Below are 115,343 nucleotides of genomic sequence, written 5' to 3' on the forward strand. Positions count from 1 at the left end.
ATCTGTGAGCACGTACTTGGTAACCCAGGGTGCAAATAGGATGCATAAAAACATGAATACTACACCCAAGGTCAACGTAAAGCTTAAGCTTACTTGCAGGATTCGCTGGGGGGAATAACGATTGGCACCGGTATCAGCTTCGGCTACGAGCTTGGCTACGGCGAGCGGAATACCACCCGTAATTAATGTCACCAGTACGATAAAAAAGGGATAGCTCAATTGGTAGATGCCAACACCTTCTGCACCGATGACTCGTGGCAGCGCAATGCGCGGGATGAAACCAAGTATTCGATTAATTATGCCTGCCGCGAGCAGGATCATGGCCCCCTGGATAAATGTCTGTTTCTTCAAGACTACCCCTCTTTCCCGGTTGAAAGTACAGGCTATCAACATAAACGGGACAAAGCCGTTGTTCTTCATCCTATGCTAGTCCTTTATCTTCTCATGACAACTTGGACACGATTAACAAAAAGAACCATATTCAGCAAGAAGGAATATGATCAGGCGAAGTCGAATCATGTAATATTGATGCCGCATAAAGGCTTGGATGTACGAAGGGAGGCTCCCCGTTGGAAGAAATGAATGATGTGGAGTTGGAACAGTCAATAGAGATGCTCTGCCGTAGCAAAGCGGAGGAATTAAGGCTTGTCGGTTACGAATATGTCACCAGCAAAGATGTCTGGAATTGCGTCAGTCATAAATATGAAAAACAGGGCATTCCACCGCTTCACCAGCTGGTGAACGACATTTTGTCACTGAAAGCAACAAGCTTTATGAACTTTATGACCGTGTCTGCATACCGGGGGTCCTCTTTCTAGACGAAAGGGATCTTTTTTGTTGAAAATTGACTGCTTTTTACGGCATCGCTATAATAGGAATATTGAGAACGAAAGGGGATCTAGGAACGGCATGAAAAGAATTATCAGTTTCATTCTGGTCGTGCTTGTCACCACAGGGGTAATGGTGGGAACAAGCCCGGAACTGCTCAAAAATATACGCTTGGGCCTTGATTTAAAGGGAGGCTACGAGATCTTATATGAAGCAGAGCCGCTCGAAGCAGGTCAACAAGTCACCAAAGCATCTTTGGTGCAAACGGCCAAAAGTCTTGAAAGCCGCGCCAATGCGCTCGGAACAAGCGAACCGGAGGTAACCACTGAAGGAAGCAACCGGATTCGATTGAAGTTGGCAGGGGTTACGGATGAGGCTGAAGTTAGAGCCAAAATGAAAGAACCGGCTGTTTTGACCTTCCGTAGTAAAGCTGAGAACGACAAGGAAGGCGAATACACCAAAATTGAGCTTCGCGGAAATGAATTTGTTGAAAATGCAGCCAAAGTTGTGTTCACTCAATTGAATGAGCCGATGATTGACATTCAAGTGAAAGACAAAGCCAAATTTTCCGAGATTACCAAACGTTTGATCGGACAACCTCTCGCTATTTATTTGGACGATGAGCTGTTATCTGCTCCAACCGTTAGACAACAGTTGACAGATGGTTCCGCTCAGATTTCGGGTGCTTACACACGTGACGAAGCAAACCAGCTTCGTGACACCATTAACCTGGGTGCATTGCCACTGAAACTTACAGAGAAGTATTCACAAAGTGTTGGTGCAACACTTGGTAAGCTTTCTCTGGACCAGACCATTAAAGCGGGATTGATTGGTTCCGTTATAATTCTAGTGTTCATGATTGGGCTTTATCGCATTCCTGGTATTATCGCGAGTTTTGCCTTGATCACACATACGTGGCTGGTGCTTGCAATCTTCTATTTAGGAGAATTTGTGCTTACCCTTCCAGGTATTGCGGCGTTTATCCTGGGTATAGGGATGGCGGTCGATGCCAATATCATCACGTACGAACGGATTAAAGAAGAGATGCGAAGTGGTAAGTCGATTTTGTCATCGGTTAAAGCGGGGAGCAAACATTCCTTCCGTACAATCATTGACTCCAATGTCACTACCATTATTGCGGCCGCTGTTATGTTCTTCCTGGGTACAGGTGCGGTTAAAGGTTTTGCACTCGTGCTGATCTTTGATATTGTCACCAGTATCATCACGAATATTTTCTTCTCCCGCTTCCTGTTGACCCTGCTCGTACGGGCTAACGTGTTGAAGAAGCCTAAGTACTTCGGAGTGAAGGAGAGTGAAATTCGTGCGCTTTAATTGGAATTTTGATTATGTTAAAGGTAGTAAGATTGCCTATATCTTCTCGATTATTCTTACGATTACGGGGATTATCAGCATTCTGGCTTTGGGTTTGAATTATGCGGTTGATTTCCGTGCTGGATCGAATGTGGATATTTCGGTATCCAAAGCAATCACAGCGGAGCAGATTAAACCTATCGTTAAGGACATCGGTGTTGATGAGGGTGATGTTACCATTACACCGGGGGCTGACCGTGTAAATGTTCGTTTCTCCAATGAACTGGATGAGACCCAAGAGAGCAAATTTAAACAGGAATTTAGCAAACTGGATGCATCGGCTTCCTATGAAGTAAATACCGTTGATCCAGAGATGGCCAAAGAATTGGAGCGCAACGCGATCTACGCGGTACTCATTGCAAGTATCGGGATCATGATCTATGTTGCGATCCGGTTTGAGTGGCGCTTTGGTTTGGCTGCGGTTATCGCACTCTTCCATGATGCATTTGTTGTAATAAGTGTGTTCTCCATCTTCCGTTTGGAAGTCGATCTGACCTTTATTACTGCAGTATTGACTATTGTCGGGTTCTCGATCAACGATACGATCGTTATCTTTGACCGGATTCGTGAGAATCTGCGTTTTGCCAAAAAGACAACCAAAGCCGACTTGCGTGAGGTAGTCAATCGCAGTTTGGCTCAAACGATGACACGTTCCCTGAATACAACATTCACCGTGTTTGCAGCTTCAATCTGTTTGTTCATATTTGGTGGAGAATCCATTCGCATGTTCTCGCTTGCGATGGTTATCGGAACACTGTTTGGTGCATATTCTTCAATCTATATCGCCGCTCCACTATGGCTGATGCTCAAAGGTAAACAAGTGGATAAGCCAAAAACAGTAGCTAAAGAATCTAACTAAACATCTTATTGTGAAGCCGCGTCTGCCAGGCGCGGTTTTGCAACTTTATGTACAGAATTAAGGGGGAATATTCATGACCAGAGAACATATCCCATCTGTTCAGGCTGCCACATGGAGCGGTATTGCCGGTAATATGGGACTTGCGGTGATCAAAGCGGGAGTCGGTTATATGGCAAACAGCAAATCATTGCTCGCTGACGGCTTGTATTCTGCTTCTGAAGCTGGTTCTGCCCTGGCTGGTCTCTTTCCCTCCAAGTCTGTACGCGATAAGAGCAAGGCTCGCAGGGGACGGTTTAAAGAACATTCACGTGTTGCTAGACCCGGAATCTCAGTATTGTTATCTGTGCTGATTCTCATGGGTGGATTACAGCTTGCCATCTCCGCATTGGGCAGTCTCTCCGGAAGTGAACCGGAAGCACCCGGCAAGTCGGTACTTTTGGTGGCTGTTGCGGCTCTGGCTGTGAAAGAAGCGATTTTTCAATTTCAGTACAGATATTTCCGTAAACGAAACCAGTCTCAGGCGCTGGCCTATGCACAGCAACATCGCCGTGCACTCTATTGCTCGCTCACCGTGTTAATCGGCATTATAGGATCGATGGCTGGTGAAGAGACGGGTTTGAGCATGCTACTCTACCTGGACCCCACGGCTGCGTTGATTGCATCCTGTTTTGTGCTTCACAAGGGTTACCGAATGATTGTGGACACGGTATATGGTTCACTCGTTCAGGAACTGGAGCAGGAAGAAGCGTCAGATTTCAAAGAGACCGTACAGCGGGTATATGGCATCATTACCATTGAGCATTTGGTTGCACGTGAACAGGAACACGACGTTACGATTGAGCTGGTCATTAGTGTGAACCCGAGAATCTCAATACTGGAAGCACAGGAGATTGCTAATCGGGCCAAGACTCTACTGCTCACCCGTTTCAGTCATGTGAAAGAAGTACAGATTCAAGCGATACCTTATGATCCAGGTTATCCCTATAAATCCAATCATGAACTGCCCGATCACGAAGCGACATTAATTCAGTAGTGAAGCGCGGGTCCAGTAGATCAGGAAAGGAGCGTTATCATTGCTTTATTCGCAATACCGGTGGAATACACCGAATATCGATTTGGAGGCGGCTGCGGGACTCTCGCAGGCGCTTTCCGTTTCACCCCTTGTTGGACGTTTGCTTGTGAGTCGAGGAGTGCACAATGAGAAGGAGGCCGAACGTTTTTTGCATCCTGACCTGAATCAGATGCATGATCCCTATCTGCTCCTCGGCATGAATGAGGCTGTGCCACGTATCAAGCTGGCATTGGAGCGGGAAGAACATATTTTGATCTACGGGGATTATGACGCTGATGGCGTATCCAGCACATCGCTCATGATCCATTTGATGCGTCATCTTGGGGCTTCGTACGATATATATATCCCTCATCGCTCGAATGAAGGGTATGGATTGCACAACCATGCATTGGATTGGGCCCATCAACAAGGCGTTTCATTGATTATTACCGTGGACACCGGAATCAGTGCTGTTGAACAGATTGCCTATGCGGCCACGCTGGGCATCGAAGTCATTGTGACAGATCACCACGAGCCGCCTGAAATTTTGCCCGCAGCCTTTACACTTATTAATCCGAAACTTCCAGGATGCCCGTATCCTTTTAAAGGTTTGGCAGGAGCGGGAGTAGCCTTGAAGCTCGCTCAGGCATTAATCGGGGAAGTGCCCGGTGAATGGATGGAGATTGCCGCCATCGGCACCGTTGCCGATCTGATGCCTTTGGAAGGGGAGAACCGGGTTATCGTTAGTTATGGAATAGAATCGATGCGTGGTTCACGTCTTCCCGGTGTAAGTGCATTGCTGGAAATCAGTGGGGTGGATCAGAGTCAGGTGACTTCAATTAATATTGCCTTTGCCATGGCCCCTCGTATTAATGCCAGTGGACGTTTGGATCATGCCGGGAGAGCGGTATCGCTTCTCACCACCGAGAATCTGGATGAAGCTCATACGCTTGCGGGCCAGCTTGATCTATTGAATCGGGAGCGGCAGCAAGTCGTAGAGGGCATATTACAAGAAGCAACTGCACAGTTGGAACAAAAGATACAGCTTCGTTCAGGATCCGTTCCAGATGTAATCGTATTGGCTGGTGAGGGCTGGAACGTTGGAGTGGTTGGTATTGTGGCTTCCAAATTGCTGGAGCGTTATTACCGACCTACACTTATCCTTGGGATCGATCCAGAGAGCGGTGTCTGCAAGGGCTCTGCGCGCTCCATTGAGGGCTTGGATATCTATCAGGCACTCACAGTCAATAAACACACTATGGACCATTACGGGGGACACCCTGCTGCAGCAGGGATGACCTTGCATCGGGAACAGTTGGAAGAACTTGAGGCTGGTTTGAATGAGTTTGCTGCATCTGTATTAACTGAAGAGGACTTTGTACCTCAACGTCTTGCGGATGATGAATGCAGAATCAGTGATGTTCCGCTGAAAGTGATCCAGGAGATCGACAGATTGCAGCCTTTTGGAATGAGCAATCCTTCGCCACGGTTTGTATTGAGAAGTGTGACTGTGAAGGAAACCAGAACGATGGGACGAGAGAAACGCCATCTGAAACTGGTTCTGGAACAGGATGGTCAGCAACTGGAAACTGTCGCTTTTGGCAAGGGAGCGTTAGCAGAGTTTCTTCTCCCAGGTTCCGTTATTGATGTGATGGGAGAACTGTCCATCAATGAATGGAATGGGATGAGAAAACCTCAATTGATGCTTCAGGACATTCATGTTCCTCAGGTCCAAGTGTTTGATTTGCGCGGTAATGCCGAGCCATTAAATGCGATGAAACATTTCTTGAGCTCACTTGAGGTGCATCTGCGATATAAATCTGGTTCTGTTGGTGCTATTGTTCGGAAAGAAACAGATGTTTCCGAGGGAAATTCATTGTATGAACCTTGCCTTTGGGTATATGATAGAAAGGTCGGGTTATTTCCGTGTAATGCTGCTGCACAGCATTATGGACAGGAACAAGTCCGGACGTTATTTGTGTTTGATACGCCGGAAACCCCGGAACAACTTAATGCCATGCTGGCTTTGTTCAGTGGAGCTGAGAATATCATCCTTCTGCACGGATCAGGCAACCGCCGAGATCGCCTTCAGATGCCTTCCAGAGAACTCTTTAAGCGTATTTATATGCAGGTGTTGAAATGGAAAGCTGAACCCGTGGAGGAACAAGAGATTACTCCTGTGCTCAGTCGTCAGTGTGGTTGTTCGCCGCGCATGATTACGATGATGTTGGATGTATTCGAAGAGTTATCCTTCATTACACGTGATAACGGCAAAATTGCGTTTGTGGATAACCCGCCTAAGCGTGAACTAACCGCTTCACGTCACTATCAGGCGCTCGAAAACATGGCCGAGATAGAACAGGTGATGCTGGATGCAGCCACACCGCAACTGACACAATGGATGATATCCCGGATGAAGGGCGTATCTTAGATGGAAGTTTGTGTATTTATTTTAGGAGGAGATTATTTTGGATTTTAAAGATTATATTCGTGTCATTCCTGACTTTCCACAACCGGGAATCAGCTTTAAGGACATTACAACATTGTTGAAGGATGGAGAAATGTACCGCAATGCGATCAATGAACTGAAAGTGATGGTTTCTGATCTCAAAATTGACGTTATTGCTGGACCTGAAGCACGTGGTTTCGTTGTGGGCGCCCCTCTGGCATACGCTCTTGGTGTCGGTTTTGCTCCGATTCGCAAAAGTGGAAAACTGCCTGGAGAGACGATTGAAGTTGGTTATGATCTCGAGTATGGCAAGGATACACTCGCGATGCACACAGATGCGATTGAAAAAGGTCAAAATGTCCTGATCGCAGATGATCTGCTCGCAACGGGTGGAACGATTGCAACTTCCATCAACTTGATTGAACAATTGGGTGGGAAAGTTGTCGGAGCTGCCTTCCTGATTGAGCTGTCTGATCTAAATGGTCGTGCCAAATTGCCAGAAATCGATGTATTCACATTGATGAATTATTAAGCTGAAATCTCCACATGTACCGCTGTGATGAAACATGAATTGTTTTTTCCGTTTCCCGGGAAATAATATACAGCATTAATGATTATCAAAAAGCCTGTTCTTCCAACCGTAAGGTTAGGGAGAACAGGCTTTTTGATGTGTATATGATGGAAGTTAATCGGGCGTTTTTTCAGTGATAGGCTGTTTACGTGAATCGTCATTCAACCAACCCAGCACTTCAAACAGTTTGAACAACAAGCTCATCAGGATTCCGACGATGGTTGCCAATGCCATCCCTTTCAGATGAACGCCATAGAAGGTAACTTCTGTACCACTCAGTCCAATGACCAATACAAGTGTAGTAAGCAGCAGATTGGTCGGTTTGGCAAAATCGACTTTCTGTTCAACCAAAATACGCAGACCAGATGCTGCAATAACCCCGAACAGAAGCAGGGATACGCCACCCATAACTGGCACAGGAATATTGGCTACAAGCGCCGAGAATGTTCCTGAGAAGGAGAGTACGATTGCAATGACTGCTGCGCCACCAATGACATATGTGGAGTATACGCGAGTCAGGGCCATTACACCGATGTTCTCACCATAGGTTGTATTGGGAGTAGATCCTACAAACCCGGACAGAATGGTGGAGACCCCATTACCAAGCAGGGAACGATGAAGCCCAGGGTCTTTCGAAAGATCTTTGCCTACAATGCTGCTCGTTACAAGCAAATGTCCAATATGTTCAACGATAACCACAAGCGCTACAGGTAAAATGGTGAAAATAACGGACCAGTCAAATGTAGGCGTTGTTACGGTTGGTAGTGAGATGAAATCAGCATTTCCAATAGCCTGTTTATCAACCAGACCCATAGAATAGCCGAGGATATAACCGACTACAATACCGATTAGAATATGAATGATTTTGGGGAATCCACGGAACGTTACGGCCCCAATGACAGTGATACCAAGCGTGGCCATGGATAAAATAATGGGTTTGGCCTGCGGCACCCAGTTCGGGTTGGCAACAGGATCAGAGTTAATCAGACCTGCCATACCGGCAGCCACGGGTACAAGCTCCAGACCGATCAGAGCAACGATGGCGCCCATAACCGCTGGTGGGAAGACTACGTTAATCCATCCGGTACCCGCAAATTTAATAATGAGGGCCACGAAACAGAAAACAAGTCCTGTTATGATAAAAGCTCCAAGTGCCATGGAGTAGCCATTCTCAGGATGTTGTTTTAATACCATTGTGACAGGTGCAATAAAGGCAAAGCTTGATCCGAGATATGCTGGAATCTTTCCTTTACACATCAGTATGTACAACAATGTTCCAATTCCGTTCATCAGCAGGATCATACTTGGATCAACACCGAACAGGTTTGGTACAAGTACTGTGCTACCAAACATGGCGAACAAATGCTGAAGGCTAAGCAGTGAACCTGAGCCAAGTGGCATCTTTTGATTAACCTGAATTTCGCGTTGCAATGAATTTCATCTCCTTTTCCGAAACACAAACTTTCAATAGATTACAGAGTTTCTCTTAATTAATCAATAACATTTTTGACGTAGCAAAGCGATGGAATTTATATTTTCATGAATTTTCCTTCTATTTCAGCAAATAACGGCAATAATACATAAGAAATAAGAAATACATCCAATCCCCTGTGAGTCATAGGGAAACGAGATAGAAGTAATTCAGATCACCAATATAAAAATTGGATAAGCGCTCTTATTTGTCAGCAGTTGACGGGAAACGGGCGAAGCGTCATAATTATAGGAAATTACTTTTACGGGGAACCTGTGTTGCAGCACTGTCACGGGTTCCATTTGGTATAGAAAGGACACGGAACAGATCAGAATGGGCATAGAGCAATTACTCGAGAAGGCCGGGGCATATATCAAAGAACCCGATCTGGTGCGCATACGAGAAGCTTACGAATTTGCTGATCAGGCCCACCATGGACAGACGCGAAAATCGGGAGAACCGTATATTCTGCATCCGCTTGCGGTTGCCGACATTGTTGTGAACATGCAGATGGACACCATCTCCATAATAGCAGCGCTTCTTCATGATGTAGTAGAGGATACTACGGTCTCACTTGAAGAGATCCGCAATCATTTCGGCAATACGTGTGCCATGCTTGTTGACGGCTTGACGAAGCTGGAACGTATTCAGTTTCGCTCCAAGGAAGAACAGCAGAACGAGAACTACCGCAAAATGTTCATCGCCATGGCGCAGGACATCCGTGTCATCGTGATTAAATTGGCTGACCGTCTGCATAATATGCGGACACTCAAGTTTCAGTCGGAAGAAAGCCAGCGCCGGATTTCATATGAGACGCTGGAAATTTTCTGTCCGATTGCAAACCGTTTGGGTATCTCTGCAATCAAATGGGAAATGGAGGACATCGCCCTCCGTTATTTGAATCCGCAGCAGTATTACCGAATTGCTAACCTAATGCACAAAAAACGTGCGGAACGGGAGCAATATATTGATACGGTTATGGATGGAATTACGAACAAGCTCGATGAGATGGGAATTCAGGCAGACCTTTCGGGCCGCCCGAAACATATCTACAGCGTGTTCAAGAAAATGACCACCAAAAACAAGCAGTTTAACGAAATTTATGATCTGCTTGCCATTCGTATTATTGTGGATAATATCAAGGATTGTTATGCTACCTTGGGAATTATACACACGCTATGGAAACCGATGCCTGGACGCTTCAAAGACTACATTGCGATGCCAAAGGCGAATATGTATCAATCGCTGCATACAACGGTAGTTGGCCCCAATGGCGAACCAACGGAAGTACAGATCCGGACATGGGATATGCACCGGACTGCTGAATTTGGTATTGCTGCCCACTGGGCCTACAAAGAAGGCGCTGCGAACGGAAATCATTTTGAAGACAAGATTACGTTCTTCCGTGAAATTCTTGAACTTCAAAACGAAGCACAGGATGCATCAGAATTCGTAGAGTCACTCAAAATGGATTTCTTCTCGGATCTGGTATTTGTATTTACGCCAAAAGGAGAAGTCATCGAATTGCCAATCGGCTCTGTTCCTTTGGATTTTGCTTACCGAATCCATACGGAGGTTGGTAATCGGACCATTGGTGCCAAAGTGAACGGTCGGATTGTTCCGCTCGATTATCATCTGAAGACAGGTGATATCATCGAAATTTTGACGTCCAAACATTCTTACGGGCCGAGCCAGGACTGGATGAAAATTGCGAAATCTTCTCATGCACGAGCGAAGATCAAGCAATGGTTCAAGAAGGAACGCCGTGAAGAAAACGTTGAAAAAGGTCGGGAGAGCTGTGAGCGTGAACTGAAACGCATGGGGCTTGATCCTTCTATGTGGATGACGGATGACAAGTTGATGGAAGCTGCCAAAAAATATGCATTTAACGATATTGATGACATGCTTGCGGCTGTTGGATTCGGTGGGATTACTGCTGCACAGATTGTAACCAAAGCAACCGAAAAACTGCGTAAAGAGCAGGAAGAGTCCAGTTTGCTGGAATTAAATTCCGAGATGCGCGAGCTGAAACCTGCGCCTGAGCGCAGAAATCGTCCAACCAACGGTATTCGTGTTAAAGGCATCGATAATCTGCTTGTTCGATTCGCACGATGCTGTAATCCTGTACCTGGGGATGACATTATCGGATATGTTACACGTGGACGCGGCGTTTCCGTACACCGTAGTGACTGTCCGAATATCCCGACAAGTGCAGACGGTGAAGAAGCAGCACGTGTTATTGAGGTCGAGTGGGAAGAGAATATCGAAGCAAGTTACAGTGTGGATATTGAGATTACAGGCCATGATCGGAATGGCTTGCTCAACGAGGTACTTCAGGCTGTATCTGAAAGTAAAACCAATATATCTGCCGTTACAGGACGGACAGATAAAAATAAATTAGCATTGGTGCACGTCACAATTCTGATTCGTAATACGGATCATCTGCAATCCGTTGTAGAACGGATCAAACGTGTGAAAGATGTCTATTCGGTGCATCGGATTATGCAGTAAGGAGCCTGTAAGATGAGGGTGCTTGTACAACGTTGTAAAGAGGCTCAGGTGACTGTGGGAGACGAGCTGACAGGTAAGATCGAATCCGGATTAATGCTACTCGTGGGCATTACCCATGAGGACACCGAGAAGGATGCCCAGTATCTGGCTGACAAAGTTAGTGGGTTGCGGATATTTGAGGATGATCAGGAGAAGATGAATCTCAGTCTGCTTGATGTAGGCGGTGCTGTATTGTCTGTTTCCCAGTTCACCCTGTACGGAGATTGTCGCAAAGGAAAGCGTCCGAGCTTTGCGGCTGCGGCCCGACCTGAAGCGGCAGAACTGTTATATGAAACGTTTAATCAACTGCTACGGGATAAAGGTATCCAGGTTGAAACCGGGCGTTTCGGAGCGATGATGGATGTAACATTTACCAACTGGGGACCCGTGACTTTGATGCTTGAAAGTCCGGTTCGTCAGGAACCACGTGCATAATTCCATGGGGTTCAGGCCATAATAAGGGATAATTCGTTGATGACCATTTCATGATCAAAGGAGTATCCATCCAATTATGCGCCAATCTGCGAAAGAAACACGTACCCGTTCAGAACCTTTGTTACTCCCTGGCAACCTGTATGAATCATTGCACCTTGCCCGTTCGGCTGCTGAGTATGTTGCAACGATCTGGGCACTTCAGGATTCGGACAAAGGGAAGCAGAGTCATCTTCCGCGATCTTGAATGTCTACACAGGGATATAAACATACGATATTTGGATTATACAGATTTTGAAAAAGTCCTGATTCCTTCCCGAATCAGGACTTTTTGTCGTGAGTTGATCTTTTTAACTATTCGTTTGAAGACTTCGTTACAAAATGAAATTACATTGAATTGTTATAAATTGCTCTGGTGAGGGTAATAACAAAACGAGGCACAACGAAGTGCCAATGTACTGCAAGACCCGATTTTATAAAGAAAGTTCGAACACGGAAAGGAGAACATACGTTATGAGTAAAGTTGCTTTTTTATTGGCGAATGACTTTGAAGATTCGGAGATGCAGGTCCCGTATGACGAAGTAAAAAAAGCTGGACATGAAGTGGAGATTATCGGATTAAAAGCCGGTGAGACCCTTAAAGGTAAAGGAGGAAAGGCCTCCTATACCACAGATAAGGCGATTGGTGATGCATCCGCTTCAGATTATGATGCAGTCGTGATTCCTGGTGGATCATCCCCTGAGAATTTGCGAAGTGATGCGCACATTTTGAAGTTTGTCACTGAGATCAACAGTGCGAAGAAACCAATTGCTGCGATCTGTCATGGTCCGCAAATTTTGGCTAGTGCCGGTCTGTTGAAAGGCCGTACCATTACATCCTATCCACCACTTAAGGATGATATGGTAAACGCAGGAGCAGAGTTCAAGGATCATGAGGCCGTTGTGGATGGAAACTATATTACATCCCGAACACCTGAAGATGAGCCAGCGTTTGTACGTGAACTGCTAAAAGTTATATAACTTCAGTTAGTGCAACTGACATATATTGATGTGTCTTAACTACGTTACATCGTGGGGTTACGAAACTTCACGTTGCATTTCATTCCGAAAAAGGAGGGTTTGACATGACAAAACATATTCAGGCGTATTTTCGAACCGAGGACGAGGCAGAGGGAGCAAGAACTTCACTTCAGACGTTCCGTACAGAGCATTTGGAAGTAGGTCAACTGGACAGTGCGGTAGGTAGAGACACGCGTGTTATGGTGCCACTGGTGCCTTATAATACAGCAGGTGGCGTAGGCACCAACGGAGCAATGGGTGTAGGTGCAGCCCCTGGTGTTCCAGCTAGCGAAAATGTGATCCCTGTAGTAGCCAATGTGGACCGTGATGCAGAACGGGATACTCGTGACAGAGTGAATGAGGATGGAGACCTGCTGAATGCTGCAGATGTGTCTTCGGCCGATTATGATGATCTGCATTATGTTCTGTCTGCCAAAGTAAGAGATGAAGATTATGACGAGATTGTTCATAAGCTTCGTTCCAACCATGCCTATGTGGAAGATTTGAATTAACGTGTAGATACTTCTTGGCCCTTGCACTGCTCGACCACACAGTCGAGTGATGTGCAAGGGCTTTTTAATCAGGAGGATATTAAAAAGCTAATTTATAAAGCGCTATCATTTTTGTAATATTACTGTAATATTAGATACATAAGCCTTTAACATAGTGGGCTTATAATAACACACATGACCCCCTTTTTTTATATATCCTTTGAGCCTGCACACCGTGTGCAGGCTATTTTTTTTGAGCTGAGAATATGTATGTTTTGGGCAGAGCTTACCCCTTTATTCAATTTTTGCTAGAATAGAGAGATGGGTTTATATATTCTACAGCGAATTGTTTTCATAGTTGGGCTACATTGGACGGTAAATCTAGCTCCAGCGATTGGGTTCAGACGAATCCAATCCTATGACAGAGAGTATGAGGAACTCATCGCCAGAGTGATCCGTCATATTCCAGATGAACATATACTCGCTGAAACGGCCCCACCTTTTTTATATAAGTACGGGGCAACCGTTTCTGCTTGATTGATGGAATTTGAAAGTTATATAGAATGCCTCGTTTGAGAATTGACACCTACAATGCTAAAGCAACAGAGTTCTCATGCGAATGGCTAGAGACAGATTTAAGGGGGAATTAGTTTTGAGTAAGGTTGGAAGAAATGATTTATGCCCATGCGGTAGTGGGAAAAAATATAAGAAATGTTGTCTGAACAAGGAGTCCTCTGCAGTAGAATCCATACTGGGGATAATATCAACGGAGCAACCGGTTCGGGAAGCCTCCATGCAGCCTGAGAGCAAACTGACCTTGACCAAGCTGAAAAAGATGGTGGCAAGCGATTTGAAATGGGAGCACCCGGCTCACGAACAGCTGGCCCTGCAGACTATTGAGAACATGAGGAGCCAATACGAGCCCGAGGTAATTTTGGAAGCTCTGGTGTTATGGAACGGCTACTCCCGTCAGACCCGCCCTACTGTGAAGAAGACAGGCTCGTTCTCTGCTGCAATTGAGTATTTGCTGTCCGAGGAATACGGCTTCCATGTCTCAAAGGCTGAGCTGGCTGATAAATATGAGGTAACAACAGGCACGATCTCCCGGAAGGTTAAGGAGATGAATAGTTACATCGAAGAATACGGCATGGGCGGTGAAACGGACGAGCTATTGATGCTGAACGGTCCAGGCACATCGAAAGACAAAGCACAGGCTCTGCTGTCTAAGGCGAGGGAAGCGAGCTCTTCCAAACGGAGAGTACATCTGGCGGAAACAGCGCTGGAGATGTATCCCGACAGCTCTGATGCATATCTTATTCTAGCTGAGGAATCGGACAATGAGAATGATGCACGATCTTACCTCAAGGAAGGAATCGCTGCTGGCAAACGTGAACTGGGCGAACTGTTCTTTGAGGAGAACAAAGGGGACTTCTGGGGGCTTCATGAGACTCGTCCCTATATCCGGATATGCAAAAGTTATGCCGAATCCTGCTGGTTTGGTGGAGATACGAAAGAAGCAGCACAGATCCTGGAGCATATGCTAGAGCTTAATACGGAAGACAATACCGGAGCACGTTACCTGCTCGCTGCTGTGTATTTGTACAGCAACCAATTGGATCAGGCAGAGCAATTGCTGGAGGAGTATGGAAGAGGTGACGCCGCAACGGCCTTTGCCTATGACAAGATCATTCTGGAGTATAAGAAAAACGGAATCACCTCCCAGCTCAAAATGCTGTACCGTGTAGCCCGGGGTGTGAACAAACATGTGCCTGATTACCTGTTGGGTTTAAAGCGGTTGCCGCATAACCTCCCTGATTTTGTCGGCATGGGCGACTCCGACGAAGCGATTGAATATGTCATTATGCATTCCCGTTTATGGGCGAGCGCGCCGGATCTGTTGAAGTGGATGCTGCAACAATAGAGGAATTAGAAGCGAATAGAAGTTGGAATTCATATGATGAATCCAGCTTCTATTATCCGTGATTTCTGTGACTTCCCCATCCGGTGTAGCCTGTGAGCAAAATTTTTTAGAGCTATCTTTTCGTGTTAACCCTTGACTTTAGCACTGCGGTTCATTACAATCAGAAAATAATACGTTGACTATAGTCAATACAAGTCGATTTTTGAACTATATTACTGATTTGATGACGGGACCAAGTACTCCGTGCCCACATGACCAGAGAGGAATCCCAAGGCTGTAAGGATTCTCTTGATGAGCGGACGAATGACTTCCCCGAGAACAGACGGCGAACACAGCAGAGATGATCTGGTGACCAGTAGCTGGCCTGCGCAGGACGTGCGTTACACGTAGAGCGGAATATCTGCTTGATCAGGGTGCTGTATGCAATCTTGAATCATCAGAGATCACCTGAACGGCTAAAGTGTCAGGTTTCCGGAATGTGGGTGGTACCACGGGTGAATGTATATTACACAATCTCTCGTCCCTTTGTTTGCTGTATATACAGCGACAGGGCGAGGGATTTTTTTGTTATATAAGTTGATTTAAAAGAAATACACGAAAACGGAGATTGTAGAACCAAGCTGTAGAAGCGAAGCGTTCGCCTAAAAGCTTTCTGAAAGAAAGCTGCATCGGAAGCATATGCTATCACCAGATTTCCACATTATAAAATTAATTCAAAAAATCTGGGGATAACAGCGATTGTAAGGTTGTTCTGCCCGCGCAGTGATCACGTGTAGAATTTTTTAACTTTTAGAGAAAAAAATCAATGCTGGAGGGATCAAGATGGCTTTTCAAAAACCGACTGGAACGCAGGACTTACTGCCTGGAGTTGTCGAGAAATGGCAGTACGTAGAAGAAAAAGCACGAGATCTGTGTCGACGGTTTAATTACCGTGAGATTCGTACACCGATCTTCGAACAGACTTCTTTATTTGTACGCGGTGTAGGAGAGACTACCGATATCGTTGAAAAAGAAATGTATACCTTTGATGACAAAGGAAATCGTAGCATGACTCTTCGTCCGGAGGGAACAGCGGGTGTTGTCCGTGCGTATGTAGAGAATAAAATCTACGGTGAACCGGATGTGAGCAAGCTCTATTACATCGGTCCGATGTTCCGGTATGAGCGTCCCCAGGCAGGTCGTCAGCGTCAATTTCACCAGTTTGGTGTAGAAGCCATCGGTGCGCTGGACCCTGCGATTGATGCCGAAGTAATCGCACTAGGTTACCAGTTGTGCGTCGAGCTCGGCTTGAAGGATGTCAAAGTGGAGATCAACTCCGTTGGTAACTCAACCAGCCGTGCAGAATACCGCGAGACGTTACTTGGGTTCCTCAGACCGATGAAAGACAGCCTGTGCAAGGACTGCCAGTCCCGCATGGAGCGTAATCCGCTGCGTGTACTCGACTGTAAAGTCGATCAGGACAAATTCGTTGGGGCACCGTCCATACTGGATAGCCTGGATGAAGAGTCTTTGAATCACTTTGCCAAGCTGCAGGCATACCTGGATGATTTCGGTGTGGATTATGCTGTGAACAATCGTCTGGTACGGGGCTTGGATTATTACACACTGACTGCTTTTGAATTAAAAGCCCAAGGTATTGGAGCAATTGATACCGTTGGCGGCGGTGGTCGATACAATGGTCTCGTTGGAGATATCGGTGGACCTGATCAGCCGGGTATCGGCTTCGGTATTGGTCTGGAGCGTATTCAACTGATTCTGGAGCACCAAAATATTGAGGTCACTACGCTGGCTCCACTGGATGTGTACTTTGTTGCTCTGGGAGAGGCAGCTGATCGTGAAGTGAACCGTCTGTTGTTCAAACTTCGTCAGTCTGGACTGTCTGGGGAACGTGATTATCTGGGTCGCAAGATGAAAGCACAGATGAAATCAGCTGACCGTTTCAAATCCCGCTACACTGCCATCCTTGGTGATGACGAGCTGGAGCGTGGTGAGATCGCCCTCAAATCAATGGATACGGGTGAGCAACAAACCGTGAAACTTGATGACCTGGTAGCGACAATTCGCGAAGGTAAATAAGCACGAAGTGTTACATTAAGATCAAAACTTTCGAGTAAAACAATTGATCCGGCAAAAGTACTGAGGTTCACCGACGATTCCAATTAAGCGGAAGTTGGCGAGCCAGAGGTAACATGCCTTTTCGAATACATGGTCTACACGTAACCGGACTGTTGAAGAGCAGGTACTAACTGCCCACACAGAACGGAAATTCACATAATGAGGAGTTTGGTTATGAAAAGAAGTCATCATTGCGGCGCATTAACACCCGCACACATCGGTGAAACAGTAACATTGAACGGTTGGGTTCAGACCCGCCGTGACTTGGGGGGCGTACTCTTCATCGACCTGCGTGATCGCAGCGGGATTGTACAAGTTGTCTTTAACCCGGCTTATTCCGGTGAAGCTCTGCAAATCGCAGATCGCGTACGTAGCGAGTATGTTATCGCTGTAACGGGTAAAGTCGTTAAACGTGATGCTGAAACAGTTAACAAAAACCTGCCTACTGGCGAAATTGAAGTTCAAATCACAGAAATCGAAGTGCTCAATGCAGCCAAAACACCTCCATTCTTCATTGAAGATGGTGTCGAAGTTGATGAATCCCTTCGTTTGAAATATCGTTACCTGGACCTGCGTCGTCCGGAAATGTTCGAAACATTGAAACTGCGTTCCAAAGCATCCAAAGTGTTCCGTGACTACCTGGATGGAGAAGAGTTCGTTGAAGTGGAAACACCAATCCTGACTAAGAGCTCCCCGGAAGGTGCACGTGATTATCTCGTACCGAGCCGTGTGCATGAAGGTGAATTCTTCGCCTTGCCACAATCCCCACAAATCTACAAACAGTTGCTGATGGTGGGTGGCGTTGAGCGTTATTATCAGATCGCTCGTTGTTTCCGGGATGAGGATCTGCGTGCAGACCGTCAACCAGAATTCACTCAAGTCGACATCGAGACTTCTTTCTTGCAACAGGATGACCTGCTGCCAATGATGGAAGAACTGATGGCCAAATTGCTGCGTGAAACCAAAGGAATTGAGCTGGAACTGCCTTTCCAACGGATTACGTATGCAGATGCAATGGGTAAATACGGTTCAGACAAACCAGATCTGCGCTTTGGTATGGAACTGGTTGAAATGAACGATATCGTAGCAAACAGTGGTGTGAAAGTATTTGCTTCTGTCATCGAAAAAGGTGGAGAAGTGAAAGTGCTGAACGCTAAAGGCTGTGGTACATGGAGTCGTAAAGAGATCGATGATCTCGGACCATTTGCTGCACGTTACGGTGCTAAAGGTCTGGCTTGGATTCAAGTGAAAGACGGCGAGTTCAAAGGACCAATCGTGAAGTTCTTCACGCCTGAAGAAATCGAAGCTGTCAAAGAGCGCACTGGTGCTGAAGATGGCGACTTGTTGCTCTTCTCCGCAGACACGAAAAAAGTGGTTGCTGACGTTCTGGGCGCTTTGCGTCTGAAAATCGGCCGTCAACTGGGTCTGATTGATGACAGCAAATTCAAATTTGCTTGGGTTGTGGACTTCCCACTCCTCGGATATGATGAAGATGCGAAACGTTATGTGGCAGAACACCATCCGTTCACTCGTCCAAAAGACGAAGATGTACATCTCTTTGACACTGATCCGGGTGCAATCCGCGCTCAAGCCTATGACCTTGTTCTCAATGGTTATGAAGTAGGTGGTGGTTCAATGCGTATCTACAAACGTGATGTTCAGGAGAAAATGTTTGCTGCCCTTGGACTCTCTACAGAAGTAGCGAATGAGAAATTCGGCTACCTGCTGGAAGCATTCGAATATGGAACTCCACCGCATGGTGGTATTGCCTTTGGTTTGGACCGCCTCGTGATGTTGCTGGCAGGCCGCACGAATCTGCGTGAAACGATTGCCTTCCCGAAAACGGCAAGTGCAACGGATCTGCTCATGAATGCACCTTCTGAAGTGGATGACTCTCAATTGGAACAACTTCACATCCGTGTAGCCCGTAAACCGGTAGCGGAAAAGAAATAAAGGAGGCATCGATTCTCAATGCTCCATCAATTTTCAAGAACAGAACTTGCGATCGGACCTGAAGGTCTGGACACGTTGAAGAATAGTACAGTCGCTGTGCTCGGTATTGGCGGCGTAGGTGGTATTGCTGTAGAAGCTCTTGCCCGTAGCGGCGTTGGGCGTATCATCCTGATTGATAAGGACGTCGTGGACATCACCAATATTAACCGCCAGATTCATGCTCTGACTACGACAGTGGGGCAGAAAAAAGCGGATCTGATGGTGGAACGTGTGAAACTGATCAATCCGGAATGTGATGCAATTGCCCTGAATATGTTTTACACGGAAGAAACATATGAGGAATTGTTCAAATATGATCTGGATTATGTGCTGGATGCATCCGACACGATTATCTACAAAATCCATCTCATTAAAGAGTGCCTGAAACGTAAAATTCCGATGATTTCGAGTATGGGTGCGGCGAATAAAATGGACCCGACGAAATTCCAGGTTGCAGATATTTCGAAAACGACCATGGACCCGATTGCCCGTGTTGTGCGTACGACACTTCGTAAAGACGGCATCAAAAAAGGTGTGAAAGTGGTCTTCTCAACTGAAAAGCCGATGAAACCGCGTGAGGATGTAACACAAAAAATCGTTCCCGAGAATGCTCCGGAAATTCGCAAGGCTAAACAGCCACCTGCGAGTAACTCATTTGTGCCTCCGGTAGCCGGACTGATTATGGTCAGTGTTGCGATTAAGGATTTGTTAGAAATTGCAGAGAACAAGCAGCTGTAACTTGTTTCCAACTGAAGAAGCGTGGATGCTGATAAGGCATCTGCGCTTTTTTGTGTGATCATACTTCGCAAGAGAGGAGCGGATGGGACGTCAATCGTCTATGATAGCCGAACTGTATTCCTAGATAAATGTCAGAGTTACGTCATGTACTTCAAAGTCAAAACCGTGTATGATATTCACTGCTGCGCGAAATGATGATACATACATAAAGAATTTGCGGCTACAGAGAGGGGAATAGAACGAAATGAAACACGGATGGATGACCAGACGTCTTGGCATGGAGCCAGGAGACCAGTGGAAGAAGGAAGTTGTGGCGGGAGCCATTTCCTATTTTGCCGTGGTCTATATCGTTATGGTCAATGCTACAATTCTTTCCGATGCCGGGATGCCTTTGCAGGCAGCTATGGTTGGAACACTGCTGACGTCCATTGCAGGATGTTTGCTCATGGCATTTGGCGGAAAATCACCGATTATCGTGGTACCCGGAATGGGGATTAATGCATTTTTCACGTATACACTTGTACATTCCATGAAATTAAGCTGGCAAGAAGCGCTGGCTGTTGTAACCGTTACAGGTATACTGTTTGCCATTGTTGCGTTTACGTCACTATACAAAATGATCAGCGAAGCAATCCCGAAAAATCTGCAGCATGGCATTACGGTCGGGATTGGTTTGTTTCTGACATTTATCGGTTTGCAAAAAAGTGGAATCGTTATCGCACATCAGACCACGTTTGTTGCGATTGGGCATTTCAATGATCCCAATGTCATTACAGCCTGCGTTACGCTGGTGCTTGCCTTGATTTTATTTATACGTAACGTACAGGGTGGACTTCTGATCAGTATTCTGGTCGGGACAGGCCTTGCCTATGTACTTGGTGCAGTGAACCCGGGTGAGTCCGTATCAGCTATGGATGCGCTGCGTCAATACGGCGGCTTGTTTGGCGAATTATCTTTGATGAAACTGGCTGATGTCGCATTCTGGATCGCGGTATTTTTGCTACTGCTAATTGTGGTGTTCGAAAATATCGGATTAATTACCGCTCAGACACAGATGATTGGTCGTCCAGAGCGGTTCAAAGGAAGTCTACGCGCACTATCCATTAGTACCGTATTGGCAGGCGTATTCGGAAGCAGCCCTCCAGTTGCTGCAGCCGAGACTACAGCCGGAATTGCAGCAGGCGGTCGCACAGGTTTGACTCCGCTCGTTACAGCCGTGTTATTCGGGGCTACTTTTTTCTTCATCCCACTGCTCGGTTACATTCCGGACAGTGCAATTGCACCCATTTTGATCATTATTGGTGGCCTGATGGTACAAGGTGTGAAAGATATGGATTTTGGTGACTTCACAGAGGCATTCCCGGCATTTCTGATCATGGTCATGATTCCATTTACATATAGCATCGTGGACGGTATGGCGTTTGGATTTATTGCCTATCCATTAGCGAAGCTGGCAGCAGGTCAAGGTAAACAGGTGCCTGTGGTCATGTATGGCATTTCCATCCTCTTTTTAGCCAACTTTGTGTTGCATGGAGTTTTGTAATAACAAAAGGCAACGTCATGTAAGTTCATACGTATGATCTCTGGTGAGCAGATGGAGAACGGGAGGAACGGGAATGGAAGAGCAGCAACAAACAGGGCAGAATGAACCGAAGGTAGGAAAAAAGGGATTTAAGGATTTCGTCAAGCTTATCGCTTCCACGAACCCGCCAAAACTGATCTTGATTCTGGCCCTCATCTTAACCCTGATTCAAACTACAGCCGGACTGATCGTGCCATTGATGACCAAAGGTCTGATTGATGGATTAACCACTTCGGCATTGAACAAATCTGTTATTTTGTTATTGCTTGGGGCATTTGTGATTCAGGCGATTTCCTCGGGTATTAGCATTTATATGTTAAATTACGCCGGACAACGCGTCGTCGCAACACTTCGCACCAAGCTGTGGAACAAGGTATTGTCGCTACGAATGCCGTATTTCGACCGCAATCGTACAGGCGATACGATGAGCCGGATTACGAATGATACAAGCCAGATCATGACGTTGATCGCGGATTATCTGGTTTCCTTTGTATCCAACATCGTTGCTGTTGTGGGTGGCGTGGCATTACTATTTTACTTGGATTGGGTGATGTCGCTCATTATTCTGAGTCTGGTGCCGCTTACGCTGTTGATTCTGTTGCCGGTCGGGAAGAAAATGTACAAGATCTCCAAGAAGCAGCAGGATGAGATGGCTGGTCTTACGTCCGTGCTCAGTCAGGTTATTGGCGAGATCCGCTTGGTGAAAGCTTACGGAACGGAGAAACAGGAAGTGGAAGCAGGAGATTCCCGGATTCGTAAAATGTTTGCTTTTGGCTTGCAGGAAGCGCGCATTCTTGCTCTGATCGGTCCTTTGTTTACATTTGTCATGACTGCCGTTCTAGTCGTTATTCTGGGTGTGGGGGGAATGCGCGTAGCGTCTGGACTGTTGTCGCCTGGTGAACTGGTTGCGTTCATTTTACTGTTGTTCCAGGTCATTATGCCAATGGGACAATTCACGACGTTATACTCTCGTTTGCAAAAAGTCGTAGGTGCAACGGAGCGCATACAAGCGATCCTTGCCGATGAGGAAGAGCCACATGACAGCACTAAGGTAGCGCCAAAAGGAAATGAGACGATTGCATTCCATGATGTACATTTTTCCTATGTTACAGGTGAGGAAGTGTTGCACGGAATCAATTTGACGGTACCTACACAAAAAGTGACAGCCATTGTCGGTCCAAGCGGTAGCGGCAAATCAACACTGTTCTCTTTGATGGAGCAGTTTTATATGCCCGATTCAGGCCATATTTCATATGGGGGACAAGCCATAACAGATTATTCTTTGGCCTCCTGGCGCAGCAAGATTGGGTATGTATCTCAGGAAAGTCCACTTATGGCGGGTACGATCAAAGACAACATCACGTACGGATTAGGTCGTGAGGCCACGATGGATGAGATCCGGCGAGCTGCTGAGATGGCCTATTCTGCCGACTTTATCGACAAGCTGCCACAGGGCTATGACACGGAAGTGGGCGAGAGGGGAATCAAGTTATCCGGGGGCCAACGTCAGCGGATTGCTATTGCTCGTGCCTTACTGCGCAGTCCGGATATTCTTATGTTGGATGAAGCGACATCCAGTCTGGACAGCACCTCGGAGTATGAAGTACAGCAAGCATTGTCCAATCTGATGGAAGGAAGAACTACGATCGTGATCGCGCACCGATTGTCCACAGTGGTGGATTCCGATCAGATTGTTGTATTGGAGCATGGGCATGTTACCGGAACAGGAACTCATACGGAATTAATTAGCAATCATCCGGTATACCGTGAATTAGCGCAGAAACAGTTTGTGGCACAGGAAGGCAATGCAACTACAGTACAAAACGAAGAGTAATTCTCATTAATGCAGGGTCTCCGTAATACCCATGAGGTATTTCAACGGAGATCCTTTTTGCTCATCCTTTAAATTCCTCATATTTACAATAAGACCAACATACTCTATATTATAGATACCGACCGTTGGTATGTATAAGGAGGAACTTATGGCCAGAAATAAATATCCTGAGCAGACACTGGACCTGATTCTGACTGTCTCAACTCAAATGTTTACCGAAAAGGGATATGAAAAGACCAGTATTCAAGACATTATAGATGAATTAGGTATGTCCAAAGGTGCAATATATCATCATTTCAAATCCAAGGAGGATATCCTTAGTGCTGTGATGGAGAAGGAGCTTGGGCGCGCAGAAGACATGTTTATGGAACTCATCCAGAACACGCATGCTCCGAATGCCAGGCAGAAGCTCATCAGTATTTTGGAAAATATTATCGTTGATCCTGGAATCCAGTCCAACTCAATTGATCAGGTTCTAAGCACTCAGATCAAGAATCCGCAGTTTGTTCTTGGAGGGATCAGAAAAGGTGTTCTGAAGGATGCACGAATTATTTCCAATATTATGGAACAAGGCAAGGAAGATGGGTCCATTTCAGTCGAATATCCGCTGGAGTGTGCTGAAATCTTCATGTTGCTCGTTAATATCTGGATTAACCCTCTTCTTTTTGGCAGAGATCAGGAGCAGACATTGGAAAGGCTTAAGTTTTTGCAACACATGATGAAGCTCTTGGGAGCAGATATCGTTAGCGAACAGCTCATTCAGCGAATTACGAATCGCCATGCCAGCACAGGAGGCTATGCGGAGGCGGAATAAACATATACCTGATTGTTTGAAATGGAGAGGGAAAAGATGTTGAAAAGTAGTGAGCTTGCCATATGCAAGAGCATAGACATTGATCAACCCATTCATGATATACAGTTAAATTGGTTGTCAGGAGATATCAGAGTTCTTCCGAGTGTGGATGAACTGATTCACGTTATGCAATATGCGGATGCGTGCTTTTCCAAGCGAAGGCTGATGCAAGTTAACATACGAGGGGATACCTTAAGCATTGTAGACGGGAGAAAAAGGAGAGGCCTCGTTGGAATAAATATTGCTAGAACAGCATTGGAGATTCAGCTTCCTGATCGGGTTTTTGATCGTATTTTACTAAACTCCACAGGAGGACAACTCCGGTTGAATCGGCTTCTGGCCACTCGCTGTCAATGTAAGATCACCTCAGGTAGTGTAGACCTATCAGGGAGGATGGATGAGCTTGAACTGTGCGCATTGGCATCGATAGTGAAAGGGCAGCACCTTAGTGCAGATAAATTCAATCTTCAATCCAGTTCAGCCAAGATCGACATATCAGGGGAATTCCGTCACTTGCAGTATACAACTACAGGCAGAGGATTGAATATGGATTGTCTCAAGATGCCGGAGAGCTTGCATTCCGTATCCACAGGATCAAAAGTAGTGGTTTCCATTCCAGATAACGAAGGTTTCCGAATTTTACTTAAAAGAAGATCAGGAGCGTTAAAAAGCGAATTTGATTTGACCCCCCTTCATGGGGACAGCAACTGTCTAATACACAAAAGTGGAAAAAGTGAATTCCAAGTGGATATTCGAGGAGGAGCTTTTCATCTAAAATCCAGGAAATGAGAGACTGTTCGTGTGTACTGAAAACAAAGGGGGCGGTAGGTATAATGGCTGGTTGGATTGTAGGGATTAGTTTCTCCACCATCGTACTGCTAATCGGGATTTACGGCGCATTAAACAGCAGGCGCAGGCTGGCCAGAAACAAGTGGGCCTGGTGGTTTATTCTGTTTGGTTGTTGTGCGCTTGTCAGTGCCATCATTAATTATCAATTCAGATGAGCCTCATATATTACAAAAGTAAGCCTACAAAAACGGATGTGGCTTTCAATTGCCCTATGTGATATAGTAAGTATCCTTTTGTATTGCCAGATCTAGGCGATGCAGAGCAAAACATATTCTTAGGAGGTAACTGAAACATGTCAGACAGCTTTCAAAGTGCCTATCAAGAAGAAGAGTACAGGTTAGAGCGAACGATGGAGGAAGTGGATAGTCAGCTGGAACGACTGCAGAACATTCCGGTATACACCGGCCACGACTTCACAGAACAAGTGCTGGAAGCTGGACGCGAAGAGCGCCGCACCGCCTTGTCCAAGAGCGCGCAGCAACCCTATTTCGGACGCTTGGATTTCGAAGAACAGGGCAGTGGTGCACGGAAACCGCTGTATATTGGCAAAATTGGCGTAGACCGCGAAGAGGTGGGAGAGCATCCGCTCGTCATCGACTGGCGTGCTCCTGTCGCAAGCCTGTTTTACTCATTTACGGGAGGGGAAGCCTCCGCTACGTATGAAGCCCCGGAAGGGCTTATTGAAGGTCTCGTATATCTGAAACGAAACGTTGTCATTCGGCAGCGGATATTGGAACGTGTGGCGGATACATATAACCGTGACAGCGACCAGCCAGCGGTATCTGATGAATTCCTCGTTTATCGTCTCGGAGAGAACAAGGATAACAAACTGCGTGATATCGTATCTACGATTCAAGCGGAGCAGGATCTGATTATTCGTGCGGCGAGAAACACTGCATTGATCATTCAGGGTGTAGCTGGATCCGGGAAAACGACGGTTGCCCTGCATCGACTTGCCTTTTTGCTATATCAGTATAAGGAGCAGGTATCTGCGGAGAAAATGGTTATTTTTGCACCCAACCATATGTTCCTGGACTACATTTCTGATGTGCTTCCGGAACTTGGAGTAGGGGACATTCAACAGCGGACATTCCCGGATTGGGCGATGAACCTGCTGGGGCTGGATATGCCTTTGGCGAATACGTCGGATACATTGAACACCTGGTTCGAAAAACCTGATGCACGACCTGAATTGAATGATGATGTACCTGGGCGTTACAAAGGATCCATCCGTTTCATGGAGCTTATTCGAGAATGGTTGTCGGGGATGGAAGCGGATTCCGTACCGGATACGGACTTCAGTCCATGGGATGGTAAGGTGCTTAGCAAGACAGAGATCGAGAACTGGTTCGGTGAGGAATACAAACATTATCCACTGGCCAAACGCAAAGAACGGGTTATGGCGAGAGTTCACCGCTGGATTGAGATGGAACTTAAGAAACCGATGCCAGAAGCTGTGCGTAAAGAACGCAAGAAAAAAGCGTCTACTCGTGAGAAAGCTTATGCCAAAAAATGGCCTCAATACGAGCCGCTTACGTTATACAAACAGCTGTTCAAAGCTGGAAAGGGCGGCTGTGTGCCAGCCTCGCTCAGCGGGCTGATTCCAAAACTAGTCATGAAACAAACCGCAGCAGATCTGAAACAGGATATCGTCCGTGAAGAGGATCTGCCTGCATTGGTATACATTCATACATTGGTCCATGATATTGAGGGCTCGGAGCGGTTTGATCATATTGTGATCGATGAAGCGCAGGACTTTTCCCCTTTTCATGTGGCGTTATTGGATCAGTTCGTCAAAGGGCATTCCTTCACCATACTGGGTGACTTGTCTCAAGGCATTCATGAGTACCGTGGTGTTCATGCGTGGGAAGAGATGAGTTCTTTATTTCCTGAGGAACAGAATGCATACTTTGCATTGACCCGAAGTTATCGTTCAACGATGGAAATTATCGATTATGCCAACACGATTCTGGAACGTGGTGTCAAGAGCGGGATTACGGCGATTCCTGTTTTCCGTAGTGGTGATCCGGTTCGGACGTTGGCTTATGGAGGCGAAGGGCGGACGGCGAGTCTGGAGCAGGCTTTGAAGCTGTTAACGGTCAAAGACTACCGAACGGTCTCCATCCTGACTCGTACACTGCATGAAGCAGAGGAACTTCACCGTGACCTACAGGCCGCAGGCTGGGATCTAAACTTGATCGATGGTGGCAAAAAGCAGTACACAGGTGGGCACTCCGTTTTACCGGTCTATCTGTCTAAAGGGTTGGAGTTTGATGCCGTTATTGTGGCAGACGTAGATCAGAAGCATTATTTGCCAAATGCAGGTGATGCAAAGCTGTTGTACGTTGGTTGTACACGGGCCTTGCACGAATTGTGGTTGTTCCATGACGGTGAACTGCCGATCTATGCGGCTGCAACACATAATCCCGATGGCGAGTCCGTAACCATTCAGGGTTGGCCAGAGCTTGGCTAGATAAAGTTTATTTATACAGAAAAAGGCATGACGTTTATGGAGAGTCCCATAAGCGCATGCCTTTTTTGCTTTTGTGCGAGAAATGATTAATCTTCCAAGGAAGAACGATGGGGGAGTTCAAGTTTATGTTACGCTATTTCTCATTCTGGATGAGCGACGGTTCACCAGGAATATGCCAACACCAATAAATAAACCGCCTGCTAATGCAAACCACTGAACGTGCTCTCCTAGTAAAATCCAACTCGATAGTACACCAAAGAACGGCGCCAGAAACAGATACGAACTGGTTTGGGCTGGGTCACTATTCTGAAGCAGATAAAACCAGAGTGAGAACTGAATGATGGAGCAAACAAGCGTTAACCAGAGCAGCGCCATAACCGAGGTGGTATTGATCGTAAAGTGAGGCTGTTCAGTCCATACGCTCAGCAGAAGCAACGCAGCACCTCCAGCAAGCATCTGATAGGCTGTTAAGACAAAAGTATCGTAGCCATTGCCCCAGCGTTTGATGAGCAATGTGGACACGGCAAAGGAGATCGCTCCACCAAATCCAATCCAGGTTCCGGGGCTAAAGCTCATTTGCATTCCAAAGGTTAACATAATCCCGATGAAACCGAGTATAACACCGATCCACTGACTGAAACGGTAGGTCACTCTATATAAGAGAGCACTGAGGATAATGACCAGTAGCGGATTGGTAAACGTAATAATGGCGGATTCACCGGATGTAATCCAGTTCATGCTGTAGTAGGCGCAGCCCATCACTCCTGCGGATTGGAACAGGCCAATAAGGATTATTTTCAACCAAGACTGCCATCCAGTAGGCAAAGGACGTTTACGAAGGAACAAGGCCATCAAGCCACCTGCCAGTATATAACGTATGCCCATGAGCAGGAAAGGTGGGGCATATAACATGCCGATCTTGCCAACTGGAAAAGAAGTGCCCATGATTAACGTTGTCAAAATGATCAATAATGTATATTTCAATGGTTTGATGATCCGGGTATCTTTATCATGACTGGAGCTCATAACGTCTGTCCGCTATCTACAGTAATTAGTTGCCCGGTCATGGATTGCTGTTCCAGCGCAGCACAGATCATGTGTGCGATATCTTCAGGTGAGGCAATATGCTGTAATAACACTTCTCCACCAAGACGATACATTCGCTCCTCGTTTCCAGCCCACCACCTTGTAGCAACTGCGCCAGGGACGATAGCATTCACCCGAATGTGTGGTGAGAGTGCGTGCGCAAGTGATAAAGTTAGACCGTGAACGGCCGCTTTGGAGACGGCGTAAGGGAGGCAGGAGCCCGAGCCCGTACTGCCTGCGATGCTGCCCAAATTCACGATAGAACCACCGCCAGCCTGTCTCATGCCTTCCGTCACTGCACGAGCGCAATGAAACATGCCTTTCACATTCACATCAAGTAGCTCATTCCAGACGTCATCTGTAACAGACTCCAGATCGTGCATGGGGATATGACGCGTGATTCCGGCGTTATTTACAAGTGCAGTGATCGGGCCGTAGGTTTCAGTTATTGTAGTGACCATCCGCCGGACATCAAGATCATTGGCAACATTAGCTTGAACGGCGAATGCATGGCCTCCCGTATCCAAAATGTGTTGAACAGTCTCTCTTGCTGCATCTTGTGAGCGGGAATAGTTGACAGCGACCAAGGCTCCGCGTTCAGCGAGCATCTCACTTACAGCACGTCCTATACCTGTTCCACCACCTGTGATCAGAGCAACTCTATTTTTCCAGTATGTCATGCTGAACACTCCTTATCATCATCCAGTCAGATGACTGGTTTGGGATCTACATGAATTGTAGTCCGGTTTACACATGAAGTATAATGATTGGTAATGAAGCGGATATCATTTTGAATGATGTCAGAGTGGAGGGACCATGGAGAGCGGGGATCTTAGAATATTTCAGTGTGTTGCACAGGAAGGGAATCTGACCAAAGCTGCCTCTAAACTGGGGTATGTTCAATCCAACGTAACGGCACGAATTCGGCATCTGGAAGCAGAAGTAGGTACAACGTTGTTCATTCGTCATAACCGAGGCATGACGTTATCTCCAGCCGGAGAGATGCTGCTGACCTATGCAGATAAAATTATTGGCTTGCTGAATGATGCTTCCAAGGCGCTTCGGGCGACGAGCACACCATCGGGTCCAATGCGAATAGGTTCTACACAAACCTCAGCGGCCGTGCGGCTACCTGAACTTTTCGTCAGATATTACAAACAGTATCCAGATGTCTCCTTGTCACTGGTTACTGGCAATTCGCAGATGCTTATGGATCAGGTTATTGGGTATGAATTGGAGGGAGCATTTATAGGCTGTCCCTGTGATCATCCTGATATCGTTTCTATTCCCGTATTTGATGAGGAACTATTTGTTGTCTATTCTGGTATGGGTCCTACGGATGAAGATCTTAAGAGTAAACCTATTCTTGTCTACAGCATGGGGTGTTCCTATCGTCAGGTTTTGGAGGAATGGTTAGAGGTGGGTGGTGTTACCAGTCCAGTAATTATGGAATTCGGAACCCTTGAAGCGATTATTAGTGGAGTTACGTCCGGTATGGGAATTTCCTTATTACCAGAGATTGTGATTAGGCATCAGATCAAAAATGGATTATTGCGCACGCATACACTCCCCGTAGGTATGAATCGCATGATGACTCATTTTATTACTCGCAAGGATACCTTTGTCAGCAGTGCACTTCATGCATTTATGGCTATGTTACCGCGAGAGTATGATATGATAGAGAGTGGAGAACCATCAGAAGTATAATTGTAATCAAGGCAAGGCAATCCGTTAAGGAAGTGATGAGCAATGGATTTATTTTCGTTTCAACAGGACTCAAAACCACAAGCTAGACTGCTCGCGGACCGCTTGCGGCCAGAGCATCTGGATGAATATATTGGACAGGAACATATTATTGGACCAGGGAAATTACTCCGGCGCGCCATCGAGGCTGATCAGATTTCGTCCATCTTGTTATACGGCCCTCCGGGATGTGGCAAGACAACCTTGGCACATATTATTTCCCAGCAAACGCAAGGACAGTTCGTACGTCTGAATGCAGTGGAAGCTTCCGTCAAGGATGTGCGTGAAGTTATCGAACAGGCCCAAACGAACAAACAGCTGTATGGAACAAAAACCATTTTGTTCCTCGACGAGGTACATCGGTTTAACAGTTCACGTCAGGATGCGCTATTGCCAGCGGTAGAGAAGGGTACGATTATTTTTATCGGCGCAACAACAGAGAATCCCTTTCATTATGTCAATGGAGCCTTGATGAGTCGCTCCACCCTGTTCCAGCTGGAATCGCTGAACAAGGATCATTCCCTAATTGCAATGCGCAGAGCATTGAGTGATGTGGACAAAGGTCTGGGGTTCATGGAACTACAGGCGGACGATGAGGCGCTAGAGCATATTGCCACGATGGCCAACGGAGATATTCGGCGTGCGCTTAATGCGCTTGAACTGGCTGCGTTGACCACGCCACCGGAGAAGGATGGGTCCATTCATATCACGCTTGGTGTAGCTGAAGAGTCTATTCGGCGCCCCATTGTGAAGGCAGATGAATCCACACAGTATGATGTGCTGTCTGCATTTCACAAGAGTATTCGGGGTTCCAGTGATGCGGCGTTGTTTTGGTTTCTATACGCGGTGGAGAAGCTCGGCATGGACCCGATGACCTTCATTCGGCGTCTGATTGCAGCGAGCAGTGAAGATATTGGACTTGCGAACCCGCAAGCCATGACTCAGGCGATTGGAGCACTTGATGCGTACCGAAATAACGGCTGGCCCGAAGCCAAGTTGAACATTGCACAAGCGATTCTGTTCGCGGTCGAAAGTCCAAAATCCAATGCGGTGTACACCGCCATTTCCAAAGCCATGAACGCGATTGATGAGGTGAAATCGGCAGAAGTTCCGCTTCACTTAAGAGATACGCATTACTCAGGTGCCGTGAAGCTTGGACATGAGGGCTATCAATATCCACACAACTATCCGGGGCATTACGTGAAACAAGAATATTTGCCAAAGCAGCTCTCACGGAGAGTATTCTATGAGGCAACGGAGCAGGGTAACGAATCGAAGATCAGGCTGAACCAACAGCGGCGCAGAGATCTATAAGATCAGTCAGATCACTCGGGAGATGCACACAACATGAAAGAGCTTTTGTATATAGGGGCGGGTGGATTTCTCGGTACATTGACCCGATATGCCATACAGTTAGCGATACCAACTGTCCATGGGGGGTTCCCATGGGCAGTGCTGTTAATCAATGCGATGGGCAGCCTTTTTTTGGGTTGGTTCTTTACCATAGCTGTTCCAGGCAAAATAACACCACAACTTCGACTGGCGATTGGTACAGGTTTTACTGGCGCATTTACGACATTCTCCACGTTTACGCTTGATATTGTTCGTTTATCCGAAGGGGGCGAATGGATCAGTGCCGCTATTTATATGATCGTGAGTCTGTTGGCAGGATTGTTGCTCTGTGCGCTGGGAATGAGCCTTGGAAAGCGTATGTTGGGAGCACAAAGACAAGAGGGTGATGCCTCATGATCCTGTGGATTGGTTTTGCAGGTGTGTTGGGTGCAGTACTGCGTTACAGTCTGGGAAAATGGGTCTCTGGCTTGCTGGGACCGGCTTTTCCGTGGGGAACATGGATCATCAACGTCAGTGGTTCACTGCTGCTTGGGTTGTTATATGGGTGGCATGTATCTGCAATGATCTCAGATGGAATCTGGGTGATGTGGGGAACCGGATTTTGCGGTGCGTACACCACGTTCTCTACCTTTGGTTATGAGACGTTAGGACTTATGGGTCGACAACGATACGCAAGCGCGGCGCTCTACGTTGTCAGTTCGGTTCTAGTTGGGGTGTTGGCCGCCTGGGCAGGAGTCTGGTTGACTGCATAACGAACTATTTTTTATTTTTTTGCAAAAATAAGCAGGAAAAAAGCCATCCTTCATGGTATACATGAAAGACGGCTTTTTTTATAGGGATACACGGTATTGTGTATAATCCGCATTTTAATGGACAAGCTCTATTATTGCATTGCGGGTACAGGTACTTTTTGCACCTGATCGATCGTACCCCCACCCAGGCAGACCTCTCCGTCGTAGAAAACAACGGCTTGTCCTGGCGTGATGGCTTTTTGCTGCTGGTCAAATTGTACATCCACACTTCCATCTTCCTGCCAGGTCAATGTTACACCTTGATCCGGCTGACGATAGCGGAATTTGGCAGTACAACGGTATGGCACATTAGGCATGTGCTCTGCACCAGCAATCCAGTTCACACCCGTTGCGGTAAGACCAGTGGAGTACAGGCTTGCATGGGCATCGCCCTGAACAACAAGTAGTTGATTCTTCTCCAGGTTCTTGTCTGCAACGAACCAGGGTTCACCATTGCCGGAACCACCAATGCCAAGACCTTGGCGCTGTCCAAGTGTGTAGTACATCAGACCGTCGTGGCGACCTTTGACTTCACCGGTTGCGATATCAACCATGTCTCCACCTTTGGCAGGCAGATAGTTACTCAGGAACTCTTTGAAATTACGCTCACCGATGAAGCAGACACCTGTGCTGTCTTTTTTCTTGGCAGTATACAAACCAGCCGCTTCTGCGATTTTGCGTACTTCCGGTTTGGGCAGATGACCAATCGGGAACATGGCTTTGGACAGCTGGTTCTGATTGAGTGCGTTAAGGAAATACGTTTGATCCTTATTGTTGTCCACACCACGAAGCAACTTGAGTGTGCCATCTTCTTCAATCAGACGAGCATAGTGTCCTGTGGCTACATAATCTGCGCCGAGATCCAGAGCTTTGTTCAGGAATTCACCAAATTTGATCTCACGATTACACATGACATCCGGATTTGGCGTGCGGCCCGACTTATATTCATCAAGGAAATAGGTAAATACTTTATCAAAATATTCTTTCTCGAAGTTGACAGTGTAGTAAGGAATGCCGATCTGTTCACATACGCGGCGTACATCCTCTGAATCTTCTTCAGCGGTACAGTGGCCGAACTCGTCGGTGTCATCCCAGTTTTTCATGAAAATGCCGATGACATCGTACCCTTGCTCTTTCAGCAGCAGTGCGGTAACGGAAGAATCGACACCTCCGGACATGCCAACGACGACCCGTGTATTTTCAATTGTTTTGGACATCGTTATCACCATTTCTATATATAAATGTGTTTCGTTTCTTATTCTAGCATAACCGGACTCAAGATACGATACACCCGGCCAATTTTGGATAGTGTCCACCACAGACGCACATTTTGGAATATCGTCAATCTTTCTTTTCCATAAAGCATGCAGATATGTTAACATTAGCTGAGGGTTATGATCGGAATACGGAGGATTAGAAGGTTTATGCTAATCTCAATGCATCTCCGCTGTGGACAGATCGTGAAACAGACGGTCATGGACCATAGGATTAAATATAAAGTTTCCAATCGTTTCTGAAAATTGAAAGAGGTGACTCCTTTGAAAATATCGACAAAAGGCCGTTACGGCCTCACAATCATGATGGAGCTTGCTGCCAGAATAGGCGAAGGCCCTACATCACTTAAAAGCATTGCTGAGCGCAACCAGCTCTCGGAGCATTACTTGGAGCAACTGATTGCTCCACTGCGTAATGCAGGACTGGTGAAAAGCATTAGAGGTGCTTACGGCGGTTATATCCTTGCGGGTGATCCTGCAACCGTGACTGCAGGCGATGTAATCCGTGTACTGGAAGGGCCAATCTCTCCAGTAGACTTCACGGAGGAAGATGATCCGGCGAAACGTGATCTGTGGTTGCGTATTCGTGACGGGATTGCGGAAGTATTGGATTCCACAACACTGAAAGACCTGATTACCTTCCAGGATCAGGACAAAAAAGACAGCTACATGTTCTACATTTAAGGTCACTAATTCGCATCACAGAAGACACAATAAAGCCCCCAACTTGGGGGCTTTAGACATGCCAATGGGTACTTTGTTCTGTTCTTCAATTTCTACGGATTATTTTAATTGAGTAGGGCTATGTATTCAGCCGTGGGATTTACAAGATGGTCAAGTGTGAACTTAACTGGATCACTTGTAAATCAGCGACCTTTTAAGGTTTCTATATCAGCTTCCATGCGTAACTGACGGCGATTCAAAATATCAATGCTGTGCTGATGGGTATTCAATTCGGTAGTTACTTTGCGTTCAGAGGCGGAGTGGAAGCGTCAAGACGTTTCGTAACGGTTAGTGTTTCCAGAACAGCTTGTTGAAGAAGCGGAATGTTTTTAGTTTGTTCCTCTATGGTGTCCAATCTGCCATCCATGGTATTCAGTCTGTCATCGACAGTGTCTAGTCTGTTCTCTACGGCACCGAGCCTCTCTTCCATAACATCGAGTCGGTGGTTTATTTTTCCAAGATGTCCATCAATACTGTCGAATCGTTTGTCCATTTGTTGAAGCTGATTCAGAATCTGCCCGAGAATGGGATCACTCATGTCTCTCTCTCCTTTTTGAAATGGATATATAACATTATACACGAAGATGTGACAATAGAGCATCCGTTTCAATTTCCAATTTTAATAGTTTGCCATGAGATAGAAATTTAACATATAACGGGGTGAAGATAAATGAAACGAATTTATTTGGATCACGCCGCATCGACACCTATGCATCCACAAGTCGCAGAAGCGATGATGAACGTCATGACAGGACAATTTGGCAATGCATCAAGTATCCATGCCTTTGGGCGTGAGGCCAAACGGACTGTCAGCGGAGCAAGGGATGTCATTGCGGCGTCTTTGGGCTGTTTCCCGGACGAATTGGTATTCACCGGAGGCGGCACGGAGAGCGACAATCTGGCAATCTTTGGAGCAGTCTCATCCAGGCAGGATAAGGGGAAACACGTCATTACAACCGCAATTGAGCACCACGCTGTCTTGCATACGTGTCAGGAATTGGAGCGGCAAGGTTATGAAGTAACCTATCTATCTGTGGATCGTCATGGACGAATAAATCTGGATGAGTTGCAAGAGGCCATTCGGCCGGATACGGTGCTGATTACCATGATGTATGCCAACAATGAAGTGGGCACCATTCAGCCGATTCGCGAGGTAGGTGAGCTTGCCCGTCAACATAATATCCTTTTCCATACCGATGCGGTTCAGGCTCTGGGCAGCCAGAATATTTCCTGTAAGGAACTGCCTGTGGATCTGATCAGCTTCTCTGCGCATAAAATCAACGGACCTCAGGGCGTGGGTGCACTCTATGTACGGCGAGGAATTGTGCTGGAAGCAAGAGCTCACGGTGGGTTGCAAGAGCGTCAGCGTCGGGCTGGTACGGAAAATATCGCAGGTATTACCGGATTTGCAGAGGCTCTCAAGATTGCATCAGCACAGACGGAGGTGCATCGTCAGCATGATTTGGAATTGCGTAAACTTTTGTTGGAACAGCTTGAAATTCATGTGGGTACGGAGCACTTTCACGTGAATGGACACCTGGAGCATACGCTGCCAAACATCCTGAATATCAGCTTTCCGGAAGTGTCCACAGAGACGATGTTAATGAATCTGGATATGGAAGGGATTGCTGTTGCAAGCGGTTCTGCCTGCACTTCCGGTTCACTTGAAGTCTCTCATGTGCTCAAAGCGATGAAATTGCCTGAAACATTTTTACACTCTGCGATTCGATTTAGCTGGGGATTGGGTAATACTACGGAAGAAATCATGATAACCGCCGAAAAAATTGGAACCATTCTTGGACGACTGCGTAATAGACCCTAAGGGGAACTTTACACATGGAACAGAAGGAGGGAAGAAGTTCCATTTCATCGGTTGGATAGAAGCGGTTTTGATGATCGGCGTCTGATTGCCACTCATCAACTTTGGGCATACCTAGCAATAGCGCCGCGCCTATTTAATGATAAGAAGATGAGGGGGATCCAGCGATGAAGCTTCAGGAAATGATCGGACTTGCCGTTTTTGATGTTGAGGACGGGAAGCAGGTCGGTAAAATCCAGGATTTCATTGTGAATGATGATTGGGAGATCGAAGGCATTGAGCTTGAGAACAAAGGTCTGTTTACCAATCATGTCAAAATCGTGCAGTGGCAAGATATCGTTGCCTACGGCGAAGATGCCGTCATGATCCGTAATCAACAGGCTGTCCGCAAGACGGGAGCCGACGACATAAAATACACGTACCTCCTCGGTCGGTCTAAATTGAAGGAGATGTCCGTGCTCACCGAAGAAGGTTTGCTGCTTGGGCGTGTCTCAGATGTTTATTTTGACCAAGAGTTGGGAAATACAATAATAGGGATTGAAATTACGGACGGTTTTGTGTCCGATCTGATCGAGGGCCGCAAATGGCTGCCATGTACAAGCGATATGTCCATCGGGGAAAGTGCCATTATGGTGCCGTCTCTGAGTGAACAACGCTTGGAAAATGCCATTCATTCTGTTAATGGATAGGTGAATGAATATGAAATGTCCAAACTGTAGTTCCAAAGATATCGGGAAAATTGGTTCCCACCAGTTTTATTGCTGGGGATGCTTTATTGAATTAACGGTGAACGGTGAGAAAATGTCTGTATATCAGGTGGAAGAAGACGGTACGCTGAGTTCCCTGGATGATCTGTTTTTCGGGGACGAGCTACCACAAGACTTCCCTCATCTTCACGCTTCTTCTTAATAAGCAGAATAACTTCCTCTATATGCGGTTTCATGACAATGTCTGTCATGGGAGGCTGGCGTTAATTGTTGGCAGATGTATATAGATGCGGTTACATAGTGGTTCGGCTGGTGTATGGTTGATTATATGCTAACCCGTACTGCAAAATGCGCTTCCTTCTCTAATGAAGGAGGCGTTTTTTGGGTTCAAGAAAAAAATGTTCGGATTGCTCCTTTCCACTTTTGCGCTGTGTTAATAAATATTACCTTTCCTACATATACTGACTCTCAGAGCCAGTCCAAAAGGAGAGATGCAAGTGGAGCAATTAACCAAAAACAAGCTGTTCCGTTACGCCATCTGGCTGCTGCTCGGATTGATCATTTTATATTTTATTTGGCTGCTGCGGCCTTTACTGCTTCACATTTATGCGTTCCTGAAAACAGTGCTGGCACCCTTTATCGTAGCCCTTATCATATCCTATGTACTTAATCCGATTGTCAGCATGCTGGGAGGGCGCAAGGTGCCGCGTACGATTGCGGTACTACTCATATATGCCTTTTTCCTGACCTGCCTCGGTGTCATTCTGATGAATGTCATTCCGGTATTGATTGAACAGCTAGGGGAACTCAACGAGCATATGCCGGAACTGTCCATGCGTGCCCAGAGCCTGATGAACAATATGGATCACAAATTAATGCCGCCAAGTGTGCGAACAGGCATGAACAGTTGGTTTTTTCAGATGGAGGATCGACTAACTCAGGGAATTACTGTGCTCATGGACAATATCGGGGCGACCATTAATGTGTTATTCAATGTGTTTATCGTGCCATTTCTGATCTTTTATATGTTAAAAGACTTTGAGGTGTTTGAGCGCACCATTGTGGCGTATCTTCCGCGTTCACGTCGTAAAGCGATTGTCTCGGTGATGAAAGAGATCGATACTGCACTGGGGAACTACATTCGGGGACAGTTTATTGTCTGTGTCATTGTTGGTATCTTTGCCTACATTGGTTATATCATCATTGATATGCCGTATGCCCTGCTACTTGCAAGCATTGTAGCTGTGTTTAACATTGTGCCCTACTTGGGGCCGTTCCTTGGAGCTGCTCCTGCTGTGGTCATGGCATCAACCGTATCGTTTAAAATGGTACTACTTGTTGTCATTGTGAACACACTGTGCCAGGTGTTGGAGAGTAACGTTATTTCTCCTCAGGTGGTGGGACGTACGTTGCATCTGCATCCACTGTCGATTATATTTGCACTGCTCGTCGGAGGTGAACTGGCAGGCATTGTAGGTTTAATTCTGGCAGTACCTGTTTTTGCCGTGCTGAAGGTGATTGTGCAACACTTTTTCGCCTATTACATCAAACGAAGGACCGACTAAATAGCAGGGTTAAAACATCAACGAGACCGCGTTGACACCCGCTTGTGCTACCGATATAATGAGTGTGTATGTTGAGAACATGAAATCGATGATGAAATAAAGTACGTCGAGGGTTCCTTTCCTCAGAGAATAGACTTCATCGGATCAGGGTGAGCCTGAACTGATGGCTGGAAGAGTCTTGAAAGATGAAGCGGCGGAAAGCTAATTTCGGAGTGCAGGACAACCCTGCCGGGAGCGACCGTTATTTCGCATGAACGAGGAGATTGTTTGTTTGTCCGGGCAGCAAGGGATGAACAGCAATAACCAGGGTGGTACCGCGATAACATCGTCCCTGATTATTCAGGGGCGTTTTTTGTGTTTATTTTTACAAAAACAATGTTGACCAACCGGAGCGAATACGCAACGGACTATTATAATTAATGGGGGCATCCAGTATGAAAGCCAGTGAAATCCGGTCCAAATGGATAGAGTTTTTTGCAAGTAAAGGTCACAAAATCGAGCCGAGCGCATCGCTCGTGCCTCACAACGATCCTTCTCTTTTGTGGATCAATGCAGGTATGGCGCCGCTCAAACCATATTTTGACGGACGTGAGAAGCCGGAGAACCCGCGTCTAGCGAACTCCCAAAAATGTATCCGTACCAATGATATCGAGAATGTTGGTAAAACGCGTCGTCACCATACGTTCTTCGAAATGCTCGGCAACTTCTCTATTGGAGATTACTTCAAGGAAGAGACCGTAACATGGGCTTGGGAATTCTTGACCAGCAAAGAGTGGATCGGATTCGATCCGGAACGTCTTTCCGTAACGGTATATCCGGAAGATGAAGAAGCTTTCAAACTGTGGAACGAAAAAGTAGGACTGCCTGCTGAGCGTATCATTAAATTGGATGAAAACTTCTGGGATATCGGCGAAGGCCCATGTGGACCTTGTACCGAGATCTTCTATGACCGCGGCGAAGCTTACGGAAACGACATGAGTGATCCTGAAATGTATCCAGGTGGGGAAAACGAACGTTACCTGGAAGTATGGAATCTGGTATTCTCCCAGTTCAACCATAACAAGGACGGTAGCTACACACCGCTTCCTAACAAAAACATTGATACAGGTGCAGGTTTGGAGCGTTTTGCTTCCATTCTGCAAAATGTGGATTCCAACTTCGACACAGACCTGTTCCAACCGATGATTCAAAGAACAGCCGCTCTTGCGGGTGTGAAATATAACGACAGCGTAGAGATTGATGTTGCATTGAAAGTCATTGCCGATCATATCCGTACGGTTGCTTTTGCAGTAGGCGATGGCGTTCTGCCAAGTAATGAAGGACGTGGATATGTCATCCGTCGCTTGCTTCGCCGTGCAGTTCGTTATGGAAAAGTGCTTGGACTTGACCGTCCATTCCTGTATGAATTGACAACAACCGTTGGTGAAGTGATGGGCATGTACTACCCTGAGGTAGTAGACAAACAGGAGTTCATCGCCAAAGTAATCAAAACCGAGGAAGAACGTTTCCACGAAACACTAACAGATGGTCTGGCTATTCTGGCTGATATCAGCGGCACAGCCAAATCCGAAGGACGCACCGTTATTAGCGGACCTGAAGCTTTCAAGCTGTATGATACGTACGGTTTCCCGTTTGACCTGACAGAAGATTATGCAGCAGAGCATGGTCTGACTGTGGACCGTGAAGGATTTGATGCTTCCATGCAGAAACAACGTGAGCTTGGACGTGCTGGGCGTCAAGAGAACGAGAGCATGAAAGTTCAAGGCGGACCACTTGCTGATCTGGAGGTTAAAAGCGAGTTTGTTGGTTATACTGACCTGTTGACGGAAGCAAAAGTGGTAGCCATCGTAGCTGGTGACGCCCTTGTTGAATCTGTAGGCGAAGGACAGACGTGTCAGGTTGTTCTGGACAAGACTCCGTTCTACGCGGAAAGTGGCGGTCAAGTGAGTGATCAGGGCTTGCTGCGAGGTGCTGGTGTAACAGCGAAAGTACAAGGTTTGTTCAAAGCTCCACTTGGACAACATGTACATCTGGTGACTGTGGAGTCTGGTGAACTTCGTGTAGGTGATGTGATCAACGCCGAAGTGGATTCAGCAAAACGTGGCGACATTATCAAAAACCATACGGCTACCCACTTGCTGCACAAGGCACTCAAAGATGTGCTCGGAACACACGTAAACCAGGCAGGATCGCTCGTAGAGCCACAACGTCTGCGGTTTGACTTCTCTCACTTCGGTAGTATTACGCCGGAAGAGTTGACAGAGATTGAACGTCAGGTGAATGAACAGATCTGGAATCGTCTGAACGTGAACATCGAGCTGAAAGCTATTGATGAAGCTAAAGAAATGGGTGCAATGGCCCTGTTTGGCGAAAAATATGGAGATATTGTACGTGTTGTTCAAGTAGGAGACTACAGTTTGGAACTTTGTGGCGGCTGTCACGTAAATAATACTTCAGAGATTGGAATCTTCAAACTGGTGAGCGAGAGTGGAATTGGCTCCGGCGTACGCCGGATCGAAGCTGTAACTGGCCGCGGCGCATATCTGTATGTGGAAAGCCAGTTGGAACTGCTTAAACAATCAGCAGCACTGCTCAAAGCAAATGTGGCTGATGTACCTAAACGGATTGAAGGTCTGAACCAACAACTGAAAGAAGCAGCCAGAGAGACTGAATCCCTGCAAAGCAAGCTGAGTGCTATGGAAGCGGGTCAATTGACCGATCAAGTGGTACAAGCAGGAAATACACAATTGCTGGCAGCACGCGTAGATGCTCCGAACATGGATGCGCTGCGTACAGTGGCAGATGAGTTGAAAGTAAAATTGCCTAACGCGGTACTCGTATTGGGTGCTCCAGCGGACGGCAAAGTGAATTTTGTTGTAGCAGTACCTGCTGAACAAGTAAAACAAGGATTACACGCAGGCAAAATCGTCAAAGAAGTCGCAGCAGTATGCGGCGGCGGTGGCGGTGGACGTCCAGATATGGCGCAAGCCGGAGGTAAGGATGCGACCAAGCTGGATGAAGCGCTGAAACTGGCGGTTTCGCTGGTTAGCGGGCATAATGCATAAATCCATTGAGCGGCTTTCAATCGTCAAAAAATAAATCGAAATGGTTCTGTTCGTTTATTTTTTGTACCCGAGAGCGTGTGGAATCGAATGATGCAATATGCTGAAGCCAGTAAAGGACAAGCAAAAAACACAATTGCCTTATCCTTTGTTTACTTGTGGCAGTCAGAATATGTTATTATATAAACAGAAATCAATTCGGCAGGACATGGTCCCCATGTTCATGCAGGAGCGAGGTGTCATCAATGGACTCCATGGATAAGACGGTTAAATTTAATGTGAAAGGTGACGAACAGGAAGCATCATCCAAAGAGATTCTTCTCACGGTATATGATGCATTGGTCGATAAGGAGTATAATCCGATCAACCAAATTGTTGGGTATCTGATTTCTGGAGACCCGGCATACATTCCTCGTCACAACAACGCACGTAGTCTGGTCCGTAAAAAGGAGCGCGATGAGCTGATTGAAGAGCTTGTACGTTCCTATCTGGCCAATCACCGGTAATGTACGCCGCTTCCGCTGTGTTGCAGCCTTGCAGGCAGCGGGAAATGAACCGACAGAAGACAGCCTGAAGCTTGAGAAGGCGATTATTTGTAATCGACCTGAGCAGGCCCCAGGATGGGAGAGCATGGATGAAAATATTAGGTTTGGACTATGGGGACCGAAGAATCGGAGTTGCCGCGAGTGACGCCTTCGGTTGGACTGCCCAGGGATTGGAAGTGCTAGAACGCCGCCGTGATGAAGGCGAGTTCGCTCGGATTGCCGAACTTGTGCGTGAGCATGAGATTAGTGAGATCGTAGTCGGACTTCCCAAAAACATGAACGGCACCGTAGGACCGCGCGGTGAGATATGCATTGCTTTTGCCGATCGCCTGCGGGATGAACTGAATTTACCTGTTCACCTTTGGGATGAACGGCTGACAACCATGGCAGCAGAACGTACGCTGATTGAAGCGGATGTCAGTCGGAAAAAACGCAAACAGGTTGTGGACAAAATGGCCGCAAGCTTGATTTTGCAAAATTATTTGGATGCCAATAGTAGAAGGTGAGGGGGATCAACAATGGCTGAAGATCAACTGGGTATGGAAGAAGAAGCGGAAATTATTTACATTGCGGATGACGAGGGTAATGAAGAGGAATTCGAAGTCATTATGAAGTTTGAAGTAGATGGTTCGGAGGCCAAGTACATGATGGTTGCTCCGGTTGAACCTGAAGATGGCGAAACGGATGTATATGCATTCCGTTATGAAGAAGAGGGCGACGATATTAAACTTTTCGTCATCCAAGATGATGCCGAATGGGATATCGTTGAGGAGACGTTTAATACATTTCTTGCTGAAGATGAAGAGGAAGCGAACTAAATGACGGAATATAGCCGCAAAGACCTGAAATGGACAGATTCACTGCGTCTGGCATTCGGTGCTCATGTTGAGCTCGAAGAAGAGAACGGTAAATCACAACCGTATGACTTGTTGGCTGAGTTCGAAGTGAACGGTCAACAGTACGCGGTGCTCCGCAGTTCGTTGCGACCTTATGACGAGGTTGAACTTCTGCGGGTATCACCTGGAAGTGAAGACCAGATCATGCCAGAGTTAGTTACGATCGACGATGACGATGAGTGGGAGAACATCTCGGAACTGTATGATGAGTGTACACTCCCCATTGACGAAGATTAAATCAGCTTCAAATTGAAGAAACCGGGAGGGCGGAGAAGTCCGCTCTTTTTGGTTGTGTAAAGGAGTTGTTTCTTTTTTGAAAGGGAAAGCAATTGTAGTCATACTGCTTATCATTGTAGTTCTTGCCGGAGGCGCAGGCGGTTACGTATGGAGTATGATGCGTCCTGTGGAAGCTTCTACAGAACCGGTCGTATTCGAGATTAAGAGCGGATCGGGAACTTCGAAAATCGCGGATCAGCTTCAAGAAGAAGGCCTCATTCGAAGTGGGTTAACCTTCAAAGGGTATTTAAAGTGGAAGAAACTAGGTTCTAATTTCATGGCGGGTACATATTCAATGAATCCTGGCGTGACATATGATGAGATTGTTAGCAAGCTGAGTAGTGGCGAAGTTGTACCGGAAGAAATGGTGAAATTTACGATTCCGGAGGGTTATAACGTTCTGCAAATGGCGGGTAAGCTTTCTTATGAGCATGTCGTAGATCGGGATGAATTCATCAAGCTGGCCAATGATCCTTCGGCCTTTGATGTAGATATCATCAAAGATATTCCAGTGGATGAAGAACTTCGCTACGTATTGGAAGGGTATCTATTCCCGGAGACGTATGAGCTGAAAAAGGGAAGTTCCACGCATGATGTGATGCAACGGATGCTGGAAGAATTCCAGACCAAGATTAATTCCATTCCTGATTTGGAAGCCAAGCTCCAGGAAAAGAACCTTTCCCTGCATGAACTGCTGACGATCGCGTCACTCGTGGAGAAAGAAGTTGTAGTGGACGAGGAACGTGCTCTGGTTGCAGGTGTAATCTACAATCGGATCAATCAGGATATGAAGCTGGAGATTGATGCTACCGTGCAATATCTGCTCGACAGACCGAAGGAACGATTGTTTTTCAAGGATCTAAAGGTGAAAAGTCCCTATAATACGTATCTGAACAAAGGCTTGCCACCAGGTCCAATTGCCAGTCCAAGTCTTCCGTCCATTGAGGCAGCGCTAAATCCGGAAGCTTCGGAGTATCTGTTCTATGTGACAAAAAAGGATGGCTCGTCTGGACATCTATTTGCCAAAACGTATAAGGAACACCAGCAAAATATAGCCAAAAGTAAGGCTGCGCAATAAGCGGAGGGGATTATATGAGTAAGAAACATGAACTGCTCGTTACAGCAGCGAATGTGAAAGAGGCAGAAGTGCTTCTCCAGGCTGGAGCAGATGCTCTGGTCATTGGAGATGATCGATTCGGCATGCGTCTTCCAGGCAGCTTTAGCGTGGAAGAGACAGCAGAGGTGGTTGCCATTGCAGCCAAACATCAGGCGCGTGTGTATGTATCCATGACTAATCTGATGTCCAACGAACTGTTGAAAGAATTGCCTGAATATGTTCAAGCACTTGGCAGAATCGGTATTGATGGTGTGGAGTTTAATGATCCATCCGTGCTGGCTACCATGAAGGAATACGCTCCACATGTGAAGCTGCACTGGAATGCGGAGATGACTTCAACGAACTATGCGACGGCCAACTATTGGGGAACCAAGGGAGCGAGTCGCGTTGTACTTGCCCGAGAGCTGAATATGGACGAGTTGACGGAAATGGTTCCTTTTTTGAAGGTGGAAGCTCAGGTTCAGGTGCATGGCATGACGAATATTTATCATTCCAAGCGCAGTCTGGTACAAAGTTACATGGCTCATCAAGGGCGGCCGGTTGAGGGACATCTGGGGAAAGAGCGGGGATTGTTCCTGATCGAGGCTGAACGTCGGGATGAGAAATTCCCGATCTACGAGGATATTAACGGTACACACATTATGAGCTCAGAGGATATATGTATCCTCGAAGATCTTCATCTGTTGATGGAGGCGGGTGTGCACAGTTTCAAAATTGAAGGTATGTTAAAGTCGCTCACCTACAATGAAGCTGTTGTACGTGCATATCGGACAGCGATTGACAGTTATATAGCCGATGCTGATGGATATGCGTTCTCTGAAGAGTGGCTCGCTGAGGTGCGGAAGTTACAGGACCCTGAACGTGAATTGTCGTTTGGATTTTTCTATAAAGAACAAGTGTATTAATAGACGAGGTGAACAGAATGGAAACAGTGGCGGTACAGCGGAAGTTTTCGGGTAAACGTAACCGTCTGGACAAACCGGAGCTGCTAGCTCCGGCGGGTAATCTGGAAAAACTGAAATTTGCGATCCATTACGGTGCAGATGCCGTATATATCGGTGGACAAGCCTATGGACTGCGCTCCAATGCGGATAACTTCAGCTTTGAAGAGATGCGTGAAGGTGTGGAGTTTGCCAAAAAGTATGGAGCCAAGGTGTTCGTAGCGACAAACATCTATGCACATAATGAGGATGTTGAGGGTATCGAAACGTACCTGCAAAACCTCTATAATGCGGGAATCTCTGCGATCATCGTAGCTGATCCGGCTATTATTGAAGTAGCCCTTCGTGCTGTGCCAGGCCTTGAGGTACATCTAAGTACTCAACAATCCACACTCAACTGGCAAGCCGTGAAGTTCTGGAAAGATGAAGGACTTCCACGTGTTGTTCTCGGACGTGAGACCAGCTTTGAAGAGATTGAAGAGATCAAGGCCAATGTGGATATCGAAATTGAAGCCTTTATTCACGGGGCGATGTGTTCCTCGTATTCCGGACGTTGTGTGCTCTCCAATCACTTTACGGATCGGGACTCCAACCGGGGCGGCTGTTGCCAATCTTGTCGCTGGAAGTATGATCTGTTTGAGGATGCGAGAGAAGATACGGTGTGGGTCAGCGAAGAGGACATGCAGATGAAGGCACCTGCACCATTCAAACTGGGTGAGAACCAGCTTCCCCTGTTCGAGGAACAGGATAATTCATTCTCCATGGGATCTAAGGATCTGTGCATGATTGGCCATATTCCCGAGTTGATTGATGTGGGTGTGGACAGTTTCAAGATCGAAGGACGTATGAAATCGATTCACTACGTGGCAACCGTGGTTAACGTATACCGTCAAGCCATTGACGCCTATATGGCAGACCCGGAAAATTATGTTCTGAAACCTGAATGGGTTGAAGAAATGAACAAAGCGGCCAATCGCCCGCTGAATACCGGATTTTTCTATGATACACCAGACCATGAAGATCATATCTATGAACCGGAAGAAAAGGCTGTACCTTTTGACTTCGCTGGATTGGTCATGGGGTATGATGCTGAAACAGGAATGGCAACCATTCAACAGCGCAATCACTTCAAACCAGGACAGGAAATTGAATTTTTCGGCCCGGGAGGTCACTTTTTCAAACAGGTCGTCGGTGAAATACAGGATGAAGAAGGCAATGTTCTAGATGCTGCTCGTCACCCGCTGCAACTGATTAAAATGAAGGTAGATCAACCGGTTTCGTACTTCGATATGATGAGAAAAAAGAAGTAGGCTCAAATACCTACAATGTGTCAATATTGTATTATGATTTAACAAAATAGTGTTATGAAATTTACATGGGGACCTCCGTTTATCGGCAGATGGGGGTCTTTTTTTTATAGAAAAATAGGAATAAAGTTGTAAAATATTTCTGGGAAGTGAAAGGGGAACGAAGAAAGCTGTCGAATACTACATATTTATAGGGGAGAGAAAGAAAAATCTAACAAGTAAATTACTGGCAGGTGAATGGGATTGGTTCAAAAGAAGCAGGAAGACAGTGGGGAGCAAGTGACAAAAGCCGAGCAGGTTAATCCTGAGAAGGTTCAGAAAGTGAAGAAAGAAAAAGTAGTCAAAAGCAAAACAACAGGTAGTGGCAAAAAAATGTTTAAGATTGACCGCAGCAAGCTCAACCTGGGCTGGATCAAGAATGATTGGGTGAAGAAACAATTTAAAAACCGGGATTGGAAAAACATTGGAGGTTCCTCTTTCCAACAGATTAAGAAGGCAAATCCGGTTAAATCCGTAGGGGTTAAACTGTTCTTGATCTTTTTTGCGGGGATTATGATTTTTGTAGTGAGTTTAGGTCTATTATCCTATTCGAAGGCCAAAGGTACGATAGAGAAAAATGCCTCGCGTGCCAATCAGGAGACCATTGATCAGACCAAACAAAAAATGGACATCATTTTGGAGAGGTTTGTCGATACATCCACACAGATTTTCTTTGATCCGGAAATGCAGTCCTTGCTACAAAAAATGTCAGATACGAATTTGACTGCGTATGATACATTCGTGAACTCAAGTTCAATCAACAAGCAACTGTCCAATGTTGCATTTACAAATAAATCTATGGAAGCGATTTATTTGGTACCTACGGACGATACAAAGTCCATTATGGGTACCGGCAGCAACAGTTCATCCATGGGCAGCATTCGCCAGGAAGCATGGTACAGTGAGTTAATTGAAGCGGGCGGTTATCGCTGGCTTCCAACAGAGGTCAAAGAAGGTGGCTCAACGCCAACGTTTAAAATTGCACGTTCCATGAAAAACTTGCAGGGGACTACTCAGTCGTATGTTCTGGTTATTGAACTGAAACTGGAAGTTTTGGAGGAACAATTGAAATCGCTTGATCTGGGGCCAGGAGCTATTCTTCAACTAATTGCTCCGGATAATAAAGTGGTTGCATCTTCCATCTCGGATCGTACAGGACAAGATACAGAGCTTGCATTTGTCAAAGAGTTGACCGAACCAGCAGGTAGTACGAATACGGAGTATACGGTAGATGGCAAATCTACGGAAATGCTGGCTGTATACAGTACGATGGATACATCCAAGTGGAAACTGGTTGGTATGATACCTACCTCTGTTTTGGTTCAGGACGCAAAAGGCATTTTGACTCTGACCCTGTGGATGGCGCTGATTGATGCGGGGATTGCAGTATTGATTGGGATCTGGATGGTGCGTATGATCGCTCGTCCACTTGGCAAATTGAAAGACCTGATGCAGGAAGGCGCGAAGGGTAATCTTAAAGTTCGTACACCATATAGCTCTCAGGATGAAATTGGTCAGCTCTCGACTGCCTTCAATCTGATGATGGAGCAGATCACTAAGCTGGTTGAACAAACCAATCGTTCTGCGCAGGAAGTATTGGATACGGCCTCTGAGCTGAGCAGTGCATCCAAGAAAACGGCTGTGTCTGCTTCGGAGATTGCCGTAGCTACAGAAGAGATCGCAGGCGGTGCAGGCAGTTTGGCAACCGAAGCGGAACGTGGCAATGAATTAACTGACAATATCTCTCGTCAGATGCAGAGTGTAATCGCTGCTAATGAACAGATGGGTGATTCTGCTCGTCATGTAGAGAAGTCCAGTCAGACAGGAACACAACATCTGAATCAGTTGATGACCAAAACCCAGAAGACAGAAGAAATGATTGGTGCACTGGTGAATAAGGTTGATTCGCTGAAAGAGAGTACGTCTTCTGTTCTGAAAGTGCTTGAAGTGCTGCAAAACATAACGAAACAGACAAATATCCTTTCCCTGAATGCAACCATTGAAGCAGCACGTGCCGGTGCAGCCGGACGCGGATTCATGGTGGTGGCTGATGAGGTTCGTCAGCTCGCGGCTCAATCCAGACAATCCATTGAGATGGTTGGAGAGATTACAGACAAAATCATGACTGAAATGAATGAGACCGTTGATGCTTTGTCGGCAGCTTATCCGTTATTCAAGGAACAGATGGATGCGGTTAAAGATACCAACGTCATCTTTGCTTCCGTACAGGAACAGATGGGTGCATTTGTGGAACGTCTGGGCATGGTGACAGGTTCTATTGGAGATTTGAACAAATCTCAAGGTACGTTGTCTGAAGCCATGAGCAATGTCAGCGCTGTAGCTGAAGAATCTTCTGCAACGTCCCAAGAAGTAGCTTCCTTGAGCAGTGAACAGCAAAATATCAGTAACCAGCTGGTCAATCTGTCTGGCAAACTGGAGAATGTGTCCACTGAACTGAAAGAAACCTTGTCACGCTTTACGGTGTAACAAGCCAAGGTTGAAATGAGGAGAACCTGTCCCGCACATGGGACAGGTTTTCTTTTTGTTTACCGGATAATTCCAAGTCATATCAGCAATAATATGTCAAAACGACAAAAGGTGAGATTGGGATGCATCTCCTTGCGAAACGGCGAATCTATATAACTTGTATTCTTCTAACTCTTGTCTTTGGATTGCTTATATTACGATTGGGATGGGTTCAGATCGTTCAGGTGAATCAGACGATGCCTGGATTTCACCGAACGGTACGTGAAATGTCTGTATTGCAGCGTGAACGCGGGGTGATGCTTGACCCGGGGCGGGGGCAATTTACAGATTACAAGGGTGAGGCATTGACCGGTAAGCTGCAATGGGGACTGGTTCTTTTTCCACAGGCAAGTCCATTACAGACATTACGCAAGGATGGGGCATTAGAAGGCTCCGAGATGGTACAGTTGGCAGCTATATTACATACCGATCCGGATCAATTGAAGAAGGAATGGAATCAGGAAAGTATACCTCATTTCTGGACAGCAGGTACACATCAGCCTGTTCATTTGAACGTTGCTCAGGTGGAGCGTCTACGCAGTTTGCACCTGCAAGGAGCTGGCATCTATCCGATGATGACAAGGTACCTTCAGGGGCATACAGGAATGCAGTGGATGGGTTATCTGGCTGAACATCCTGAGTCCTCCAAAGTTCTAACAGGGCATCAGGATGAAATAAAACAGCCATTTGCCATGAAATCAGGGGCAGCTGGACTGGAAAGGACACTTGAACCGCTGTTAAGGGGAATTGGCCCTACGCTTGTATCACGCATGGTCTCGGGTGGTGGGGAGATTATCCCTGGTATTCAGCCGCACGTCATTGCACCAGCCAATAGCCATTATCCTTTACGTGTGGAAACCACTGTGGATGCTGAGTTACAGCGTGGGTTGGAGGAGTTGACGCAAGAATCTGGATTACAAGAAGGGGCCATTGTTGTGTTAGATGCCGCTAACGCAGATGTTCGCGCCATGATCTCCCGTCCTTTCTATCAGCCACAACATGTGGACCCTAAAGAATCGGCCTGGGGGAATCGTGCAGTACAGGGAGCCGTACCGGGTTCCATTTTCAAAATTGTCACTGCGGCTGCTGCTTTGGAGTATCATGCGGTTTCTAACGGAGAAGAATTCCATTGTGGTGGTGAGTACGGAAGATATGGGTTGTCTTGCTGGAAGGAGCATGGTCATGGAGACTTGAATCTGGAGCAAGGATTCGCTGAGTCTTGCAACATCGTATTCGCAGAAACGGCGCGCAGGCTGAGTATGGAACAACTGGAGAACACGGCTGATCGTCTGGGACTCGCGCGTCCGATTGGCTGGGAAGGGAAGCAGATGGCAGGAATGCCTGTGTTACGACACTTTGATCATGAGGATCACGGGCGTGTGAGAACAGAGGCTGTTTCGTCTGCTGATGAAGGTGCAAAAATACAGACAGCAATTGGTCAGCGAGATGTCTTGGTCACACCGCTGCAAGCTGCCAATCTGATCGTTACACTGTTACATGATGGAAAGGTTAGTGCCCCACGTCTCGTTAAGCGCATCCGATATGCGGATGGTGGCACCATGCTGGAAATGCCCTTGCATGATTCACCTTCAGCATCAGGACAGATTGCTCCCGCAACAGCGCATAAACTGTTATCCTGGATGAATAAGGTAGTTCGTGAGGGAACAGGAAAATCCCTGCAGCGTGCGCGGTGGCATGTTGCAGGGAAGTCAGGTACAGCTCAGGTACAGAAACATGGAGAGAAGCGCAACAATCAATGGTTCATTGGTTATGGACCGGTAGAACAACCCCAATATGCTGTAGCTGTTCTTGTCCAAAATGTCTCTCCTGACAGCCAACATCAGGCGACGGCTCTCTTTAGGAAGGTGATGGACTATTTGGCGGAGTCCTCATGATCCTTCGCAGGAATGGGACGTTGTACAGTAGACTCGGCAGAATTCGCTGAAGACTTACTAACGGGTGGGTCCATGACCAATGGAGAGGATTCAAATTCATCTTTTGGCAGGTGAATCCACTTTTGCAGGTATCCTTGTTGTAACAGTTCTTTCAGAAGGATCAGAAGCACTGGAGATAACACTACACCAGCCAGGCCAAAGATCGAAAGGGAGATCAGCATAAACGAAAGCATCAAGTACGCCGAGGATACACCAATCGAGTTACCCGATATTTTTGGTTCCAGCAACTGCCGTGTCAGCATCGTTACTGCCAGAATCACAATCAGGCCAATCGCCAGGCTACTATTACCAATAATGAATAAGTAGACGATCCATGGAATAAATACAACAGGAACGCCAAGCAAGGGTACCAGATCAAAAACCGCACAGACTGCTGCAATGGTAAAGGCGTTAGAGGTTCCCAAAATCAACAAACCTGCATAAATCAATACAAACGTAATGAGCATCATGATCATCTGTGCCTTCAGATACGAGCGGATTGTCTTGAACACGTGATTACGCATGAATTCAATAGCTAACTTTAATGTTTTGGGCGTTTTCGCACGGGCGAACTTGCGCCAGGATTCAATCTCGATACTGAGGAAAAATGCCAGAATAATCGCAATTCCGAAGTTCGTAATAAACGAAGAGAATGAACTGAGGAAACCTACGACGAATTGCGCTCCGCTAGTTACCCATTTGGACAGGAACCCGGTCAGTGTTGCAAAATAATCATTCGCTTTTTCCATAACTCCATCAGGGAGAGCGTCTGACTTGTCCTGAATGAATAACACCAGATTGGTGAATTCACGTTGTATCATTTCAATGTATACGGGAAAATTATCTTGAAGATTGGAAATTTGTGAAATGATAATCAAGCCTACCCCAAAAAAGGCAGCGACAATCAATGCAAGAAACAACAAGACGGAGATGGCGGCTCCAAGTGTCTTGGGCAATCCTTTGCGATGTAAAAATTTGGCCAGCGGTTCAATCATCCAATACACAATGAATGATAGAAAGACCGGTGCAGCCACATGGTATAATTGACTGAAACTGTACATGATCACATACACGGTTAATACGAGCAATGCGATGTCAAAGACAGTTCGCCCGTATTTTTTGTAAAGCGGTAGCATGGACATGGCTCCTTTGATGGCAATAATTAGATTGTATTTATTGTACACGATAGCTATCTTTTTGGGAAAACAGGATTCAAGAAAAGTCTGAGCTATGATAAAATTAAAGGCAGTTTATTTTAGATAGTGCCATAGTGCACCGTAATTCAGCAGGAGAAGTGGGGAGCTCGCAACATGACAACGATACTTCATAGTATTTTACTGTGGTTATTGTATCTTTCATCTTTTTACGCCTTTATTCCAAGTTTGATCAGCAGGCTTTTTGGTTTTCGTGTATTTCGACGGGGAAGAAGTGATACACAATTTGCATTAACGTTTGACGATGGGCCAGATCCACATTATACGCCAAGACTGCTCGATCTGCTTCGTCAGCATCAAGCAAAAGCCACATTTTTTGTCGTTGGAGAACATGCAGCGAGTCATCCTGAACTCATACAGCGCATACATGAGGAAGGTCATCTTATTGGCATTCATAATTATATTCACAAGACGAACTGGCTCATGCGGCCACGTACCGTTCGAGATCAGATTCAGCGAACAGGTCAGATTATTCATGAAGTAACCGGCGTGAAGACTTGTTATTATCGTCCACCGTGGGGGATTATGAATTTGTTTGATTTTTTCAGCAAGAAAGAACGAAAGATTGTACTGTGGTCTTCCATGTTTGAAGATTGGAGAAGCCGAGTAGGTGCCCAGAGATTGACTGAACGGATGCTGAAGGAACTGAGAGGCGGAGAGGTCATGCTGCTGCATGATCGAGGAACGACCCTTGGTGCTGATGCACACGCGCCGGAGCAGATGCTTCAGGCGCTGGAAGTCGTATTACAGGAAGCTGAACGGCTAGGCCTGCAAAGCGTACGCGTTGATACATTGATGGGAGGTATCATAGTGAGCGAATCTCAGAACAAAACGCAATTACAGACACCACTGAAGCTATGGAAACGAATCGTTGTTGCCCTATGGCTGGGCTGGGAGAAGTTGTTCCACTGGGTATATCATCTACGGACGGCTTCGCCAGAGGACCCAATGCTGCACTTCAGATCACGTGTATATCACGGAGCACGGGTGGAGATGAATGATGGCCATGTCATTCAAAATGGAGATCCGGTAATAGAACTACATTTTGACAATCAGAAGTTGTTTGAACTTGGAGTGACATCACGTTCCAGTATGCATTTGGCTATTCGCATGATTCGGACCATGGAACAGCAATTGCCGGATCTGGCACGGATGGTGGCACTCGAACCTGAGTTACGCTCTGCCAAGGCGATATACGGTGTGAGCATGATTAACAGAGGCCCAGAAAAATTCGGATTTACCATACAAGACTTGCCTCCTGGACCATTCAGTGCTGCATCCAAAGTATACTTGAAGCTGCTGTTAAGTGTAATCCACCCGGCAGGAACCAAACGTCTGAAACAGCGAACAGAACAACTGGTACCCAAGATTATTGCCATGCCGCTGGATTTACTGTTGGAACGTTACGGTCAACATACGATGCAGGTAGCAGCAACGGTAGAAGAATCCAGAGATGAATCGTTGTTAATTGAACAAGAGATACTGCCAGAGCGGAACTAAACGGACTGATTACACCAACCAGCAAAAGAAAAGGGTTGCCCTTCGCCAGATTTGGCAGAAGAGCAACCCTTTATTTATTAGTGAATTAGATACTCAGTACGCCACCGTTGCTTGCATTGGTAACCAGTTTGGAATAACGAGCCAGGTAACCGGTTTTTACTTTCGGTTCAAAGCCTTTCCAACCTGCGCGACGACGTTCAAACTCTTCGTCACTGATGTGCAATTCGATGATACGGTTGTTCAGATCCAGCTCGATGATGTCTCCTTCTTCAACAAAGGCGATTGGACCACCCTCAGCTGCTTCCGGAGAGATATGTCCGATACTGATTCCGCGGGATGCGCCAGAGAAGCGTCCATCGGTGATCAGACCAACTTTGGCACCCAATCCCATACCTACGATCTGGGAAGTAGGAGCCAGCATCTCAGGCATACCTGGTCCGCCTTTTGGTCCTTCATAACGGATAACAACAACATGTCCTTCTTTTACTTTGCCGTTAGCAATACCTTCGAGCGCTTGCTCCTGTGAGTCAAAGCAGATGGCAGGACCTTTGTGGTATCCGCCAACCGAAGCATCAACTGCACCAACTTTGATGATTGCGCCTTGTGGTGCAAGGTTACCAAACAATACAGCCAGGCCGCCTTTTTCGGAATGCGGGTTATCCAGGTGATGAATGACATTTGTATCCTGAATTTCTTTTCCTTCAACGTTCTCACGGATCGTTTTACCTGTTACCGTAATGCAGTCTCCATGAATTGCGCCTGGTTTCTTGAGTAATTCGTTCAGCACTGCGCTTACGCCGCCTGCATTGTGAACGTCTTCGATGTGAAGATCGGAAGCAGGTGCAAGTTTCGCCAGATGCGGAACGCGGTTCGCTACTTCATTAATACGTTCGATTGGATACTCGATACCTGCTTCATGAGCCAGTGCCAGCGTGTGCAGTACTGTATTCGTAGATCCACCCATCGCCATATCCAGTGCAAACGCATTATCGATCGCTTCTACAGTTACGATATCACGTGGTTTCAAGTCCATTTTGATGAGTTCCATCAATTGGGTAGCGGATTGTTTAACAAACTCACGACGCTCAGGAGCAACGGCAAGGATGGTTCCGTTACCTGGCATAGCCAGTCCCATCGCTTCTGCCAGACAGTTCATGGAGTTTGCCGTAAACATACCGGAACATGATCCACATGTTGGACAGCCGAACTGTTCAAGTTCAAGCAAGCTCTTATCATCGATTTTACCTGCTTGGTAAGCACCTACACCTTCAAATACGGAAGTCAGGGAAAGAGCTTTACCATTGCTGTCACGACCAGCTTTCATTGGTCCACCACTTACGAACAGGGTAGGGATGTTTACGCGAAGCGCACCCATCATCATGCCTGGTGTAATTTTGTCACAGTTCGGGATACATACCATGCCGTCGAACCAGTGTGCAGATACAACGGTTTCCACGGAATCCGCGATAATGTCACGGCTTGGTAGCGAGTAACGCATACCAATGTGTCCCATGGCAATACCATCATCTACTCCGATGGTGTTGAATTCGAATGGAACGCCACCGGCTTCACGAATAGCATCCTTTACAATTTTACCGAATTCCTGAAGGTGGACGTGGCCGGGCACGATATCGATGTATGAGTTACATACGGCAATAAACGGCTTGCCGAAGTCCTCTTCTTTAACGCCCGCTGCGCGGAGCAAACTCCGGTGTGGTGCACGGTCAAAACCTTTTTTGATCATATCGGAACGCATCTTCTTGGCTGACATGGTGTATTCCCCCCAAATATATAATATTGAGCAACATGAATGGAAAAGTAAATGGCAGTGCATCTGTCGTTTAATTTCATCCGTACTCTAAAAAAAAGGACCGGCATGCCGGTGTCGAGCTCCCCGTAGTTTGTGAAATTCTTTGCTGCTTTAAACCCGTGAACACCCGGTTTTTCTATTGAGTCTATCACAACCGTCGTCATATTTCTACAATCAATAGAAAGAAGCCTCAAACCATTTTCATGGAATTAGACTTCTTGATTTACGGGAGAGCTATGATCATGTTTCGATGTGGCAAGCGGAATTCATTAGTTGCTTCCGCCTTTGCGTCCAATCTCACGATAGAATTCCTTATTATGAGTTTCGGAGGTTGCTTCGCCGCCCTTGCGACCAATCTGCTTGTAAAAGTCAGTGTCATGGGCATCTGAAGTCGCTTCGCCACCCTTTTTTCCAATCATCTGGTAGAAGCTTCGATCATGGTTCTTGGAAGTCGCTTTGCCACCTAATCTGCCAGCTTCCTCACGGCTCATCTTGTGTTCTGACGTCGATTGACGTGCCATTACAAATCACTCCTTACAACGATAAGTTGTTTTTTGTAGCGCGTATCCCTAATTTACCACCTTATTTCCAGCCTGAAACAACATACTAGGATAGAATTGATGGTGAAGAGGTCCGTCAGAGCATTAGGCCGACCGTTTAAACACCTCATGTCGATTGAAAGAAAAGCGGGATATATCCGGTTCAATTACGGGTTTGAACGTGTGACGTACAGCCGGCAGAGCCAGTGTGACTGCAAAGAGTACGGCAATGACCAGTATGACTGGAATATACGCCGAGCTTCCCATATAACTGTAGACTCCGGACCAGATCGCGAGACGAACGAGAAACCCATGCAGCAGGAACACATAGAGTGTGCGTCGTCCAAGGTCCGTCAGTCTGGAAGTCAAGGAAGGTACCCAAGCCAAGAACAGTGCTGCCGATGCGATTTCCAGCAAGTAGACACCCACCCGGAAGATGCCGGCATACCATTCGTGGTGACCCAGTTCGGCGTACGTCATGCTGCCGAGTAACCATCCGGATGAAATGTTCAAACCACCATACCCGATCCATACCAACAGTGCAGCAGAGAGGATGGCTGCGGTTTTTCGCCCCCAACCGGATAATAAATGTGAACGGATGGTTGCTCCATAGTCATAACCGATGACAAAAAACGGCAAAAATACAAACGTACGGCTGAAGCTGAGCCAGAACCCGTCGATGGGCAAATAGCCAGCAATTACACCGAGCGCAATCGATCCAATCAGCCGATATATCGGTTTCCAGGAAATCGTCAGACGAAGCAACAGTCGCCAACAGAAATGACTCGCGAGAAACCATAACAGCAAGTAAGGTGCAAAGAAGGATAGCCGCATATGGGGTGTGTGGAATACGGTAAAGTCCATCAATGCGTATAAGGACTGAAACAGTACATACTGTAGTGCAATCTGCTTCAGGACGTTTCGTCCAGATGCACCCTGGAGTGAGTGTATCGCAAAATACCCGGTTACCCATACAAAGAGTGGCATGTGAAACGTATATATCCACAGGAACAGAGCTTCCGCTCCTGCAAAACGTGTGATGAGTGGTTCAAGTGCATTACCAGCAAGGACACAGACGATAAGCATAAAGCGCAGATTGTAAAAGAAAGATTCCTGATCATCCCGGATCAGTGTCTGATTTTTCATGGTGTAGCCCCCTTATAGACCCTGTTTGCAAGGTCATTTGCATCTGTAATAAGGGTAATATGGATGTTCATTATCTATTGTGATTTAATTCACATTAGTAAGCGTTATCTTTTATCAAAGCTGTGACAACAAAATGAACGCAACGGGATTGACAACGGTTGCATAGAGGATGACAATAGAAAAAGAAGATGAGGGAATGTAACTATAAGGAGGGAAGAAATCATGTCAACGAGTCCCTATCCAAGCCCGGAAATTATTACGTTTGGGGAGAGTATGGGTTTGCTGACTGCCAAGGATACAAGAGGGCTGGAATATGCAGCCACACTGGACAAGTCTTTCGGGGGTGCTGAGAGCAATCTGGCTATTGGCGTATCCCGCCTGGGGCATACCAGTGGTTGGTTTGGACGCTTGGGCAATGATCCGATGGGCAGTATGATTCTGAAAGCCATTCGCGGTGAAGGCGTAGATGTATCCCGGGTAAGGTTGAGTGATCACGAGCCAACTGGTTTGATGATTCGTGAGAACGCTTCCGGGAAAGCCTCGGTGCATTATTATAGGAAGCTATCTGCTGCAAGTGCGATCACACCTGATGATCTGGATCCTGATTATATTGCCGGGGCGAAGATATTGCACGTTACGGGTATAACGGCAGCGATAAGCCCGTCCGGACTTGCTACGGTAGAGGCTGCCATACATATTGCCAAACAGGCAGGTGTGAAAGTAAGCTTTGATCCAAATTTGCGTCTCAAACTATGGTCTGCGGATGAGGCCCGTCCGGTTATACTGCGTTTAGCTGAACTGGCGGACTACTTTTTACCGGGTCTGGACGAGATGAAACTTCTATATAACGAAGAAAATGATCAAAAAGTACTTGAGCGTTTATCTGCCATGAATGCTGTGTGCATCGTGAAGGGTGGCCCTGATTTGACCTACGTATTGGCGAATGGTACCCTAACTGAAGTTCCGTACTTTAAGGCGGATAATGTTCTGGATACGGTAGGAGCAGGAGACGGATTCTGTGCGGGATTTTTATCGGGTTTATTAAAAGGATACTCCCCGCAGGAAGCAACCCGTCTCGGCAATTTGACCGGTTCCATGGTTATACAGGCTGTTGGCGATTGGGAGGCGCTCCCGACGTGGGGGCAGGTCGAGGCCAAGCTGAACAACGTTGCCCATGTTGAGCGTTAGTCGCTGCTGAAATCATATATGGCTCATCTTCGTTCTTAAATGTAAGGCTTGTATACACAACCACCACATTGACAAGGGAGAGAATGAAATGAAGAAGCTTCAGCTGTTGCAAAAGATTACGGACAATGGGGTTGTTGCAGTTCTGCGTGCAGATTCTGCGGATCAAGTCATTGCCATGGCCGAGCAAGCGATTGCGGGTGGCATTAAAGTTATCGAGATTACGATGACAGTACCCAGTGCACTCAAAGCCATTGAAAAATTAAGCCGTGTATATCATTGGAACACACAAGATCCAGAGAAATTCGCGATTATTGGTGCGGGAACGGTGCTTGAACCGCAAACGGCGAGAGCGGCCATCATGTCGGGTGCCGAGTTTGTAGTTGGGCCTTCCCTGAATCCGGATACGGTTCAGATCTGCAACCTGTATCGAATTCCGATTCTGCCTGGTGTGATGACGATTGCTGACGTTCAACGCGCATTGGAACTTGGCGTGGACATTGTGAAGTTGTTCCCGGGTAATCTGTATGATCCTTCGATTATCAAAACGATGAAGGGCCCTATGCCGCAGGCGAATTTTATGCCAACTGGCGGGGTATCCTTGTCTAATCTGGGGGATTGGATCAAGGGTGGAGCAGTGGCTGTAGGGATCGGCTCTGACTTGACATCGGAAGCTGTGAAGACGGGTGACCTGAGTCATGTCCGTCGCAAAGCGGAACAATATATGGATGCTTACCGCAAGGCCAAGGCTGAATAATATTTTTTCAATTCGTAGAAGGGGAGCCTGATAAACAAAGGCTCCCAATTCTGTGAGCCGCGGCACCTGCGGAAGTGAAGAAAGGTGATTAACGTTGAGAAATCGGTATAATACAGGGCGCAAGAAGAGGGGCATCGGGAAATTCCTGCTCGTACTTCTGGCGCTCATTGTCATTGGATGTGGATTTGTTGCGTGGAAATTATTCACACCATACGGTCCACAGGAAACAGCTCAAACAGCTATGGAAACAGCCAATCCGGTGACGGTGAGTGAACAAGAGAACTGGATTGATTTTGTGCCAGATAAACCGACGGGGAAAAGTGTGCTTTTCTACCCTGGTGGACTGGTAAAACCGGAAAGTTATGCACCACTTGCGCATGAGCTGGCTGCTGCGGGTCATCACACGATTATTGCCAAGATGCCAGTTAACCTGGCAGTGCTTAAGCCAAACTTGGCAGATGAGATTCTGGCCGCATATCCGGACGAACAATTTGTTATGGGTGGACACTCTCTCGGCGGGTCGATGGCTGCACGTTATGTAGCCGCACATCCTGATGCACTTCACGGGATCTTCTTCTTGGCATCTTACCCGGATGAAAAAGGAAGCGTAAAGTCACTTGGAATACCTGCTTTATCTATTCTGGGTACTAAAGATGAAGTCGTGAATGCTACGAAGTATCAGAGTGGACGGATGTATCTTCCAGAAGACACGGTATATTACACCATTGAAGGTGGTAACCACGCCCAGTTCGGTGATTATGGTCATCAAAAAGGAGATGGCGAGGCGGAAGTGAGTGGGGAAGAACAGCTGAATCAGACGGTCAAGACTGTACTCGCTTGGTTAAGTACCATGAAGTAGGTTTTGATTATTCTGCATTAAGGGTTGAATGCATTTATAGCATAACTTAATGGAGGTGATATGGATGACCATGCTTCAAGTGAATGGAGTGCAGATCCCATGTAAAGGGATCCTGTTCGATAAAGATGGAACACTGCTGGAATTCCTTCAGCTATGGGGGCCGTGGGCAGAGACGTTGCTGAGTCAGTTACAAGCACGTATGAATGAGCTTGGAGCTTCATTTACGGTTGAACGGGAGCACGTCTTAGGCACCATTCATAATGCAGAAGGTCACATTGTCGGCTATGATCCGCAAGGTCCACTTGCCATTGCGACTGTGGATGAGTGCACGGGATTGCTTGCCGGGCAGTTATATGCAACAGGCATTCCATGGAATGAAGCGATCACAACGATACGCCAATTTTCAAGTGTAGCCATGAGATCGGTAAGAGAGCGCAAATCGGCTGAACCGATGCCAGGATTACTTGCTTTCTTACAGAGTTGCAGGGCAGCAGACATACCTCTGGCAGTTGTTACTTCAGACAGTACAGCGGCAGCAGAAACACATCTGGATTGGATGGGGATACGTTCCTTTTTCACCTCCATTGTGGGCTGTGATCGGGTGACCCAGGGCAAACCGGATAGAGAAGCAGCACTCTTGGCTTGCCGTGAATTACATATCGATCCTGCCGAGGCCGTTGTAATTGGAGACAGCAATGGGGATATGCAGATGGGGCGGCATGCAGAGGTATCCTATACGCTCGGTTACTGCCCGCAGTTAGATCAAGGATCTCATCTGGTTGATGCCCATGCCATTGTTCGTCATTATAATGAGATAAGCGTTATTATATAAGTCACCCTGGTCTAATTAAACTATATAAATTGAACTAAACATTTACACAAAACGGAGAGGACAGAAATAACCTGAAGAAACAGAGTGGTCGCCTTTATCCTCGGATTTTTTCCTTTAGAAAGGAATCAAAAAAATCTGTGGATAACAGCGATCGGAAGGTTGTTCTGTCATCGTAGTGGCCAGTGTAAATATTCTTTAGTTCAATTTATATAGTAAACAAAAGGAGGAGAGAGGATGAACGCAACAGAACAACTGGCTGCCTGGATTCAGGAGAGCTCCCGGATTGTTTTTTTCGGAGGGGCCGGGACTTCAACGGAAAGCGGGATTCCCGACTTCCGCTCGGCTGCGGGTCTGTATCAGACGGAGCAGCATTCGCCTTATCCACCGGAAGAGTTATTAAGCCGACATTTTTTTGATCAACATGCCGATATTTTTTATGATTTTTATCGTGGCAAAATGCTTCATCCAGATGCGGAACCGAATGGGTGCCATCGACTATTAGCCCGTCTGGAGCAGGAAGGAAAACTTCAGGCAGTGATCACGCAAAATATCGACGGACTGCATCAGAAGGCAGGTAGCAACAATGTCTTTGAGCTTCACGGCTCAATTCATCGTAACGGCTGCATGGATTGCAAGCAGTTTTATACGCTGAATGATATTATACAGTCCCAAGATACAGTGCCTCGCTGTACCACATGTGGTGGTGTGATCAAACCGGATGTGGTGCTGTACGAAGAGGAGCTGGATCAGACGACATTGTATCGTTCTATTGATGCACTGTCTTCTGCAGATCTGTTACTCGTGGGAGGCACATCACTGACGGTATATCCGGCGGCCCAGTTAATTACGTATTTTCAGGGAAAACATACCGTTCTGCTTAACGCTACACCTACTGCTTACGACCGCAGGGCTGATTTGCTGATTACAGAGCCGATTGGTGAGGTAATGAATATTGTGGACCAGCTTCTTGGTTGAACGTATGGACTGAATAACCGCATTCTCCGGCATAGACCGGATACAAGAGGCGGAACCTGGGGAAAGAAGGGATTCATAATGGTCTACGTAGCAAGCGATACCCGCTATGAAACGATGAAATATAACCGCGTTGGACGTTCAGGTTTGAAACTGCCAGCGATTTCACTGGGGCTGTGGCATAATTTTGGCGGTATCAATAACGCTGAGAATGGCCGTAATATGATTACCCGATCATTTGATCTGGGTATTACACATTTTGATCTTGCCAACAATTATGGCCCACCGGCAGGTTCGGCAGAGCAGTTATTTGGACAGGTACTGGCCCAGGATCTGAAACCTTATCGTGATGAACTGGTGATCTCCACCAAAGCGGGTTATTATATGTGGCCCGGGCCTTATGGCGAGTGGGGTTCACGTAAAAATCTGGTATCCAGTCTGAATCAGAGCTTGAAGCGTATGGGCCTGGATTATGTGGATATTTTCTATTCACATCGTTATGATCCCGAAACGCCTTTGGAAGAAACGATGATGGCACTGGATCATATTGTTCGCTCGGGCAAAGCCCTGTATGTAGGGATCTCCAACTATCCCGCAGAGCAAACAAGACAGGCTGCCGAAATTTTGAAAAGTCTGGGTACGCCCCTGTTAATCCATCAACCGAAATACTCGCTGCTGGACCGCTGGATTGAAGATGGTTTGCAGGACGTGCTGGATGAGTATGGAACAGGCAGTATTGCATTCTGTCCATTGGCACAAGGTGTGCTCACGAACAAATACTTGAATGGTATCCCGGAAGACTCACGTGCCAAAGGACCGTCGGTATTCCTGAATGAGAACAACATCTCTCCAGAGACACTCCGCAAAGTGCGTGCGCTAAACCAGATTGCAGCAGCCCGTGGTCAGAGTTTGGCCCAATTTTCACTCTCATGGGTGCTGCGTAATGGCAGGGTAACTTCCGCGCTGATTGGCGCAAGTCGTCCTTCCCAGATTGAAGAGAATGTGGCTGCGCTCAGTCAGCTAGATTTCTCTACAGAGGAATTGGAACGGATTGAATCCATCCTGTCTCCGGAGCCTGATGACAAATAAATAAAGTGCAAAAGGTGCATCTTAGCCATAATGGCGGAATGCACCTTTTTTTGTCGTACGTGGTTCCTCCGTCCGTTATGTTGCTCATCGTTTGTTTTGTTGAGCATTCTTCTGTAACCCCTGATGTAGTGGACGGGACAGTATTTTCTCTCGATACAAGCTAGGCGCTTCACCGTGAAATCGTTTGAACTGTTTGGAGAAATACAGCGCGTCTGGCAGTCCCACTGATGCAGATACCTGTTCGATGGACAGATCCGGGCGTTCTCTCAGGAGTTGGCGCGACTTGTCGATCCGCAATTTTAGTAGATAAGTGACTGGCGAAAGTCCGGTTTCCTGTTTGAAAATACGGGATAGATAAGCACGGTTGTACCCAAGACTCGCAGACATTTGTTCAATGGAGACAGGGTAGGCATATTGGGTAGACATATATTGAATCATCTGTTTCACCGTACGTCGGATGGAGGATTCACCTGGAATTAAGGTTTGGCCCTGCGAAAGGTGATTCTGTGCTTCGGCTAGAATCATATATAACGTACCCAGTGATGTGAAATGGGAGCTTTCTTTGCGCTCGGCAAAAGCATCCTGCATCACGGATAGCCAATCGGAAATTCCACAGGATGGTCCAGCATGAAAAACGGACTTCTCGGGGCGGAATCCCGCCTCCTCGGCATGCTGGGCAGCCTGGCTGCCTGTGAAGGCGATCCAGCGGTATTGCCATGGGTTGCGGGCGTGTGACTGGTAGCTCACTAGTTGCCCGGGATGAATGAGGAAACAATCACCTGCGGATAACTCGTAGGTGTGCAGTTCGGTACGGAACGTACCAGCTCCTTTTTCTACATAATGCAGCAGATAATAATCAAACAATTTAGGTCCGAGGGCGTGCCCCGGAAGGGTCTGACTTGCCCCCGCAAACAGGACATGCAGTGCGCCTTGCTCATAATAGACCGGATTGGAGGCAACAGAATAACTGAGTGCTCCACTTTTACCGGAAGGTGATTCCTGTATTTTTTCGATAGTAGATGCAAGAGGGTCTTTCTTGCCGTTGGATTGATCTGACATGGTTGTTTCCTTCTTTCCGGGATGCTCCGATCATTATACGCCTTAAGGTCACATTTATCCATATGAAACACACATGGTTGCATTACATGAGGCACCGCTTTCTTATATAATAACATTAAGAAAACCACAACAACGAGGCGAGGTGCACCAGCAATGAACGTAACTGAATTGAAACAAAAGTTTATTGAGAAGTACGGAGAGAGTGGAGCGGACATCCGTGTGTTTCATGCCCCGGGGCGTGTGAATCTGCTCGGTGAGCACATTGACTATAACGGTGGATACGTGCTTCCGGCAGCACTTGAATTCGGAACAACATTGATCATTCGTGAGCGTCAAGACAACAAGTTGCAACTGGCTTCCACGAACATGTCTTATGAAGGGGTACAAGACACTTCCTCCATCGGTAAGGAGAAAACCGGAGAATGGACCGACTATCCTGTTGGTGTCATGGTTGAATTGCAAGGCAAAGGCGTAAATGTAACAAAAGGCTACGACTTCCTCTACCACGGGGAGATTCCGAACGGGGCAGGACTTTCATCATCTGCATCTCTGGAGGTACTCACCGGATTTGCGATTCAGTCTCTGGAGGGTGTATCGGATATTGATACGGTTCAACTGGCGCTTCTGTCCCAGAAAGCGGAAAATGAGTTCGTAGGCGTCAACTGTGGAATCATGGATCAGTTCGCTGTCGCAAACGGTGCTCAGGATCACGCGATCCTGCTGATGTGTGACACACTGGAGTACCAAAAGGTTCCTTTCCGTACAGGCTCCTACAAATTGGTCATCGGTAACACAAACAAACGCCGCGGTCTGGTGGATTCGGCTTACAATGAACGTCGCTCCCAATGCGAGCAGGCACTTGCCATCTTGAAGGAACAGCTGCCTGCACTGAATTACCTGGCTCAATTGACGCCAGAGCAGTTCGTAACACTACAGGATCAGATCAAGGATGAGAAAGTAAGACAGCGTGCGCAGCATGTCGTGGAAGAGAACGCACGTGTTCTCGCATCGGTGGAGGCATTGCGGATCAATGATCTGGAATCCTTCGGCAAGCTGATGAACGCTTCTCATGAATCGCTTCGCGATTTGTACGAAGTAAGCTGTGATGAGTTGGATGTTATGGTTGAGGAAGCTCAGCGGATTCCAGGCACGCTTGGTGCTCGAATGACTGGCGCAGGATTTGGCGGTTGTACCGTATCACTTGTGCATGAAGATGATGTCGAGCGTTTTGTAAGTGAAGTGGGCGCTGCATATGAAGCGCGTACCCATCTCAAAGGTGATTTTTATGTATGCGGCGTAGGCGACGGTGTTAAAGAATTGAAGGAGGCGAAGTAAAATGGCAATTTTGGTGACAGGTGGAGCAGGGTATATTGGGTCTCATACGGTAGCAGCATTGTTGGAACGTGGAGAAGAGGTTGTTGTACTGGATAACTTGCAGACAGGGCATCGTGAAGCGTTGCTCGGCGGTAAGTTGTATGAAGGGGATCTGCGTGACAAAGAAATTCTGGCGAAGCTGTTCGCTGAGAATTCAATCGATGCAGTCATTCACTTTGCAGCCAACTCACTCGTAGGCGAGAGCATGAAAGACCCGGTTAAATATTATGACAACAACGTGTTTGGTACACTCTGTCTGTTGGAAGCGATGAATGCAGCGAATGTACGCCGCATCGTCTTCTCCTCTACGGCAGCTACGTACGGTGAGCCTGAGAAAGTGCCAATCGAAGAGAGTGATCGTACAGAACCAACCAACGTATACGGCGAAACAAAGCTGATGATGGAACGCATGATGTCATGGTTCGATAAAGTTCAGGATATCAAATACGTTTCCCTGCGTTACTTCAATGCAGCCGGTGCACATGACAGCGGCAAAATTGGTGAAGATCACCAACCAGAGAGTCACCTGATTCCACTCGTACTGCAAACAGCATTGAAACAACGCCCGCACATCGCCGTGTTTGGTGACGACTATGCAACAGAAGATGGAACATGTATCCGTGACTATATCCATGTGAGCGACTTGGCTGATGCACATCTGCGTGCAGTAGATTATCTTCGCAAAGGTGAGAACAGTAATGTATTCAACCTAGGTAATGGTACAGGATTCTCGGTAAAACAAGTGATCGAAACAGCTAAAAAAGTGACTGGCCTCGATATTCCGGTTGTACAGGAACCACGTCGTGCAGGTGACCCGGCTGTGCTGGTAGCTTCATCTGCAAAAGCGAGATCTGTCCTGGGCTGGAATCCGAAATGGACCAATCTGGAAGATGTCATTCAAAGCGCTTGGAGCTGGCACCAATCACGTCCTGACGGCTACGGAAAAAACTAGGAGGCGAACACCTTATGTCACAGACTCATATTGCAGCAGGTGCCACAGAGCGGACACCGGAGCAGCAGGAAGCACTGCATGCCATTGAACGTCTGGTTGCATTTGCCTTGCAGAAACAATTAATCGAGGAAGCGGATTGGGATTATAGCCGCAACCTCTTGCTGGAACAATTCGGATTCTCAGAGCCTTATGCCGGTGAGTTGGACACGACTGTGCCCGATGGCCCACAGGCTATGCTGGATACGTTGATTGATTATGGATTTTCCATTGGACTCATTCCTGAAAATAGCGATACATTCCGTGATTTGCTGGATGCCAAAATCATGGGTCATTTGATGGCACGCCCATCCGAAGTGGTACGCGCATTCCGCCACACGGAGCAGACGGAAGGCATTGAGGCGGCCACATCCCAATTCTATGACTTGTCGATTAACTCCAACTATATCCGGATGGATCGGATCTCGAAGAACGTCTACTGGACACAGGACACGGCCTATGGAGACATGGAGATTACTATCAACCTGTCAAAACCGGAGAAAAGTCCAAAGGAAATTGCCATGGCGAAATTGCTTCCGCCGCCGGTATATCCTAAATGCCAGCTGTGTCGTGAAAATGTAGGTTACGCTGGTCGGGTGAATCACCCGGCCCGCCAGAATCTGAGAGTTATTCCGTTGGAGCTTAACAACGAGCCTTGGTTGTTCCAATACTCGCCGTATGTGTACTACAACGAGCACTGCATCATTTTCCATCATGATCATGTGCCGATGAAGCTGACGAAGGATACACTGCGCAGACTACTTGCGTTTGTCGGGGAGTACCCGCATTACTTTATCGGATCTAACGCGGATCTGCCGATTGTAGGTGGGTCGATTCTGACACATGACCATTTCCAGGGTGGACGTCATACATTCGCTATTCAAAATGCACAGCCAGAGGCGGTCTTCCGCCATGCGAATGCACCTGGACTTACATTGAGTCTTGTGAAATGGCCAATGTCTGTGATGCGTCTGGCTTCACACGATCCTGCAGAGTTGCTAGAAGCGGGTAACGCCGTATATGAAGCGTGGAAGGTCTACAGTGATTCTGCTGTGGATATCGAAGCATTCAGTGAAGTAGACGGGGAACAAGTACCACACAATACGGTAACACCAATCGTTCGTCGTAGTGCAGATGGTGGTTATGAGATGGATCTTGTATTGCGTAACAACCGCACAAATGATGTGCATCCAGAAGGCATTTTCCATCCGCACCGTGAAATGCACCATCTGAAGAAAGAAAACATTGGTCTGATCGAAGTGATGGGGCTTGCCATCCTGCCAGGTCGTTTGAAAGAAGAACTGGACAGTATCGCGGATATCCTCGCTGGAGATGCTAAACTTGCTGAAGCCGCCAAAGCTTCTGATCATGTGTTGAACAAACATCTGGGCTGGGCGGAAGAATTGATTGAACGGTTTGGTCCTAAACTGGACAAAGAACAAGCCGTTGCCATTGTACAGCAGGAAGTTGGCTTGAAATTTGCCGAGATTCTGGAACATGCAGGGGTCTACAAATATGATGAAGCAGGACGCCAGGCTTTCCGTCGTTTTGTAAGCAGCATGGGATACACTGAATAGACATGTAGAACGATGAACACCAGCCCTACAAGGGCTGGTGTTTTTTTGAATATGATTTTTAACGGAGTTGTGAGCCAGTCGTTTGTTCTGTTGGAATTGAACGATAGATCAGGGCAGCTAGCTCGGCTCGGGTTAGGGAGTCATCTGGCCTGAACTGTCCGTGATATCCCACAACCATTTGAGTCTCGGCCAGTGTGGCTATGTAGTCGTGAGCCCAGTGGGAGGAGGGGACATCCTCAAAAGAACTCGTTTGGATCAGCGGCAGGTCAAGCGCGAGCACCAGGATTTTTGCTGCCTCGGCCCGTGTAAGTACCGCATCCGGATGGAAGAAATCATTTAAGCCGTTTGAAATATGGAATCCATCAATAAGGCCGACCTCCTGTAGTCGAGATATAGCATCAAAGTAGGGATGTGTCGGCTCTACATCTTCAAAGGGAGTAGCCTTTCGGATTATTGGTAGCTCAAACGCTCCGTTGATTATACCAGCCATGTGTTTACGCAAGATTGGCTGATTAGGCCTGAATGTGGCATCGGGATATCCCTCTATCAGACCACGTGCAGCGATACTTTCAATCATCAAGCGTGCCCAATGGGTTGAAATATCACTGAACACAACTGGGGTCAAAGGTGTTGTTGGTTCTTTAGGTTTAGGTTCAACTTTAAGTTTAGGTTCGGTTTTAAGTTCCGTTCCTGTATCAGGTTCCTGGGATGATGCGTCAGTAATAGAGCTACTGGTCCAGAAAGAAGGACTGCCACCATGGTTTTCAGAGCTATCAGTCTTTACCCATTTGGCATATAGTGTTATGTCCCGACTTACAGTATCTCGGTCAAAATTCCAGGGAAGAGATAATGCCGAATCTATGTACCATCCATCAAATGAAAACCCGCTCTTGCTGGGCTGAGTGGGAGGCGCTATTGCTTGATTATTCCTAGTAATAGTAGAGGAAACGGGGCTTCCGCCTTGAGAATCAAAAGAGACGGTCAAAGCGGAAATGGGATTTTCCTTATTCGTATATTTGGACGCAGTTGTCACTGAACTCGTCCACTTGGCGTACAGCGTGATGTCCCCAGTCACGGTATCTCTGGCAAAATCCCAGGGAAGGGAGTATATCGAATCCATGTACCAGCCTTCAAACAAAAACTCGTCCTTGGTAGGCTGAGTGGGAGGTACAATGGTTTGCCCATAAGTGGCTTGAGTGACCGCAACCGGGGTCCCTCCATTGGAGTCGAAGGAGACGACCATATTCAATTTTTGAAAGGGAATGTCATCCCAGTAAGCGAAATCTTGAGCCTCTGAAGGATCAAAACCAGTAATAATAAGGGATGAGTTGCCATGAAACGCTGAGAAACCAATAGACGACACGCTAGCTGGAATGAAGACAGTCGCCAGCCGATTGTCCGCAAATGCCATCGCCCCGATAGAGGAGACACTATCCGGAATGACGACAGAAGTCAGTTGATTGTCTGTAAATGTAGCATGTCCAATGGAAGAGACACGATTTGAAATAACAATAGAAGCCAGCTGGTTAGATGCAAAAGCCCAGTTCCCAATCGTGGAGACATTCTCTGGAATAATGACAGTAGTCAGTTTATTGTTTGTAAATGCGCTATCTCCGATCGACATAACAGTCTCGGGAATAACGACAGAGGCCAGTTGGTTGTTAGTGAATGTGGAGTTCCCAATTGTGGATACACTATCCGGAATGACGACAGAGGTCAGTCGGTTGTATGCAAATGCCAAGTCTCCAATAGTCGTGACAGTCTCTGGAATTATGACAGAGGTCAATTGATTGATTTCAAATGCCCTTTCTCCAATAGTGGAGACGGTATGCGGAATAACTACAGAAGTCAAATGATCGCTGTAAAATGCTTTGTCACCAATAATAGTTACTTTTTGTCCGTAAATAGTGTCGGGAATAATGACATCTTTCGAAGTGCCCACATAGTCGTTTATTGTGATTCCATGAGCGTTGGTGCTTGTTATGAAATCCTCTTCTTTATTCGGCTCAGCATACATAACCATCTGTCCCCAGGGTACGAGGAACATTAGCAGAGCAAAGACGAAGATGCTTGCTTTTTTCAATCCACTAACCTCCTTATTTATTTTAAGAATTTTGAAGTCCTTTTGGTTACAGTACAACTGTTAGATGAGATTAACAATACTGAATCTTCAATAGGTGAGCCGAGGGCACATGGAGTCGCGGTATTTTCAATGACGGCACTCATATTCGTTTTCAGAAATGGAAGATGTCAGTTCCCGCATGTATAATGGTGGAAAGCCATTGAAGACATTATCAATGAAGAAACGGGGACGAATAAATTGGAAAAGAAGGCATTGAATATTCCATTGATTACAGATGCAGAGGAACTGCAAGGTATGGTGGGGGAACCGCATGAACATGTGCGTAACAAGGCAATCTCATTTGTGGATTCACATGTTCAGAATTTTCTATCCATGTCACCATTATTTTTCCTCTCCACCTCAGATCGTGATGGGAAAAGTGATGTGTCACCTCGGGGTGATGGAGCGGGATTCGTAAAAGTGTACGATACATACCGACTCGTCTATCCCGAACGCCCAGGCAATCGGCGCATAGACTCGTTGTTGAACATGTTGTCGAACCCTGGTATTGGTATGCTCTTTTTGATTCCGGGTATGAACGAAGTGCTGCGTATTAATGGCACAGCATCCATTACCAAGGATGAGGAATTCATCGCGAGTATGGGCTGGAGTGGTAAAACCATAGGTGCGGCTGTCATTGTAGATGTAGAAGAGTGTTTTATCCATTGTCCGCGGGCATTCAAACAGGCTGGATTATGGGCCTCAGAAACATGGGTGGATGCTGAGAATTTGCCTTCAACGAGCGAGATGTTTCGAGCCCATTTGGAGATTAACGGGTTGTTATAAAGTGAGTGACTATCGATTTGTTTTTCTATAAACAGGGTACTATAATTGGAGTTGCACAAAAATTCTAAACTCCATTGGAGGCGACAATAGATATGAGATCTTTCCAATTCTATAATCCAACCCGGCTGATTTTCGGCAAAGGACAACTGGAAGCATTGAAAACAGAAGTGCCGAAATACGGTAAACGGGTTCTGCTTGTATATGGTGGCGGCAGTATCAAACGCAGTGGTCTTTACGATCAAGTGATCGGTTTGCTTAAGGAAGCTGGAGCAGAAGTGACTGAACTGGCAGGTGTTGAACCTAACCCGCGTCTTTCTACGGTGCATAAAGGGGTAGACCTCTGTAAAACAAATAACATCGACCTGATCCTCGCTGTAGGTGGCGGTAGTGTACTGGACTGCTCCAAAGCTATCGCTGTAGGTGCCAAATATGATGGCGATATGTGGGATTTTGCTCAGCGCAAAGCCGTTGCACAGGATGCTCTTCCACTCGGTACCGTATTGACCATGGCGGCAACTGGTTCCGAAATGAACTCCGGTTCGGTTATTACGAATCAGGATACACAAGAAAAACTGGGTTGGGGTAGCGCATACTCATTCCCTGCATTCTCTATCCTGGATCCGGTGAATACACACACTGTTCCACTGGACCAAACGGTATACGGTATGGTGGATATGATGTCCCACGTATTGGAGCATTACTTCCATCTGGATGCCAACACACCGGTTCAACTCGGTTTCTGTGAGACGATTCTGCGTACCGTCATGGAAGCAGCACCTCGTCTGGTTGAAGACCTGGAGAACTATGAACTGCGCGAAACGATTCTGTATTGCGGAACAATGGCACTGAATGGCGTGCTGAATATGGGTCTCGCAGGAGACTGGGCAACACATAATATTGAACACGCGGTATCCGCAGTGTATGATATCCCACACGGCGGTGGACTTGCAATCTTGTTCCCACACTGGATGAAACATAACCTGGATGTGAATGTGGATCGATTCAAACGTCTGGCAATTAATGTATTCGAAGTGAACCCTGAAGGCAAATCGGACAGACAGATTGCTGAAGAAGGTATCGATGCGCTCAGCAAATTCTGGACATCCATTGGTGCACCTAACCGTTTGGCAGATTACGATATCGATGACAGCCAGATCGACGTAATGGCTGACAAAGCGATGCTGTTTGGTCCATTCGGTAACTTCAAGAAACTGCAACGGGAAGATGTTGTATCCATCTACAAGGCTTCTCTGTAATTCTATAATCACTGCAAAGTGAAAGGACACATTCTGTTGTCCAATAACCGCAAGTCTCCTTCATGGGGGCTTGCGGTTTTTTCGTGTATTCGGCTGTACACGTGAATAATGGAGGAACTTGAAGCAAGGCGAACAGAATGTCGTGATAATACCCATTATCGGGTTCAGAATACAATTGAGGAAAGATTTTGAAACATTTTACCCCTTGCTACGTATTTATTTACATGTGGAATGCTCAGTTAGGATGAATTTGCGGCAGAGAGAGGAGGAACAGGGGATGGAAACAATTTATTGGGGGTGTCTAATCGGAGGGGCGATATTTGCGGTTGTCAGCCTTGTGCTGGGTGACTTGATTGATGGCTTGCTGGACGGAGCTTTTGAAATGCCAGGTCTTGATTTTTTCAAACCCGTTGTGTTAGCTGGTTCCATTACAACCTTTGGTGGGGCAGGTATTTTGCTGACACGTTATAGTTCATTAAGTGCAATGTCCGGTCTAATACTATCCCTGCTTATAGGTATTGCTGCAGCCATGCTGGTATTCTTCGCATATATCAAACCGATGCGTAACAGCGATGTCTCCATTGCATTTTCAATGAAAGAGTTATCAGGAAAAATTGGGGAAATCACCATTCCGGTGCCGGAAAAAGGTTTTGGCGAAGTAATGATCCGCTTTGCATCCGGTAGTACGATTCAAACGGCATCCAGTTTTGAACACCTCCCCATTGCGGCGGGAGCCCGTGTTGTCGTGGTGGATGTTGTAGATGGTGTACTGCGTGTGTCGGAATGGGATGAAAATGTACTTAAAGATTTATAAAGTATTCTTATCACCTAAGTAATTTAAGCACTCATCATGAATAAGGGGAGAGATGTGGAATGGAAAATTTGAATTGGGATGTTTTGTTGATTCCCATAGTTGTAGTCGGAGTCATTCTAATTTTGGGTCTGGCTTTCTGGGCGAGATACAAAACGGTTGGACCGGATGAGGCAATGATCGTTACAGGATCATTCCTGGGTAGCAAAAATATCTCCGATGATGATTCTGGACGGAAAATTAAGATTGTTCGTGGTGGCGGTGCATTTATCCTGCCGGTATTCCAGCAATCCGAGTTTATCTCCTTGTTATCCCACAAGCTGGATGTTTCCACACCTGAAGTGTACACGGAGCAAGGGGTTCCGGTTATTGCTGACGGTGTGGCTATTATCAAGGTTGGAGGCGCTGTAGAAGACGTTGCTACGGCAGCTGAGCAATTCATCGGTAAACCTGTAGAAGCGCTGAGAAGCGAAGCACAGGAGGTACTGGAGGGGCATTTGCGGGCCATCCTCGGTACAATGACGGTGGAAGAAGTATACCGGAACCGGGATCGGTTTGCGCAAGAGGTTCAAGGCGTAGCAGCTAGAGATTTGAAAAAAATGGGTCTGCAAATTGTCTCATTTACCATCAAGGATGTTCGTGACAAACAGGGCTACCTGGACGCTCTCGGTAAACCGAGAATTGCGGCAGTGAAGCGTGATGCCGAGATTGCTGAAGCGGAAGCAATGCGTGATGCGCGTATTCAGAAGGCTAATGCGGAAGAACAGGGCCAAAAAGCAGAGTTGCTGCGGGATACCAATATCGCCGAGGCAGCCAAAGAGAAGGAACTGAAAGTAGCCACGTTTAAGCGGGATCAGGATACAGCCAAAGCGGAAGCCGATCAGGCATACCATATCCATGAAGCGCGTGCGAGACAGACCGTGGTGGAAGAAGAAATGAAGGTTGAACTCGTTCGTAAAGAACGTGAGATTGATCTCCAGGAAAAAGAAATCGTCGTACGTGAGAAGCAATACGATGCTGAAGTGAAGAAAAAGGCAGAAGCGGATCGTTATGCGGTAGAGCAAGCTGCCGAAGCGGATAAAGCCAAAAGAATGCGTGAAGCCGATGCTGTACAGTACTCCATCGAAACACATGCCAAAGCAACAGCTGAGCAGAAACGACTTGAAGGTCAGGCCATGGCGGATGCGGAACTTGCCAAAGGTACAGCAGATGCAGAAGTTATTCGTTTGCGTGGTCTTGCAGAAGCAGAAGCAAAAGAAAAACTGGCCGAAGCGTTCCAGAAGTTTGGCGAAGCAGCTGTACTCGATATCATTGTCAAAATGCTGCCTGAACTGGCTGGTAAAATTGCAGAGCCAATTGCATCCATTGATAAACTGACGGTGGTAGATACAGGTAAAGGTGAAGGTGCAGCACGAGTGAGTAACTATGTTACTGAACTTATGGCGACCGCTCCAGAGATGCTCAAAAGTGTATCCGGCATCGATGTAGAGCAGCTGATTAAAGGCCTTACGAAGTCTAAAACACCTGCGCCAGTTGCCATTCAACAGAGCGAGGCTGTTACAACTCCTTCTATAATCGACAAGATTGTGGAAAGAGCTGGGGTTGACGAGTAAGAAGCACTTCGAATCTTGCATGGTTGCTCTATTGACCTTAAGGCGAATTTTTGTTACTTTTTAAGCGAGACGTCCGGCGCGGTTTGCCCGCTCCGGGTGTCTTTTCGTTCGTAACAGGGTGTGACTTAATCACACCTAAGATGGTGTGAAAAAGAGGTGCAAACAATGAGCAGCTTGCATGTAGATAAAGCGCTAAATAATAATGTAATCATTGCACAGCATCCAGAACACGGGGAAGTCGTTGTTATTGGTAAAGGCATTGGCTTTAACCGAAAACCGAGTGATCACATTCCATTGATGGCTGTGGAGAAAATGTTCATTTTGAAAAACCAGCAGGAGCAAGAGCAGTACAAACAGCTTCTTCCACAGGTGGATGAAGCACTGATCGAGATTATTAACGAAGTTATTACGTATATTGCAGAGCGTACGGACGTTCCTCTGAATGAACATATCCATATTGCATTAACCGATCACATTTCTTTCGCGTTAAAACGCAAGGAGCAGGGCATTATCATACAAAATCCATTTTTATATGAAACCCGCGAGATTTATCCTGAAGAATATCGAATGGGAGAATACGCTGTTCGTCTGATCAAAGAGAAAATGGGTGTAGATCTGGGGATGGATGAGATTGGCTTTGTGGCCCTCCATATCTATAGCGCAATGACCAATCAAAATATATCCCAGGTACGTGAACATTCACAATTGATCACTGATTTGGTGAACCTGGTGTCCGATCAACTCGATTATTCGTTTGAAACGGAATCGCTGGATTACTCTCGTTTGCTGACGCATCTTCGTTTTGCCCTTGAGCGTGTTCGCCGTGGAGACAAAGTGGAAGAGCTTCATAAGTTGGATTCCCTGCTCAAGTTGGAGTATCCCGAAATGTACTCGCTTGCATGGAAACTGACCAAAGTAATGGAGAAAAGACTGAAACTGCCGGTTTATCCTGCAGAGGTAGGTTATCTGACCATTCATCTGCAAAGGCTGAATCAGCGGAAGGAAGAAGAGAATAAGTGAGATCATTCCAGTGATGGAATGTGGAATTTATTTTTTGGGTGTAAAGGCTTGCAATAGATTAGAACTGGTGCTACAATGGTTTCCGTAATCAAGCAACTGAATAAACATAAGCGACGTGTTACTGACTCGATCAGGCATGAGTTAATTAAAGTGTGATTGTTCTTTCCTTGTACAGGGTATGCTATACCCCAAGGTTGGCACAGTTTACTTTATTAATTCATGCCTTTTTTTGTGTTCCCTTGCTTGCATCACAACATATAAATTAGACGAAAGGGAGAAACGACGCGATGTTCAAAAAGCTTTTTGGTGTATTGCAAAGAGTAGGTAAAGCTCTCATGTTGCCTGTAGCCATTCTACCTGCGGCAGGTTTGCTGCTCGGAATCGGTAACATGCTGGTTAATCCAGATTTCTTGCAATATGTAACGGCGCTCGACACCCCTTGGGTGAACTCGATCGCAACAATTATGATGAACGCAGGTCAGATCGTATTTGATAATCTGGCATTGCTGTTCGCCGTCGGCGTAGCTGTCGGATTGGCTGGTGGCGAAGGCGTTGCAGGTCTTGCAGCGATCATCGGTTACCTGGTCATGAACGTCACACTGGGTACCGCAGTAGGGGTTACTCCTGCCATGATCGGTGAAGTACCGGGTTATGCCAGCATCTTGGGTATCCCAACATTAAGTACAGGCGTGTTCGGAGGTATAATCATAGGTATTGCCGCCGCGCTGTGTTACAATCGATTTTTCAAAATCGAACTGCCGTCTTACCTCGGTTTCTTTGCAGGTAAACGTTTCGTTCCGATTATCACTTCGGTTGTTTCCCTCTTAATCGGGTTGCTTCTGGTGATTATCTGGCCGCCGATTCAAAATGGATTGAATACTGTATCTCACTTCATGGTAGATACAAGCCCGACATTGTCGGCATTCATCTTCGGAGTTGTGGAACGGTCATTAATTCCGTTTGGTCTTCACCACATTTTCTACTCCCCATTCTGGTTTGAGTTTGGTGAGTATGTGAACAAAGCTGGAGATGTCATCCGTGGTGACCAGCAAATCTTCTTCAATCAATTGCGTGATGGTGTGAACCTCACAGCGGGAACATTCCAAGTTGGTAAATTCCCGTTCATGATGTTTGGTTTGCCAGCAGCGGCACTTGCGATGTACCATGAAGCAAGACCGGAGCACAAAAAGTATGTTGCAGGTATCATGGGTTCAGCTGCGCTAACCTCGTTCCTGACAGGTATCACAGAACCACTTGAATTTTCGTTCCTGTTTGTAGCACCAATCCTGTTTGCAGTACACTGTATCTTTGCAGGTTTGTCTTTCATGACCATGCAAATTCTGGGTGTAAAGATCGGTATGACCTTCTCCGGTGGGTTCATTGACTTCCTGATCTTCGGGATTATTCCAAACCGTACACCTTGGTGGGACGTTATTATTGTCGGATTGGTTCTTGCGGTGATCTATTACTTCGGTTTCCGGTTTATCATTCGCAAATTCAATCTCAAAACACCAGGACGTGAAGATGCAACGCCTGAAACCGAATCTGGCGGAGGCTCTGGTTCAACGGATGACCTGCCACATAACATTCTCGAGGCTTTCGGTGGCAAGGAAAATATCAAACATCTGGACGCTTGTATTACTCGTTTGCGGATTGAAGTTAATGAGAAATCCAATGTGAAAAAAGATCGTTTGAAACAATTGGGTGCATCTGGTGTACTTGAAGTGGGTAATAATGTTCAAGCCATCTTCGGAACACGTTCCGACACGATCAAATCTCAGATGCAGGATATTATTGCAGGACGAACTCCAGCACCAACGCCAGCAGCTGCCAAACCAACTCCTGAAGAGGAGAAGGCACAAGGTGAGCAGGGCGAGCGCATCGTTGCTGAGGATATCGTCATGCCAGTCAATGGTGAATTGCTGGACATTACAAACGTACCTGATCCGGTCTTTGCTGAGAAAATGACAGGTGATGGATTCGCAATTTTGCCACATGATGGTACGATAACTTCTCCTGTGTATGGTAAAGTGTTTAATGTATTTCCAAGCAAACATGCCGTGGGCATCATGTCCGATGGTGGTAAGGAAGTGCTTGTTCATATAGGTGTTAATACGGTGAAGCTGAAAGGTCAAGGCTTTAACGTACTGGTACAGGAAGGTGATCTGGTATCGGCAGGTCAGCCGATTATGGAAGTGGATCTGGAGTATGTCAAAGCAAACGCTCCTTCGATCATTTCACCAGTTATTTTCACTAACCTTCCAGAGGGCTCTACAGTAACTCTGAAGAAGAGTGGAGTGCTGAAAGTTGGCGAACAGCCAATCATTGAGATAAAATAAGAAGTGTTACGACGATGGCAAGCAAGTGTAAATATATGCAATGCCTAAACCAAACTACTGAAAGTGAGATGATTGTAATGCAACAAACATTCAGAATTACAGACGAAGATGGTATCCACGCACGTCCGGCGACAGCCCTGGTTAATACAGCAAACAAATTCAAAGGTGCAGAATCCTTTGCAGAAGCTAACGGTAAAAAAGTAACTTTGAAATCCATCCTGGGTGTTCTTTCCCTCGGATTGGAACAAGGCGACACTATCAGCATCATCGTTGAAGGCGAAGGCGAAGCTGAAGCTCTTCAAGCTTTGACTGACGTTATGGTTAACGAAGGGTTGGGCGAAATTAATGCTTAATGTCTCCGGGATCGCGGCTTCGGCGGGTATTGCTATCGCCAAGGCGTTTATCTTGGAGCATCCTGACTACTCTGTAGAAAAACGCCAAATTAACGACGTTGACGCAGAGATCGCGAAACTCGACTCAGCTCTGGGTAAATCCCAGGCTGAGCTTGAGGCGATCAAAGAGCGTACTTTACAAGAGCTTGGCGAGAAAAAAGCAGAGATTTTTGCTTCGCATTTGCTCATTTTGAATGACCCGGAACTAATTGATCCGGTTAAAGCTAGAATTGCGGATGACATGATCAATGCAGAATTTGCTTTGAACGAAACGGCATCGCAATTTATCTCCATGTTTGAGAACATGAAGAGTGCATACCTGCAGGAACGTGCTGCGGATATGCGTGACGTTACCAAACGTGTGCTAAATCACTTGCTTGGTATCGACTTCATGAGTCCGGCTGAGATCAATGAAGAAGTGATTGTGCTTGCGGAGGATCTAACACCTTCCGACACGGCTCAATTGAATCGCCAATTTGTTAAGGGTTTTGCAACTAACATTGGCGGACGCACTTCTCACTCGGCGATTATGGCTCGCTCTCTTGAGATTCCAGCTGTTGTTGGAACCAAGGACATCTTGGCTCAAGCGAAACAAGGCGATATGATTATTGTTGACGGTCTGGATGGTCACGTACTGGTTAACCCTACTGATGAATTTATTGCTGAATACCGTGCCAAACAGGAACAGTATGATGCACAACGTGCAGAGTGGAGAAAACTTCGTGATGAGCCAACGGTAACGGTGGACAACGTTCATGTTGAACTTGCAGCTAACATTGGTACACCAAATGACGTAACGGGTGTTCTGGAAAACGGCGGCGAGGCTGTAGGCCTGTACCGTACCGAGTTCTTGTACATGGGCAGAGACAAGCTTCCTTCCGAAGACATTCAGTATAATGCTTACAAAGCGGTACTGGAAAAAATGGAAGGCAAACCTGTCGTTGTTCGTACACTCGACATCGGTGGAGACAAAGAGCTTCCATATCTGGATCTGCCAAAAGAAATGAATCCATTCCTCGGCTTCCGCGCAGTTCGTCTGTGTCTGGACCGTCTGGATATCTTCCGTACACAATTGCGTGCATTGCTGCGTGCAAGCGTACATGGAAACCTGCGTGTCATGTTCCCAATGATCGCAACACTCGGTGAATTCCGTGAAGCAAAAGCTGTCTTGCTCGAAGAGAAAGAGAAGCTGGTTGCTGAAGGTATTGCTGTTTCTGACAGCATTCAACTCGGAATCATGGTCGAAATTCCTTCGACTGCAGTTCTGGCGGATCAATTTGCCAAAGAAGTGGATTTCTTCAGTATCGGAACGAACGATCTGATTCAATACACGATGGCTGCTGACCGTATGAACGAACGAGTAGCTTATCTGTATCAACCTTACAACCCAGCCATTTTGCGTTTGGTTAAAATGGTTATCGATGCAGCGCATCGTGAAGGCAAATGGGTTGGCATGTGTGGTGAGATGGCAGGAGACGAAACGGCAATTCCATTGTTGCTTGGTCTTGGATTGGATGAGTTCAGCATGAGCGCAACCTCCATTCTGCCAGCTCGTAGTCAGATCACCAAGCTGTCCCGTGCGGATATGCAGGAACTGGCTGCTAAAGCTCTGGATATGCAAACGGCTGAACAAGTTGTTGAATTGGTTCAAAGCATTAAAGCGTAATTTTGCCGGGGTTTCCTCCGGATTTGAGGTTTTTCTTTTTCCGATAATGAGCTGCATTGATGCAGCGATTTTGCCGGTATCCGCGATTCATTGTGGATATCGGCTTTTTTTGTTATAAACGTTGAGAAATACTCTAACAGGATGATGGTGAGCTGTAAGAGTGACATCAGTAAAAGGGAAGGCAACACAAAAAGCTCTTGTTGATTGGAACATCAGCAAGAGCTTTCGTGATAACAATGATTTGATTAACTGCAAGCGCAGTTAAGTACAGGTTTGCGGGCAGCGGTGGTCTCATCGAGTCGAGTAACCGGTGTGCCGTAAGGTGCGTTCAGGACCAATTCAGGTGTCTCTTCCGCTTCTTTGGCAATCCGTATCATCGTATCAATGAACCCATCCAGCGTTTCTTTGCTTTCGGTTTCTGTCGGTTCGATCATGATGCATTCCTCCACGTTGAGCGGGAAGTACACCGTAGGCGGGTGATATCCAAAATCAAGCAATCGCTTGGCAACGTCAAGTGTGCGCACACCATATTGCTTCAAACCCCGACCAGACATGACGAATTCATGTTTGCATACACCCGGATATGGAATCTCGTAGTAAGGTGCGAGACGGGTCATCATATAGTTAGCATTGAGTACCGCACATTCAGATACACGGCGCAATCCTTCCGGTCCATAGGTACGAATGTAGGCATAGGCACGTACCAATATACCGAAGTTACCGTAGTGGGCTTTCACTCGGCCAATGGATTGATCGCCTTCACGATCGAATGCATACATACCGTCATCATTTTTGATAACCATGGGCTTAGGCAGGAACGGAACCAGACGGTTCTTCACGCCAACTGGTCCGGCGCCAGGTCCACCACCGCCATGAGGCGTACTCATCGTTTTGTGCAAGTTCAGATGCACCACATCAAAGCCCATATCACCCGGACGGGTAATACCCATAATGGCATTCGAGTTGGCTCCATCGTAGTACAACAAGCCACCAGCCTGATGTACGATGGATGCAATCTCCTGAATGTCTTTCTCGAACAAACCAATTGTATTCGGGTTGGTCAGCATCAAGGCTGCTGTATCCGAACCAACGGCTGCACGGAGTGCATCCAGATCGACCAGTCCGTCTGCGCGGGATGGAATCGTCACAGTTTCAAATCCTGCAACGGTTGCACTTGCCGGGTTGGTACCATGCGAAGAATCGGGCACGATGACTTTGGTACGTTGTTCGCCACGACCTTCGTGGTAGGCACGAATCATCATAAGTCCAGTCCATTCTCCATGGGCACCAGCTGCTGGTTGCAAGGTCACAGCGTCCATACCTGTCAGACCTGCAAGGTCGGTTTGCAACGTATACAACAGTTCAAGTGCACCTTGAATGCTGGATTCATGCTGGTACGGATGGATTTTGGCGAATCCATTATAACGGGCAACATCCTCATTAATCTTTGGATTGTATTTCATCGTACAAGAGCCCAGTGGATAGAATCCGTTATCTACGCCGAAGTTGCGGCGGGACAGAGCGGTATAGTGTCGAATAACATCTACCTCAAACACTTCCGGCAGCGCTGCTGCTTCCGAACGGAGCATTTCCCGGGGAATCAACGTATCGGCAGACTGGCGAGGAACGTCACATTCTGGCAAGGAATAAGCGACACGCCCAGGGCTGCTGAGTTCAAAAATCAATGATTGTTCCGGAGCAGGAGATAAGGTCTGTGCGTTGAATTTTTCTAACACAGATTGAGCCGAAGTGGAGACAGCTGTACTCGCATCCGATTGTCCGTCTACCGATGTTGTCGTTGTCGTCGTCGTTTCCTGAGTCACAGCGATCCCTCCAATGCTCGTGCGAATTCGTCAATCTCTTCCTTAGTGCGCCGTTCGGTAACAGCAATCAGCATATGTCCGGCAAGCTCCGGATAATCACGTCCGAGTTCGTAACCACCAATAAAGCCGGCATCCAGCAGTTTCAGTTGAAGTGCATCCACATCGGTTCCTTCAGGAAGCTTAATCACAAATTCATTAAATGTTGGTGCATTAAAAGTAAGGCTAACTCCAGGAATCGCAGTTAATGTATTGAGGGTGTAATGACTCTTTTGCAAATTCAGATCCGCGACATCGATCATACCCTGTTTACCCATGATGGACATGTACACAGATGCGCTGAGTGCAAGCAAAGCTTGGTTGGAACAGATGTTGGATGTCGCCTTTTCGCGGCGGATATGCTGTTCACGTGCTTGCAGTGTGAGTACAAAACCACGTTTGCCGTCGCGATCCGTGGTCTGGCCTACAATTCGGCCAGGAATTCGGCGCATATGAGGCTGGGATACGGCGAAATATCCGCATGTTGGGCCGCCGAGTGAAGCGGCGATACCGAGGGGCTGCGCATCGCCAACAACGATGTCGGCACCCAGCTTGCCTGGGGCTTCCAGCAGACCCAGCGATAGCGGGTTGGCACTTACAACGAGCAGGCCCTTGTGCGCATGCACGAGGTCGGCAGCCTGCTTCACATTTTCCACGGCACCAAAGAAGTTCGGACTCTGGATCATGACAGCAGCGGTATCGTCTGATATGGCGGTTTGCAGGGCATCCCAGTCAGTGAGGCCATCCTTATAGCCAATCTCGACAATCTCCAGACGGAGTCCGTGCGCATATGCCTGCAATACCTGACGGGCTTCCGGATGAACGGTACGGGATACGATGAGCTGTTTGCGACGAGTTGCCGCTGCGGCCAGATTACCGGCTTCCGCAAAAGCTGTTGCACCGTCATACATACTGGCATTGGCTACAGCCATACCGGTTAATTCACAGATGTAGGATTGAAATTCGAAAATGGCCTGTAGTTCACCTTGGCTGATCTCAGGCTGATAAGGTGTGTAGGCAGTGTAAAACTCGGAACGGGAAATGACATGATTGATGACGGAAGGAACATGATGATCATATATGCCAGCGCCGAGGAAGCTGGCGTGTGTTTCGAAATTGGCGTTGGCGCCAGCTTGTTTGGACATGTGACGTGTCAGCGCATATTCATCAAGTTTGGAGGATACGGGCAGCTCGCCCTGATAACGAATCTCTTTTGGAATGTCCTGAAACAGATCCTCCAGCGTATCCACACCGATGGTTGCGAGCATGGCGCTCTGATCTTGTTCAGTCATGGGAATGTAACGGTGCTTGCTCATGCTTGATCAGCTCCTTGAGTAGGTGTCTTCGACGTACGTGTCCGTTTATGAAAAGGGGTCTTCACGACCTCGGCTTTTAGTTTCTTGCCGCGGATCTCAATCTCAAGCGGGGTTCTCAGCGCAGCGTATTTGCTGTCGATGAGGGCAAGCCCCAGATTACGCTTCAATGTAGGTGATTGCGTGCCTGTTGTCACTTCACCAATCTGTACGCCTTCGGCGTAAATCGGATAGTGGGGGCGGGGAATACCGCGCTCCAACACTTCGATGCCGACCAGTTTGCGGGCGGGCCCGTCAGTTTTTTGCTGTAACAAGGCTTCGTGTCCGATAAAAGGTCCGGCATTCAGCTTCACAAACATGCCAACACCAGCCTCAAGCGGAGAGATAGTTGCCGACAATTCCTGTCCATACAGAGGGAGCTTTGCTTCAAAGCGCAGTGTATCCCGAGCACCGAGGCCTGTCGGTACAAGTCCGTGACCTTCACCGGCTTGCATTAACCCATTCCAGACCACAGCGGCTTGATCTGCAGGAACATATAGCTCAAAGCCATCTTCACCGGTATAACCGGTACGGGACAACAGTAATTTTACTCCACATACTTCAGCATCCTGCACAAAACGAAACGGTTCAATCGAGCTTACATCCGTATCTGTAACTTTCCCGATAATGTCTACAGCCAGTGGACCTTGCAAGGCGAGTAGCGCCGTCTGCTCCGAATCATTGGTCATGCTTACGCCGGGGATCAAGTGCTCTTGCAGCCACGCCCAATCCTTGTCGATGTTGGAGGCGTTAACCACAAGCATATAATGCTGATCTTCCAGCTTATACACGAGCAGATCATCCACCACACCGCCATCTGGATAACACATCAGGGTGTACTGGGCTTGACCGGGAACCAGCGTGGTCACATCATTAGTCATCATTTGTTGCAAAAAAACTTCAGCCTGCTCACCCTGTACAGTGAATTCGCCCATATGGGATACATCAAACAGTCCAGCACGCTCGCGTACCGCTTCATGTTCTTTCTGGATTCCGCTAAATTGTACGGGAAGCTCCCAGCCTCCAAAATCAATGCACCGTACGCCTTCATATTGCTGATATAGTGGGAAGAGTGGTGTTCTAAGCAAATCAGACATCAAATCACCTCGTCATGGGCCGTCAGCCGGCCGGATATACAATCGTGGATCAATGAACCAGGGTATTTTTAAATTTTCAGCTAGATATTTTCATCACATAAGTATGGTAAGGCAGCTATGGCAGCGCCATTCTACATCCTGTTTTTCGTTTTTTGGGAAAAAGGAAAAGGACAGGCCAAAGAATCGGCATGCCAAGTAGCACGCTGTATTCTAAGGCTCTGTCCCTTGTACCTGAGAGTTACCCCGCTGCGTTGTGCAGCAGGTTTCCCCTTGGGTGATCATAACGCCCGCACAGGGCGAATAGATGCTCTCCAGAGTTGCGTCCCGTAAAAGTCCTTTTGCCTGAGAGATTCACCTCCGCTTATCGGTGGTTTACTCCTTCGGCGTTACCTCATGTACATCCCGAATCGGGTGTCACGGGTAATCTCTCCCTTTACATTCATCCGCGGGTATAACATAGTCCAATAAACATATTTACTCCTTTCATTAAAACGTGAATCCACTACCGATGTCAAGAACGATATCATAGATAATGATTTAAAACCGAATATTTATTTTATTTTTTAAGTTATTGTTCGTATATTTAAAAAGACTACGCTTACTATTCTAATATTCACCAGTATATGAAGAAAGAGTGTAATCCGGTTACAGGATTTAGAGGTGTTCAGCAAATAAATTGTGAGGTATCTTGACATTTGATTCAAAAATATCATACGCTATGTTCTGGGAAAAAGGTTAAGGTCAAAGAACGCATGTACTCATTAATGAAAAGCGAGGCGGATATCGATGAGCGAATTGAAAAGTGATTTCCTGTACAGTGAAGAGCACGAATGGGTGCAAACCGTAGGGGAGGATACTGTACGTATTGGCATTACCGAGTTCGCGCAGCATCAGCTGGGTGACATTGTGTTTGTGGAATTGCCTGACCTTGAAACCAATGTAAAAGCAGAGGACAGCATTGGAACGATCGAATCGGTCAAAACGGTGTCGGACTTGTTCTCTCCCGTCACTGGTTCAATCATTGCGGTGAATGATTCGTTGCAGGACTCCCCTGAACTTGTGAACAGCTCTCCTTACGAGGAAGGCTGGATGATTGAGATCCGTGTTGAGGGAGATCTGACAGCAGCATTGTCTACATTGATGAATGCAGACGCGTATCGGAAACATACGGAAGCCCACTAAAACGAAAAACCTTAAGAAAGCCTTCTTCTAAATGCTTTCTTAAGGTTTTTCTCGTCGATATTTTCTGATTGTTGAATTTTGAACCTGGAGATTTATAGCTCTTGGATAAAAAGGAGGTTTTATGTACGGATGATATCGTTATCAAAATTTCTTGGAGCATGCAGAACTAAGGTTACGTTATGGTTTCAAATGTCTTAGTTACCCTTATCCAAACTTGTGTCCAACTAGTTTGGTAATACTTATTCCTTCTAAGAATATTGAACCTCGTTACAAGACAGCGAACAAGATAATAGTAAAAAAGGTATACAAATTGATGTACTTTAGACTTTAAAGTTTTCGTATTAAAGAAATCTAATTATATACATATAGGTTATTCATCCTAAATTATTGAAAATAAGTTGAAATTAATTAAATGTTGAAATATAATGGTTTTTGTTGGAGAATATTAAGTTGAGTTAATTTTTTATATTATATTATATTATATTTGGAGGTACATATTAAATGAAAAACATGTTAAAGAAAGTCGTAATAGCTTCAATGCTAGCAACAGCCGCCTATCCATTATTTCCTGTTAACACAAATCTAGCTTCAGCTAATAGTGATTATATTGGTGATGTTTCCCAACCAAAGTATAAAACCATTGCAACCTATTACATGGATGCAAATACGGTAAAAGATTTGGCAGCGAATATGAAGAGGTTTTCAAGTAATTCTGCAATCTTAGTTGAAACAATCGCTCCAATGATAGCTTCAAGGGTATCTCCTGTATTGGGGGGGTATGTTAGTGCAATTTCTCTAGCTACAGCACTGAGTGTCAACTCTCTACTTTCAGACGAAGTGATTTTTGCAGCGAGTCGTAATTTGAGAGTGAAAGTTGAGATACAGGATCTTCCTTATCATACTTCATACTCTGTGAGAACTATTTTTACTGCAGTCTATCATTAAATTTAATGATTTTATTAGACACAAAGGAATGAGTATAGTTATAGCCCTGTCATCAAGTAGACAATAAAAAAGAAAAAATTAATTAAACGGCGGCTTTTTTCTGGAATTTAACCAGGGAGAGGTCGCCTATTTTATCTTGGACACCTTCCTTGTTGCAAAACGAAATATATTCCGTAATCTGGCTCGTTGTTTTCTCTAGATTCAGAGGCTTATCTATATACAGTTTTTCCTTCCTTTAAGTGTGAGAAAAAGAACGAAACAAGGATTGTCAAAGCAGTTCTCACGTTGGGAATGGCTCCGCGTCAGCGTCTTCTCTTTAAGCGACTTGGTTTAGTCTTGTGTTGTATAATAAATCCACTAGTTCGTATGGAGCAAGGGTGTTCCACATTGCAGTTTCTTCAACGTGTCAGTCATAGGTTTTAGTTCATTTCCCTCGGAGAGTTCCCATGCCACAATTTCGTTGTTTATACAGATCTATCTCAAACGAAAGATAACATAGCAAACTCATGACTAATTCGGACCTATGTGATATCCGTCACGTGCTTTGCCCAGGAGAGCGCGACCTTCCCGATTTAAGACATCACGGAACGAGTCAAGGAATGAATCTGAAATTATCTGAATAAGCGGCGCGCCTTCTTGTAATAGGCCACGAAGTCTCTTTTCCTAAAGCGGTTCGGATATGTTTGTAGCCGAATTAAGGATAAGCCGGTAAATGCTTAACATGTGTGCTTTCAGGTCTGCATCCCGGTCTGCTCGTTTCTCTCTGAGGGCCAAGTTTCTTCCAATTGTAATAACCTGCACGTGAAATTTCAACAATCCTACATAGCCAAACCACCAAAGAACCCACGTGCTTATTTCTTGATTAAACTGACACCGGGCTTTAAAATTCAGCTTCCCTCCCCGTGCAAGTCTGAGCTTTTTTTAGATATTATACCTGCGTTTTAAATAGACGTTTTCTTCTACGCTACTAAAATTCTTCTTCGTCCGACTTTCACGCTAATCCTTAAAACTTTCTCCGATTTGGCTTTTACGAAACGATGTGATGATCCAACTCTCATTTAATCCCAATCTTATTCTTCCTCGCCCAGACGATCCGCTTCTTTTATCGTCGTTCTTCGCTGGCTTTAAAAAATACCCTCTGGTTTCCAGTGTTGAGTTGATTGTAACATGACTTGTTTTTTCACTGTCTACCATGAGGGTATAATACCATATGTGCAATCAGGTTCATTCTTTTAGTTCTAACCTAGTAAACGGTATTAAGTGATATTGAGACAGCGTTGACATATGCACGATTTTCGGCGCTGCTCTGCCGGAATACGGTCAAACACACCCTCGGGGAAAGTAGCCCGGTTACACCAGCATTCCGAATGAGGATGTCCTGCGGCATAGGAACAGCGATTAGCTTCCCCGCATAATGGGCAGACAAGAACATCGATATGGATGTGCTCTTGATCGTCTTGTACTGCAGACATTCAGTTCTTCCCTCCCTGTGCAATAGCTACGAGCTGAAGTTAAACATACTGGTACCAGTATAACAGAAATGTGCCGGTGATTATGGATTTCACTCTGTATATATGACTTCCAGTTCACCACATCTGTTTCTCCCATCGGCTATTCTTCAGGCGGTAATTCGATCTGTAGGCCTTCCACATGTTTGCGTCCCATCAATTTACGTTTCTTACGATTTTCCTTTGTTTCCAGCACAATGTCCAAATCATAATCGTCACCTGGATAAAGCTCATTGGCAGATATATGCAGGGTCAGGCGTTTCTTATGGATTTTTATTTTGCGTCCACGTAACATGACCCCGATATTTCCACGGCTATCCTCGACATCACAGACGATGCCCGACTGATTAAGATAGGCCACATACACCCGATCTCCTTTGCGAAAAGTTTTGGCAGGAGCAGGAGAATCCGACTCTCTGGTTGTTGTCTTTTTGTTGAGACGGATTGGATCCTTTGACTGTTTCGACTGGTTCTTTCTGGATAACTCTGCTGGGCTGACTGATTCTGTACCAGAACGAGCAGGCGTCAGGGCCTTAGTTTCGGAAGGAGGTGACGTGAACCCTAATGTACGATCTCTCGAAATACTTTGATCTGACAGGGACTTGGAGCGCTCTATAATTCGCTGTGGCATGCCCAGCTTCAATGCAATGGAATAGGCGTAACTTTCACCAGCTTCTCCGATACGCAATCGATACAGCGGCTGGAGAGATACGGTATCAAATTCCATGCGGGCATTTTCGAATCCTGGGGTGGCAGTTGCAAAATGTTTGATTTCACCAAAATGTGTTGTCGCCACAACGGTTGCTCCGCGGCTGTGAAGTTCCTCCAGCATGGCGATAGAAAGTCCAACACCTTCACCGGGATCTGTGCCGGAGGCCATCTCATCAATGAGCACCAGAGTTGATGTATTCGCCTGTTCCAGTATGCCAATCATATTGCGAATATGTGCAGAGAACGTACTGAGCGCTTGTTCCATACTCTGTCCGTCACCAATATCAACCGCTACTTCGTTATAAACGGCCATCTCGCCACCCTCCTCCACCGGAATAAGCAGACCGGATTGCATCATCAGGGTTAACAAACCAAGTGTTTTGAGTGCGACCGTTTTACCACCGGTATTCGGGCCAGTAATAATGAGCGATGAATACGTTCTGCCGATGGCAAAATCAAGTGGAACCATGGAAGAACCCATGAATGGATGACGTGCACGTTGAAGGCTGATTTGGCCCTGAGTATTGACTCGAACGGTACGCCCATCCATGGTGGCCGCATATTTGGCTTTGGCAAACAGGAAGTCCAATACACCTACCGTTTCGGTGTTGAGGGCGATTTCACGGTTATACGATTCGGCCAGAGAGGTTAAATCACCGAGAATTCTCATCTCCTCTCGGGACTCCTCGGCTTGTAGAGCAGCCAATTCCATCTGCAGACTTACTAATTCAACGGGTTCAATATACACGGTTTGCCCGCTCCCCGATTCATCCAGCACACTGCCTTTCACCTGTTTGCGAAACTCTTTCTTAATGGGCAGCACCGTTCTTCCTCCCCGTTGGCTGATGACATGTTCCTGCATAATGGAGCGATGTTTACTCACCAGAGAATCAAGTTTTCGTTTCATGCGTTCCTCATTCACCGTTATTTTTTTACGAATACGAATCAGTTCCTTGCTCGCCTGATCCTGAATGCGTCCACTATGGATGCAACGCTCGATCTCACTCAGCAAAGGTTCGATTAGAATCATGGATGCTGCATAACGACTGACGGTGGGAGCCGCCCCGGATTTGCCCTCCATGTATTTCATAAGTTGTGCACAGCTCCGCAGGAACTGAGCGAGATGACTGAAGTCGCGTTCACTGAATAGATAACCGGTGCCAAGCAGATCCATAATGGTTTCCATTCCGTCGAGTGAAGGGAGGGGGATACTGGCCCCGAAGCGAATCAATGCAGCAGCTTCTGCTGTTTCTTCCAGGCGAATCTCGATCAGGTGAGCATCTACCATCGGTTTTAGTTCTCTCGCATAACGTTTGCCCAGATAAGACAGGGCGCAGTCTGCAACATTTTTTTGAATTTGTGGATAACCCAAACTGTTTAATGTGTTCTCATTCATGCGTAATCTCTCCTTGAATTTGAATTGGGATTTCAGTTGACGCGCTGAAACATATTCCTGGAAAACGCAAAAAGGGCGGAGAATGAACAAACGTCATTCTCCGCCCTAAACGTATGGGAAAGCAAAGTCCACTACAGGTCTATATTAAAAAATCCGCGCTGAACTCAGCGCGGAAATAGACCCGGACAATTACAATCCCGGAGGCGATTTATGATATCCGCTGTTCTTAACTAAGTACAGGGATCTGGCGCATCATGAAATACACGTATGCCATATGGGCACAAGCGCAATGAAAGGCCAAACTCCTGAATATGAAACTTGGTTAGTTAAGAACATTCACCGACATTAAAAATCTCTCCTTTGATTGAGGAATATGCAACCAATATAAACTGGAAATTGGTTTGAAGTCAACCTTTAGAATAAATGAGTGGACTTGAATAAGAATGGGTTTTAAAATAACAATAGTAAAATAATCCAATGAAAGCGATTTATTTTAATAAACACACGTATAAAGGAGGATGCTCTTCTTGCCGAAGTATTTACTGCGTTTGCTCTGTTTTACCCTGATCCTCGGAGCCCTTCCGGTCATTGTTATTGGTTCGGTCTCGTATACGATTGCATCACGTGACATTGAACAGAAAGTGCGTGAGAGCAATCTTCAGATATTACATCAGACCCAAATGAGGGTAGAACAAGTTCTGCGCAGCCTGCAATTATCATCCATCCAGTATGTTAATTCGCCCTTGGTACTACAAGCGATGAAGAAACCACTAGACAGTAGCGAGTTTCAGGAGATTCGTGATCTGACCTCCGGTTTTAACAACTTGCAAGCGGTTACGAACATTGACCAAGCCTATCTGGTCAATCTGGATGAAGATTGGGTCGTTTCGATGCGTTCTTTTGGCAAATTGGATGATTTCAGCATTCGAGACCGAATTGGCTCCTACCTGAGTTATACCAACAGCCTGTTCTGGGTCACTCAGAATGCCAGTTCAGCCAAAGAAAGTGTACCTGTGTCAGCAGGTATGGGTGAACTAACACCCGAACAGGCACCTGCTCTTATATCATCGGATAATGTGGTCAGTATGGTATTCAAAATCCCGATGATACCAACCAATGTGAAACCAAAGGGATTTCTTGTAATTGATATCGCCGATACGGAACTGAGTACATACTTGAGCCGAAATACGAATTCTGGAGATATGTACGTTCTGGATCGGGAGCAGAAGTATTTTCTGAACGATATGCAGCAAGGCGGGAAATATGACGGGCTGAATAAGGAAATTCAGGAAATGGTGCAAACGACGGGCCAGCCAGAGGGGTTCTTCAGTGCGGAGGTGGAAGGTAATCAAGTGGCGGTTAGTTATAGGCAATCTCCGCTCAATGGCTGGTTATACGTGTCCGTTGTATCTCTTGGACAGATTACGGCCCAGTCACAGAAAATTGCATTGGTTACCGGTATCGCTACACTGGTCATGTTATGTGTAACGGGATTGTTCGCCATATACGGCAGTCGGCGGATGTACTCACCAATCTCCAGACTGCTGCAATTTACGAAGGGGTTGGATTCCCCAGTTGCTCCGTCAGGACGCCGACAGGATGAATTTATCTATATTGAGGAGCAATTGTCAACCTTGTTCAGTTCGGAGAAAACGATGCGTGAGCAGATGAAGGGGCAGCATGTGCATCTCCAGGAGTTTTTTATGACCAAACTGCTGACAGGTAAAATCTCGGAAGAAGATTTCAGATATCAGGGAGAATTGTACGATTTCCCGACAGGGTGGGCGAGTCTTGGCGTACTCATGCTCCAGATCGATACCTTGGAAGGGACCCGATATGAGGAACAGGATCGCGATCTGCTGCTGTTTGCTGTCAACAATATGGTAGGTGAGCTCCTTCCTTCGGCAGTTCGGTTCACCCCCGTCATGCTGGACGATGCTCAGGTCACCGTACTTGCCTCCGATCTGACGGATGAGGTGAAGCTGAAGGAATGGATGCATACCCAGGCAGACTGGATTCGCGAACGTGTCGTGACCTATCTGAATCTGCCCGTAAGTATCGGCATCAGTCGTTCCTACGCTTGTATCGGAGATACGCCAAGAGCGGTTCAAGAGAGCCGAGAGGCTCTGCAGGGCCGGGTAAGTCTGGGCAGCCGTATTATTTTGCATTACGAGGATATTCAGCCACGTGGTCAGATGGAGGCTGCGTTGTATACCCAGTTACGTATGATTGAGGATCAGCTCGCGTCTGCGCTCAAGCAAGGAGATGAAGAGAAGACGGACGCCTACTTTAAGCAATATTTGGGGCTGCTTGCAGACAAAAAGCTTCATTTCAGTGAATACCCCGTCATTATGGTTCAGTTATTGTCTCGTGTATATCAGCTTGTGCAGGAGCAAGGTGGAGATGTAGCCGAAGTACTGGGTGAAAAAGCATCCATGTCACATTTGCTGAAGTTGTCCACATTGGACGAAATGACCAATTGGTTCCGCAAGCGGCTGTTCCTGCCAGTCATCCGTTTCTGGCGAGAGCAGGAAGAATCCCAATACATGAATATTGCGAGACGTATGATTCGTTTGATAGAGGAACGTTATGATCGTGAATTGTCGCTGGAAGCCTGTGCAGCAGAGCTTAATTTCCATCCTGTCTACCTAAGTCGGGTATTCAAGAAGGAAGCTGGAGTCAATTTTACGGAATATCTCGCAGAGTATCGTATGGAAAAAGCAAAGACATGGCTGCAAACAACAAATCTTAAAATATCGGAGATTGCCGAGAAATTAAACTATACCAACCCAACCGCATTTATCCGTACATTTCGCAAAATCACAGGAACAACCCCCGGCAAGTACCGGGAGCAGCAACGATAAAACAAACCTGCTCTGCCCGCCATGGCAGGCAGGCTTTTTTATGTTTGGATGAAGGAAGAAGACCACTTTTCTCCATGAAGTTAAGACAGGAATATAGAGGTTGAAAGCAGTTCATTGCGCCTTTGAACTCTGTGATGTAAATGAGCTAAACCCTTGCTACATAAGGAAAAACAAAAGGCTAAAACGAGACGATAGCCAGTCATTCGTTTATCCTCCACAATGAAGACATGAATTCAGGAAGTGATATTTTGTAATCGTTTCCAATGTGGGGAGGAAGACAATATGAAAGCCGAAACGGCGGCTCGAACACGGCCCGCTACCCGCAGTGACAAAAACCTGCTGTGGAGGGACATTATCAAAAACCGGTGGCTGTATATCATGTTAATACCGGGTGTGCTTTACTTTGTTATTTTCAAATACATACCCATGTATGGCATCACGATGGCTTTTCAGGATTACACGCCTTACAAGGGCATCTTGGGAAGTGACTGGGTAGGGTTCAAACATTTCCAGCGTTTCTTCGGAGAACCGCAGTTCTGGACATTATTTCGGAATACGTTTTTACTTGCCATTTATAACATTGTGTTCTTTTTCCCACTGCCGATTGTACTGGCACTCATGATGAATGAAGTTCGCCGTGAACGGTTCAAACGATTTGTACAAACTCTTGTTTATGTTCCACACTTTGTTTCCTGGGTTGTTGTTGTCGGTGTGTTCTACATGCTGTTCACAACTGAGGGTGGTGCGATTAATGAATTGCTCTATAACCTGACGGGACAAAAGGTTGCGTTCCTGCTTGAACCCGGTTGGTTCCGAACGATGATTGTTGGACAATCCATCTGGAAAGAAGTTGGTTGGGGCACAATTATCTTCCTGGCTGCGCTTTCCGGTGTTGATACACAGCTCTATGAAGCTGCACGGATTGATGGTGCCAATCGGTGGCGCCAAACCTGGCACATTACGTTGCCGGCCATTCGCAGTACCATCGTCATTTTGCTCATTCTGCGTCTGGGAAATTTCCTGGATACAGGTTTTGAACAGATCTTCCTGATGCTAACTCCGACAAACCGGGATGTGGGCGAGGTATTTGATACCTACGTGTACACGAAGGGTCTTACCCAGGCACAGTACAGTTATAGTGCTGCTGTCGGGTTGTTCAAATCGGTTGTCGGGCTGGCGCTTGTTCTTGGTGCCAATACGCTGGCCAAAAAATTCGGGGAGGAAGGCGTCTACTAACCCTCGGGAGTAGACGTTCTTCACCAGACAGGAGTGAACATTAAAATGCAACAGGATAAAACGTGGGGCAACCGGATCTTTGATTTTCTCAATCACGGCTTGCTGCTGTTGATTGGAATTGTGACGGTCATCCCGTTCATGTATATTTTGGCCGTTTCGTTTACCAGTCCGCATGAAGTGGCTAAGGGAGGATTCATTCTTTTTCCAAAAGAGTTCTCTCTGGCCGCGTACCGTTACATTTTCTCTACAGATACTTTGATTCGCAGTCTGGGTGTATCGGTCTATATTACCGTGATCGGTACCTTCATTAACCTGCTGTTTACATCACTTATGGCGTATCCGCTCTCCAGAAGATATTTGCGTGGACGCCAGCCCATATTGCTCGGTGTATTGTTCACGATGCTCTTCAGTGGCGGGATGATTCCAACATACTTTGTCGTGAAATCCTTGCACCTGACGGATACGTTATGGTCACTGATGCTGCCAACCGCTATTAGTGCATTTAACTTGATCGTACTGAAAAACTTCTTCCAGGCCATTCCCGACGAGCTGGAGGATGCAGCCAAAATTGATGGATGTAACGATGTCAGCGTATTGTTCCGGATTGTACTGCCATTGTCCATGCCAGCCATGGCGACATTTTCACTCTTTTACGCGGTGGCCCACTGGAACAGTTTCTTCAGCGCTGTTATCTATATCAATGATAGTGAGAAGTGGCCTGTCCAAGTCTGGCTACGTGAGATTGTTATTCTGGCACAGAGCCGAATCGGAGACACAAGTATCGAAGAGACCGAGATCCAGCCGCTTACCATTCGCATGGCCGTTATCGTGTTCTCCACAATCCCGATTATGCTGGTATACCCATTCCTGCAAAAGCACTTTGCAAAAGGAGTGATGCTGGGTTCGGTGAAAGGTTGAGTCGGCACATGGTTCAAAGTCAGTTCACTATGACTGCATAAAAAAAGGGAGGTTTTCATGTTATGAAAGCAACAAAAAAGAAAGCCGTAGCTGTCTTGAGCACACTGGCACTGGTGACAGGTTTGCTGGCAGGATGCGGATCAGACGAGGGTCAGGCTGCCGAGGGCGGCGTACAAAATGTGTCCATAGCCATTGCACAGGTGGGTGATGTGCCAAGCAAAGGCAATGAAGTTCAGCAAAAGATTGAAGCGTATACCAATACCAAACTGGATATCCAGTGGATTCCGGCTTCGGCCTATAATGACAAAATTAATGTAATGATCGCTTCAAGCGATATGCCAAAAATTGTGAAAGTGCAATATAACCCAACGGTGACCAGCGCGATGCGTAATGACGTGTTCTGGGAAGTAGGGCCTTTGCTGAAAGACTACAAAAATCTGTCGGCACAGAACGAGCGTTTTTTTGACAACATCAAGGTAGAGGGCAAAATCTACGGGGTTCCTGTATTCTCTGATATTGCGCGGGCTACGGTAATCTATCGCAAGGATTGGTTCGAGAAGCTGAATCTCAAGGTGCCAGCCACACCGGATGAATGGTATGAAACGATTAAAACACTGGCAACCTCCGATCCGGATGGAGATGGTCAGGATAATACGTTTGGACTAATGCTTTTCAAAAAATATAATGAGGATCAATATTCCTTCACGACGCGCCTTGGCGTAAGTTTTGGTGCACCTAATAAGTGGAAAGTCGAGGATGATGGCAGCTTCACGCCGGAATTCATGACACCGGAATATATGCAGGTGCTGGATCTGCTGAAACGTTTGTACGATGAGAAACTGTTGAACCAAGATTTTGCTGTATTCGACTCTACGGAAGCGGAGAAAAAGTATGATTCCGGTGTTGTGGGGATCCGTGTTGGTGTTGCTCAGAACGGAAAAAGTCAGCAAGAGCGTCTGTCCAAAAACAATCCGGATGGTGTGGTAGATATCGCTGGTTTGCTTGGAGCGAACGGAGACCGTGTTGCAGGACAGACAGGTAACTCCGGGATTCTGGCATTCCCTAAATCAACGGTGAAATCGGAAGAAGAACTCAAAAACCTGCTCTCCTTCTTGGATAAACTGATGGACCCTGAGATGGCGACCCTGTTGATGCGTGGTATGGAAGACAAACATTACACCAAAGTGGGCGAAGATCAGGTGGAGATGAGTGACTTCGATGCATTCCAGCGTGAAGTGAAACCTTACCGTGACAACCTTCCTTATGTGGAAGGATATAACGTACCAAAATTGAAGGATACCGAACTGGGTGAAAAAGGTACGGCACTTGCCAAGGAACTTGCGGAGCACGCTGTGCCAAACCCTGCGCTGACGTTATATTCTCCAACGTATGGTGACCGTGGGGCAGACCTGGATCAGGTGATTGCCGATGCGCAGACCAAATACATTATGGGCAAGATCGATCAAAGTGGCTGGGAAAAGGAAATCGAGAATTGGGGCAATGCGGGTGGAAACAAGATTCGTGAGGAATATGCCGAAGATTACAAAAAACAGGCTCAATAAAGAGCCGGAAGCGGAGGCTTGATCATGAAGGAAACACTGCAACTCACATCGGTGCGCATGGCACAGCAATTCATGGAAAGTTATCGCAACCATGAGCTGTATTCCACTTGGCATTATGAGAACGGCTGCTTACTGAAAGCGCTGGAGGAGCTGTATACGTACACGGGGGAGCAAAAGTATTTTGACTACATCCGTGAGCTGATGGATCATTTTGTTCAGGAAGATGGCTCCATTCGCTCCTATACGATCGAGGAATATAATCTGGATCAGATCAATCAGGGGAAATCACTGTTCCTGTTGCACGAGAAAACGGGAGAAGAGAAGTATCGCAAAGCTGCGGGGTTGCTTATGACTCAGCTTAAGGGACAGCCACATACAAGTGAAGGCGGATTCTGGCATAAAAAGATTTACCCTTTCCAGATGTGGCTGGATGGATTGTACATGGCTACTCCGTATCTGACCCAGTATGGCGCAGTGACGGGTGAAGAGAAGTGGTTTGACAAGGCGGCTCTGCAGCTCTTGCTGGTGGAGCAATGTACACGTGATCCGCGTAGCGGTCTCTTGTACCATGCCTGGGATGAGAGCAAAGAGCAGCGCTGGAGTTCGGGTGAGACGGGATGTTCACCACATGTCTGGAGTCGGGCGATGGGCTGGTATGTGATGGCGGTTGTGGATACCTTGGATTATCTGCCGGTAGATCATCCGCAGCGCGGACAGATTGTGGGTATCTTCGAACGAGTAGCGAATGCACTTGTGCATGTACAGGATCAACAGACCGGACTATGGCCACATTTGTTGGATCAACCGGGACGTGAGCGGAACTATCTGGAGGCTTCCGGGACCTCAATGTTTGTCTATGCATTGGCCAAAGGTGTGCGTAAAGGATATCTAAGTGGCAAGTTCAAAGCGGTTGCGGAAAAAGGGTATCAGGGTCTGGTGCAGTATCTGCTGCAAACGGACCGTGAAGGCGTGCTGTCCTTGACGCAGTGTAATGGCGGAGCCGGTCTTGGAGGAAGCCCGTATCGTGACGGGTCCTATGAGTATTATGTGACCGAGTCCATTCGGATTAATGATCCGAAGTCGGTCGCTCCGTTCATTTTGGCGGGAGTGGAGATTGAACTTTACAAGTCCAACTAACATGTACATGAGAACGGAGAGGGCAGAAATAATCTGAGGAAGCGAAGCGTTCGCCTTTATCCCCGGATTTTCCCCTTTTTAAAAGGGAATCAAAAAATCTGGGGATAACAGCGATCGGAAGGTTGTTCTGTCATCGGAGTGGTCTATGTACATAACCTTATCCAAAAGGAGAGATGGTTCATGAGTCCAAAAGGTCCAATGTCCCGTTTAGGCGGAATCGTTGTAATTGGTGCAATGTCCGCTGGATTGCTTGCAGGTTGCGGGGGAGAAAAAGCACCTGCTACAGGGGAAGGTAAACTTCCCATTTCCATCTCTTTAATGCAGGTAGGAGATATACCGGCCAAGGAGAACGGGATTGAAAAGAAGATTGAGGAATATACAAATACGGATGTCAATGTACAGTGGATTCCGCAGTCTGCTTTTGATGATAAGGTGAATGTTATGGTTGCTTCAGGTGAGATGCCGACCATTATGCGTGTGAATTATGTACCGACCACATTTAATGCCGCCAAAACGGGACTGTTCTGGGAACTGGGGCCTTACTTGAAGGATTATAAGAACCTGTCTGCCCAATCCGAAGCTTATTTTAACAATATCAAAATTGAAGGCAAGGTCTACGGTATTCCGAACTTCCGGGATATTGGACGGACTGCGATCGTATATCGCAAGGACTGGTTTGATACGTTGAAGCTGGATATACCCAAAACGCTGGATGACTGGTATGAAGTGATGCGCTCTATTCGTAAGGAAGACCCTGACGGGAATGGTAAGGAAGATACGTACGGTGCACTGCTCTTTAAAAAGTATAATGAGGGTGTCTCTTCCCCACTGACGCGGATTGCTGTAAGTATTGGCGGTGTTAACAAATGGGGAGTGGATGATGCTGGGAAACTGACCCCGGAGTTCTTGACCTCGGAATACGTGGATACGATGAAACTCTTCAAGCGACTGTTCAGCGAGGGACTGATTAATAGTGATTTTCCTGCTCTGGACCCTTCTGATGCGGACAAAAAAATGGATTCAGGCCTAGTTGGCATGAAGCTTAACGGTGTGGCCCAGAACGGAAAGTCCTCTCAGCAGAGGCTTACACCTAACGCTCCGGATGGAGAAATTGATGTGGCTCCGTTCCAGGGAACCGATGGTATTCGCATCGCCGGAGAACCAGGGAACTACGGAATGCTGGTCATCCCGAAGGCATCCGTTACGGATGAGGAGCAATTGAAGCAGGTTCTCACGTTCCTGGATCAGTTGATGGATGAGGAATTAAGTGCGTTGCAGCTCCGTGGATTGCTCGATGTGCACTACACCAAGACTGCGGATGGGAAAACCGAACTTAAGGATTTTGACGCTTATCAGCGTGAAGTGAAGCCATATCGGGATAATTTATTAAGCATTGAAGGTTATAACGTGCCTGAACTGGTTGATGTTCCGATTGGTATGAAAGGTACAAAGATGGCGCGTGAGAATGAGCAGTATGCCATTGCCAATCCGGCACTCACCTTGTCTTCGGCGATCTATACTGAGCGTGGTCAGGAGTTGGATCAGATGATCTGGGATGCGCAGACCAAGTACATTATGGGTAAAATCGATGATGCAGGTTGGGAGCAGGAAATCGCAAGCTGGAGAAAAGCCGGTGGTGATCAATTGATCACGGAATTGGAAGCATCCTACAAAGAATTAAACGGAAAATAAAGCTGGGTGAAATAAAAAAAGGTTGATCAAATGGAATGATATGGTTTATTCTATGAGTGAGTTCATTTTTCAATATCATAAGAAAGACCACACCCTTAAAGCATAAGGCTATGAATCTGCAGATTCATGGCCTTTTTTTGTGTTTTTAGGCGAATGAAGTGGGTCTATGGAAGGAGGGGCGCACGCCTTAACGTGATGGGGATGGACGAAAAATAATACCAATAGCCTAGTACAACATGGTAGAATATTGATTATTATGGCAAATTTAGGTTTTGTTTATGAAGAGAATTGACTAGGTTGACCAAGTAAAGCATCCCCATACTAAGGTACATAGGAGCGTGAGTAGATTGAATAAACGAATTGAAGGTCACGAGAAGAAGAAAAAACGGAACGGTTGGATCGTCGGGTTGTTAACGACAGCTGTATTGGCAGGGACACTATTGCCCGTTGGACCCGTACATCTGACGTCGACAGCTAATGCAGCATCGGGAACAAGTGACACGGCCCTTAGCAAGTTCAAAGATATCAAGGGCCACTGGGCTCAAGCAACGATTGCCAAAGCTTATGAAAAAAATCTGATCTCAGGTTACCAAGATGGAACGTTCCGTCCCAATGGCAAAATCACGCGTGGGGAATATGCAACCATACTTGCCCGTGCGACTGGACTGGAGAAGGTAGAGGGGCAAAACCCGTTTTCCGATCTCAAGGGACATTGGTCTGAAGCGGCGGTTAGCCAACTTGTAGGACAAGGATTTATTAACACTGATGATTATGCCAAAGGGTTCAATCCAAATGCGGAGCTGACGCGTTACGAGATGATGAAATGGATTGCCAATGGACTGATCAAGTCCGGAACCAGCTTCCAAGATGCTTTTAATGATACAAAAAATACGCTGCTCCCCACACCAGAAGTGAACCGCGGCACCATTCGTGCTGAGCAGATTCCGTATCTTGCTCTCGTTCGTGGGACAGGTATTGTCGGTGGATTCCAGGATGGCACATTAAAACCAGCGGATTCCACCACTCGTGCAGAAGTATCGGCCATTTTACTGCGTTATATGGATGTGGAGGGCACGGATGCGGGGAAGTACAGTGATCTGAATGAGATGAGAGAGGTCGGCACGACGGGTACGAATTTAACGACTATTAGTAATTATTTTTATACTAAGAACTCAGTCAAAGTAAGTGATATATCGAAAGGAGATATAAAACTTTCTAACAAATCAGGAGTGCTTACACTTCATAGGTTTATTGTGGTGAAGGTTCAGAATGGTAAACCTCAAGGAGTATATAGCAAACTTTTTGTAGAACCCAATATTTCGAGTGGCGATTATTATCTAACATTTGCTGATTTATCTTTTATATCAAATACAGATAAGTCAGATTTGATTACCTACAGTGGTGGTTTAAATAACGGATTACTAAGTTTTAGACGTCTAGATTTAGAATTTGCTGATAAGAACGGATTCAAAACCATTCCTAATAGCCCTAAAGAACTCATCATAAAAGGGAAAAAGGTTAGATTTTGGACAAGGTCAACTCTAGATTTCAAAAATGGATCGTATCATGTTAAAGCTGAAGATGTAGGAGAAATGAAAATACAAAATATGTACCAGTAGTGAGGTGATAGCAAGTCTATGAGAAAACGAATGCGGCTGTCCGTATTCATTTGGTCCAGAACATTGCTTGTATTATTCATTATAAGTTCTTACGTGATTGGGCTATCTATAAATGATTTTGTTTACGCTGCTGCTAACGATCCGTACGGTCCAAAATCTATGAAAAGTCCTATTCTAAAATCTATTCAAGCTGAAAAGACAGTTGGTACACCTGGAGTTTACTGGTATCAAACTGATGATGGGAGATTTAGAGCAGATCACAGTGGTGGTCCAACGTATTCAAACAATGCAGGAAGTTGTACAACCCCTTATCCTGCTTTGAAAGAGGTACCGGATAGTGTTGACTTTTCACGATGGCCTGCGGTTTCTTGGCCTCAATATAACGGAAATACGCTAACATCCTCTAGTTTTAAGGAAGTAAACATCAAAAGTGTGGAATATAAAACTCAATTTGAACAGGCAACATATACAGGTGTGGGAAGGACAGTGATCACACCTCCAAGTACAGTTGTTGCTATTAAGACCTTAACTGGTGGAAATCACGAATGGACTCAGAATGATCCATTTGAAAATGGGGGAAGAACAACGGCAGGATGTCCTAAGCATAATGTTTCTTATTTTACTCCCATGGACATCATTTGGGAAGGTGATTTGGAGGAAGAAAAAGAAATCGATGTAACTCCAAATAAAACCCTTACCCTAGGTCAAACCCAGCAGATGGAAGCCAAGGTTAAGACGAAAGGTTATGGTGCGACAGCTTTTGGTGGGGGCATCGACGTATCCCGCAGGGAAACGGAAATCAAATGGTTTTCTTCTGACGAGACGATTGCGAGTATAGAGCTCAAAACAGGGATGTTAACGGCCGAAAGTCCAGGCACGGTCACTGTGCGTGCGATCTGGAACAATGGTACATATCTCATCTCGGATACAGCCACCATTACCGTGACGTCTGAGCCAGGACTCGTGGTGAATTTGCCGAACGCTTGTAAAGCCAATACGACACCTCTACAGGCAGAAGCAGTTCTAACCAAACCAGATCGCTCTGTTCATAAACTGACGGCTCATCCTAAATTGACGTGGCAGAGCTCGAATCCGACTATAGCCACGATCGGCGCTGATGGCAAAATCACGACAAAAGGGATCGTGGGTAGCACTACCATCAAAGCTCATTTTCTTGATTCTGCTCAGCAACTGGATGAACAAGGGACTCAGGTGCTTGAGGTGAAGGACTGCACGGATAATGGTGAGGGTGGTAATGATGGCGATCCGGGGGGCGAGCCTGCGAACACTTGCCCCGTGACCATCAGCCCACCGAGTAGAGGCACGGTTATTGAAGCATCGGTTATGGACCCGTCTGTTCGAGGTGTGTTGAAGGCAGATGATCGTGGATCTGAGAAGTTCGATGTTACCCATGGTATTCCGACTTCGGAAGATCTCTATGCCAATGTTTTAGCCAAGGAATATCTGTTTCAGCACCGTTGGGTTAACATGACAGGAACGGTGACTTACACCGTTAAAGTGAAAAGGGTTTATCATAAAACCTGGACGATCCCAGGAAGAGCCTCTAGTGGTGAGGGTGATCCAGGGACACCTCCTCAGCCCAGAGAACGTGATGTGCCTGGGGATAAAACCATGCAAGTAACAAGGACATATAGCTATTGGCAGATCGATAACCTGGAGGTATACAAGTTAAATGAGGCCAAGGTATCTAACTATGCGCTAGGCGGTTATGGTGACACTGTGACCCTGACGCCCAATGCATATACAGCACCGACTTTGCAATCGGCTATGGATACTGCGGTTACCAATCATGTGAAACCTGCGCCATGTCGAGAAATTGATCTTGGCATCAAAGGGGTTCCGGGTGGTTCTACTGAACCCTCTACGCCAGATGAAACGTCATTGTTTCAATCTGAAGCTGAAGCAGAGGTTAGAGAGAACACCGTTAATAACGACAAGGTAACCTTTAATGGAGCGACAATTATGGATCCTGCTCCTGTGACCAAAACTGCTCCGCAACCGGGAAGTATCCCCCAGCCTGGCATGATTGGGGATATTGTTCTGTACCAGAACCGTCTGACAATCAAAAACACATTGATGAACAAAGCTAACCAGCCGACCACGGGTGAGATTACGTATGGACTGCTCCCTGGCAATGTTAACGGAGGGCAGGATCAGAAATTCCCCATTTTGGGCATCAACTCGGTGACAGTACATACTCCAGTTGTGAACTACGCCTGGGTGTCAGATGATCAGCCGCATAATCAGAAGACTACGCCTGACCCGACCAGAGCTGCACTTATTTTAGAGCGTCCGTTTATTGTACGGATCCCAACTTCTGGGCAGCATCTGGATGTAGCGAATTACCCTGGTTATGGAAACCATGATTATGCGAAATATTTCCGGATCAAACAGGTTCGTTTTCCATTCGATGTCTATAACGGTGCCAGAAGTCAGTTTATTCCGGCCATGACATGGGTGGATATTCCGGTAAATCAGTTGGACACTCCTTTTTATCTTCCTGTATGGGTGGATGAAGGGAATTACCAGATCGAGTTTCGAAATATCGCCGAAAATGCACCTGCAAACTACACAGAACAACAGGATGCCAATACGAATCTGACTCATCATGTCGCAGCAGATACCGTTGCTGTAGACGTTATCGGACGATTATATGATTTTCACATCACCGATATTTCAGACTACAACTGGGAGAATGTGTTCCGTAAGCGGATAGGCAGCCCCGAACCAACGGGTGTAAGCTACTGGACCGGAGGAAACAGTATAGACGGAGATGCCCGAGGTAATTTGGCTCCCTATGTCCTGCCTATTCGTCCCGGCAGTCATCCGGTACAGGGGTTCCGAAATGCTGCAGTGAAGACGGGTTACCATTTCAAGTTTGATCTGAAAACCAAGGGTAATATGTTTGGGAAACAGGATGGTATCCGAATCACGCCGACGTTCTCTTTTGTGAGTAAAGATGGCACCACCAGGCAAGGAGTGGATTTATACTACCATCGAGGACAGGAACGACTCATTCGTTTTGGATCGGCACAAGATTTAGAAAAACGCTTTGTTGTCCTGAACTCACGTTTGCGGAATGTCCCCGGTACGGAGTTAGGTGATACAGCGCGTTATCAGTATACCTATGAACTGTCGGCGGAGGAACGCAATCAGGGTACAATGGCGGAACATATGGTTCGTTTCGTGGATCAGACCTCTCATCATAAAACGTGGGTAGGTCGTTATGACTGGATGATTTTTCCTTCACAGATCCGTACACTTATTGGCCCAAAAGCAGATATTCCCTCCAGTGTTAATGTGGATCGGGCGAATGCAGCGATTCAGCGCTGGTATGGGGAATATAGCTTGCCAGCAGATGTATATGCTGTACCCAAAGGAACCGATCTCGAGTCGCTTTCCAGACAAAACCAGTTGGATGAGAAGGCAATGGTATTTCTGAGGGACGGTTACATTGTGGTTAACTTCAATATCGAAACATTGCGCAGTGGTAATACGAGTGCACCACATCTGCAATATATTCATGCACCGTTGATGAATCAATGGCAAATGGAAGGTTTCGATAACAACCCGGTAGATAATCAGGGTAGAAGCTGGCCGATGCAAGATGGGGACGTGGTTTTGTACCACGCCGATCAATCCAGCCGCAATGATTTCCAATCCCAGGTACCGCATTAGAGAAACATTGTTTTACCCCTAAAGAAGACAAACGTTATGTGAATCCACATGCGTTTGTCTTCTTTTGCGTGATTTGGATTATGGTTGGGCAGCAGAACGGGTATAAAGGGTAAGGAGCACTCGTACCATCCATATTCATCAATTTTCTCAACGAGAGGGGAACAACACATATGATTGAAGAGGATAAGCAGGAACTATTGATTTCAGAAGATACATACAAAGGAAGAGATTTAGGTGTCACATTAGAAGCACAGTCCTGTCGCTTCAAAGTCTGGTCACCGTTCGCCGTTCAGATGGAACTACTTCTGTACCCACCTTTGACAGGGGGGAGCCCGGAGGAAGAGCCCAATCAACGGAAACAGCAGGCGTTACCGATGCAAAAGAAAGAACAAGGCATCTGGGTTATGGAACTGGAAGGTGATTTAAGTAGCTACCGTTACATGTACAAGCCTACTTTCGAAGATGGACATTCAACTACTGCTGTTGATCCCTACGCCCGAGCAGTGACCATGAATGGAGAAATGGGTGTAATTGTGAGACTGGAGCAGACACATCCGAAGGGATGGAGTGAGGATATTCGCCCGGAATTGACCAGTTCTGTAGATGCAGTCCTGTACGAACTGCATGTACGTGATTTTTCCATTCACCCATCATCTGGTATAACGAATAAAGGCAAATACATGGCTTTCACAGAGACGGGCCTGCATGATTCGGAGGGCAACACACTGGGGATCGATCATTTGGTTGAACTCGGGATTACCCATGTGCATCTGCTCCCAGTATTTGATTTTGCGACGGTGGATGAATCCAGGGTGGATGGTGATACGTCTGATGCCTCCAACTATAACTGGGGATATGATCCGCTCCATTACAATGTACCGGAAGGTTCCTATGCATCACGTGCAGATGATCCGGAGACACGAATTCGTGAGTTCAAATCCATGGTGCTTGCCCTTCATAACAAGGGAATAGGTGTCATTATGGATGTGGTATATAATCATACGTTTGATACGGCAGGCAGCTCTTTTGAAAAACTTGTACCAGGGTACTACTATCGTCAAAACGCCGATGGGACCTACAGCAATGGTTCAGGTACGGGCAATGAGGTGGCTACTGAACGCACCATGGTTCGCAAGTTTATCATCGACTCGGTCCGTTACTGGGCAGAGGAGTACCATGTGGACGGTTTTCGATTTGACCTGATGGGTCTGATCAACACAACTACGATGAAACAGCTTGCAGCGGAGTTGCACGCCGAAGTATCCCCATCCATATTGTTATATGGTGAACCATGGGGCGCACTGGATTCGCCTCTTGGAGATGATATGACCCTAAAAGGAACGCAGCGCGGAGCTGGTTTTGCTGTGTTTAACGATAATTTTCGCGGAGTGATCAAGGGAGACAGCGATGGCATGGGTACGGGATTTGCGACGGGTGCGGACGGGAAAGAAGACGAATTGTGGACCGGCGTCCGGGGAGCCATACAGGATTTTACGGATGGTCCATCCGAGACAATTAATTATGTAACCGTGCATGATAATCTCAACCTGTGGGACAAAGTCGCACGTACACAAGGACTCCACGATACCTTGAATTTCCTCACCTATGACGAGGATGGAAGTATTCGTGGATGCCAGAGTGTGGAGGAGGCCGTAGAGAAGGCTAAACCTTACCTGCAGATCGATTCGGAAAACATTCTGCAGAATGAGACCGTTAGGCGTAGTCTGCTTGCCAATGGTATCATTCTAACCTCCCAGGGTGTTCCCCTGATCGCGGCTGGAGATGAGCTGCTTCGCAGCAAATATGGGGACGCCAACAGCCACCAGAGTGGAGACGTAGTCAATGCCATACATTGGGAGCAAAAGAAGCTGTTCAAGCCGGTATTTGACTATTATCGTGGGCTGATCCGTCTTCGGCGAGAGCATCCAGCCTTTCGGCTTCGTACACGGGAAGAGATCGAGATGCATGTTCGTCTAATCGAAAAAGGTTATGGGCTGCTAGCGTATGAACTGGAGGGCACGGCTGTCAGCGATTTATGGGGACGGATTATCGTAATCTATAATGCTGCAAAAGAAACCCGTACCGTCTCTGTTCCCACAGGGACATGGAATGTGGTTGTAGAAAAAGGACAAGCAGGCGTTGATACGATACGTACCATACAGGACAGACAGGTACACGTGAATGCAATATCCCTAACGGTGATGTATTCGAATTCCTAATGAACGGAATGCTTGCCGAGAATTGAAGGGTACCAACAAACCATTAGTAAACATTAGTAAAATCACTAACAAGGTCACATTCAAGATATCCAATCAATCGAATCTAATCAAATAAATTGAGATAAAACAAATCCCCCTTTCTTCTAAGAAAGGGGGATTTGTTGATGCGTCAGAGACCATCGCCTTGGTCGCAGGGCTGTACATTGTCATGTCTGGACCTTCTTTATGCTGTGCACCTGTTGGTGCATTTTAATCTCAACCAAATGACATCCTGCAATTTATTCTTGTATATTCCAAATTTTTTTTGTCGGGACAGGTACAAATGCTGTCAATCTATGGCGCTTGTTTTCATATCCTATATTTTGAAAGCGATTGCTAATTGAATATGCAAATTGGACCGATATGATGAGTACAGACAACCCCGGGTTGACAAACAACGTCCCGCTCCGTAACATCGGGACAACACGAAATCAATGGATATAAAGGCGGTGGGAACGATGCCGGAATGGACTTCTTTTTGTTACGAAGGCAACGATCTTGGCTTAACATATACTCGTGCAGCAAGTACTTTTAAATTGTGGGCACCTACGGCACAGCAGGTTTATATATTGATTTTTGGCGATGAAGGGCATTACAACGATATTGGTAAAGTACAAGATCATGAAAATGGGCAGGAACATTTCTTGACACGTGATGCGGACGGAATATGGAGTCTGAATCTCAGCGGCGATTGGGCAGGACATTATTATATGTACCGAATTATCCATGATGATCAGCGGATTGAAGTAGTTGTTGATCCTTATGCCAGAGCGGTAACGGCTAATGGGCAACGAACGGCTATTATAGATCCGGAGACCACCAATCCGGTCGATTGGGACCTGGATGTCAAACCTGCTTTTCTGCGTCCTGTCGATGCCGTGTTATATGAGTTACATGTCCGTGATTTCTCCTCAGACCCACATGCAGACATTCCGTATAAGGGAAAATATCTGGCATTCACGGCATCCGGTCTGACGGATAGAGCAGGCAATAGTATTGGCGTAGACCATCTTGCCGAACTGGGAGTTACTCATGTACATCTTCTACCTGTGGCGGATTATCAGACGGTGAATGAACTTGCTACGGCAGATGTGGGTTCAAATGTCAGAGCACCATACAACTGGGGGTATGATCCCCAACATTATAACGTTCCCGAAGGTTCGTATGCGACAGATCCTCGTGATCCTGCAGTTCGAATTCGGGAGCTCAAATCACTCGTTCAATCGCTGCACAGACAAGGCATTCGCGTTGTACTTGATGTTGTCTATAATCACACGTATAGCGTGGAAGAGGGACCTTTTGAACGGATTGTACCAGGCTATTATTACCGTTATCGGGAGGATGGTACCCTCAGTAATGGTTCTGGTGTAGGCAATGAATTGGCGACAGAACGTCCAATGGTGCGAAAATATATTCTGGATTCTCTCCGATATTGGGCAGAAGAATATCATGTGGACGGATTTCGATTTGACCTCATGGCCCTGATTGATACGGAAACGATGAATGAATTGACACGCGAATTGAAGGAACAGATCGATCCGGCGTTTCTGATCTATGGGGAACCCTGGATGGGTGGAGATTCACCTTTGGACCGTAAAACATTAAAAGGAACCCAGCGAGGTCAGGGGTTTGCAGTATTTAATGATCATTTTCGCAGTGCAATCAAGGGTGATAGTGATGGCAGTGGCAGAGGGTTTGTTACGGGTGCCGGAGGGCAGGAATATGAGCTTATTAGGGGATTAGCAGGAGCATTGGATGATTTTACATCTTCACCTGTTGAGGTTGTCAATTATGTAACTGCCCATGACAATCTCAATCTGTGGGATAAAATTGCGACAACGATGAACCTTAGACAGGAATTAGGATTTCCCGTATGGAAGGACGGACAGCCCGTGGGTGGCGGAAGTGCTGAGTCGGCGGTAAAAGCAGCAGATCCATATCGGTATGTGGGTGCAGATGATGTTTTGAATCATGAGATGGTTCGTCGCTCGTTACTGTCCTCCGGCATTCTGCTTACTTCTCAGGGAATTCCGTTTCTGCATTCAGGGGATGAGATGCTCAGATCCAAAGCCGGTGATCATAACAGTTATCGGAGCGGGGATGCGGTGAACGCCATCACATGGGCCAACAAATCACGCTTCAGACCGGTGTTTGACTACTATCGTGGTCTTATTCATTTGCGGCGAACCCATCCCGCTTTTCGGATGATTGATGCTGAACAGGTACGAAATCACCTACGTGTGATTCGTGCGGATGGCAATGTAGTTGCCTTTATACTTCAGAATGGTGCGAATCAGGATACCTGGAATCAGATTATGGTCATCTATAACGGAACGGAACATGAGCAACATGTTGACCTGGGGGAAGGGGATTGGCATGTTGTAGTCAATGATCATCAGGCAGGCACAGACGTGATCGAGACTGTTCGTGGTACTGTTCAGGTAGAACGATGGTCTTTAATGGTACTGTATGACACAGAGCATGCTGGAGGCGCTGAACCATCAACAGTGGAGATTAGTTTTCCTCGCCAGGTATATAGTCCAAAGGAGACCACTCAACTACGAGCGATCGTACGGGACAGTATTGGCAATGTGGTGGAAAAAGCTCCAGTTACCTGGACTTCTTCTGATCCGGATATTATTCAGATCCAGCCTGATGGAACAATCCATGCACTGGAACGAGGGGAAGCTTCGATTACAGTCCACTGTGGGGACATAACGGCAAGCTGTATGTTACAAGTGGATTATCGTCATGCTGAACGAATCGAAATTGTGGGCGAACCTGTCATGTACATGACTCGAATCAGTCGCTTCCGTGCCTTGGTTCTGGATCAATTTGGTCAGCCGCTTCAGGATTCGAATATACGCTGGAGCTCTTCTCATCCAGAACTTGCAGCGGTGAGTGCAGCAGGGATCGTACGTGCGATGACACCTGGAGTAACCCATATTATTGCTGAGGCTGGAGGAATTCGGGCAACGCTTGGCGTAACGATTCATAAACAGATTTCGCGAACTGTCACGCTTCGATACGAACGGGAAGACCAGCATTATGAAGGTTGGGATGTCTGGGTATGGGGCACAGGTATGGAGGACGGAGCAGTACGGCTGGAACAAGTCGGTAATGCCGCCGAAGCCCGCTTCCGGGTTGCTCCGGGTCTGCATCACCTGGGATTAATCATTCGATTGAACGAATGGGAAGAGAAAGATACGTGCGGAGACCGTTACGTGGACATTGTACCTGAAGACGGGGATGTACACATTATTGTCCGTAGCGGATCAGACGAGATGCAGATCATTCGTGAAAGTGAAAAAACAGAGGATCGTAATAGCGCATAGTTTCTTTATTTATAACTTTGAATGCAGTTCGTCAAAACCTTGATAAATCAGCAGTTGGAAGAGATTCCGACTGCTTTTTTTGGTCTGATTATAAGCCGCATAACTTGCCGAAAAATAATTAATTGTCCTGTTTCGTGTTTGAGATCCTCTATCATTGGGGTAAATATAGATATGGCCCACGATTCGGCCAAAGGAAAAAAGACCATCATGGTCTATGAGATAAGCCTCAGCGCTTTCCAACAAATATAATGTAGTGATCCCTTGAAGGAGGATGTTCAATCATGAAATCCAACGGAAAAATGGCTCAACTTACAGCAACGCCAAGAACGGAAAAGAAAGGTGCAGCACTGCGCCTGTTAAGACAAGGCGGACGAGTTCCCGCAGTCGTTTACGGCCCGGGACTTGAAGGTGCTTCAATACATGTAGATGAAAAAGAAATGCTGAAAGTGGCACGCACAGGCCGCTCCGAAATGTTCAATCTGAATGTTGAGGGCGGTAAAACGCTTCCGGTGCTGATCAAGGATCAGCAAGAGCGTAACGGACGTTTGCTGCACGTAGACTTTTTGCAAATTTCCAAGAACAAGCCGATCAGCGTAAGTGTATCGATCGACTTCCAAGGTACAGCGGCCGGCTCGAAAGCTGGCGGTGTATTCCAGACACAGGAGACACAGCTGGAAGTAGAAGGATTGCCTGCGGATCTGCCAACGTCCATTGAAGTGGATGTGAGCGGATTGGACATTGGTGATCGTTTGACTGCTGCGGATATCAAACTCGATAAAGGTTTGACACTCGTAACATCACCTGAATCCATCATTGCGTCCGTCATGCCGCCACAAGCCGCTGAGGAAGAGCCAACAGCATCTGCTGAGGAAGCTGAACCGGCAGCTGAAGAAAAAGCTACAGAAGAGTAAACCAAGCTACGGGATCTTGCCAGATCTCATGCTTAACCAAAGCCCAGTCCTAGTGACTGGGCTTTTTTTATTTTCCGAGCAAGAGAGTTCAATAGGCACATCGTTCGCATGAAAAATGAGAATGTACTACAATACATGTTAAAGGGTAAGAAAGTAGGTTTAATTCAATGTTTGATCCAACGGTGTATGACAATCTGAAAGTCGGGTTTGAGAATTATCTCTATGATATGGATAACCTGGACGAACGTATTCAGATTACGGGGCGTAAAGATCGGCTGGAGATGGCAGTGATGTCCAGAGAGTTCACATTACAATTCTGTCTCAGGGATCGTCCGGAAGTAACAGGCGAGGTTGTGTTAAGTAGTTCCCTAAATGAGCTCGCAGCGGAGATCCTGGAGACGCCTGGCGCTCATCCAGGTTGTCGTTTGGAAATCCGGTTTGGCATGGTTATGAAAGAGCCTGAGAGGCAGTGCCCAGCCATTCGTTCGATATTACAGGAGAGCTGGCCTGAGCAGAGGATATGCCAGACTATCCAGTATATCTTTGATGAACAGCCAATCATTTATAACGTCATGGCTCACGTTTGTTTTGACCGCAGTGTGAATGAAGACCAGATGGGGGACATTGCTGAACTCTGTGAGCATATGGCAAATGTGATGAATCAATTATTACAGTTGAATAATTAGTATTTCCGAGAAAAGCCTTGTCTCTTTGTGGAGATCAGGGCTTTTTTGTATTATTTTTAGAAAATTGTATAGGCTTTCAGGCTTAGGTTTAAGGTCTTTTAGGTTAATGTTTTACGCAAGCGAGTAAGAGAATGTATATTAAAAGGGGGTAAGAGTGCAATTGGACTATACAAAAATGGTGAAATTGCGAAAATAATATTGGGACTAAAGATTTAGTTCTGTACTAAAGGAACTAGTTTTCCTTGCCGATAAAATATCGAAGGGGAGAAACTACATGACAGAGAAATTAATTCGTCTGCTGCGTATACTTCAGGCTATACAAGCAAATCCTGGAATTTCGGCCAAGGAATTGGCGCTGAAATGCGGTACGACTGTACGCACGATTTATCGTGATCTCCGGATTTTGGATAGGGTCGCCCCGATTATGAATGAAGGATACGGCAAAGGTTACCGATTTATTGGTGAATTTGCGATGTATCCATTAGATTTTACTGAACAGGAAGCAATGGTTTTCTCCTTGCTCCCGTCCGTAGTTGATACCTCCAAGTTACCTGCTGAGTTTGATTCAGCTTTTGACAAGGTCATGTCGGCTCATACCAAATTAAAATCAAGAAACAGTGACATTGTAGAGAATATTGCGGGAATTATTCGGATGGGCACGCCAGCTTATCGTGAGGAAGGAAAAGACCCTAATTTGCTGATTCCCATTATCGAAGCTATTCTAAGCCAGCAAACCATTCGTACTCAATATCATACGCTGACAAGAAATGAGATCACAGTCCGGGATATCGATCCCTATTATCTCATTCCACGTGATCAACGTTTTTATTTGATTGGATACTGCCATTTGCTGCAAAAAGTTCGATTGTTTCGGATCAGCCGTTTTTTGGATGTGACACGAACAAATGCCGGTTTCGACAAGGGTGATTTCAACATAACGCAGTACATGAAAAACACATGGTCTATTGACCGTGGCGACGAAAATATCCATTTCAAGGTAAGATTCTCTGAGAAAGTGGCCCCCTACATAAAAGAAGAAGAAATGTTTGTTCGCCCGCGAATGACGAATATGTCGGATGGGGGATTGTTATTTGAAGTGACACTGAATAGCAGCAGAGAATTTTTGAAATGGTTGTATCAATTTGGGCCCGAGGCAGAGGTACTTGAACCTCGTGAGTTTCGTAGAGAGATACGCAGGCAACTTGTCGAGTGGTTGGAACATTATGAAACCGATGTATCATTGTAAAAATTTTAATCATGGAGAAATACAGGAAAAGGAGCAGGTAATATGAGCACCAAATTATTCGCAGCTATGTATGGAATGGATCACTACCATGGAGTACAGGCTTTACATGTGGGGGATACCGTGTATCTCGTCAAAGATCCAGATAATCGTTTGGATTATCAAGCAATTAAGGTTGTTATTCCCCCGATTGGAGCCGTAGGTTATATCGTTAATGATCCGCTGGTCGTACCTCATGGATGTTGGGCCGGGACGGCATTCTACGATGTATTTCATCAACTAACGTGTGCCAAAGTACGATTCATGATGAGAGATATGGTGATTATGGAGTTAATTGAGATGAGTCACATTCCTGTTCCACCGATGGATTCTTTGATTAAGGGATGGCAATTTCGTGAAAAAGCTTGATCATCCTAACAAAAGAAGGCTCATTTACGGATGAGCCTGGTATAGGTCGCTTCCAGATGCATGGCTGTTCTTGCCCAACTGAAATATGCCCTTGCGCTGTCTCGGCCAGCCTTTCCTAACTTCTCGGCAAAAGTGTGATTGCTTGCAAGTTTGTACAGGTAAGAGGCGAAACGTTGGGGACGCTTATAAGCGGTGACAAGGTATCCATTGATACCTGATTCAATAATCTCGCGAATACCTCCGTTATCCGAAGCAATAACGGGTAATCCTGAAGCCATCGCCTCAACATTAACCAGGCCAAAAGCTTCATGTTCTTGAGACGGACAGACCAGACAATCCACTGCCCGATACAACTGATCGATATGCTCATGGTTTATCTGACCACGGAAGGAAACATGGACTTTTTGTTTTTGGGCAAGTTCGCGAAGTTTACGCATGTAATACGGAGGTCCTTTGCCTGCAACAACCAGTTGAACAGGTACCTGTTGCTGAAGGAGGGCAGTCGCACGAATTAATACGTCTACACCTTTTCCAGGGATCAGCCTGCCGACATACAGAATAGAGAATGGTTTAGTTATTCCAAATTGTGTACGCAGATGAATCTGTTCTTCGCTGGATTCAACAGGCCTGAAGCGGCTTAGATCTGCACCCAATGGAACAACACTCATTCGGTGTTTTACCAACGGAAATCTGCGGCCTAACCTTTGTCGCAGGGAATGACTGTTGACGGCAATCCAATCAGCTTTTTTCATTAATGTGAGTTTGGAAGGTCCGGGCTGGGCAAATGTTAACGAGTGAAGATAGAGTACAACGGGAGTGCGTGGAAAAGCTCGTTTGATGGTAGCCATACTTCGTGGCCTGTTATCCACTTGAATTACATCATAGGGTTGTTGGGATAACAAACGTATGACTGCTTTGGTGTACATGACAGGACTCGACGCAGGGACACGTTGAATGGTGATCCCATCGATCTGTTCTGTGGCGGCGAGACCTTGCATTTGACGACTTATAATGGTCACCTGATGGCGATGGGCTAGTTCACGAGCGATGCCCAGGATACAGATTTCCACGGAACCATTACCGGGCAAAGGCAATTTCTCGGGTGCAACCATAGCTATTTTCATGATCCGGCTCCTCCTTGTCCGACATCTGTAACAATCTTCGTCATATATCTTATGAGAAGTTGAAGCATTTGGCTCCTGCGAAATGGTAGGTGAGCCAACCATATTAGCGTGCAGGAATAATCTGCTACATGGCATTAAGCGAGATATTCAGCTTTTGTGATATACTGTACGGGAACAATTGAATTCGTTACATGTATAAAAGCAGGAGGAAAATAATGTTACATTCTACGCTGGGACGCTTCCGGCTGATGTTGTGGTTGCAGGGCATTTCGTACGTGTTGTTACTGTTTGTTGCTTTTCCGTTGAGAGATGCCGGGGTTATGCCACAGGCTGTCACATGGTTTGGGAATCTGTACGGTTTTTTGTTTTTAATGTATTTGTTATTTATGGTGACTATGTACACCTCACAGAAATGGCGTCTGCGCCGTCCAATTGCTCTGTTCTTTGTTTCTTTCATTCCACTGGGGAATATGATCTACGATGTTGTCGTATTCCGTAAGCT

General features: G+C 46.5%; 93 protein-coding genes, 1 pseudogene and 2 riboswitches (2 of these 96 only partly in view). Of the genes and pseudogenes, 76 read left to right on the forward strand and 18 right to left on the reverse strand.

The window, feature by feature from the left end; genetic code table 11:
- Nucleotides 1-351, reverse strand: the 5' end (the start) of a protein-coding gene (spoVB, locus tag MHI01_RS25435; RefSeq protein ID WP_340984369.1) for a stage V sporulation protein B. Its footprint begins 1,272 nt before the window's first position; the window shows 351 of its 1,623 coding nt (coding positions 1-351); it begins with the start codon at nucleotides 349-351; its stop codon lies beyond the left edge, outside the window.
- A 227-nt stretch (nucleotides 352-578) separates the two neighbouring features.
- Between spoVB and MHI01_RS25440 the strand changes: the two genes are divergently transcribed.
- The 6 genes from MHI01_RS25440 (at nucleotide 579) to MHI01_RS25465 (ending at nucleotide 7,090) form a co-directional block, all read left to right on the forward strand.
- Nucleotides 579-818 (forward strand): post-transcriptional regulator, encoded by a 240-nt coding sequence (locus tag MHI01_RS25440; protein ID WP_036617497.1) that lies wholly within the window; start codon nucleotides 579-581, stop codon nucleotides 816-818.
- A gap of 91 nt (nucleotides 819-909) precedes the next feature.
- Complete coding sequence (gene secD, locus MHI01_RS25445) at nucleotides 910-2,160, forward strand: protein translocase subunit SecD (protein ID WP_340984371.1); 1,251 nt, start codon at nucleotides 910-912, stop codon at nucleotides 2,158-2,160.
- The gene (gene secF / locus MHI01_RS25450) at nucleotides 2,150-3,058 is read left to right on the forward strand and encodes a protein translocase subunit SecF (RefSeq protein ID WP_127551044.1); all 909 of its coding nucleotides are present in this window, start codon (nucleotides 2,150-2,152) and stop codon (nucleotides 3,056-3,058) included. Before secD ends, secF begins: the two co-directional genes overlap by 11 nt.
- 73 nt (nucleotides 3,059-3,131) lie before the next feature.
- Entirely contained in the window at nucleotides 3,132-4,091 is a 960-nt protein-coding gene (locus MHI01_RS25455; RefSeq protein ID WP_340984372.1) for a cation diffusion facilitator family transporter, read from the forward strand.
- A gap of 40 nt (nucleotides 4,092-4,131) precedes the next feature.
- Nucleotides 4,132-6,540, forward strand: a complete 2,409-nt coding sequence (gene recJ, locus MHI01_RS25460) for a single-stranded-DNA-specific exonuclease RecJ (protein WP_127551048.1) — start codon at nucleotides 4,132-4,134, stop codon at nucleotides 6,538-6,540.
- Between the two features lie 37 nt (nucleotides 6,541-6,577).
- On the forward strand, nucleotides 6,578-7,090 hold the full coding sequence (locus MHI01_RS25465; RefSeq protein ID WP_017686780.1) for an adenine phosphoribosyltransferase: 513 nt from the start codon (nucleotides 6,578-6,580) through the stop codon (nucleotides 7,088-7,090).
- Nucleotides 7,091-7,243: 153 nt separating this feature from the next.
- Here MHI01_RS25465 and uraA read toward each other — a convergent pair whose 3' ends face one another.
- Complete coding sequence (gene uraA, locus MHI01_RS25470) at nucleotides 7,244-8,560, reverse strand: uracil permease (protein ID WP_076320347.1); 1,317 nt, start codon at nucleotides 8,558-8,560, stop codon at nucleotides 7,244-7,246.
- A 373-nt stretch (nucleotides 8,561-8,933) separates the two neighbouring features.
- On the opposite strand from uraA, the gene MHI01_RS25475 reads away from it, so the two are divergent.
- The 15 genes from MHI01_RS25475 (at nucleotide 8,934) to MHI01_RS25545 (ending at nucleotide 27,489) form a co-directional block, all read left to right on the forward strand.
- Entirely contained in the window at nucleotides 8,934-11,111 is a 2,178-nt protein-coding gene (locus MHI01_RS25475; protein WP_211082497.1) for a RelA/SpoT family protein, read from the forward strand.
- Between the two features lie 12 nt (nucleotides 11,112-11,123).
- Nucleotides 11,124-11,585: a D-aminoacyl-tRNA deacylase gene (dtd, locus tag MHI01_RS25480; RefSeq protein WP_127551050.1), complete on the forward strand. Its 462-nt coding sequence runs from the start codon at nucleotides 11,124-11,126 to the stop codon at nucleotides 11,583-11,585.
- A 76-nt stretch (nucleotides 11,586-11,661) separates the two neighbouring features.
- Entirely contained in the window at nucleotides 11,662-11,829 is a 168-nt protein-coding gene (locus MHI01_RS25485) for a hypothetical protein (RefSeq protein WP_017686784.1), read from the forward strand.
- Between the two features lie 266 nt (nucleotides 11,830-12,095).
- Complete coding sequence (locus tag MHI01_RS25490) at nucleotides 12,096-12,602, forward strand: type 1 glutamine amidotransferase domain-containing protein (protein WP_036616900.1); 507 nt, start codon at nucleotides 12,096-12,098, stop codon at nucleotides 12,600-12,602.
- A gap of 104 nt (nucleotides 12,603-12,706) precedes the next feature.
- Nucleotides 12,707-13,153 carry a hypothetical protein gene (locus MHI01_RS25495; RefSeq protein WP_036616903.1) on the forward strand — a complete coding sequence of 149 codons (447 nt, stop codon included), beginning with the start codon at nucleotides 12,707-12,709 and terminating at the stop codon, nucleotides 13,151-13,153.
- Between the two features lie 631 nt (nucleotides 13,154-13,784).
- The gene (locus MHI01_RS25500) at nucleotides 13,785-15,053 is read left to right on the forward strand and encodes an SEC-C metal-binding domain-containing protein (RefSeq protein ID WP_339284032.1); all 1,269 of its coding nucleotides are present in this window, start codon (nucleotides 13,785-13,787) and stop codon (nucleotides 15,051-15,053) included.
- An 822-nt stretch (nucleotides 15,054-15,875) separates the two neighbouring features.
- The gene (gene hisS / locus MHI01_RS25505; protein WP_036674544.1) at nucleotides 15,876-17,129 is read left to right on the forward strand and encodes a histidine--tRNA ligase; all 1,254 of its coding nucleotides are present in this window, start codon (nucleotides 15,876-15,878) and stop codon (nucleotides 17,127-17,129) included.
- Nucleotides 17,130-17,342: 213 nt separating this feature from the next.
- Nucleotides 17,343-19,121, forward strand: coding sequence for an aspartate--tRNA ligase (aspS, locus tag MHI01_RS25510; protein ID WP_036616911.1), 1,779 nt, complete (start codon nucleotides 17,343-17,345; stop codon nucleotides 19,119-19,121).
- Nucleotides 19,122-19,139: 18 nt separating this feature from the next.
- Nucleotides 19,140-19,898 carry a tRNA threonylcarbamoyladenosine dehydratase gene (locus MHI01_RS25515; RefSeq protein WP_282320412.1) on the forward strand — a complete coding sequence of 253 codons (759 nt, stop codon included), beginning with the start codon at nucleotides 19,140-19,142 and terminating at the stop codon, nucleotides 19,896-19,898.
- A gap of 244 nt (nucleotides 19,899-20,142) precedes the next feature.
- Nucleotides 20,143-21,441, forward strand: coding sequence for an NCS2 family permease (locus MHI01_RS25520; RefSeq protein WP_036616916.1), 1,299 nt, complete (start codon nucleotides 20,143-20,145; stop codon nucleotides 21,439-21,441).
- A 73-nt stretch (nucleotides 21,442-21,514) separates the two neighbouring features.
- Nucleotides 21,515-23,314, forward strand: a complete 1,800-nt coding sequence (locus tag MHI01_RS25525) for an ABC transporter ATP-binding protein (RefSeq protein ID WP_340984373.1) — start codon at nucleotides 21,515-21,517, stop codon at nucleotides 23,312-23,314.
- Nucleotides 23,315-23,462: 148 nt separating this feature from the next.
- Nucleotides 23,463-24,128, forward strand: a complete 666-nt coding sequence (locus tag MHI01_RS25530; RefSeq protein ID WP_127551060.1) for a TetR/AcrR family transcriptional regulator — start codon at nucleotides 23,463-23,465, stop codon at nucleotides 24,126-24,128.
- A 36-nt stretch (nucleotides 24,129-24,164) separates the two neighbouring features.
- Nucleotides 24,165-24,956, forward strand: a complete 792-nt coding sequence (locus MHI01_RS25535) for a DUF4097 family beta strand repeat-containing protein (protein ID WP_340906760.1) — start codon at nucleotides 24,165-24,167, stop codon at nucleotides 24,954-24,956.
- A 44-nt stretch (nucleotides 24,957-25,000) separates the two neighbouring features.
- Complete coding sequence (locus MHI01_RS25540; RefSeq protein WP_164783408.1) at nucleotides 25,001-25,171, forward strand: hypothetical protein; 171 nt, start codon at nucleotides 25,001-25,003, stop codon at nucleotides 25,169-25,171.
- A 137-nt stretch (nucleotides 25,172-25,308) separates the two neighbouring features.
- A complete protein-coding gene (locus MHI01_RS25545) occupies nucleotides 25,309-27,489 on the forward strand; it encodes a HelD family protein (protein ID WP_076252953.1) in 2,181 nt (726 codons plus the stop codon).
- 123 nt (nucleotides 27,490-27,612) lie between these two features.
- On the opposite strand, the gene MHI01_RS25550 is transcribed toward MHI01_RS25545, so the two are convergent.
- Both MHI01_RS25550 and MHI01_RS25555 read right to left on the reverse strand, forming a co-directional pair.
- Complete coding sequence (locus MHI01_RS25550; protein ID WP_076252952.1) at nucleotides 27,613-28,515, reverse strand: DMT family transporter; 903 nt, start codon at nucleotides 28,513-28,515, stop codon at nucleotides 27,613-27,615.
- Nucleotides 28,512-29,255, reverse strand: a complete 744-nt coding sequence (locus MHI01_RS25555) for an SDR family NAD(P)-dependent oxidoreductase (protein ID WP_076252951.1) — start codon at nucleotides 29,253-29,255, stop codon at nucleotides 28,512-28,514. Before MHI01_RS25555 ends, MHI01_RS25550 begins: the two co-directional genes overlap by 4 nt.
- 136 nt (nucleotides 29,256-29,391) lie before the next feature.
- Here MHI01_RS25555 and MHI01_RS25560 point away from each other — a divergent pair, with 136 nt between their 5' ends.
- The 4 genes from MHI01_RS25560 to crcB are packed head-to-tail and all read left to right on the forward strand — an operon-like array spanning nucleotide 29,392 to nucleotide 32,423.
- Nucleotides 29,392-30,282: a LysR family transcriptional regulator gene (locus tag MHI01_RS25560; RefSeq protein WP_340984374.1), complete on the forward strand. Its 891-nt coding sequence runs from the start codon at nucleotides 29,392-29,394 to the stop codon at nucleotides 30,280-30,282.
- Nucleotides 30,283-30,324: 42 nt separating this feature from the next.
- A complete protein-coding gene (locus MHI01_RS25565) occupies nucleotides 30,325-31,632 on the forward strand; it encodes a replication-associated recombination protein A (protein ID WP_282320419.1) in 1,308 nt (435 codons plus the stop codon).
- A gap of 33 nt (nucleotides 31,633-31,665) precedes the next feature.
- Nucleotides 31,666-32,067: a fluoride efflux transporter FluC gene (locus MHI01_RS25570; protein ID WP_340984375.1), complete on the forward strand. Its 402-nt coding sequence runs from the start codon at nucleotides 31,666-31,668 to the stop codon at nucleotides 32,065-32,067.
- Nucleotides 32,064-32,423: a fluoride efflux transporter CrcB gene (gene crcB / locus MHI01_RS25575; RefSeq protein ID WP_340984376.1), complete on the forward strand. Its 360-nt coding sequence runs from the start codon at nucleotides 32,064-32,066 to the stop codon at nucleotides 32,421-32,423. The genes MHI01_RS25570 and crcB overlap by 4 nt, the downstream gene beginning before the upstream one ends.
- Before the next feature lie 131 nt (nucleotides 32,424-32,554).
- On the opposite strand, the gene mnmA is transcribed toward crcB, so the two are convergent.
- Nucleotides 32,555-33,679, reverse strand: coding sequence for a tRNA 2-thiouridine(34) synthase MnmA (gene mnmA / locus MHI01_RS25580; protein ID WP_036616942.1), 1,125 nt, complete (start codon nucleotides 33,677-33,679; stop codon nucleotides 32,555-32,557).
- A gap of 321 nt (nucleotides 33,680-34,000) precedes the next feature.
- Between mnmA and cymR the strand changes: the two genes are divergently transcribed.
- Nucleotides 34,001-34,420 carry a cysteine metabolism transcriptional regulator CymR gene (gene cymR, locus MHI01_RS25585; RefSeq protein ID WP_017686811.1) on the forward strand — a complete coding sequence of 140 codons (420 nt, stop codon included), beginning with the start codon at nucleotides 34,001-34,003 and terminating at the stop codon, nucleotides 34,418-34,420.
- Between the two features lie 277 nt (nucleotides 34,421-34,697).
- Here the strand turns inward: cymR and MHI01_RS25590 are convergent, their stop codons facing one another.
- Entirely contained in the window at nucleotides 34,698-34,997 is a 300-nt protein-coding gene (locus tag MHI01_RS25590) for a hypothetical protein (protein WP_340984377.1), read from the reverse strand.
- A gap of 132 nt (nucleotides 34,998-35,129) precedes the next feature.
- Here MHI01_RS25590 and MHI01_RS25595 point away from each other — a divergent pair, with 132 nt between their 5' ends.
- From MHI01_RS25595 to MHI01_RS25665, 15 genes are all read left to right on the forward strand, one after another.
- Entirely contained in the window at nucleotides 35,130-36,281 is a 1,152-nt protein-coding gene (locus tag MHI01_RS25595; RefSeq protein ID WP_036674524.1) for a cysteine desulfurase family protein, read from the forward strand.
- 164 nt (nucleotides 36,282-36,445) lie between these two features.
- Complete coding sequence (locus tag MHI01_RS25600) at nucleotides 36,446-36,967, forward strand: PRC-barrel domain-containing protein (protein ID WP_017686814.1); 522 nt, start codon at nucleotides 36,446-36,448, stop codon at nucleotides 36,965-36,967.
- A gap of 10 nt (nucleotides 36,968-36,977) precedes the next feature.
- Complete coding sequence (locus MHI01_RS25605) at nucleotides 36,978-37,187, forward strand: hypothetical protein (RefSeq protein ID WP_017686815.1); 210 nt, start codon at nucleotides 36,978-36,980, stop codon at nucleotides 37,185-37,187.
- Between the two features lie 295 nt (nucleotides 37,188-37,482).
- Nucleotides 37,483-38,550, forward strand: a complete 1,068-nt coding sequence (locus MHI01_RS25610) for an AI-2E family transporter (protein ID WP_091027676.1) — start codon at nucleotides 37,483-37,485, stop codon at nucleotides 38,548-38,550.
- 434 nt (nucleotides 38,551-38,984) lie between these two features.
- Nucleotides 38,985-41,615: an alanine--tRNA ligase gene (alaS, locus tag MHI01_RS25615; protein ID WP_105601814.1), complete on the forward strand. Its 2,631-nt coding sequence runs from the start codon at nucleotides 38,985-38,987 to the stop codon at nucleotides 41,613-41,615.
- A 97-nt stretch (nucleotides 41,616-41,712) separates the two neighbouring features.
- Entirely contained in the window at nucleotides 41,713-41,874 is a 162-nt protein-coding gene (locus MHI01_RS25620; protein ID WP_235193975.1) for a hypothetical protein, read from the forward strand.
- Nucleotides 41,858-42,118, forward strand: a complete 261-nt coding sequence (locus tag MHI01_RS25625) for an IreB family regulatory phosphoprotein (RefSeq protein WP_036616950.1) — start codon at nucleotides 41,858-41,860, stop codon at nucleotides 42,116-42,118. The genes MHI01_RS25620 and MHI01_RS25625 overlap by 17 nt, the downstream gene beginning before the upstream one ends.
- Nucleotides 42,119-42,246: 128 nt before the next feature.
- Nucleotides 42,247-42,663 (forward strand): Holliday junction resolvase RuvX, encoded by a 417-nt coding sequence (gene ruvX / locus MHI01_RS25630; RefSeq protein WP_036616953.1) that lies wholly within the window; start codon nucleotides 42,247-42,249, stop codon nucleotides 42,661-42,663.
- Nucleotides 42,664-42,675: 12 nt separating this feature from the next.
- Nucleotides 42,676-42,975 carry a DUF1292 domain-containing protein gene (locus MHI01_RS25635; RefSeq protein ID WP_017686820.1) on the forward strand — a complete coding sequence of 100 codons (300 nt, stop codon included), beginning with the start codon at nucleotides 42,676-42,678 and terminating at the stop codon, nucleotides 42,973-42,975.
- Nucleotides 42,976-43,290, forward strand: coding sequence for a DUF1292 domain-containing protein (locus MHI01_RS25640; RefSeq protein ID WP_047844066.1), 315 nt, complete (start codon nucleotides 42,976-42,978; stop codon nucleotides 43,288-43,290).
- 76 nt (nucleotides 43,291-43,366) lie between these two features.
- Nucleotides 43,367-44,407: an endolytic transglycosylase MltG gene (gene mltG, locus MHI01_RS25645; RefSeq protein ID WP_235193974.1), complete on the forward strand. Its 1,041-nt coding sequence runs from the start codon at nucleotides 43,367-43,369 to the stop codon at nucleotides 44,405-44,407.
- 14 nt (nucleotides 44,408-44,421) lie between these two features.
- Nucleotides 44,422-45,351: a peptidase U32 family protein gene (locus MHI01_RS25650; protein WP_340984378.1), complete on the forward strand. Its 930-nt coding sequence runs from the start codon at nucleotides 44,422-44,424 to the stop codon at nucleotides 45,349-45,351.
- A gap of 17 nt (nucleotides 45,352-45,368) precedes the next feature.
- On the forward strand, nucleotides 45,369-46,697 hold the full coding sequence (locus tag MHI01_RS25655) for a peptidase U32 family protein (protein WP_100529071.1): 1,329 nt from the start codon (nucleotides 45,369-45,371) through the stop codon (nucleotides 46,695-46,697).
- 234 nt (nucleotides 46,698-46,931) lie between these two features.
- Entirely contained in the window at nucleotides 46,932-49,220 is a 2,289-nt protein-coding gene (locus tag MHI01_RS25660) for a methyl-accepting chemotaxis protein (RefSeq protein ID WP_340984379.1), read from the forward strand.
- Between the two features lie 122 nt (nucleotides 49,221-49,342).
- Entirely contained in the window at nucleotides 49,343-51,154 is a 1,812-nt protein-coding gene (locus MHI01_RS25665) for a peptidoglycan D,D-transpeptidase FtsI family protein (protein WP_340984380.1), read from the forward strand.
- Here the strand turns inward: MHI01_RS25665 and MHI01_RS25670 are convergent.
- Nucleotides 51,133-52,329: an AI-2E family transporter gene (locus MHI01_RS25670; protein ID WP_340984381.1), complete on the reverse strand. Its 1,197-nt coding sequence runs from the start codon at nucleotides 52,327-52,329 to the stop codon at nucleotides 51,133-51,135. The two genes, MHI01_RS25665 and MHI01_RS25670, sit on opposite strands and share 22 nt — an antisense overlap.
- 174 nt (nucleotides 52,330-52,503) lie before the next feature.
- Here MHI01_RS25670 and MHI01_RS25675 point away from each other — a divergent pair, with 174 nt between their 5' ends.
- On the forward strand, nucleotides 52,504-53,907 hold the full coding sequence (locus tag MHI01_RS25675; RefSeq protein WP_340984382.1) for a polysaccharide deacetylase family protein: 1,404 nt from the start codon (nucleotides 52,504-52,506) through the stop codon (nucleotides 53,905-53,907).
- A gap of 85 nt (nucleotides 53,908-53,992) precedes the next feature.
- On the opposite strand, the gene ilvD is transcribed toward MHI01_RS25675, so the two are convergent.
- From ilvD to MHI01_RS25690, 3 genes and pseudogenes are all read right to left on the reverse strand, one after another.
- A complete protein-coding gene (gene ilvD / locus MHI01_RS25680) occupies nucleotides 53,993-55,678 on the reverse strand; it encodes a dihydroxy-acid dehydratase (RefSeq protein WP_036616973.1) in 1,686 nt (561 codons plus the stop codon).
- Between the two features lie 317 nt (nucleotides 55,679-55,995).
- Nucleotides 55,996-56,238, reverse strand: a pseudogene (locus MHI01_RS25685) (KGG domain-containing protein); the annotation flags it as partial.
- Between the two features lie 123 nt (nucleotides 56,239-56,361).
- Entirely contained in the window at nucleotides 56,362-57,402 is a 1,041-nt protein-coding gene (locus MHI01_RS25690) for an acyltransferase family protein (protein WP_340984383.1), read from the reverse strand.
- 222 nt (nucleotides 57,403-57,624) lie between these two features.
- On the opposite strand from MHI01_RS25690, the gene MHI01_RS25695 reads away from it, so the two are divergent.
- The 6 genes from MHI01_RS25695 (at nucleotide 57,625) to mgrA (ending at nucleotide 63,096) form a co-directional block, all read left to right on the forward strand.
- The gene (locus tag MHI01_RS25695) at nucleotides 57,625-58,590 is read left to right on the forward strand and encodes a sugar kinase (protein ID WP_339284000.1); all 966 of its coding nucleotides are present in this window, start codon (nucleotides 57,625-57,627) and stop codon (nucleotides 58,588-58,590) included.
- A gap of 88 nt (nucleotides 58,591-58,678) precedes the next feature.
- On the forward strand, nucleotides 58,679-59,344 hold the full coding sequence (locus MHI01_RS25700) for a bifunctional 2-keto-4-hydroxyglutarate aldolase/2-keto-3-deoxy-6-phosphogluconate aldolase (RefSeq protein ID WP_017686833.1): 666 nt from the start codon (nucleotides 58,679-58,681) through the stop codon (nucleotides 59,342-59,344).
- A gap of 94 nt (nucleotides 59,345-59,438) precedes the next feature.
- Complete coding sequence (locus tag MHI01_RS25705) at nucleotides 59,439-60,203, forward strand: alpha/beta fold hydrolase (RefSeq protein ID WP_339283998.1); 765 nt, start codon at nucleotides 59,439-59,441, stop codon at nucleotides 60,201-60,203.
- Nucleotides 60,204-60,267: 64 nt separating this feature from the next.
- The gene (locus MHI01_RS25710; RefSeq protein ID WP_340984385.1) at nucleotides 60,268-61,035 is read left to right on the forward strand and encodes an HAD family hydrolase; all 768 of its coding nucleotides are present in this window, start codon (nucleotides 60,268-60,270) and stop codon (nucleotides 61,033-61,035) included.
- A gap of 234 nt (nucleotides 61,036-61,269) precedes the next feature.
- Complete coding sequence (locus MHI01_RS25715) at nucleotides 61,270-62,010, forward strand: NAD-dependent protein deacylase (RefSeq protein ID WP_340984386.1); 741 nt, start codon at nucleotides 61,270-61,272, stop codon at nucleotides 62,008-62,010.
- 78 nt (nucleotides 62,011-62,088) lie between these two features.
- Entirely contained in the window at nucleotides 62,089-63,096 is a 1,008-nt protein-coding gene (gene mgrA / locus MHI01_RS25720; RefSeq protein WP_036674510.1) for an L-glyceraldehyde 3-phosphate reductase, read from the forward strand.
- Nucleotides 63,097-63,180: 84 nt separating this feature from the next.
- Here the strand turns inward: mgrA and MHI01_RS25725 are convergent, their stop codons facing one another.
- Nucleotides 63,181-64,155 carry an AraC family transcriptional regulator gene (locus tag MHI01_RS25725; protein WP_340984387.1) on the reverse strand — a complete coding sequence of 325 codons (975 nt, stop codon included), beginning with the start codon at nucleotides 64,153-64,155 and terminating at the stop codon, nucleotides 63,181-63,183.
- A gap of 153 nt (nucleotides 64,156-64,308) precedes the next feature.
- Between MHI01_RS25725 and MHI01_RS25730 the strand changes: the two genes are divergently transcribed.
- Genes MHI01_RS25730 through MHI01_RS25740 form a run of 3 tightly spaced genes read left to right on the forward strand, consistent with a single transcriptional unit; the run spans nucleotide 64,309 to nucleotide 68,094 of the window.
- Nucleotides 64,309-65,490 carry a galactokinase gene (locus tag MHI01_RS25730; RefSeq protein WP_340984388.1) on the forward strand — a complete coding sequence of 394 codons (1,182 nt, stop codon included), beginning with the start codon at nucleotides 64,309-64,311 and terminating at the stop codon, nucleotides 65,488-65,490.
- Nucleotide 65,491: 1 nt separating this feature from the next.
- Nucleotides 65,492-66,481 carry a UDP-glucose 4-epimerase GalE gene (galE, locus tag MHI01_RS25735; protein WP_017686840.1) on the forward strand — a complete coding sequence of 330 codons (990 nt, stop codon included), beginning with the start codon at nucleotides 65,492-65,494 and terminating at the stop codon, nucleotides 66,479-66,481.
- A 14-nt stretch (nucleotides 66,482-66,495) separates the two neighbouring features.
- Complete coding sequence (locus MHI01_RS25740; RefSeq protein ID WP_340984389.1) at nucleotides 66,496-68,094, forward strand: UDP-glucose--hexose-1-phosphate uridylyltransferase; 1,599 nt, start codon at nucleotides 66,496-66,498, stop codon at nucleotides 68,092-68,094.
- Nucleotides 68,095-68,152: 58 nt separating this feature from the next.
- Here the strand turns inward: MHI01_RS25740 and MHI01_RS25745 are convergent, their stop codons facing one another.
- Complete coding sequence (locus MHI01_RS25745; protein ID WP_340984390.1) at nucleotides 68,153-70,177, reverse strand: leucine-rich repeat protein; 2,025 nt, start codon at nucleotides 70,175-70,177, stop codon at nucleotides 68,153-68,155.
- A 237-nt stretch (nucleotides 70,178-70,414) separates the two neighbouring features.
- Between MHI01_RS25745 and MHI01_RS25750 the strand changes: the two genes are divergently transcribed.
- From MHI01_RS25750 to ptsP, 8 genes are all read left to right on the forward strand, one after another.
- A complete protein-coding gene (locus MHI01_RS25750; RefSeq protein ID WP_307416394.1) occupies nucleotides 70,415-71,002 on the forward strand; it encodes an MSMEG_1061 family FMN-dependent PPOX-type flavoprotein in 588 nt (195 codons plus the stop codon).
- Nucleotides 71,003-71,094: 92 nt separating this feature from the next.
- Nucleotides 71,095-72,258 carry an iron-containing alcohol dehydrogenase gene (locus tag MHI01_RS25755; protein WP_340984391.1) on the forward strand — a complete coding sequence of 388 codons (1,164 nt, stop codon included), beginning with the start codon at nucleotides 71,095-71,097 and terminating at the stop codon, nucleotides 72,256-72,258.
- Between the two features lie 277 nt (nucleotides 72,259-72,535).
- Nucleotides 72,536-73,072, forward strand: a complete 537-nt coding sequence (locus MHI01_RS25760) for a membrane protease regulatory membrane protein (protein ID WP_047844048.1) — start codon at nucleotides 72,536-72,538, stop codon at nucleotides 73,070-73,072.
- 59 nt (nucleotides 73,073-73,131) lie between these two features.
- Entirely contained in the window at nucleotides 73,132-74,682 is a 1,551-nt protein-coding gene (locus MHI01_RS25765; protein WP_047844047.1) for a flotillin family protein, read from the forward strand.
- A 165-nt stretch (nucleotides 74,683-74,847) separates the two neighbouring features.
- Nucleotides 74,848-75,702 (forward strand): glucose PTS transporter transcription antiterminator GlcT, encoded by an 855-nt coding sequence (glcT, locus tag MHI01_RS25770; protein WP_047844046.1) that lies wholly within the window; start codon nucleotides 74,848-74,850, stop codon nucleotides 75,700-75,702.
- Nucleotides 75,703-75,989: 287 nt separating this feature from the next.
- Nucleotides 75,990-78,041, forward strand: coding sequence for a glucose-specific PTS transporter subunit IIBC (gene ptsG / locus MHI01_RS25775; RefSeq protein WP_339186016.1), 2,052 nt, complete (start codon nucleotides 75,990-75,992; stop codon nucleotides 78,039-78,041).
- 77 nt (nucleotides 78,042-78,118) lie between these two features.
- Nucleotides 78,119-78,394: an HPr family phosphocarrier protein gene (locus MHI01_RS25780; protein WP_036617010.1), complete on the forward strand. Its 276-nt coding sequence runs from the start codon at nucleotides 78,119-78,121 to the stop codon at nucleotides 78,392-78,394.
- Nucleotides 78,387-80,099 carry a phosphoenolpyruvate--protein phosphotransferase gene (ptsP, locus tag MHI01_RS25785; RefSeq protein WP_340984392.1) on the forward strand — a complete coding sequence of 571 codons (1,713 nt, stop codon included), beginning with the start codon at nucleotides 78,387-78,389 and terminating at the stop codon, nucleotides 80,097-80,099. Before MHI01_RS25780 ends, ptsP begins: the two co-directional genes overlap by 8 nt.
- Before the next feature lie 245 nt (nucleotides 80,100-80,344).
- Here ptsP and gcvPB read toward each other — a convergent pair whose 3' ends face one another.
- The 3 genes from gcvPB to gcvT all read right to left on the reverse strand — a co-directional run bounded on the left by gcvPB (nucleotide 80,345) and on the right by gcvT (nucleotide 84,407).
- A complete protein-coding gene (gcvPB, locus tag MHI01_RS25790; protein WP_340984905.1) occupies nucleotides 80,345-81,835 on the reverse strand; it encodes an aminomethyl-transferring glycine dehydrogenase subunit GcvPB in 1,491 nt (496 codons plus the stop codon).
- Between the two features lie 83 nt (nucleotides 81,836-81,918).
- Complete coding sequence (gcvPA, locus tag MHI01_RS25795; protein WP_340984393.1) at nucleotides 81,919-83,274, reverse strand: aminomethyl-transferring glycine dehydrogenase subunit GcvPA; 1,356 nt, start codon at nucleotides 83,272-83,274, stop codon at nucleotides 81,919-81,921.
- Nucleotides 83,271-84,407, reverse strand: a complete 1,137-nt coding sequence (gcvT, locus tag MHI01_RS25800) for a glycine cleavage system aminomethyltransferase GcvT (protein ID WP_340984394.1) — start codon at nucleotides 84,405-84,407, stop codon at nucleotides 83,271-83,273. Before gcvT ends, gcvPA begins: the two co-directional genes overlap by 4 nt.
- 216 nt (nucleotides 84,408-84,623) lie before the next feature.
- Nucleotides 84,624-84,724: riboswitch (glycine riboswitch) on the reverse strand.
- Between the two features lie 3 nt (nucleotides 84,725-84,727).
- Nucleotides 84,728-84,850: riboswitch (glycine riboswitch) on the reverse strand.
- Between the two features lie 343 nt (nucleotides 84,851-85,193).
- Between gcvT and gcvH the strand changes: the two genes are divergently transcribed.
- Both gcvH and MHI01_RS25810 read left to right on the forward strand, forming a co-directional pair.
- A complete protein-coding gene (gene gcvH / locus MHI01_RS25805; RefSeq protein ID WP_076252926.1) occupies nucleotides 85,194-85,589 on the forward strand; it encodes a glycine cleavage system protein GcvH in 396 nt (131 codons plus the stop codon).
- 501 nt (nucleotides 85,590-86,090) lie between these two features.
- Nucleotides 86,091-86,534: a hypothetical protein gene (locus MHI01_RS25810; RefSeq protein ID WP_076252925.1), complete on the forward strand. Its 444-nt coding sequence runs from the start codon at nucleotides 86,091-86,093 to the stop codon at nucleotides 86,532-86,534.
- 1,256 nt (nucleotides 86,535-87,790) lie between these two features.
- On the opposite strand, the gene MHI01_RS25815 is transcribed toward MHI01_RS25810, so the two are convergent.
- The gene (locus MHI01_RS25815) at nucleotides 87,791-88,006 is read right to left on the reverse strand and encodes a cysteine-rich CWC family protein (RefSeq protein ID WP_340984395.1); all 216 of its coding nucleotides are present in this window, start codon (nucleotides 88,004-88,006) and stop codon (nucleotides 87,791-87,793) included.
- 139 nt (nucleotides 88,007-88,145) lie between these two features.
- Nucleotides 88,146-90,149, reverse strand: coding sequence for an endonuclease MutS2 (locus MHI01_RS25820; protein WP_340984397.1), 2,004 nt, complete (start codon nucleotides 90,147-90,149; stop codon nucleotides 88,146-88,148).
- Nucleotides 90,150-90,676: 527 nt separating this feature from the next.
- On the opposite strand from MHI01_RS25820, the gene MHI01_RS25825 reads away from it, so the two are divergent.
- From MHI01_RS25825 to MHI01_RS25890, 14 genes are all read left to right on the forward strand, one after another.
- Nucleotides 90,677-93,013 (forward strand): AraC family transcriptional regulator, encoded by a 2,337-nt coding sequence (locus tag MHI01_RS25825; RefSeq protein WP_164783426.1) that lies wholly within the window; start codon nucleotides 90,677-90,679, stop codon nucleotides 93,011-93,013.
- 282 nt (nucleotides 93,014-93,295) lie between these two features.
- Complete coding sequence (locus tag MHI01_RS25830; RefSeq protein ID WP_017686861.1) at nucleotides 93,296-94,249, forward strand: ABC transporter permease; 954 nt, start codon at nucleotides 93,296-93,298, stop codon at nucleotides 94,247-94,249.
- Between the two features lie 45 nt (nucleotides 94,250-94,294).
- Nucleotides 94,295-95,167 carry a carbohydrate ABC transporter permease gene (locus MHI01_RS25835; RefSeq protein WP_017686862.1) on the forward strand — a complete coding sequence of 291 codons (873 nt, stop codon included), beginning with the start codon at nucleotides 94,295-94,297 and terminating at the stop codon, nucleotides 95,165-95,167.
- Between the two features lie 62 nt (nucleotides 95,168-95,229).
- Complete coding sequence (locus tag MHI01_RS25840; protein ID WP_036674498.1) at nucleotides 95,230-96,729, forward strand: extracellular solute-binding protein; 1,500 nt, start codon at nucleotides 95,230-95,232, stop codon at nucleotides 96,727-96,729.
- A gap of 24 nt (nucleotides 96,730-96,753) precedes the next feature.
- On the forward strand, nucleotides 96,754-97,866 hold the full coding sequence (locus MHI01_RS25845; protein WP_340984398.1) for a glycoside hydrolase family 88/105 protein: 1,113 nt from the start codon (nucleotides 96,754-96,756) through the stop codon (nucleotides 97,864-97,866).
- A gap of 180 nt (nucleotides 97,867-98,046) precedes the next feature.
- Nucleotides 98,047-99,558, forward strand: coding sequence for an extracellular solute-binding protein (locus MHI01_RS25850; protein WP_340984399.1), 1,512 nt, complete (start codon nucleotides 98,047-98,049; stop codon nucleotides 99,556-99,558).
- A gap of 338 nt (nucleotides 99,559-99,896) precedes the next feature.
- Entirely contained in the window at nucleotides 99,897-101,177 is a 1,281-nt protein-coding gene (locus MHI01_RS25855) for an S-layer homology domain-containing protein (protein ID WP_340984400.1), read from the forward strand.
- An 18-nt stretch (nucleotides 101,178-101,195) separates the two neighbouring features.
- Nucleotides 101,196-104,876 (forward strand): DUF5704 domain-containing protein, encoded by a 3,681-nt coding sequence (locus MHI01_RS25860; RefSeq protein ID WP_445744910.1) that lies wholly within the window; start codon nucleotides 101,196-101,198, stop codon nucleotides 104,874-104,876.
- 170 nt (nucleotides 104,877-105,046) lie between these two features.
- A complete protein-coding gene (gene pulA, locus MHI01_RS25865) occupies nucleotides 105,047-107,095 on the forward strand; it encodes a type I pullulanase (RefSeq protein ID WP_340984403.1) in 2,049 nt (682 codons plus the stop codon).
- A gap of 497 nt (nucleotides 107,096-107,592) precedes the next feature.
- On the forward strand, nucleotides 107,593-110,469 hold the full coding sequence (pulA, locus tag MHI01_RS25870) for a type I pullulanase (RefSeq protein WP_340984404.1): 2,877 nt from the start codon (nucleotides 107,593-107,595) through the stop codon (nucleotides 110,467-110,469).
- Between the two features lie 281 nt (nucleotides 110,470-110,750).
- Nucleotides 110,751-111,380: a 50S ribosomal protein L25 gene (locus MHI01_RS25875; RefSeq protein WP_036674494.1), complete on the forward strand. Its 630-nt coding sequence runs from the start codon at nucleotides 110,751-110,753 to the stop codon at nucleotides 111,378-111,380.
- Nucleotides 111,381-111,547: 167 nt separating this feature from the next.
- Entirely contained in the window at nucleotides 111,548-112,066 is a 519-nt protein-coding gene (locus tag MHI01_RS25880) for a hypothetical protein (protein ID WP_036674493.1), read from the forward strand.
- Between the two features lie 274 nt (nucleotides 112,067-112,340).
- On the forward strand, nucleotides 112,341-113,312 hold the full coding sequence (locus MHI01_RS25885) for a helix-turn-helix transcriptional regulator (RefSeq protein ID WP_036617058.1): 972 nt from the start codon (nucleotides 112,341-112,343) through the stop codon (nucleotides 113,310-113,312).
- A gap of 42 nt (nucleotides 113,313-113,354) precedes the next feature.
- Nucleotides 113,355-113,717: an HIRAN domain-containing protein gene (locus tag MHI01_RS25890; RefSeq protein WP_340984405.1), complete on the forward strand. Its 363-nt coding sequence runs from the start codon at nucleotides 113,355-113,357 to the stop codon at nucleotides 113,715-113,717.
- A gap of 20 nt (nucleotides 113,718-113,737) precedes the next feature.
- Here MHI01_RS25890 and MHI01_RS25895 read toward each other — a convergent pair whose 3' ends face one another.
- Complete coding sequence (locus MHI01_RS25895) at nucleotides 113,738-114,841, reverse strand: glycosyltransferase family 4 protein (RefSeq protein WP_340984406.1); 1,104 nt, start codon at nucleotides 114,839-114,841, stop codon at nucleotides 113,738-113,740.
- Nucleotides 114,842-115,056: 215 nt separating this feature from the next.
- On the opposite strand from MHI01_RS25895, the gene MHI01_RS25900 reads away from it, so the two are divergent.
- Nucleotides 115,057-115,343, forward strand: partial view of a DUF3817 domain-containing protein gene (locus MHI01_RS25900; protein WP_036617062.1) — the 5' portion only. Its footprint extends 25 nt past the window's final position; the window shows 287 of its 312 coding nt (coding positions 1-287); the start codon lies at nucleotides 115,057-115,059; its stop codon lies off the right edge, out of view.

Source organism: Paenibacillus sp. FSL M7-0656, from assembly GCF_038003225.1.
GTDB lineage: Bacteria > Bacillota > Bacilli > Paenibacillales > Paenibacillaceae > Paenibacillus > Paenibacillus amylolyticus.

What these genes read in the sequence shown, in the direction of transcription:
- MHI01_RS25740 (WP_340984389.1), top strand. Translation starts at nt 66,496, where the DNA reads ATGTCACAGACTCATATTGCAGCAGGTGCCACAGAGCGGACACCGGAG.
- MHI01_RS25565 (WP_282320419.1), top strand. Translation starts at nt 30,325, where the DNA reads ATGGATTTATTTTCGTTTCAACAGGACTCAAAACCACAAGCTAGACTG.
- MHI01_RS25515 (WP_282320412.1), top strand. Translation starts at nt 19,140, where the DNA reads ATGCTCCATCAATTTTCAAGAACAGAACTTGCGATCGGACCTGAAGGT.
- MHI01_RS25830 (WP_017686861.1), top strand. Translation starts at nt 93,296, where the DNA reads ATGAAAGCCGAAACGGCGGCTCGAACACGGCCCGCTACCCGCAGTGAC.
- MHI01_RS25895 (WP_340984406.1), bottom strand. Translation starts at nt 114,841, where the DNA reads ATGAAAATAGCTATGGTTGCACCCGAGAAATTGCCTTTGCCCGGTAAT.
- MHI01_RS25890 (WP_340984405.1), top strand. Translation starts at nt 113,355, where the DNA reads ATGAGCACCAAATTATTCGCAGCTATGTATGGAATGGATCACTACCAT.
- MHI01_RS25570 (WP_340984375.1), top strand. Translation starts at nt 31,666, where the DNA reads ATGAAAGAGCTTTTGTATATAGGGGCGGGTGGATTTCTCGGTACATTG.
- MHI01_RS25845 (WP_340984398.1), top strand. Translation starts at nt 96,754, where the DNA reads ATGAAGGAAACACTGCAACTCACATCGGTGCGCATGGCACAGCAATTC.
- mnmA (WP_036616942.1), bottom strand. Translation starts at nt 33,679, where the DNA reads ATGTCCAAAACAATTGAAAATACACGGGTCGTCGTTGGCATGTCCGGA.
- aspS (WP_036616911.1), top strand. Translation starts at nt 17,343, where the DNA reads ATGAAAAGAAGTCATCATTGCGGCGCATTAACACCCGCACACATCGGT.
- MHI01_RS25710 (WP_340984385.1), top strand. Translation starts at nt 60,268, where the DNA reads ATGACCATGCTTCAAGTGAATGGAGTGCAGATCCCATGTAAAGGGATC.
- MHI01_RS25550 (WP_076252952.1), bottom strand. Translation starts at nt 28,515, where the DNA reads ATGAGCTCCAGTCATGATAAAGATACCCGGATCATCAAACCATTGAAA.
- MHI01_RS25640 (WP_047844066.1), top strand. Translation starts at nt 42,976, where the DNA reads ATGACGGAATATAGCCGCAAAGACCTGAAATGGACAGATTCACTGCGT.
- MHI01_RS25555 (WP_076252951.1), bottom strand. Translation starts at nt 29,255, where the DNA reads ATGACATACTGGAAAAATAGAGTTGCTCTGATCACAGGTGGTGGAACA.
- MHI01_RS25595 (WP_036674524.1), top strand. Translation starts at nt 35,130, where the DNA reads ATGAAACGAATTTATTTGGATCACGCCGCATCGACACCTATGCATCCA.
- MHI01_RS25545 (WP_076252953.1), top strand. Translation starts at nt 25,309, where the DNA reads ATGTCAGACAGCTTTCAAAGTGCCTATCAAGAAGAAGAGTACAGGTTA.
- hisS (WP_036674544.1), top strand. Translation starts at nt 15,876, where the DNA reads ATGGCTTTTCAAAAACCGACTGGAACGCAGGACTTACTGCCTGGAGTT.
- MHI01_RS25650 (WP_340984378.1), top strand. Translation starts at nt 44,422, where the DNA reads ATGAGTAAGAAACATGAACTGCTCGTTACAGCAGCGAATGTGAAAGAG.
- MHI01_RS25605 (WP_017686815.1), top strand. Translation starts at nt 36,978, where the DNA reads ATGAAATGTCCAAACTGTAGTTCCAAAGATATCGGGAAAATTGGTTCC.
- crcB (WP_340984376.1), top strand. Translation starts at nt 32,064, where the DNA reads ATGATCCTGTGGATTGGTTTTGCAGGTGTGTTGGGTGCAGTACTGCGT.
- MHI01_RS25560 (WP_340984374.1), top strand. Translation starts at nt 29,392, where the DNA reads ATGGAGAGCGGGGATCTTAGAATATTTCAGTGTGTTGCACAGGAAGGG.
- MHI01_RS25835 (WP_017686862.1), top strand. Translation starts at nt 94,295, where the DNA reads ATGCAACAGGATAAAACGTGGGGCAACCGGATCTTTGATTTTCTCAAT.
- MHI01_RS25660 (WP_340984379.1), top strand. Translation starts at nt 46,932, where the DNA reads ATGGGATTGGTTCAAAAGAAGCAGGAAGACAGTGGGGAGCAAGTGACA.
- MHI01_RS25530 (WP_127551060.1), top strand. Translation starts at nt 23,463, where the DNA reads ATGGCCAGAAATAAATATCCTGAGCAGACACTGGACCTGATTCTGACT.
- ilvD (WP_036616973.1), bottom strand. Translation starts at nt 55,678, where the DNA reads ATGTCAGCCAAGAAGATGCGTTCCGATATGATCAAAAAAGGTTTTGAC.
- MHI01_RS25860 (WP_445744910.1), top strand. Translation starts at nt 101,196, where the DNA reads ATGAGAAAACGAATGCGGCTGTCCGTATTCATTTGGTCCAGAACATTG.
- MHI01_RS25590 (WP_340984377.1), bottom strand. Translation starts at nt 34,997, where the DNA reads ATGAGTGATCCCATTCTCGGGCAGATTCTGAATCAGCTTCAACAAATG.
- MHI01_RS25725 (WP_340984387.1), bottom strand. Translation starts at nt 64,155, where the DNA reads ATGTCAGATCAATCCAACGGCAAGAAAGACCCTCTTGCATCTACTATC.
- MHI01_RS25760 (WP_047844048.1), top strand. Translation starts at nt 72,536, where the DNA reads ATGGAAACAATTTATTGGGGGTGTCTAATCGGAGGGGCGATATTTGCG.
- dtd (WP_127551050.1), top strand. Translation starts at nt 11,124, where the DNA reads ATGAGGGTGCTTGTACAACGTTGTAAAGAGGCTCAGGTGACTGTGGGA.
- MHI01_RS25675 (WP_340984382.1), top strand. Translation starts at nt 52,504, where the DNA reads ATGACAACGATACTTCATAGTATTTTACTGTGGTTATTGTATCTTTCA.
- MHI01_RS25700 (WP_017686833.1), top strand. Translation starts at nt 58,679, where the DNA reads ATGAAGAAGCTTCAGCTGTTGCAAAAGATTACGGACAATGGGGTTGTT.
- alaS (WP_105601814.1), top strand. Translation starts at nt 38,985, where the DNA reads ATGAAAGCCAGTGAAATCCGGTCCAAATGGATAGAGTTTTTTGCAAGT.
- MHI01_RS25495 (WP_036616903.1), top strand. Translation starts at nt 12,707, where the DNA reads ATGACAAAACATATTCAGGCGTATTTTCGAACCGAGGACGAGGCAGAG.
- gcvH (WP_076252926.1), top strand. Translation starts at nt 85,194, where the DNA reads ATGAGCGAATTGAAAAGTGATTTCCTGTACAGTGAAGAGCACGAATGG.
- MHI01_RS25840 (WP_036674498.1), top strand. Translation starts at nt 95,230, where the DNA reads ATGAAAGCAACAAAAAAGAAAGCCGTAGCTGTCTTGAGCACACTGGCA.
- gcvT (WP_340984394.1), bottom strand. Translation starts at nt 84,407, where the DNA reads ATGTCTGATTTGCTTAGAACACCACTCTTCCCACTATATCAGCAATAT.
- MHI01_RS25540 (WP_164783408.1), top strand. Translation starts at nt 25,001, where the DNA reads ATGGCTGGTTGGATTGTAGGGATTAGTTTCTCCACCATCGTACTGCTA.
- MHI01_RS25665 (WP_340984380.1), top strand. Translation starts at nt 49,343, where the DNA reads ATGCATCTCCTTGCGAAACGGCGAATCTATATAACTTGTATTCTTCTA.
- MHI01_RS25670 (WP_340984381.1), bottom strand. Translation starts at nt 52,329, where the DNA reads ATGCTACCGCTTTACAAAAAATACGGGCGAACTGTCTTTGACATCGCA.
- MHI01_RS25455 (WP_340984372.1), top strand. Translation starts at nt 3,132, where the DNA reads ATGACCAGAGAACATATCCCATCTGTTCAGGCTGCCACATGGAGCGGT.
- MHI01_RS25875 (WP_036674494.1), top strand. Translation starts at nt 110,751, where the DNA reads ATGAAATCCAACGGAAAAATGGCTCAACTTACAGCAACGCCAAGAACG.
- ptsG (WP_339186016.1), top strand. Translation starts at nt 75,990, where the DNA reads ATGTTCAAAAAGCTTTTTGGTGTATTGCAAAGAGTAGGTAAAGCTCTC.
- glcT (WP_047844046.1), top strand. Translation starts at nt 74,848, where the DNA reads ATGAGCAGCTTGCATGTAGATAAAGCGCTAAATAATAATGTAATCATT.
- MHI01_RS25520 (WP_036616916.1), top strand. Translation starts at nt 20,143, where the DNA reads ATGAAACACGGATGGATGACCAGACGTCTTGGCATGGAGCCAGGAGAC.
- MHI01_RS25715 (WP_340984386.1), top strand. Translation starts at nt 61,270, where the DNA reads ATGAACGCAACAGAACAACTGGCTGCCTGGATTCAGGAGAGCTCCCGG.
- MHI01_RS25490 (WP_036616900.1), top strand. Translation starts at nt 12,096, where the DNA reads ATGAGTAAAGTTGCTTTTTTATTGGCGAATGACTTTGAAGATTCGGAG.
- MHI01_RS25635 (WP_017686820.1), top strand. Translation starts at nt 42,676, where the DNA reads ATGGCTGAAGATCAACTGGGTATGGAAGAAGAAGCGGAAATTATTTAC.
- MHI01_RS25620 (WP_235193975.1), top strand. Translation starts at nt 41,713, where the DNA reads ATGCTGAAGCCAGTAAAGGACAAGCAAAAAACACAATTGCCTTATCCT.
- MHI01_RS25880 (WP_036674493.1), top strand. Translation starts at nt 111,548, where the DNA reads ATGTTTGATCCAACGGTGTATGACAATCTGAAAGTCGGGTTTGAGAAT.
- ptsP (WP_340984392.1), top strand. Translation starts at nt 78,387, where the DNA reads ATGCTTAATGTCTCCGGGATCGCGGCTTCGGCGGGTATTGCTATCGCC.
- MHI01_RS25810 (WP_076252925.1), top strand. Translation starts at nt 86,091, where the DNA reads ATGAAAAACATGTTAAAGAAAGTCGTAATAGCTTCAATGCTAGCAACA.
- MHI01_RS25525 (WP_340984373.1), top strand. Translation starts at nt 21,515, where the DNA reads ATGGAAGAGCAGCAACAAACAGGGCAGAATGAACCGAAGGTAGGAAAA.
- MHI01_RS25815 (WP_340984395.1), bottom strand. Translation starts at nt 88,006, where the DNA reads ATGTCTGCAGTACAAGACGATCAAGAGCACATCCATATCGATGTTCTT.
- MHI01_RS25690 (WP_340984383.1), bottom strand. Translation starts at nt 57,402, where the DNA reads ATGAAAAATCAGACACTGATCCGGGATGATCAGGAATCTTTCTTTTAC.
- MHI01_RS25730 (WP_340984388.1), top strand. Translation starts at nt 64,309, where the DNA reads ATGAACGTAACTGAATTGAAACAAAAGTTTATTGAGAAGTACGGAGAG.
- MHI01_RS25485 (WP_017686784.1), top strand. Translation starts at nt 11,662, where the DNA reads ATGCGCCAATCTGCGAAAGAAACACGTACCCGTTCAGAACCTTTGTTA.
- pulA (WP_340984404.1), top strand. Translation starts at nt 107,593, where the DNA reads ATGCCGGAATGGACTTCTTTTTGTTACGAAGGCAACGATCTTGGCTTA.
- MHI01_RS25695 (WP_339284000.1), top strand. Translation starts at nt 57,625, where the DNA reads ATGTCAACGAGTCCCTATCCAAGCCCGGAAATTATTACGTTTGGGGAG.
- mgrA (WP_036674510.1), top strand. Translation starts at nt 62,089, where the DNA reads ATGGTCTACGTAGCAAGCGATACCCGCTATGAAACGATGAAATATAAC.
- MHI01_RS25625 (WP_036616950.1), top strand. Translation starts at nt 41,858, where the DNA reads ATGGACTCCATGGATAAGACGGTTAAATTTAATGTGAAAGGTGACGAA.
- ruvX (WP_036616953.1), top strand. Translation starts at nt 42,247, where the DNA reads ATGAAAATATTAGGTTTGGACTATGGGGACCGAAGAATCGGAGTTGCC.
- pulA (WP_340984403.1), top strand. Translation starts at nt 105,047, where the DNA reads ATGATTGAAGAGGATAAGCAGGAACTATTGATTTCAGAAGATACATAC.
- MHI01_RS25600 (WP_017686814.1), top strand. Translation starts at nt 36,446, where the DNA reads ATGAAGCTTCAGGAAATGATCGGACTTGCCGTTTTTGATGTTGAGGAC.
- MHI01_RS25850 (WP_340984399.1), top strand. Translation starts at nt 98,047, where the DNA reads ATGAGTCCAAAAGGTCCAATGTCCCGTTTAGGCGGAATCGTTGTAATT.
- MHI01_RS25535 (WP_340906760.1), top strand. Translation starts at nt 24,165, where the DNA reads ATGTTGAAAAGTAGTGAGCTTGCCATATGCAAGAGCATAGACATTGAT.
- MHI01_RS25755 (WP_340984391.1), top strand. Translation starts at nt 71,095, where the DNA reads ATGAGATCTTTCCAATTCTATAATCCAACCCGGCTGATTTTCGGCAAA.
- MHI01_RS25440 (WP_036617497.1), top strand. Translation starts at nt 579, where the DNA reads ATGAATGATGTGGAGTTGGAACAGTCAATAGAGATGCTCTGCCGTAGC.
- MHI01_RS25820 (WP_340984397.1), bottom strand. Translation starts at nt 90,149, where the DNA reads ATGAATGAGAACACATTAAACAGTTTGGGTTATCCACAAATTCAAAAA.
- MHI01_RS25655 (WP_100529071.1), top strand. Translation starts at nt 45,369, where the DNA reads ATGGAAACAGTGGCGGTACAGCGGAAGTTTTCGGGTAAACGTAACCGT.
- MHI01_RS25475 (WP_211082497.1), top strand. Translation starts at nt 8,934, where the DNA reads ATGGGCATAGAGCAATTACTCGAGAAGGCCGGGGCATATATCAAAGAA.
- MHI01_RS25780 (WP_036617010.1), top strand. Translation starts at nt 78,119, where the DNA reads ATGCAACAAACATTCAGAATTACAGACGAAGATGGTATCCACGCACGT.
- galE (WP_017686840.1), top strand. Translation starts at nt 65,492, where the DNA reads ATGGCAATTTTGGTGACAGGTGGAGCAGGGTATATTGGGTCTCATACG.
- gcvPA (WP_340984393.1), bottom strand. Translation starts at nt 83,274, where the DNA reads ATGAGCAAGCACCGTTACATTCCCATGACTGAACAAGATCAGAGCGCC.
- secD (WP_340984371.1), top strand. Translation starts at nt 910, where the DNA reads ATGAAAAGAATTATCAGTTTCATTCTGGTCGTGCTTGTCACCACAGGG.
- MHI01_RS25885 (WP_036617058.1), top strand. Translation starts at nt 112,341, where the DNA reads ATGACAGAGAAATTAATTCGTCTGCTGCGTATACTTCAGGCTATACAA.
- MHI01_RS25765 (WP_047844047.1), top strand. Translation starts at nt 73,132, where the DNA reads ATGGAAAATTTGAATTGGGATGTTTTGTTGATTCCCATAGTTGTAGTC.